Origin of the sequence: Streptomyces sp. NPDC020965 (assembly GCF_044333555.1) — a bacterium.
GTDB lineage: Bacteria > Actinomycetota > Actinomycetes > Streptomycetales > Streptomycetaceae > Streptomyces.
Genome location: NZ_JBIRRE010000001.1, coordinates 572,250 through 686,489, shown reverse-complemented (window position 1 = coordinate 686,489; position 114,240 = coordinate 572,250). Strand labels below are relative to the sequence as shown.

The 114,240-nt window shown below is 70.7% G+C and carries 106 protein-coding genes (1 of these 106 cut by a window edge); 43 read left to right on the top strand and 63 right to left on the bottom strand.

Features of this window, described 5'->3' with window-relative positions:
* Positions 1-193: 193 nt before the first annotated feature.
* The 14 genes from ACH4S7_RS02985 to ACH4S7_RS02920 all read right to left on the bottom strand — a co-directional run bounded on the left by ACH4S7_RS02985 (position 194) and on the right by ACH4S7_RS02920 (position 10,886).
* Entirely contained in the window at positions 194-838 is a 645-nt protein-coding gene (locus ACH4S7_RS02985; protein ID WP_398519281.1) for a JmjC domain-containing protein, read from the bottom strand.
* Between the two features lie 15 nt (positions 839-853).
* Positions 854-1,216 (bottom strand): hypothetical protein, encoded by a 363-nt coding sequence (locus ACH4S7_RS02980; RefSeq protein WP_398519280.1) that lies wholly within the window; start codon positions 1,214-1,216, stop codon positions 854-856.
* A gap of 178 nt (positions 1,217-1,394) precedes the next feature.
* Positions 1,395-2,258 carry a Scr1 family TA system antitoxin-like transcriptional regulator gene (locus tag ACH4S7_RS02975; protein WP_398519279.1) on the bottom strand — a complete coding sequence of 288 codons (864 nt, stop codon included), beginning with the start codon at positions 2,256-2,258 and terminating at the stop codon, positions 1,395-1,397.
* Positions 2,255-2,500, bottom strand: a complete 246-nt coding sequence (locus tag ACH4S7_RS02970) for a hypothetical protein (RefSeq protein WP_398519278.1) — start codon at positions 2,498-2,500, stop codon at positions 2,255-2,257. The genes ACH4S7_RS02975 and ACH4S7_RS02970 overlap by 4 nt, the downstream gene beginning before the upstream one ends.
* Positions 2,501-2,554: 54 nt before the next feature.
* Entirely contained in the window at positions 2,555-2,974 is a 420-nt protein-coding gene (locus ACH4S7_RS02965) for an NUDIX hydrolase (protein ID WP_398519277.1), read from the bottom strand.
* 32 nt (positions 2,975-3,006) lie between these two features.
* Positions 3,007-3,948 (bottom strand): hypothetical protein, encoded by a 942-nt coding sequence (locus ACH4S7_RS02960; protein WP_398519276.1) that lies wholly within the window; start codon positions 3,946-3,948, stop codon positions 3,007-3,009.
* Between the two features lie 40 nt (positions 3,949-3,988).
* Positions 3,989-4,801, bottom strand: a complete 813-nt coding sequence (locus ACH4S7_RS02955) for an SAM-dependent methyltransferase (RefSeq protein WP_398519275.1) — start codon at positions 4,799-4,801, stop codon at positions 3,989-3,991.
* Positions 4,798-5,325 carry a hypothetical protein gene (locus tag ACH4S7_RS02950; protein ID WP_398519274.1) on the bottom strand — a complete coding sequence of 176 codons (528 nt, stop codon included), beginning with the start codon at positions 5,323-5,325 and terminating at the stop codon, positions 4,798-4,800. Before ACH4S7_RS02950 ends, ACH4S7_RS02955 begins: the two co-directional genes overlap by 4 nt.
* Positions 5,326-5,368: 43 nt before the next feature.
* Positions 5,369-5,584: a DUF5999 family protein gene (locus ACH4S7_RS02945; protein WP_398519273.1), complete on the bottom strand. Its 216-nt coding sequence runs from the start codon at positions 5,582-5,584 to the stop codon at positions 5,369-5,371.
* A gap of 88 nt (positions 5,585-5,672) precedes the next feature.
* Positions 5,673-7,061, bottom strand: coding sequence for a UDP-N-acetylmuramoyl-tripeptide--D-alanyl-D-alanine ligase (gene murF, locus ACH4S7_RS02940; RefSeq protein WP_398519272.1), 1,389 nt, complete (start codon positions 7,059-7,061; stop codon positions 5,673-5,675).
* A 15-nt stretch (positions 7,062-7,076) separates the two neighbouring features.
* Positions 7,077-7,745, bottom strand: a complete 669-nt coding sequence (locus tag ACH4S7_RS02935) for a C39 family peptidase (protein ID WP_398519271.1) — start codon at positions 7,743-7,745, stop codon at positions 7,077-7,079.
* A 34-nt stretch (positions 7,746-7,779) separates the two neighbouring features.
* Positions 7,780-8,781, bottom strand: a complete 1,002-nt coding sequence (locus tag ACH4S7_RS02930; RefSeq protein WP_398519270.1) for a threonine/serine dehydratase — start codon at positions 8,779-8,781, stop codon at positions 7,780-7,782.
* A 12-nt stretch (positions 8,782-8,793) separates the two neighbouring features.
* Entirely contained in the window at positions 8,794-10,434 is a 1,641-nt protein-coding gene (locus ACH4S7_RS02925) for a DUF6415 family natural product biosynthesis protein (RefSeq protein ID WP_398519269.1), read from the bottom strand.
* On the bottom strand, positions 10,389-10,886 hold the full coding sequence (locus ACH4S7_RS02920) for an ATP-binding protein (RefSeq protein ID WP_398519268.1): 498 nt from the start codon (positions 10,884-10,886) through the stop codon (positions 10,389-10,391). Before ACH4S7_RS02920 ends, ACH4S7_RS02925 begins: the two co-directional genes overlap by 46 nt.
* A 283-nt stretch (positions 10,887-11,169) precedes the next feature.
* Here ACH4S7_RS02920 and ACH4S7_RS02915 point away from each other — a divergent pair, with 283 nt between their 5' ends.
* On the top strand, positions 11,170-12,033 hold the full coding sequence (locus ACH4S7_RS02915; protein WP_398519267.1) for a helix-turn-helix domain-containing protein: 864 nt from the start codon (positions 11,170-11,172) through the stop codon (positions 12,031-12,033).
* 2 nt (positions 12,034-12,035) lie between these two features.
* Positions 12,036-12,272: a DUF397 domain-containing protein gene (locus ACH4S7_RS02910; protein WP_398520007.1), complete on the top strand. Its 237-nt coding sequence runs from the start codon at positions 12,036-12,038 to the stop codon at positions 12,270-12,272.
* A gap of 295 nt (positions 12,273-12,567) precedes the next feature.
* On the opposite strand, the gene tgmC is transcribed toward ACH4S7_RS02910, so the two are convergent.
* Genes tgmC through ACH4S7_RS02895 form a run of 3 tightly spaced genes read right to left on the bottom strand, consistent with a single transcriptional unit; the run spans position 12,568 to position 15,006 of the window.
* Positions 12,568-13,764 carry an ATP-grasp peptide maturase system methyltransferase gene (gene tgmC, locus ACH4S7_RS02905; RefSeq protein WP_398519266.1) on the bottom strand — a complete coding sequence of 399 codons (1,197 nt, stop codon included), beginning with the start codon at positions 13,762-13,764 and terminating at the stop codon, positions 12,568-12,570.
* On the bottom strand, positions 13,761-14,717 hold the full coding sequence (gene tgmB / locus ACH4S7_RS02900) for an ATP-grasp ribosomal peptide maturase (RefSeq protein WP_398519265.1): 957 nt from the start codon (positions 14,715-14,717) through the stop codon (positions 13,761-13,763). The genes tgmC and tgmB overlap by 4 nt, the downstream gene beginning before the upstream one ends.
* 25 nt (positions 14,718-14,742) lie before the next feature.
* On the bottom strand, positions 14,743-15,006 hold the full coding sequence (locus ACH4S7_RS02895) for a putative ATP-grasp-modified RiPP (RefSeq protein ID WP_398519264.1): 264 nt from the start codon (positions 15,004-15,006) through the stop codon (positions 14,743-14,745).
* A gap of 231 nt (positions 15,007-15,237) precedes the next feature.
* Between ACH4S7_RS02895 and ACH4S7_RS02890 the strand changes: the two genes are divergently transcribed.
* From ACH4S7_RS02890 to ACH4S7_RS02865, 6 genes are all read left to right on the top strand, one after another.
* Positions 15,238-16,116: a hypothetical protein gene (locus ACH4S7_RS02890; RefSeq protein ID WP_398519263.1), complete on the top strand. Its 879-nt coding sequence runs from the start codon at positions 15,238-15,240 to the stop codon at positions 16,114-16,116.
* 31 nt (positions 16,117-16,147) lie between these two features.
* Complete coding sequence (locus ACH4S7_RS02885; protein ID WP_398519262.1) at positions 16,148-16,777, top strand: hypothetical protein; 630 nt, start codon at positions 16,148-16,150, stop codon at positions 16,775-16,777.
* On the top strand, positions 16,777-17,088 hold the full coding sequence (locus ACH4S7_RS02880) for a hypothetical protein (RefSeq protein WP_398519261.1): 312 nt from the start codon (positions 16,777-16,779) through the stop codon (positions 17,086-17,088). Before ACH4S7_RS02885 ends, ACH4S7_RS02880 begins: the two co-directional genes overlap by 1 nt.
* Positions 17,088-17,489 carry a hypothetical protein gene (locus ACH4S7_RS02875; protein WP_398519260.1) on the top strand — a complete coding sequence of 134 codons (402 nt, stop codon included), beginning with the start codon at positions 17,088-17,090 and terminating at the stop codon, positions 17,487-17,489. Before ACH4S7_RS02880 ends, ACH4S7_RS02875 begins: the two co-directional genes overlap by 1 nt.
* 69 nt (positions 17,490-17,558) lie before the next feature.
* Positions 17,559-17,813 carry a hypothetical protein gene (locus tag ACH4S7_RS02870; protein WP_398519259.1) on the top strand — a complete coding sequence of 85 codons (255 nt, stop codon included), beginning with the start codon at positions 17,559-17,561 and terminating at the stop codon, positions 17,811-17,813.
* A complete protein-coding gene (locus ACH4S7_RS02865; RefSeq protein WP_398519258.1) occupies positions 17,801-18,184 on the top strand; it encodes a hypothetical protein in 384 nt (127 codons plus the stop codon). The genes ACH4S7_RS02870 and ACH4S7_RS02865 overlap by 13 nt, the downstream gene beginning before the upstream one ends.
* Before the next feature lie 50 nt (positions 18,185-18,234).
* On the opposite strand, the gene ACH4S7_RS02860 is transcribed toward ACH4S7_RS02865, so the two are convergent.
* Positions 18,235-18,396 carry a hypothetical protein gene (locus ACH4S7_RS02860; RefSeq protein ID WP_398519257.1) on the bottom strand — a complete coding sequence of 54 codons (162 nt, stop codon included), beginning with the start codon at positions 18,394-18,396 and terminating at the stop codon, positions 18,235-18,237.
* A 486-nt stretch (positions 18,397-18,882) separates the two neighbouring features.
* On the opposite strand from ACH4S7_RS02860, the gene ACH4S7_RS02855 reads away from it, so the two are divergent.
* Positions 18,883-19,296: a hypothetical protein gene (locus tag ACH4S7_RS02855; RefSeq protein WP_398519256.1), complete on the top strand. Its 414-nt coding sequence runs from the start codon at positions 18,883-18,885 to the stop codon at positions 19,294-19,296.
* Between the two features lie 129 nt (positions 19,297-19,425).
* Here the strand turns inward: ACH4S7_RS02855 and ACH4S7_RS02850 are convergent, their stop codons facing one another.
* The 9 genes from ACH4S7_RS02850 to ACH4S7_RS02810 form a co-directional block, all read right to left on the bottom strand.
* Positions 19,426-19,707, bottom strand: coding sequence for a hypothetical protein (locus ACH4S7_RS02850; protein WP_398519255.1), 282 nt, complete (start codon positions 19,705-19,707; stop codon positions 19,426-19,428).
* A 270-nt stretch (positions 19,708-19,977) separates the two neighbouring features.
* Positions 19,978-21,774, bottom strand: a complete 1,797-nt coding sequence (locus ACH4S7_RS02845; protein WP_398519254.1) for a hypothetical protein — start codon at positions 21,772-21,774, stop codon at positions 19,978-19,980.
* A 234-nt stretch (positions 21,775-22,008) separates the two neighbouring features.
* On the bottom strand, positions 22,009-22,170 hold the full coding sequence (locus ACH4S7_RS02840; RefSeq protein WP_398519253.1) for a hypothetical protein: 162 nt from the start codon (positions 22,168-22,170) through the stop codon (positions 22,009-22,011).
* Positions 22,170-22,415: a hypothetical protein gene (locus tag ACH4S7_RS02835; RefSeq protein WP_398519252.1), complete on the bottom strand. Its 246-nt coding sequence runs from the start codon at positions 22,413-22,415 to the stop codon at positions 22,170-22,172. The genes ACH4S7_RS02840 and ACH4S7_RS02835 overlap by 1 nt, the downstream gene beginning before the upstream one ends.
* Positions 22,416-22,708: 293 nt before the next feature.
* A complete protein-coding gene (locus tag ACH4S7_RS02830; RefSeq protein ID WP_398519251.1) occupies positions 22,709-23,311 on the bottom strand; it encodes a hypothetical protein in 603 nt (200 codons plus the stop codon).
* Positions 23,312-23,600: 289 nt separating this feature from the next.
* A complete protein-coding gene (locus tag ACH4S7_RS02825) occupies positions 23,601-23,891 on the bottom strand; it encodes a hypothetical protein (RefSeq protein ID WP_398519250.1) in 291 nt (96 codons plus the stop codon).
* The gene (locus ACH4S7_RS02820; protein ID WP_398519249.1) at positions 23,888-24,238 is read right to left on the bottom strand and encodes an HNH endonuclease; all 351 of its coding nucleotides are present in this window, start codon (positions 24,236-24,238) and stop codon (positions 23,888-23,890) included. Before ACH4S7_RS02820 ends, ACH4S7_RS02825 begins: the two co-directional genes overlap by 4 nt.
* Before the next feature lie 98 nt (positions 24,239-24,336).
* Positions 24,337-24,750 carry a hypothetical protein gene (locus ACH4S7_RS02815; RefSeq protein ID WP_398519248.1) on the bottom strand — a complete coding sequence of 138 codons (414 nt, stop codon included), beginning with the start codon at positions 24,748-24,750 and terminating at the stop codon, positions 24,337-24,339.
* A 49-nt stretch (positions 24,751-24,799) separates the two neighbouring features.
* A complete protein-coding gene (locus ACH4S7_RS02810) occupies positions 24,800-25,264 on the bottom strand; it encodes a hypothetical protein (protein WP_398519247.1) in 465 nt (154 codons plus the stop codon).
* A gap of 530 nt (positions 25,265-25,794) precedes the next feature.
* Here ACH4S7_RS02810 and ACH4S7_RS02805 point away from each other — a divergent pair.
* Positions 25,795-26,190: a hypothetical protein gene (locus ACH4S7_RS02805; RefSeq protein ID WP_398519246.1), complete on the top strand. Its 396-nt coding sequence runs from the start codon at positions 25,795-25,797 to the stop codon at positions 26,188-26,190.
* A 58-nt stretch (positions 26,191-26,248) separates the two neighbouring features.
* Here the strand turns inward: ACH4S7_RS02805 and ACH4S7_RS02800 are convergent, their stop codons facing one another.
* The 15 genes from ACH4S7_RS02800 to ACH4S7_RS02730 form a co-directional block, all read right to left on the bottom strand.
* Complete coding sequence (locus ACH4S7_RS02800) at positions 26,249-27,574, bottom strand: DNA cytosine methyltransferase (protein WP_398519245.1); 1,326 nt, start codon at positions 27,572-27,574, stop codon at positions 26,249-26,251.
* 203 nt (positions 27,575-27,777) lie between these two features.
* Positions 27,778-28,521, bottom strand: coding sequence for a hypothetical protein (locus ACH4S7_RS02795; RefSeq protein WP_398519244.1), 744 nt, complete (start codon positions 28,519-28,521; stop codon positions 27,778-27,780).
* A 59-nt stretch (positions 28,522-28,580) separates the two neighbouring features.
* Positions 28,581-29,429, bottom strand: a complete 849-nt coding sequence (locus ACH4S7_RS02790) for a hypothetical protein (RefSeq protein ID WP_398519243.1) — start codon at positions 29,427-29,429, stop codon at positions 28,581-28,583.
* A gap of 96 nt (positions 29,430-29,525) precedes the next feature.
* Positions 29,526-30,281: a hypothetical protein gene (locus ACH4S7_RS02785; RefSeq protein ID WP_398519242.1), complete on the bottom strand. Its 756-nt coding sequence runs from the start codon at positions 30,279-30,281 to the stop codon at positions 29,526-29,528.
* 92 nt (positions 30,282-30,373) lie between these two features.
* Positions 30,374-30,808 (bottom strand): hypothetical protein, encoded by a 435-nt coding sequence (locus ACH4S7_RS02780; RefSeq protein WP_398519241.1) that lies wholly within the window; start codon positions 30,806-30,808, stop codon positions 30,374-30,376.
* 92 nt (positions 30,809-30,900) lie between these two features.
* Entirely contained in the window at positions 30,901-31,296 is a 396-nt protein-coding gene (locus ACH4S7_RS02775; RefSeq protein WP_398519240.1) for a hypothetical protein, read from the bottom strand.
* 65 nt (positions 31,297-31,361) lie between these two features.
* On the bottom strand, positions 31,362-31,742 hold the full coding sequence (locus ACH4S7_RS02770) for a hypothetical protein (protein ID WP_398519239.1): 381 nt from the start codon (positions 31,740-31,742) through the stop codon (positions 31,362-31,364).
* A gap of 98 nt (positions 31,743-31,840) precedes the next feature.
* Complete coding sequence (locus tag ACH4S7_RS02765; protein ID WP_398519238.1) at positions 31,841-32,362, bottom strand: hypothetical protein; 522 nt, start codon at positions 32,360-32,362, stop codon at positions 31,841-31,843.
* A gap of 74 nt (positions 32,363-32,436) precedes the next feature.
* Positions 32,437-33,114 (bottom strand): hypothetical protein, encoded by a 678-nt coding sequence (locus ACH4S7_RS02760; protein WP_398519237.1) that lies wholly within the window; start codon positions 33,112-33,114, stop codon positions 32,437-32,439.
* Between the two features lie 62 nt (positions 33,115-33,176).
* Positions 33,177-33,560, bottom strand: coding sequence for a hypothetical protein (locus ACH4S7_RS02755; RefSeq protein WP_398519236.1), 384 nt, complete (start codon positions 33,558-33,560; stop codon positions 33,177-33,179).
* Between the two features lie 205 nt (positions 33,561-33,765).
* A complete protein-coding gene (locus ACH4S7_RS02750) occupies positions 33,766-33,963 on the bottom strand; it encodes a hypothetical protein (RefSeq protein ID WP_398519235.1) in 198 nt (65 codons plus the stop codon).
* A 20-nt stretch (positions 33,964-33,983) separates the two neighbouring features.
* Complete coding sequence (locus ACH4S7_RS02745; protein ID WP_398519234.1) at positions 33,984-34,421, bottom strand: hypothetical protein; 438 nt, start codon at positions 34,419-34,421, stop codon at positions 33,984-33,986.
* Positions 34,422-34,480: 59 nt separating this feature from the next.
* Positions 34,481-34,918 carry a hypothetical protein gene (locus ACH4S7_RS02740; protein WP_398519233.1) on the bottom strand — a complete coding sequence of 146 codons (438 nt, stop codon included), beginning with the start codon at positions 34,916-34,918 and terminating at the stop codon, positions 34,481-34,483.
* 61 nt (positions 34,919-34,979) lie between these two features.
* Complete coding sequence (locus tag ACH4S7_RS02735) at positions 34,980-35,273, bottom strand: hypothetical protein (RefSeq protein WP_398519232.1); 294 nt, start codon at positions 35,271-35,273, stop codon at positions 34,980-34,982.
* 72 nt (positions 35,274-35,345) lie between these two features.
* Positions 35,346-35,786, bottom strand: coding sequence for a hypothetical protein (locus ACH4S7_RS02730; protein WP_398519231.1), 441 nt, complete (start codon positions 35,784-35,786; stop codon positions 35,346-35,348).
* Between the two features lie 276 nt (positions 35,787-36,062).
* On the opposite strand from ACH4S7_RS02730, the gene ACH4S7_RS02725 reads away from it, so the two are divergent.
* From ACH4S7_RS02725 to ACH4S7_RS02665, 13 genes are all read left to right on the top strand, one after another.
* Positions 36,063-36,482 carry a hypothetical protein gene (locus ACH4S7_RS02725; RefSeq protein ID WP_398519230.1) on the top strand — a complete coding sequence of 140 codons (420 nt, stop codon included), beginning with the start codon at positions 36,063-36,065 and terminating at the stop codon, positions 36,480-36,482.
* Between the two features lie 61 nt (positions 36,483-36,543).
* Positions 36,544-36,789, top strand: a complete 246-nt coding sequence (locus tag ACH4S7_RS02720) for a hypothetical protein (protein WP_398519229.1) — start codon at positions 36,544-36,546, stop codon at positions 36,787-36,789.
* Between the two features lie 148 nt (positions 36,790-36,937).
* On the top strand, positions 36,938-37,171 hold the full coding sequence (locus ACH4S7_RS02715) for a hypothetical protein (protein WP_398519228.1): 234 nt from the start codon (positions 36,938-36,940) through the stop codon (positions 37,169-37,171).
* A 106-nt stretch (positions 37,172-37,277) separates the two neighbouring features.
* Entirely contained in the window at positions 37,278-37,697 is a 420-nt protein-coding gene (locus ACH4S7_RS02710) for a hypothetical protein (RefSeq protein WP_398519227.1), read from the top strand.
* Between the two features lie 122 nt (positions 37,698-37,819).
* Positions 37,820-39,541, top strand: a complete 1,722-nt coding sequence (locus tag ACH4S7_RS02705; RefSeq protein ID WP_398519226.1) for a hypothetical protein — start codon at positions 37,820-37,822, stop codon at positions 39,539-39,541.
* 96 nt (positions 39,542-39,637) lie between these two features.
* Complete coding sequence (locus ACH4S7_RS02700; protein WP_398519225.1) at positions 39,638-40,096, top strand: hypothetical protein; 459 nt, start codon at positions 39,638-39,640, stop codon at positions 40,094-40,096.
* Positions 40,097-40,170: 74 nt separating this feature from the next.
* Positions 40,171-40,653, top strand: a complete 483-nt coding sequence (locus ACH4S7_RS02695) for a hypothetical protein (protein WP_398519224.1) — start codon at positions 40,171-40,173, stop codon at positions 40,651-40,653.
* Positions 40,654-40,925: 272 nt separating this feature from the next.
* Complete coding sequence (locus ACH4S7_RS02690; protein ID WP_398519223.1) at positions 40,926-41,570, top strand: hypothetical protein; 645 nt, start codon at positions 40,926-40,928, stop codon at positions 41,568-41,570.
* Positions 41,571-41,678: 108 nt separating this feature from the next.
* Positions 41,679-42,248 carry a hypothetical protein gene (locus ACH4S7_RS02685; RefSeq protein ID WP_398519222.1) on the top strand — a complete coding sequence of 190 codons (570 nt, stop codon included), beginning with the start codon at positions 41,679-41,681 and terminating at the stop codon, positions 42,246-42,248.
* Between the two features lie 113 nt (positions 42,249-42,361).
* Positions 42,362-43,081, top strand: a complete 720-nt coding sequence (locus ACH4S7_RS02680) for a hypothetical protein (RefSeq protein ID WP_398519221.1) — start codon at positions 42,362-42,364, stop codon at positions 43,079-43,081.
* A 263-nt stretch (positions 43,082-43,344) separates the two neighbouring features.
* Positions 43,345-43,659 (top strand): hypothetical protein, encoded by a 315-nt coding sequence (locus ACH4S7_RS02675; RefSeq protein ID WP_398519220.1) that lies wholly within the window; start codon positions 43,345-43,347, stop codon positions 43,657-43,659.
* A gap of 83 nt (positions 43,660-43,742) precedes the next feature.
* Entirely contained in the window at positions 43,743-44,801 is a 1,059-nt protein-coding gene (locus ACH4S7_RS02670; protein ID WP_398519219.1) for a phosphoadenosine phosphosulfate reductase family protein, read from the top strand.
* 107 nt (positions 44,802-44,908) lie between these two features.
* Positions 44,909-45,727 carry an aminoglycoside phosphotransferase gene (locus ACH4S7_RS02665; protein ID WP_398519218.1) on the top strand — a complete coding sequence of 273 codons (819 nt, stop codon included), beginning with the start codon at positions 44,909-44,911 and terminating at the stop codon, positions 45,725-45,727.
* 90 nt (positions 45,728-45,817) lie between these two features.
* On the opposite strand, the gene ACH4S7_RS02660 is transcribed toward ACH4S7_RS02665, so the two are convergent.
* From ACH4S7_RS02660 to ACH4S7_RS02645, 4 genes are read right to left on the bottom strand one after another with little or no spacing between them, the layout of a single operon-like run.
* Positions 45,818-47,392: an amidase family protein gene (locus tag ACH4S7_RS02660; RefSeq protein ID WP_398519217.1), complete on the bottom strand. Its 1,575-nt coding sequence runs from the start codon at positions 47,390-47,392 to the stop codon at positions 45,818-45,820.
* Positions 47,389-48,588 carry an MAB_1171c family putative transporter gene (locus ACH4S7_RS02655; RefSeq protein WP_398519216.1) on the bottom strand — a complete coding sequence of 400 codons (1,200 nt, stop codon included), beginning with the start codon at positions 48,586-48,588 and terminating at the stop codon, positions 47,389-47,391. The genes ACH4S7_RS02660 and ACH4S7_RS02655 overlap by 4 nt, the downstream gene beginning before the upstream one ends.
* Before the next feature lie 17 nt (positions 48,589-48,605).
* Positions 48,606-49,157: a hypothetical protein gene (locus ACH4S7_RS02650; protein WP_398519215.1), complete on the bottom strand. Its 552-nt coding sequence runs from the start codon at positions 49,155-49,157 to the stop codon at positions 48,606-48,608.
* A 22-nt stretch (positions 49,158-49,179) separates the two neighbouring features.
* Positions 49,180-49,809 carry a hypothetical protein gene (locus ACH4S7_RS02645; protein ID WP_398519214.1) on the bottom strand — a complete coding sequence of 210 codons (630 nt, stop codon included), beginning with the start codon at positions 49,807-49,809 and terminating at the stop codon, positions 49,180-49,182.
* 195 nt (positions 49,810-50,004) lie between these two features.
* On the opposite strand from ACH4S7_RS02645, the gene ACH4S7_RS02640 reads away from it, so the two are divergent.
* Complete coding sequence (locus ACH4S7_RS02640) at positions 50,005-50,460, top strand: hypothetical protein (protein WP_398519213.1); 456 nt, start codon at positions 50,005-50,007, stop codon at positions 50,458-50,460.
* 1,389 nt (positions 50,461-51,849) lie between these two features.
* Here ACH4S7_RS02640 and ACH4S7_RS02635 read toward each other — a convergent pair.
* Positions 51,850-53,241 (bottom strand): sporulation protein, encoded by a 1,392-nt coding sequence (locus tag ACH4S7_RS02635; RefSeq protein ID WP_398519212.1) that lies wholly within the window; start codon positions 53,239-53,241, stop codon positions 51,850-51,852.
* 240 nt (positions 53,242-53,481) lie between these two features.
* On the opposite strand from ACH4S7_RS02635, the gene ACH4S7_RS02630 reads away from it, so the two are divergent.
* The 4 genes from ACH4S7_RS02630 to ACH4S7_RS02615 all read left to right on the top strand — a co-directional run bounded on the left by ACH4S7_RS02630 (position 53,482) and on the right by ACH4S7_RS02615 (position 57,068).
* A complete protein-coding gene (locus ACH4S7_RS02630; RefSeq protein ID WP_398519211.1) occupies positions 53,482-54,504 on the top strand; it encodes a dTDP-glucose 4,6-dehydratase in 1,023 nt (340 codons plus the stop codon).
* A gap of 142 nt (positions 54,505-54,646) precedes the next feature.
* Positions 54,647-55,507 (top strand): ATP-grasp domain-containing protein, encoded by an 861-nt coding sequence (locus ACH4S7_RS02625; protein WP_398519210.1) that lies wholly within the window; start codon positions 54,647-54,649, stop codon positions 55,505-55,507.
* Positions 55,504-56,637: a DegT/DnrJ/EryC1/StrS family aminotransferase gene (locus ACH4S7_RS02620; RefSeq protein WP_398519209.1), complete on the top strand. Its 1,134-nt coding sequence runs from the start codon at positions 55,504-55,506 to the stop codon at positions 56,635-56,637. The genes ACH4S7_RS02625 and ACH4S7_RS02620 overlap by 4 nt, the downstream gene beginning before the upstream one ends.
* Positions 56,637-57,068: a low molecular weight phosphotyrosine protein phosphatase gene (locus ACH4S7_RS02615; RefSeq protein WP_398519208.1), complete on the top strand. Its 432-nt coding sequence runs from the start codon at positions 56,637-56,639 to the stop codon at positions 57,066-57,068. The genes ACH4S7_RS02620 and ACH4S7_RS02615 overlap by 1 nt, the downstream gene beginning before the upstream one ends.
* A 10-nt stretch (positions 57,069-57,078) precedes the next feature.
* Here the strand turns inward: ACH4S7_RS02615 and ACH4S7_RS02610 are convergent, their stop codons facing one another.
* From ACH4S7_RS02610 to ACH4S7_RS02600, 3 genes are all read right to left on the bottom strand, one after another.
* Entirely contained in the window at positions 57,079-58,254 is a 1,176-nt protein-coding gene (locus ACH4S7_RS02610; protein WP_398519207.1) for a UDP-N-acetylglucosamine--N-acetylmuramyl-(pentapeptide) pyrophosphoryl-undecaprenol N-acetylglucosamine transferase, read from the bottom strand.
* A 675-nt stretch (positions 58,255-58,929) separates the two neighbouring features.
* Positions 58,930-59,745 carry an aminoglycoside phosphotransferase gene (locus ACH4S7_RS02605; RefSeq protein WP_398519206.1) on the bottom strand — a complete coding sequence of 272 codons (816 nt, stop codon included), beginning with the start codon at positions 59,743-59,745 and terminating at the stop codon, positions 58,930-58,932.
* An 899-nt stretch (positions 59,746-60,644) separates the two neighbouring features.
* On the bottom strand, positions 60,645-62,093 hold the full coding sequence (locus tag ACH4S7_RS02600) for an MFS transporter (protein WP_398519205.1): 1,449 nt from the start codon (positions 62,091-62,093) through the stop codon (positions 60,645-60,647).
* A 1,124-nt stretch (positions 62,094-63,217) separates the two neighbouring features.
* Between ACH4S7_RS02600 and ACH4S7_RS02595 the strand changes: the two genes are divergently transcribed.
* The 6 genes from ACH4S7_RS02595 to ACH4S7_RS02570 all read left to right on the top strand — a co-directional run bounded on the left by ACH4S7_RS02595 (position 63,218) and on the right by ACH4S7_RS02570 (position 71,281).
* Positions 63,218-63,562, top strand: a complete 345-nt coding sequence (locus ACH4S7_RS02595) for a response regulator transcription factor (RefSeq protein WP_398519204.1) — start codon at positions 63,218-63,220, stop codon at positions 63,560-63,562.
* A gap of 279 nt (positions 63,563-63,841) precedes the next feature.
* Positions 63,842-64,549: a TetR/AcrR family transcriptional regulator gene (locus tag ACH4S7_RS02590; protein ID WP_398519203.1), complete on the top strand. Its 708-nt coding sequence runs from the start codon at positions 63,842-63,844 to the stop codon at positions 64,547-64,549.
* A 641-nt stretch (positions 64,550-65,190) separates the two neighbouring features.
* Positions 65,191-65,967, top strand: coding sequence for a phytanoyl-CoA dioxygenase family protein (locus ACH4S7_RS02585; RefSeq protein ID WP_398519202.1), 777 nt, complete (start codon positions 65,191-65,193; stop codon positions 65,965-65,967).
* A 279-nt stretch (positions 65,968-66,246) separates the two neighbouring features.
* Positions 66,247-67,680 (top strand): MFS transporter, encoded by a 1,434-nt coding sequence (locus ACH4S7_RS02580; RefSeq protein WP_398519201.1) that lies wholly within the window; start codon positions 66,247-66,249, stop codon positions 67,678-67,680.
* Positions 67,681-67,703: 23 nt separating this feature from the next.
* On the top strand, positions 67,704-69,503 hold the full coding sequence (locus tag ACH4S7_RS02575; RefSeq protein ID WP_398519200.1) for an ABC transporter ATP-binding protein: 1,800 nt from the start codon (positions 67,704-67,706) through the stop codon (positions 69,501-69,503).
* Positions 69,504-69,517: 14 nt separating this feature from the next.
* Complete coding sequence (locus tag ACH4S7_RS02570; RefSeq protein ID WP_398519199.1) at positions 69,518-71,281, top strand: ABC transporter ATP-binding protein; 1,764 nt, start codon at positions 69,518-69,520, stop codon at positions 71,279-71,281.
* 142 nt (positions 71,282-71,423) lie between these two features.
* On the opposite strand, the gene ACH4S7_RS02565 is transcribed toward ACH4S7_RS02570, so the two are convergent.
* The 6 genes from ACH4S7_RS02565 to ACH4S7_RS02540 are packed head-to-tail and all read right to left on the bottom strand — an operon-like array spanning position 71,424 to position 78,149.
* Positions 71,424-72,242: an alpha/beta fold hydrolase gene (locus ACH4S7_RS02565; protein ID WP_398519198.1), complete on the bottom strand. Its 819-nt coding sequence runs from the start codon at positions 72,240-72,242 to the stop codon at positions 71,424-71,426.
* Between the two features lie 17 nt (positions 72,243-72,259).
* Complete coding sequence (locus ACH4S7_RS02560) at positions 72,260-73,447, bottom strand: acyl-CoA dehydrogenase family protein (RefSeq protein ID WP_398519197.1); 1,188 nt, start codon at positions 73,445-73,447, stop codon at positions 72,260-72,262.
* 26 nt (positions 73,448-73,473) lie between these two features.
* A complete protein-coding gene (locus ACH4S7_RS02555) occupies positions 73,474-74,658 on the bottom strand; it encodes an acyl-CoA dehydrogenase family protein (RefSeq protein ID WP_398519196.1) in 1,185 nt (394 codons plus the stop codon).
* Positions 74,655-74,933 (bottom strand): acyl carrier protein, encoded by a 279-nt coding sequence (locus ACH4S7_RS02550; protein WP_398519195.1) that lies wholly within the window; start codon positions 74,931-74,933, stop codon positions 74,655-74,657. Before ACH4S7_RS02550 ends, ACH4S7_RS02555 begins: the two co-directional genes overlap by 4 nt.
* Positions 74,917-76,476, bottom strand: a complete 1,560-nt coding sequence (locus tag ACH4S7_RS02545) for an AMP-binding protein (protein WP_398519194.1) — start codon at positions 76,474-76,476, stop codon at positions 74,917-74,919. The genes ACH4S7_RS02550 and ACH4S7_RS02545 overlap by 17 nt, the downstream gene beginning before the upstream one ends.
* Positions 76,473-78,149, bottom strand: coding sequence for a (2,3-dihydroxybenzoyl)adenylate synthase (locus ACH4S7_RS02540; RefSeq protein ID WP_398519193.1), 1,677 nt, complete (start codon positions 78,147-78,149; stop codon positions 76,473-76,475). Before ACH4S7_RS02540 ends, ACH4S7_RS02545 begins: the two co-directional genes overlap by 4 nt.
* Here ACH4S7_RS02540 and ACH4S7_RS02535 point away from each other — a divergent pair.
* The 7 genes from ACH4S7_RS02535 to ACH4S7_RS02505 all read left to right on the top strand — a co-directional run bounded on the left by ACH4S7_RS02535 (position 78,148) and on the right by ACH4S7_RS02505 (position 93,655).
* Positions 78,148-78,348 (top strand): hypothetical protein, encoded by a 201-nt coding sequence (locus ACH4S7_RS02535; protein ID WP_398519192.1) that lies wholly within the window; start codon positions 78,148-78,150, stop codon positions 78,346-78,348. The genes ACH4S7_RS02540 and ACH4S7_RS02535 overlap by 2 nt on opposite strands.
* A 387-nt stretch (positions 78,349-78,735) precedes the next feature.
* Entirely contained in the window at positions 78,736-82,251 is a 3,516-nt protein-coding gene (locus ACH4S7_RS02530; RefSeq protein ID WP_398519191.1) for an amino acid adenylation domain-containing protein, read from the top strand.
* A gap of 178 nt (positions 82,252-82,429) precedes the next feature.
* Positions 82,430-83,857: a hypothetical protein gene (locus tag ACH4S7_RS02525; protein ID WP_398519190.1), complete on the top strand. Its 1,428-nt coding sequence runs from the start codon at positions 82,430-82,432 to the stop codon at positions 83,855-83,857.
* Between the two features lie 103 nt (positions 83,858-83,960).
* Positions 83,961-84,746 (top strand): YqcI/YcgG family protein, encoded by a 786-nt coding sequence (locus tag ACH4S7_RS02520; RefSeq protein ID WP_398519189.1) that lies wholly within the window; start codon positions 83,961-83,963, stop codon positions 84,744-84,746.
* Complete coding sequence (locus ACH4S7_RS02515) at positions 84,739-88,245, top strand: amino acid adenylation domain-containing protein (RefSeq protein WP_398519188.1); 3,507 nt, start codon at positions 84,739-84,741, stop codon at positions 88,243-88,245. The genes ACH4S7_RS02520 and ACH4S7_RS02515 overlap by 8 nt, the downstream gene beginning before the upstream one ends.
* Positions 88,242-92,639 (top strand): beta-ketoacyl synthase N-terminal-like domain-containing protein, encoded by a 4,398-nt coding sequence (locus ACH4S7_RS02510; RefSeq protein ID WP_398519187.1) that lies wholly within the window; start codon positions 88,242-88,244, stop codon positions 92,637-92,639. The genes ACH4S7_RS02515 and ACH4S7_RS02510 overlap by 4 nt, the downstream gene beginning before the upstream one ends.
* Entirely contained in the window at positions 92,636-93,655 is a 1,020-nt protein-coding gene (locus ACH4S7_RS02505; protein WP_398519186.1) for a methyltransferase, read from the top strand. The genes ACH4S7_RS02510 and ACH4S7_RS02505 overlap by 4 nt, the downstream gene beginning before the upstream one ends.
* A 121-nt stretch (positions 93,656-93,776) precedes the next feature.
* Here the strand turns inward: ACH4S7_RS02505 and ACH4S7_RS02500 are convergent, their stop codons facing one another.
* The 6 genes from ACH4S7_RS02500 to ACH4S7_RS02475 form a co-directional block, all read right to left on the bottom strand.
* Positions 93,777-94,946: a cytochrome P450 gene (locus ACH4S7_RS02500; protein WP_398520006.1), complete on the bottom strand. Its 1,170-nt coding sequence runs from the start codon at positions 94,944-94,946 to the stop codon at positions 93,777-93,779.
* Between the two features lie 349 nt (positions 94,947-95,295).
* A complete protein-coding gene (locus ACH4S7_RS02495) occupies positions 95,296-96,360 on the bottom strand; it encodes an MDR family NADP-dependent oxidoreductase (RefSeq protein WP_398519185.1) in 1,065 nt (354 codons plus the stop codon).
* Positions 96,357-98,078, bottom strand: coding sequence for a phytoene desaturase family protein (locus ACH4S7_RS02490; protein WP_398519184.1), 1,722 nt, complete (start codon positions 98,076-98,078; stop codon positions 96,357-96,359). The genes ACH4S7_RS02495 and ACH4S7_RS02490 overlap by 4 nt, the downstream gene beginning before the upstream one ends.
* A gap of 119 nt (positions 98,079-98,197) precedes the next feature.
* Entirely contained in the window at positions 98,198-99,994 is a 1,797-nt protein-coding gene (locus ACH4S7_RS02485) for a phytoene desaturase family protein (protein WP_398519183.1), read from the bottom strand.
* Positions 99,984-109,934 carry a condensation domain-containing protein gene (locus tag ACH4S7_RS02480; protein WP_398519182.1) on the bottom strand — a complete coding sequence of 3,317 codons (9,951 nt, stop codon included), beginning with the start codon at positions 109,932-109,934 and terminating at the stop codon, positions 99,984-99,986. Before ACH4S7_RS02480 ends, ACH4S7_RS02485 begins: the two co-directional genes overlap by 11 nt.
* Positions 109,935-110,084: 150 nt before the next feature.
* Positions 110,085-111,020, bottom strand: coding sequence for a sterol desaturase family protein (locus tag ACH4S7_RS02475; RefSeq protein WP_398519181.1), 936 nt, complete (start codon positions 111,018-111,020; stop codon positions 110,085-110,087).
* 470 nt (positions 111,021-111,490) lie between these two features.
* Between ACH4S7_RS02475 and ACH4S7_RS02470 the strand changes: the two genes are divergently transcribed.
* Positions 111,491-111,922 carry a nuclear transport factor 2 family protein gene (locus ACH4S7_RS02470; RefSeq protein ID WP_398519180.1) on the top strand — a complete coding sequence of 144 codons (432 nt, stop codon included), beginning with the start codon at positions 111,491-111,493 and terminating at the stop codon, positions 111,920-111,922.
* Positions 111,923-112,261: 339 nt separating this feature from the next.
* On the opposite strand, the gene ACH4S7_RS02465 is transcribed toward ACH4S7_RS02470, so the two are convergent.
* Positions 112,262-113,266, bottom strand: a complete 1,005-nt coding sequence (locus ACH4S7_RS02465) for a Gfo/Idh/MocA family protein (RefSeq protein ID WP_398519179.1) — start codon at positions 113,264-113,266, stop codon at positions 112,262-112,264.
* Between the two features lie 71 nt (positions 113,267-113,337).
* On the opposite strand from ACH4S7_RS02465, the gene ACH4S7_RS02460 reads away from it, so the two are divergent.
* Positions 113,338-114,240, top strand: the 5' portion of a protein-coding gene (locus ACH4S7_RS02460) for a Bcr/CflA family multidrug efflux MFS transporter (RefSeq protein ID WP_398519178.1). It continues 435 nt past the right edge of the window; the window shows 903 of its 1,338 coding nt (coding positions 1-903); the start codon lies at positions 113,338-113,340; the stop codon falls past the right edge of the window.

The following is a 114,240-nucleotide window of genomic DNA, read 5'->3' as shown; positions in this document are numbered from 1 at the left end:
AGGTAAAGCCGGGAGACGCGGATAGCGCTCGCGTTGTGGAGTGCTTCCCCCGAAGGCGGCTCCGAGGCTAATCCAGCGTTTCGGCTGCGACTGTTTGGTCATGTGATCCCGTTCCCTTTGCGTGCGGGTGCAGTGAAAAGCGGTGCGAGTGGCCGGCGTATTCGATCTGATTCAGCGGCCGACGGGCAAACCTCTATTGCACGTCGGCAGCTTTCTGCGGGGCCCTCGCGGAAGCGAGGGGGTGGCTGGTGATGGCGAAGACGGCGTGCACTGACTGTCGGGGGGTGCTGACGTCGTGAACCACGCCACAGGGGAGCAGGAGGAGGTCTCCGGGCTCGGTCAGCAGCTCCGTCGGATCGCTGTTTCGGTCCGGCCAGATCGTCCAGAGCTTCGCTCCGCGGAGTTGGAGGATGAGTCCGTCCCATGCGTCGTCGTGCGGGCCGAGAGTGCGGTCCTGGGCGTTCGATTCGTACAGGGAGCAGACGACGCGCCGGCGCAAGGTCCGGGCGAGGTGGAGGGCGGTGAGGCTGTACCACCCGTCGCTCCGGACATCCGCGCTCTCGTAAACGAGGGTGCGGGGCCGCTCCTGGTAGGCGCGTGCGATGCCGGCACTGGTGTCCTCGCGCTGGAACTCCCCTTCGCGGTCCGTGAACGCGACCGTCTGGGCGTTCGTGCGGTGGTCGCCGATGGGCAGGGGAAGGGCGCGGAGCCACGACGGGTCCAGCAACCGGGGAATGTGAGTGGCGGTGGCGGGCGGCGCGCCCCGCCACGGCAGAACCGCCGTGGCGAGACGCGCCGTGAGAGCCACTGCCGCTGTCTGCTGAGTCAGAGCGTCCACGACAGGAGCCCCGGCTCAGATGACGAAGATGTGGCTCTCGGAACCGTCTTCGTGAGTGGAGCGCAGGTACTTTCCTGCCGTCGGGGCCGCCGCGTAGTCGAGGAACGAGTCATCGGCGGGGTCCATCGTCTGAGTGGCGTGCAGGACATCGCCGGGGGCCAGATCGACGACGTTCCGAGGGTGGAGTTCTATGACGCCGCGCTCCGTGTCGACCCGCTGGACCAGGACTTCGCCCGGTGCGAGGGCGATGGTCTCGGGGGTGAACAGCAGGGTGACGGCGGCAGCGAGGGGATGGCGGTCGAGGACGGCGTTCAGGTCGGTCAGCAGGGCGGTCTGCTGCGCCGCCAGGGTGGGCGCGGAGACGGTCATCACGGTCATGTTTGCTCCAGGTGGTGTCGTTGGTGTCGGGGTGGACCGGTCGGCGGGGACGGGCGGTGCCCTGGGGCGGCGACGGTTGCCGAACCGGAGCCGTGTTGCGCGCGATTGTGCGCGCGGGCTCTGAGGAACTGAGGCGCTCCGCCCTGTGACCGCGGTCAACTGGGCTTCTCCACGGTGCTCAACACCTACTCGGCGTAAGGACTTCGCCGGCCGCCGTGGCGTACTCGCCAGAGCGGACGGGTGGGACCTCGGCGCCGTCGCTGTCGTCTATGAGGGTGCGGAGGAAGGCACGGCTGTCCGCGCGGGTCGCGGCGCGGGTGCGGCAGAGGTCGAGTTTGGCGCTGACGGAGGAGTCGGTGTCGTCGGGGTAGCGGACGCCGTAGTTGAGGGTTTCCACGGTGTAGAGGGGGGTGGGCCGTATCCACAGCTGGCCGTAGACCACCCCCGCTCGAAGGGGCAGGTACTCGGACAGTCCGTCTCGGTCGCGGAGGATGACGCGGACGTCGGCGGTGCCGGCCAGTAGGTGGGCGGCTTGTTCACCGACCATGTCCGGGGTCCCGGCGCGGCGTATCGCGTCCTCGTGGAGGTAGGCGACGACGTTCTTGCCGTGGTCGGGCGGCAGGGCTCTGGACCCGGCCGGGGCGTCCCCGACGTCGCGGAGGAACTGTTCGTAGGAAGGGCACCGGAGCACCGCGGGGATCATGTTGATGCTGGCGAGGACGATGGTTCCCGCGAGGTATTCGAGGGCGGTGAGCCGGGCGTTCCACCGGTCGCTGGTGTCGCCCACGCTCTTGGGCAGTGCTGCGAGGGCGATGATCTCGGCGGCCTGCTCTGGGGAGTTCGGGAGGTAGAGGTCGGTGAGTCGTTCGAGGGCGTGGGCGTCGGCGGTGCTGCGTCCGGTCTCCACGCGCTGGAGGGTGGGGTAGGAGCAGTGGGCGCGTGCGGCGGCTTGGTGCGGGGTGAGATCCGCCTTCATACGTAGGGTGCGGAGGTAGGCGCCGGCGACGATGCGGCCGGGGCGAGCCGGGCCGGTGGTGATCATGAGGTGCCTTGGGGTGGTACGGACCGCCGGATGCGGCGGGCAAGTCGGATGAGGGGGCAGTGGCCGCCGGTGGCCGCGGTGACGGCGGCGGTCAGGTCGGTGTGGATGCCGGAGTTCAAAGGGCCGGTGAGGGCCTGGATCTTGGCCACGGCGGGTCCGCTGACGGTTTCGGCGGGCTGGTCCAGAACCACGTGGGCGTGTTCGAGCAGGCGGCGGACGATGCCCAGGTGATCGAACTCCATATGGATGAGGGGGCGCAGATCGAGGACAGCCCCCACGGTGGTTGTTGCGCTCGGTCATGAGGTGCGGGGGCGGGCGCAGGCGGTGTTGATGTACTGCTGGACGCGGGGGTCGAACCCGCCGGGAACGTGTTCGGAGAGTGTGTCGTGGGCGGCCCAGGTGACCTCTTCGATCTCGGCGAGGCGGGGCTTGGGGGCGGTGTCGTCTTGGAGCGTGCAGGCGATGTAGTGGACGCTCCAGCCGGTGAGCGGATGGATACGGTCACCCAAGTGTTCGGTGGCCTTGACCCTTAGCCCGGTCTCCTCCCAGGTCTCCCGTTCGGCCGTCTCCTCCAGGCGTTCGTAGCCCTCCGGTTTCCCGGCGGGCAGGGCCCAGACCAGGCCGGGTTCGGTCCGGACACGCCGAACGAGGAGGAGGCGCCGCCGGTGAACGATCACGGCTGCGGCGACCAACGGAGGATGGTGCTGGTACGTCATGGACTCGATTCCGGAATCAAGGGGAGAAAGGTTCAGGGGGTGAGGACTTCGGCGAGTCGCTGTTGGGAGAGGCTGATCAGCAGGAGTGGGTGGTCGCTGAGGCCGGTGGTCTCGACGACGCGGAAGTCTTCGACGGCGGTGAGCAGTCCGCTGGTGGCGTATGCGCGGTCGATCCGGCACGGTCCGCCTTGGTCGGGGTATCCGTCGGCGGGGGCCAGGACGTCGGTGCGGCCGGTGGTGAGGGCGAGGTGGCGGGCGATGTCCTCCATGCCGGCGGTGCGCAGGATGCGGTCGCTGTAGGTGTCGGGGACCAGCGAGCCGTCATCGCCGAGGACGAACCGGTGCGCGATGTGGGAGCGGTCCGCGATGAGCTTCGGGTTCGGCGGCGGGGTGTCGCCGGGGGTTCCGGGTTCGGGGTAGGAGTTGGCGTCCAGGACGGTCAGGGCCTCGCGGGGGCGGCCGTTGGGGTAGACGGGGGTGCGGTCGGCGGAATCGCGCCGGTCCGCGGCCTTGGTGAGTTCCTGCCCCTCCAGCTTCCGGGCCGGAGGTGAGGCGTAGTGGTGGTGCGCCACGGTGAACACCAGCTCCCGGGTCGCGGCGGGGAAGGCCGCGAGACGAAGGTCGACCGTGGTGGGCGGGCAGCCCCACGGGCTTCCGGGCGGGCGGGGATCGTTGCGGCGGACGAGCCGGAAGGCATCCGGCCGTATGAAGACGGCGGTCCGCAGGTCGGCGACGGCGGGGCCGCCGAGAATCCCCTGCGGGCGAAGGTGCGGCCGGTCCGGCGGGGTGAGGGCGACCTCCATGGCAAGAAGGTGCTCCGCGCTGGCACCGGTCCCTCGCACTTCTGCGCGGCCGATCAGGTGCGGGTCCAGGCTGCGGAGCAGTCGGTAGTAGTCGTGGCGTACGGCGGGGTCGCCTTTCCCTTCCAGCGCGAAGTTCCCGAAGACGGCGCGGAACAGCGTGTCCTGGGGCATGACGGTGGTCCTTCCCTTGGCGGGCGGGTGGTCGGATGGTTCAGTGCGAGGTGGGGACGCCGGCGAGTGCGCTCCAGACGGCTGTGCCGTCGAGCGGTTCTGTGTGAGACCGGGGGGCGATGTTGCCCGGTCCGGGAGGGATGGTCTCCAGGCCCTGGACGCACTGGTGGATGAAGTCGGGGTCCCGCATCCGTCCCCACCGGGCGCCGGTCGCGGCGGTCATGATGTCGGTGACGGCCTCGCGGATCGCAGGGTCGTGGCTGACGAGCTGGGTGAGGACCACGGTGCTGCCGGGCGGCAGCGCGCGGGCGGTTGCCCGGACGACATCGGCCGGGTCCGTCCCGTCGTCGGGCAGGCAGTCCAGCACCATGGAGAACAGGGCGACGATCGGCCGGTTCCAGTCGAGGAACGTACGGGTCGCCTTCTGGATCGTCCGGGTGTCCCGCAGGTCGCCGTCGACGACCTTGATGTTCTCGTTGTCCTCCAGGCCGGTCCGTGCGTGCGCGAGGACGATGGGGTCGTTGTCGACGTAGACCACCTTCGCCTCCGGGCGAACGCCCTGGGCTGCCTCGTGGACCAGGCCCCAGTCCCATGCGGGAAGTCCGCAGCCCAGGTCGAGGAACTGATCGGCCCCGTCGGTCGTGAGGGATCGCACCGCCTTCCAGAGGAAGATCCGGGAGTCCCGTACGAGCCGCCAGACCTGAGGGACAGCCTCTTGAAGCGCTGCCCCCGCTTCCCGGTCTGCCTGGTAGTTGTCGACCCCGCCGAACAGCCAGTCATGGATGTGCGCGGAAGACGCGTCGCGGATGGTGTTCAACAAGGCCGGCTCGCCGGCGGGCTGGACGAGGTTCACCGCTGCCGCCTCGATGCCGCAGCCCGGCCCTTGCCGCGTCCGCGGCCGGCGGGCCGGCTGTCGGGCGGCGGCGCGGGGGCGGGGGCACCGGTGAGAGCGGCGACGATGTCGGCCACGACGTAGGGGCGGTGGGCGGCGGGCGGGGTGAGCCAGTGGATGTCGCGGCAGCGGACCGCGGTGGCGGGCGGGATCTCCACGGTCACCCCGGGGCGCAGGAACCTCGTGCCGGGGACGTTCCACTGCTCAGGTTCGGTGTCGCGGGGTATGAGGAGCGTGATCACGCGGGCGAAGTCGTTGACGACGACGGGCCCCTGCTCCAGCGCCGGGTGAGTGCGCACGGCGTTCATGCCGGTGTCGTAGGGGACGCGTACCGTCTGGAAGTACACCCCGTTGCGCACTTTGCGGACCAGCCTGGGGTTGATCCAGCTCTGGTGGCCGCTGTCGTAGGCGGGGTAGTCGCGGCCGTTGTCGAGGACGTACTCCCCGATGATTCCTGGTCGCTGGGGCGCGGCGGGCGCGGGCATGACGGTGGTTCCCTTCAGGGCGTGGCGGTTGGTGCGGGGTGGGTCAGGCGGCGGCGCGGGGCGCGTGGGGGATGATTCGGCCGCTGGGAAGGAGCTGGCCACCGTCGTCGAAGGTGATGACGCCGTTGCACAGCCGGGTGTAGCCGGTGAGGAAGTCGCGGTTGACGGGTTTCGCGGCGGACCGGTCTTCGGCGGTCGCGGCGGGGCACGGGGGCCGGTGCGGGCATCGTTTGGGCGGTTGTGCGGCGGTTTCGGGCATGGGGAAGGCAACTCTCGGCGACAGTGATGAAGGGGATACGGGGTGTGGCCCCGCCCAGGGCCTCGGTCCTGGGCGGGACTCCTGGGTTCTAGTCGGCGGCCTGACGGAGGGCGTGCGCGAGCTGCTGGAGCTGTACGTCCCGGCTGGCCTTGATCAGCACCACATCGCCGGGCTGGAGGGTCCGGAGCAGGAGTTCCAGGGCGGTGTCCTGGTCGGGCAGGTGGACGGCGGTGATCTCGCCGTCGGTGGCGGCCTGCTGCATCCAGCGGGCTTCGTCGCCGCCGATGGTCAGGAGCTGATCCACCCCTTCAGCGGCGGCGACCTGCCCGACCTGCTCGTGGGCGGTGCGCGAGGAGGTGCCGAGTTCGTTCATTTTGCCGAGGACGGCGATGGTGCGTCGGCCGGTGCTGCGGCCCATGGCGGTGAGGGTCTTGAGCGCGTGGTGCATGGAGTCGGGGTTGGCGTTGTAGGCGTCGTTGATGATGGTGACGCCGTCCTCGCGGTCGGTCGTCTCCATGCGCCATCGCGACTGGGCGGTGGCGTTGCTGAGAAGTTCGGCGGTGGTGCCGGCGTCGAGTCCGGCTTCGTGAGCGACCGCGGCGGCGGCGAGGGAGTTGGCGATCTGGGGTTCGCCGGCTTGGCGCAGGCGGACGGGGGCGCCCCCGTCGGGGGTGATGAGCGTGTACTGCCCGCGGCCCTGGTCGTCGAAGGTGATGCCGCTGGCGCGGATGTCCGCAGATTCGGTGATTCCGAAGCTGAGGGCGCGGGCGCCGGTCCGGTTGCGCATGGCCATGACGCGGTGGTCGTCGGCGTTGAGGACGGCCAGGCCGTACGGGGGGAGTGCTTCGACGATCTCCGCTTTGGCTCGGGCGATGGCGTCCTGGCTGCCGAACTCGCCGAGGTGGGCGGTGCCGACGTTGGTGACGACGCTGATCGAGGGCGGGGCCACGGCGGTGAGGGTCCGGATGTCGCCGAGGTGACGGGCACCCATCTCCAGCACCAGGTACCGGGTGTCGGCGGTGGCGCGGCTGACGGTGAGCGGCAGGCCGATCTCGTTGTTGAAGGACTGTTCGGTGGCCACGGTCGGCCCGGCGGCGGGCAGAAGCTGGGCGATGAGGTCCTTCGTGCTGGTCTTGCCCGCGGAGCCGGTGATCGCGACCACGGTGGCGTCGGTGAAGCAGAAGCGCAGCAGGTGTTCGGCGAGGCGGGCGGCTGCGGCGAGGACATCGTCCACGACGATCGCCGGGGTGCCGACGGGCCGTGTGGTGAGGGAGGCGACCGCGCCGGCCCGGACCGCTTCGGCGGCGAAGGTGTGCCCGTCGGTGTGGTCACCGGTCAGCGCGAGGAAAAGACCTCCCGGGGTCACGGTGCGGGAGTCGAAGGTGAGGGGTTCCGTGATGAGCGCGGCGGGCTCGGGCACGTCGGTGAGGCGGCCGTCGACGACACTGGCGACGGCGGTGAGGGACATGGGGTCCACGGTGGCGCTGTCCGATCAGGTCAGGGGGGATACCGGGGCGGTGTGTTCTTCGGCGGCCGGGGCTACGGGGCCGGTTTCGGTGCGCGGGTGCAGGTCGAGGGCGACGCCCCGGCCGGCGAAGAAGTCGGCGAACCGCGCGGTCGGGAGGATGGCCTCCCGGGATTGGGCGGTGTGCCCGGAGGGGTTGTTGAAGATCAGGTCCCCGTCCGGGGTGTGGCCCCTGACGAGGACGAGGTGGCCGCCCTTGCTCGGGGGTTCCTGGTCGGGGGTGCGGATGGTCTTGTGGACGGACGCCATCACCAGATGTCCGTCGTCAAGAAGGCTGGTTAGCTCGTCCATGGTGAGACGGGGGTGCACGACCGCGCCCAGGCCGTGTGCGGCGCGCGCGTACTCGGTGAACGGCGCGTAGATCAGGCCCTTGATCGTCCCGTCGTCCTGTTCGGTGTAGGCGCCGTAGTGCCGGGCTCCGTCGAGGAGGCCGAAGAGGGAGGGCGCGTAGCCGTCCCGGTGGAGCAGGGCCATCCGCAGGCACGTGATCCCGCACAGATGACGGCACCACCTGCGGTACTCGTCCCGGCTGGCGGCGCCGCTGGTGGACCAGGCGTGGTCGTCTCCGGGGTCGTGGTTGTCGTAGGCGATGGCGAAGACGAGTTCGGGGCTGGCGTATTGGGTGAGGGCCGGCACGGTATGCGGGGGCCTGGGTTTTCCGGGGGCGGGGCTATCGCAGCAGGGCGGCAGCATGATGATCCTCTCGGGTGGCGACGGAGTCGATGAGCGTCTTGTAGCGGGGCCAGTCGACGTTCCCGCCGGACAGGATCACGCCGACGGGGCCGGGCGGCAGCAGGGCGGGGGCCTGGAGGAGCCCGGCGAAGGCGACCGCGCCGGACGGTTCGGCGGCGGCCCGGTAGTGCCGCCACAGGAACGCCATCGCCTCAGCGATCAGGGCCTCGGGCACGGTGACGATGTCGGCCAGCAGCCTCCGGTTGATCTCGAAGGTCAGGCCCCCGGGCCGGGTGTGGCCCAGACCGTCCGCGATGGTGGACGGGGGCGGGATGCGGACCCTGCGGCCGGTGGTCAGAGAGCGGCGGGTGTCGTCAGCCGTCTCCGGCTCCACGCCGAACACGCCCACGGCCGGGTCGTGGTGGGAGGCGGCCAAGCAGGTTCCGGCGGCGAGCCCGCCTCCCCCGACTGCGACGAGGATCACGGCGAGGTCGGGACGTTCGCGCAGCATCTCCCATGCCGCCGTGCCGGCCCCGGCGATCACCGGGTGGGAGTCGGCCGACGGCACGATGGACAGGCCCTCCTCGCGGGCAAGGCGGTGCACGATCTCGTCCCTCCGGCCCGTGGTCCGGTCGTAGGTGACGATCCTCGCGCCCAGCGCCTGGACGCCCTGCACTTTGGTCCTCGGCGCGTCGGCCGGAATCACCACGGTGGCCGGTGCTCCGAAGTGCCGCGCGGCGAGCGCGAGGGCTTGGGCGTGGTTCCCCGATGAGGCGCCCACTACCCCTCTTCCTCGTGCGGCGGGGGAGAGCTGGGCGACGGCGTTGAACGCGCCACGCACCTTGAAGGAGCCGGTGAGCTGCATGTTCTCCGCCTTGACCACGGTCTCCCGGCCGAAGGCATCGTTCACGGCGGGCGAGGAGAGCAGCGGGGTCGGGGCGATCAGGTGATGGATGCGGTCGGCGGCGGTCAGCACGTCGTGCGAGGTCAGCAGAGACATGGCCGTCCCCCTTTACGGCTGGGCGCGGCGGTCGACGCGCGCCGTGCGGACGATGTGGGCGAGAAGCTGCTCGTAGGAGAATCCGGCGGCGTCCGCCATGCGGGCGAAGTTCCCCTGCCTGGACAGGCCCGGGAGCGTGTTGACCTCCAGCCACACCGCGAAGCCCTCGGCGGAGACGACGAAGTCGTGACGGCTGTAGCCGTGGCAGCGCAGTCCGCGGTGCGCCCGCCGTGCGGCGATCTCCAGTTCCCGCCGCTCTGCCTCCGTGACCCGCGCCGGGCAGTGGTAGGTGGTCAGGCCCTGCTCACGCTTGGCCTCGTACGAGTAGATGCCCCCCGCGGTCACCGTTTCCAGCGTCGGCAGCACATGCAGCCCTCCGCGGGGGTCCTCCAGGACACCGACGCTCACCGAGCGGCCCTCGATGTACCGCTCGGCCATCGTCTCCACCCCGGCCGAGGCGTTGATCCCGGCGATCAGTTCCTCCGGGGTCCGGGCCAGCACCAGACCGATCGACCCGCCCTCGGAGACGGGCTTGAGGATCACGGGCAGGCCGCACCGCTCGGCCACGTGCTCCGCCTCGTCCTCGGCGGACATCTTCGACGAGATGCTGGTGTAGGGGGGGACCGCGACATCGCGGGCGGCGGCGAACCTCTTCGCGGTCGTCTTGTGCATCCCGGCGGCCGATGCGAGCACACCACTGCCTGTATAGGGGACACCGATGGACTCCAGCAGCCCCTGCAACCGGCCGTCCTCCGCGCCCCGGCCCGCGATGGCCAGGAGTGCCAGCTCGCATTCGCGCAGCCCGGCGATCAGCGTGTCCGGGTCCCCCGACGAATCCAGCACCCGGTACTCGATTCCCAGACCGCCCAGGGCCTCGGCGACCGTTTTGCCGGACAACAGGGCGCGGTCCCGCTCCTGTGACCAGCCGCCGGTCACGACGGCTAAGGGGCGGGTGAACTCGTCGGGGGTGAGGGTTTCGATCTTCATGGACAGCTCCTTCGGTTGGGCAGGGTCGTGTGCCTGAGGGGTGCGGGTGGAGGCCGGCAGGGCGGGGGCGTGTGTCTGGACCGTGCTCGGCGCGGGGCGGGTGGATTTCCAGCCCTCGTCGCCGGCCACGATGTCGAGGACGTCGAGAGTGGCCATGGCGAGCCTGCGCAGGTATCCGGTGGCGGCGGACACCGGCGTCGTCAGCGCCTCCGCCCGCGCCATCGCCTCGCGCGTCCGGGGGCCGTAGAACAGGGTGCTGAACCTGACCGACGGCCTGTGCGCCGGCCGGGAGACTTCCGCGTGCGCGTGCTCCTCCGGGGGATCGTGCGGGAACGGCTCCCCCAGAACCCGGCGAGCCCGCGCGAGCACGGCCGCGTCAGTCTCGGTCGGACTGCCGTTGAGACGTCCGTCCAGGAGAACGAGGAGTTGTTTCAGCGCGCGTCCGAGCCGCGGTGCGAGAAGCGCGATGTCCCCCGGCTCCGGAGGAAGTCCTACGCCGAGGGCCCGTTCGAGATCTTCATAGACCACTTCGACAGCCGCGAAGGCGCGGTACCGCACGAGTAACTGCTCACGAAAAGCGGCATCGGCGGGGCCCGGCACCGTGGCCGTCGAGCCGCCCGTCACGGCCGCGCCCTTTCCGCGCAGGCCGGCACGGCGAGGGTGCACCACGTCTTCGTGCCGTCGCGGCTAACGCCCCACTCGGTGGCGTACGCGGCGACGATGAACATTCCGCGTCCGCTCTCGTCGTCCGGGCCGGCTACGGAGACGTCCGCGCGGCTGCCGGGCGATCCGTCGTCCACCTCGATCGCGATCATGCCGCCGGTGACCAGGATTCGGCAGGTGACTCGTTGACCGTCGCCATGCTTGAGCGCATTGGTGACGAGTTCGCTGACCAGGAGCTGCGCGCTGTCGACGAGGTCGGCCAGTTCCCAGAAGCGGAGCTTGGCGTAGCAGACGCGGCGGAGGTGGCCGACCCAACGGCCATCGATCGTGGAGAAGGAACGGCCATCGCCCTGCGGTCTGCGGTAGAGGGACATCGTCACCTCGTCGCGTACCTCGTCAAGGTCAGTGGCGAGAAGGTGCCCGGTGATGCTTTCGGCGGTAATGCTCAGGCTCATCGCGGCCTCGGCTCTTTGGAGGGGAGGACGAACAGCCGTGCCCGACGGGGAGATCGGGACGACGGTCCGCGGCCGGAGACGGCGGAACTCACCGGCCGACCGGCAGGCATGAACCACGCAGGGCGCGGCGCGTCACCGTAAGTCAGGACACGGTCACTTCCTGCCGGAGCCCTAGCTTGCTCCTTTTTCGGGTCCGGGCGCAACACTTTCGCTGGAGATGCTAAAAAGGCGCGAACGTCTGTACGCATGGCCAAGCGCGACGTGGGCGTGACAAACTGCGACCATGACGCAGAAGAGGGCGACGCCGTCAATCAAGAGGCGACGGGTGGGTGGCCAACTGCGCCGCTGGCGCGAGGCAGTCGAGATGCCGTCAGCCGACGTCGCGCGGGCGATGGGGTGGAGTCAGGCACGCTTTTCCCGAATCGAGCGTGGCTACTACCGTGTCACGAGCGACGAGGTACACGGCATCTGCGCGAAGATCGGCGTCGACGACCCGGAAGGCGTGAGCGAGGTCGCCCGCGTTGCGGAGGACTCCCCGGGCACTGGGTGGTGGGCGTCGTACTCCGGCCGCATCGGTCAGAACTACTTGGACTTCATCGAGCTTGAGTCCGAAGCGGAGACGATCCGCATCCACCACCCCGTCGTCATCCCCGGCCCGATCCAGACCGCTGGGTACGCGCGCGAAATCCTGACCCACACGGCCACCCGAGAGGAAGGCCAGGGCGAGATGCTGGTGTCCATCCGCATGGCCCGTCAGGAAATCCTCACTCGCAAGAAGCCTGTTCAGTTCCATGCCCTGGTGCCGGAACTGGCTCTCCATGCTCGCTTCGGCGAGGGCGCCGGCATCATGCCGGATCAGCTCCGCAAGCTGCTTGACGTGGCAGACATGCCCAACGTGAAGTTGCAGATCGTCCCTCTCACTGCTCACCCGGCTTACGTGACGAAGGGACCGATGACCCTCCTCACGTTCCGCCACCCTTGGGTGCCCGTCGCCAGCGTGGACAACCAGATGGGCGGAAGCCATACGGAAGGCGCAGAGGAAATCAAGTATCTGGACGCCGAGTTCGATGCCGTCGGCTCCATCGCCCTTCCCGTGGATGAGTCACGGGATCTGCTCGCCGAGTATCTGGAAGGAATGCGCAAGTGACCATGGACAAGGGGACATCCCTGATGGCACCAGAGATCGAAGGGGCCGTCTGGAAGAAGTCGTCCTACAGCGGCAGCGGTGAAGGACAATGTGTCGAGATCGCTGACCTGACGGCCACCCTGCACGACGGTGTCGGAGTCCGCGATTCGAAAGACCCGAGTGGTCCGGCATTGGTGTTCGCGCCATCCGCGTTCGCGGGCTTCATCACGGAGGTCCAGGGCGGCGGGCTCACCGCCTGACGTTCCGGAGAAACGGCGAGGTCTGCCTCCCCCATCCAACCTGGGGGAGACAGACCTCGCCGCACCGTACCCACCGTGAGATCACTTGCCTACAGACCGATGCTGACTGGCGCGTCGCTCGCGATTCGCACGTGCACGCCCCCCACTGCTCTTACGCGCCGGGCTGACCACGGCGCGTCGCGTCACTGGCCTCTGTCCGGTGCTCTCCGAGGGGCAGTGAGCGGCTGCCACGACAACGGAACGATGAAGCCGCGCGCCTCCGCGCCACAGGATCGGAGGCTGTCAGCGGTCTTGTTCACTCCAGCGAGATGGCGGGCATCTCGCGGTGCTGGAGGTGCTGGCCGGCCGCGTCGACGGTGAGCCTGAACGTATCCGGGCCGGGGTGACCCGCCGCAGCGTGCGCGTCGAGAACTTCTTCGACGCGGTCCCAGAGGCGGAGGGGGCCGGCCTGTCGGACGTGCAGTCGATCGCCGTCGGGAGTGAGGGCGGCCACGGAGCCGGTGGTGATGTCGATCAGACAGGTCGTGTCGTCGATGGTGGTGATCTGGCTGTTCGGCAGGGCCGACTGGATCAGGAAGCGGGTGAAGAACGCCTCCTCCGATTCGGCGGTGAGCCAGTCAAGCGTGTGATGGGTGATGGTGGGAACCGCGTCGGCCAGGAGCGTGTTCCAGTGCGCGGGGTTTCCGAAGCCGGGAGCCTGGTGGGGGCGGGCGAGCATGAAGGACACCGCGCCCGGCAGGAGCGGACCGCTGGCGGTCCCGTCCTCGTGGACGGTGAGCAGGGTACGGCCGAAGCCGAACTGCCAGCCTCCGAGGGTCGTGAGGATCTTCCCCCCGGGCCGGGTCTGCGCGATCCACGGCCGGGGAACGGTACGCACGGAACAGGCGGCGACGATCCGGTCGAACGGGGCCGACGGCCAGTACCCGTACAGGCCGTCCGCGACCGCGAGATCGGGGGTATACCCCAGGCCGTACAGAGCGGTGGCCGCCTGTTCGAGCCGATGGTTGTCGACTTCGACGGTGGTGATCGCGTCAGACCCGTAGCGTTCGCACGCCAGCGCGGTGGAGTAGCCGGTGCCCGTCCCGATCTCCAGAATGTCCTGGCCCTCGGCCAGATCCGCGTCCTCCCACATCCGCACGACCAGCGACGGCAGGGTCGACGACGAGGTAGGGGAGCCACCGTCGCGAGGCTCGGGGTTCTCCCAGTCGGGCTCGTCGCCGTCGAACTGGGTGACGAGGCTCTGGTTGGTGTAGACGGCGGTGAGCCACCGCTCGGGATCACGTTCGGTGGTGACCGGCTCCCACCAGGTGAACCCGCGCGGTGAGGGCTTCTCGGCCGGCAGGTAGAACCCGGGGGCGAACCGGTGCCGGGGTACCGTCTCCACGGCCTGGCGCCAGCCATCGGCCCGCTCGTCGCGCACCACGGCAGCGGCCAGTTCGCTCCGGAGCTGCTGCGCGCGCTGCTCGCGCCCGGAGTCGTCTGTGCTGGTCATGGTCGGGGTCCTTCCGTCAGGAGGCGGGCGAACGCTACGGCGATGTCCGTGGAGTCGGGCAGCCACCCCCACTGTCCGTTGGGGTTGCACTCGATGAACGTGAACCGCTCCGGCGCGTCCTCGGGCAGATCCTCCCGCAGCGCGAAGTCGAAGCAGCCGAAGACGAGCCCGAAGGCTTCCAGATACGTGAGCAGCGCCTTGGCCAGCACGGGGGGAACGGCGAGAGGCTGGTGGTCCAGCTCGTCCCAGTCGCCTCGACGCCAGTCCAGGGCACCGTCCGGCGCGCAGATCCGCTGCGCGAAGACCTTCCGCCCCACCACAGTGATCCGGGCGTCCGCTGTCTTGGGCACCTCGGCCTGAAACAGGTGCGCGGTCAGGGCAACGGAGGCGTCCAGCGTTTCCGGGTTGATCCGCTGCGCCCAGATCGCGCCGGCCTGCCCGTCGTCCGAGACGGGCAGGCCCCGGAAGGGCTTGTAGACCACCGGACCGTGCTCGGCGGCGAAGGCGCGCGCCCGCTCGACATCGTTGGTGATCAGCGTCGGGGGCACCACTAGGCCGATTGCCACGGCCGTCTGGAGCTGGGCCGCTTTGAACTCCGCACGGGTGACGGCAGCCGGATGATTCACGTAACGGCATCCCGGGATGTTCGTCAGAATGCCGCCCAGGCCGTGCTTCGCCTCCGCCGCAGCGAACACCCTCGACTGCTGATCGGCTCCTTCGAGGCGTGGCATCAGCCAGGGGCTCGGCCGGCGGTAGTACACGGCCCCGATCTCCTCCAGCGCCACCGCGCGGCTCGGGGTTGTCACCGAACCCGTCCACCCGCAGGGGCCCAGCGCGGCCCCGAACGTCAGATCGGGGCCGATGTCCGCAGGATCGACCCGCACCACCCGCGCACCGAGGCCGTTCAGCTCCTCGATCACGAGATCCGCGGTGACATCCTCCAGGGACGTCACCGCCAACACCGCGTGGCCCACCGGGTCAGTCGGCTTCGTAGTCGGTCGTCACATCATCCTCGACCTGCGGCTTCGGCGCCTGGCCGTCGCTGCCCCCCGAACCCCCGGACTTCGACACCGTTCCCTTCGTCTTGTTCGTTCCGTGCTTACTCATCTCGATGACCTGCCCCGCCGCGTCGGTGTAGCGGGCGAGCTGCGTCAACGGGTCCAGCTCAACGTGCGCGTAGGGCGGTGGCGACACCGGCAGCCGGTCGGTCGCTAAGCCCAGCCCCCAAGGAACATTCGTCATCGACAATCCCTTCCCTTCCCCGGTAAGCAGGGCCATCCCCGTGGCCCGAAGCTCAAGGTGACCCTACCGATCCACCCTGCGGGTCCCGTGGGATTTTGCCATTACCTCTCGCTCGGCTTGGGCGGTGAATTTCCGCGGGGTGTAACAGATTCTCGGCGGCGACGTACATAGGCATGAAGACCCCGCACGGGGTCCGTTTCACACAGTCCCCATATGAGGAGATGCCCCTCCATGTCTGTCGCCCTGGCCGTGAAGTCCCCTGCCTACCCCGCGCCCAAGACCCTCAAGGAACTCGACACCCTGCTGACGGGCGGTCGCGGGCCGAGCGCGCACATCATCGTTCTGCACCCCGTGCTCGCCACGCGGCTCCTGCGCCGGAACACCAGGAATCGCAACCTGCGGCCGGCCGCGGTTGAGAACTACGTGCGCGACATCGAGGCGGGCACCTGGCCGCTCAACGGGGAAGCCCTCAAGTTCGACGTCGACGGCAATATCCTCGACGGGCAGCACAGGCTCCATGCGGTGTCGAAGGCCGGCGCGCCGGTCACCACGCTTATAGTCGGCGGGCTGCCCGCCGAGACGCAGTCCACCATGGACTCCGGTATGCGGCGCACCACGGCCGACGCCCTGGCGCTCGCGGACGAGCCGAACGCTGCCACGGTCGCGTCCATCCTGCGACGGGTCTGGGCCTGGGAGCAGGGCGACCGCAAGTTCGCTCGCCGTGCGAACCCGACCACGACCGAGTCCAGGGCCCTGCTCCTGAAGCACCCGGAGATCCGGCGCTCCGCGGAGATCGCCACCCGCACGCGGGCGGCGTTCCCGCACATTCCCCAGTCGGCCCTGGGCACCGCTCACTTCCTGGTGAACGCGGTCGACCCGGACGACTGCGCCTGGTTCTTCCAGCGCCTCGCCGACGGCGCGGACCTCTCCCCCCGCCACCCGATCCTCGCTCTCCGCTCCCGCGTCACCTCCGAACGCGCGAAGGAGGGCCGGATTCTGTGGGCGCGGCACCTGTCCTACCTGATCTACTCGTGGAACGCCGTGCGCGAGGACCGGCCGCTGGCGCGTCTGCTGGTCCGGCCCGACGCCCCCGTCCCGACTCCCAAGTAACAGGACCCTCTCACCTCGGAGATGCCCCTCCATGAGCACCACCACCGCTGTTTCCCCGGCCGTCGAGAAGGCGGTCGGGGCCATCGCCCGGGGCGGCGAGCAGATCGCCCCGCACCTCTTCGACCTGCACCTGGCCGAGATAGCGGACAAGGCGTCCTGCTCGCTGCTGCGGGACCGGTTCCGCGACGGCTTTCCCCACGCCGCCCACCACGAGCTGCTGTCCACCGTGGCGGCGCTGCGCGCTGTCCTCGGGTTCTCCCCGACGCCCACCGCCGCTGAGGTGATGGACTGGCAGGACCGGCAGCGCACGGCCTACACGGACGCGGCGAGCGGACCGACGGCGCAGTACCCCGTGGTGTTCGTCGACGGCCCGTACCGCGGAGTCGAAATGGCGCTCACCGGCCCGGCCGATTCCTACCCGAAGGCCGACGGCCCGCTCGGGCACCTCGCGGGACTCGGATGGATCGCGGGCCCGCCCGCCTCCATCCCGCTGCCGATCGTCTGGGGCGACACCGCCCGGCCGGGCCACGGCACCGTCCGGTACGCGCGCGGCGAAGCCCTCGCCGACGGCCTGTGGCCGTTCACGGTGCGCCTCGACGACCCCGCCCCGCCGACGGACGCCCGGCCGCACATCACGGTGCCGACCGTCCGGGAGCACTGATGCCCACCTTCGACTTCGACGACTGGGCGAAAGAGTTCTCCCCCCGGTATGTGGAATGGGAGCGGGTCTACCTGCGCCTCCAGCCGCACGCCGCGCGCACGCTGGCGCTCGCCGCCGGGTTCCCGATCTACCCGCCCCCGGTGCCGTACTCCACGGTGAGGGTCCGCACCGAGGCGCTGTGCCCGGCGTGCGGTCAGGGCCGGGTCTCGCGGCACTGGTCGCTGGGGGGCCGGGTGCTGATCGCGGGCTCGGACTGCCGGCACGTCTTCGTGATGGCGCCCCCGCTGCCGTTCGTGTCGGCGGGCGAGTAATGACGGCGCTCACCATCGCAGCGCCCGGCCCGCTCTGGGCCGGGCGCTGCGTCGTCCGCGCGGCGGGCCGCAGGGAGCTGCATGTGGCCGTCGAAGGCGCGGCGTTGCCGGTCGCGGTGATGTTCACCGTTCCGGTGGAGTGCCGGCCGGACGCCGAGTCGGCGCCGGGCGTCCGGCCGTGGACCGGCCCGGTTGACGAGGACCGGCTGTGCGCGGGGTGCCTGCGGGCGCTCGGCGCACCGGCAGCAGACCGCCCGGTGACCACAGCCGCGGGCGAGCCTCCGGCGGACCGGGGGCAGGCCCGGGATCACCGGCGCCAGGCCGTCCCCGGACTGTCGCAGAGTTCCGGGCCGGGCCGGCTGGTCCAGTACGGTGGGCGGCCGGGTCAGTGGCCGCAGTAGGCCCAGGGGCCGCGCTGCCCGGCGGGGGGCCGCCGATGTCCATCCCATGTTCCCGAAGGGAGTCCGTGCGTGAGCACCACGACCGAGCCGTCCGCGACGCTGCTGGAGGAGGTCGCGCTGATCGCGTGCGGTCGCCGTGAGGGCAAGACGCGCCCGTGCCGATCGTGCGCGGGTAAAGCCCCGGACCTGTGGACCATCGCCTCCAGCGGCGCCCGGGACGCAGTAGCGGAGGCCATATGCGGCGGCCACGGCGGCGCGTGTCAGGACTGCCGCGCCAAGGCCGAGATCATCAGCACCGCCGTCGGAGTCCCGTGCACCGCCTGAGCGGGGAGATCCGTTCGCCGGCGTCCAGGCCCCCCTTCACCGGGGAGATGCTGCCGCTGGAGGGCTGGCTCACCGTCGACCTGCACTGCCAGCTCGACGGGATCGGCCCCTCCGACCGGCATCCGGACCTCTCTCGGGTACGGCTGTCGATGCCGCCTGCGGAGACCGGCGGCATCGACGGGCGAGTGGAAGCACTCGCCGACTGCATCATCCGCACCGTCGAGCTGGGTGCCGGCATCGAGGAGACGGAGCAGGTGGACCCGGTCAGGGCCGTCACCCGTCAGAGCCTCGCGCAGGCCCTGGCGCCGTGGCTCACCGCGCTCGGGGTGTCCGTGCGCAGGCCCGGAAGTGCTGGCGCTCCAGAGGCGTGAAGAGGTTAGTTAAGTAGATTCGGACACCTCAGCCGGTGAGCGCCCGCCGTTCAGATGACGCCCGCTTGCTGTGCCGCGAGCAGCACGCCAACCAGGACGATCAGGGTGATCACGACGAAGGCACCCATACCCATCAGGACGGCGAGGCGCAGCGTGCCGTCACCGCTTTGAAGCGCCTCGCGAATTAGCCGAACCCAATTACGCGACATCATTGTCCGCTCTTTTCATCTGTTTTTTCATGGCTGATCACGGCTCAAGAGTTGCTAGCTAAAGATTTAATTAGCAAGACTAATGAAATTTAGATCGCGGCAACCCCAGGATGCATCCCCGGTTCCCCGCTCGTCGCCAACTATCCTCTGCCTTAGGGGAGTTGGCGGCGAGCGGCGTCCGCTGTTACATAAACGTGACCGGTGTGCTCGCTGATGAACAGAGCCCCCCTGGAGCTACCGCACACGATCCGGCCGCAGGGGCGAAGGCCGGGGGCCCCGACTTCCCGGGTCGGCCCGCCCCGGGCGTGCTGAGGCAGAACATCGACCGGGGAAGCCGCAGAGGCTCTGGGGGGCGGGTGCGGGGAGGGTCGATCGCGCCTCCGTCGCGGGGGCCGGCCGGGCAGGACGCGACGCTATGGCCCCGGCTCCTCCACAGTTCGCGGGCCTGCCGGTTCTGGCAGGTTCCCGCGATCCAGGAGGAGCATTCTCATGACCCAGTGGACCCCGAAGCTGACCAACGTGAAGGGCGCGGACGGCACGGTCGGCACCGGCCACTACGTCGAGACGGGCGGCGTCATCACCTTCACCGCGCAGATCGTCGCGAAGAAGGAGACCATCGCGGCCAACACCGCCGGCTTCGGTCTGACCCTGCCGAAGCCGGCGAAGGCGGGCGTGCGCTACGCGTTCAGCCTCAGCCTCGACGGCCGCCAGGCCGACAGCGGAGTGTGGACGGGCGAGGCCATGTGCTTCGTGGGCTCGGCCGGCAAGCAGCTCGACCGGCTGCGCGTGACCGGTACGTCGAACGGCGCGGCCCTCCAGACCATCGGCTACCTCTACGGCGACCTCGAAGGCGCGAAGGAGGCGGAGATCATCACCGTGACCGGCTCGTACCCGGTGGCCTGACCAAGCCGCTGAAGGGCCGCCGGAACACGCGTTCCGGCGGCCCTTCAGCGTTCCCGGCAACATGTCCGCGGGCGGCGCCTGCCCGGAGGCGCGGCCGTCGGCGCATCGCCCACCCGGTCCCTGGCCCCGTCAGGTCGCGTACGGGTCGCTGGGGCAGAGCGGTCGGCACTTCAGGCCCGTCATGTGGAGCACCGCGCAGACGTCGCAGCCCGGCTCGCTGGCGTCGCCCGACTCGAACGGGAAGCCGGTCAGGTCGAGTCCGCACAGCGCCAGGTCCTGGTCGCAGCAGTAGTAGTGGGAGCCGGTGATCGTGCCCGCCGTGGTGGTGGCTGCGGGCGGGAGCTGCCCGCGGACCCGCGCGACGACGGTTCGGGTGGCCTGATCAAGGGCTGCGAGGAACGGATCTTCCATGGACAAGGAGGCTAGCGCGTCGCCCCCGGGGCCGCCCGTGATTCCCCCTCGGTCACCTCGACGCCGTCTCCGCTGCGCGGCAGGCGCGGCAGACCGGTTCGGCCCCGGCCCCGTACCGGATCGTGAGGCCCTGACAGCGTGCGCAGGGCCCGATCTGCCGGGGCTCGCATCCCAGGATGACCGCGGCTGACCCCGGGTCCGTCGTCGGAGGCAGGCGTTTCGGGATGGTATCGCTCATGATTCCGAATTTACTCACTATGGCCGTTTTCGTCAGTTGAGGACGCCCCGGCGGCGCGGCTTGTGCAGCGGCTCCGGCTCGTACACGGCGAGCAGCACCGCCTCGGCCCGGTCGGGCGACTTCATACCGCGCGCCCGCATCGCCCGCTTCGACTCGATCTCCGAGTAGCCGTTCGTCCGGGACAGCAGCTTCGGCGTGGAGAGCTGCGTGGCCGCCTTCTTGTCGACATGGAGACGAAGCCGCCCGCGGCCCGACGACGGGTCGGGCTGGAGCAACGACCTGGTGGCCAACCACATCTCGTCCCGCTTGCGCCACGGCCGCATGACCGCCCCGGGGTCGTCCTGGCCCGGGGACTCCGACACCATCACGCCGACGATCTGCGCACGGTGCAGCCCGGTCTCCGCCCAGCGCTCCAGCATGGAGACGACGCCGTGACCTATGCCGTTGCGGTCCACCTTGACGCGCACCGGATGCGCCGACCCCAGGGCGTCGGCAAGGCGCTGGGCCGCGTGGATCTCCTCCAGGACGACTTCGGCAACCGCCACCTGGCTGTCGTTCGCGGCGCCCGCGGACGCGTGCCGGAACTCGATCGCGTCCCCGACGCACCGGTAGACGGTGAACTCGTCGCCCCCGTCGGCCGCCACGTCAACGCCGAGCCGCACCCACGCCCCCTCGCGGACGGTGTGCCGGCCGGTCTCGCCCTCCAGGCCCAGATCGCACAACCGGTGCCAGCCGTCGCCGGCCGGGTCCGCGTACGACATGGCGGACTCCACCCAGCTCGGCGGGATGGCGATGCCGCCGCCGCCCTTCGGGAACCTCGCGAACACCTTGGCGATCACGTACGGGTGATCCTCACCGTGCGACCTGATCGTGCGGTCCACCCAGTCCTGATCCGGCATGTGCCGGGCCAAGGTGTGGACGTCGTTCGCATTCGGGGGGCAGTCCGTGCAGAACGGCACCCGCTCACCGGTGATGGCGGGAGAGTCGAGCGAGGAGATCGTGATGGTCGCGGTGGTGGGCTCGCTCGGGTCCTCGCCCTCAAGGCACAGCTCCTCGAACCAACTCGACGGGTCGTCCATCGCCGGGTTCCCGATGGCCAGGAGCGACGCGTCCCCGCCCGTCAGCAGGTTGTTCGTGCCGTGGCCGATCACGGGGGCGATGCCGCCCGCCTCATCCACGATCAGCAGAATGTGGCTCTCGTGGATGCCCTGCATCGCCGCCTCGTCGTTGGACGGAGCGGAGAAGCCGTAGGCGGCGACGAAGTCATGCCCCTGGGCGGTCGGCATCTTGTACTGGACGGTGTCGCAGTAGCCCGGCAAACCGGCGCGCGGCACGACCTTGCGGATGTGCGGCCACAACTGCCGCTGAACCTGCCGGAATCTCGTCGCCGTGGTGATGCACAGCGCGGTCCCGACGGGATGAACGTTGGTGAACCAGACCGCCGCGCGCGCAGCCAAATGCGTCTTCCCCACGCCGAACCCCGCCGGCACGGCTGTCCTCTTGTGCGCGACGATCGAGTCCAGGACGGCCCGCTGCTTGCTCCACAGGCTCTCGCCCAAGACGTCCTCGACGAACCCGGACGGAGAATCCCGCCACAGCCCGTACAAGGAGCCCGTGAACCGCTCGACCTCCGTCATGATGACGGCGCGCTCGCGGGGGGTGAAGTGCTGCTTGAAGGCGTTGCGCCGCTCGCCGGGCGGCAGGCGCAGCAGGGTGTCGGCGACGCTCGCGCCCTCCCGGGAGACCAGGCCGGGCCGGGCACGGTGCAGCTTGTCAGCCGAGGGAGCCACGCGGGCGCGTTTCGGCTGCTCAGACTGCGTGCGGGACATGATCGCGACGGTGCCGCTCGGGCCCGGCTTGTGTCGCGGCCTGACCGGGGGCCCATGCCCTGACGCCCCGGCCAGGCCGCGGATTCCGGCGCAGCGCGTGACCGAACTGCTCTGAAGCGCGCGCCGGAAGCCTGGCGCCGAGGCCCGCGCGACCGTAGGGGGAAGGACGCGGGGGCCTCGACACCTGTAGTACGTCAGAACCCGGAATCTGTTACACCCCGCCGCGCGGGGCCGTCACAGGCCGTCGTACACGTTGCCGCACGCCGCGCACTCCCACGCCGGGTCGACGCTGTCCCCGCCGTGGTACTCGCGCACCCGGCGAAACACCGCCTCGCCGCAGCCGCACGCGCCGGGGGGCTTCTTGAGGACGTAGCCGTCGACGTAGAAGTCGTCCATCAGGCCACCGCCGCGTCGCCCGCCGTGGGGAGCGCACGGTCGGCGCCGCCCAGGAGCACCGCCCGCTCCTCGTCCACGCGGCGTATCGCCTCGACGACGATCTTCGCCTCGGCGATGGCGACGGCATGTTCGTCAGAGCTGAGCAGGTACCAGGGCGTGGCCTGCCGGCCGCCGGCGAGCAAGACCTCGCGGCGGGCCTCGTAGTAGTGGCGGGCCAGGGGAAGGAGACCGGGCATAGTCGTCATGCCGGGTAGAACGCCGAACTCCCCGATCTTGTGACAGGCCCTGCCGGCGGCGCGCCCGCCGCTCGTCTCCGGCCCTCTCGTCTGCGAGCGCACACCGACGGTGCCTGAGCGAAGCGAAGGCACCGTAAGTAGTTAATGGGTAGTGCTTGATGTTCCTACTAAAGGGGCCTGATCTGACGGCGACCGGTCCACCGGTAGCCGGTTTCACCGGTGCCGGAAAATCAGGCCCCGGTACCGGCGACTGAAAACCCGGCCCCGGTGGAATCGTGGGGCCGGGCCGGAAGAAACGCAGGTCAGTGGCCGCGGCGGCGCTTCGCCACGTTCTTCACGTCGCGGACGTACTTCGGGGTGACGTCACCCAGCTCGGCGATGCGGTCCGTGGTCCACCCGTACGGCTCCTCGGTCAGGGCGAGCGCCGAGTCCTGAAGGAACGGCATCGCGGTCTTCCGGCGCGCCGCCGCGACCGACACGGTCGCCGAGAGGGACGGCAGCCGCTCGGCAGCGCCCTCGACGCGCGGCACGCCGGCCTTCTCCGCGGCGGCCCGGCGCTCGTCGGCGGTCATGCGGGCGCTCAGATCCCCGCCGGGGTTGATCGTCGCCTTCTTGTCTCCGTGGAGCGCGATCCGCCGCATCTCGTTGTACGCGTTGGGGAGGATGCCGAGAACCTTGTCCAGTCCGCGGACGCCCTCGTAGAACCACAGCGACAGGGCGGCCTGGTTGCGCTCCTCGACGTGGGCGGCGATCTCCAGATCCGCCTGCTGCACGATCTCGCAGGCTCTCTTGAACCGGTCGTCGGGCCGGGTGATGGCGCCCAGCTCGTCCTTCACCAGGCGCTCGGCGCCGGCGCGCAACGTCCTGTGCTCGGGGATCTGAAGATTGTGGTGCGCAGCGGGCATGACTGGCCTCCGTTGTCGGGGCACCGGACGGTGCCGGCGAAGGCTGGGGCAACCCCATGCCGAACGAACGCCCAAATAGTACAGCGGAAGGCGCACCGTTGTCAGGGCGGACCGCTTCCACCCCTCCTGAGCAGGGCAAACCCGAACCGGCCGAGGAAGACCACCGGCCCCTGGACGTCGCCCGACACCCCTGGATCGCGCTCCCGGGGAGATCGGGTGAGGGCGATCCGGCCGACCGCCGTGCCCGGAACAGCTCCACGGCGCAGCACCCCGAGCCCCACCACCCGCCTCACCGCCACCACAGCCTCCGCAGCCCACGGCGCGCCCGCGGGAGGCGCTGGAACTCCTCGCTTCCCTTCGCCCACGGGTCCCTCTTCCGCGCCCGGTACTCGGCACGGGAGCGCAGCGCGGACACGGCCCACGTGCGGCGCCCCAGGGTGATCGCGGGCCCGCCGATGCCGTACGGCCGCTCGGCGCGGCTGTAGGTGTAGCCGACCGCGAACCAGATGCCCGGAGTGTCCGTCGTCCAGGTCCCGGCCGTCCAACGGCCGAAGTCCACGAACCCGCCCCCGCGACTCATCGGGCCCCCTCCACCAGGGTGCGCGCCCCGTCCGCAGCGAGTCGGTACCCGCGCCCGTCCGCGTACCGGACCACGACCTTGTCGGGGGGCTGCGGCCGGCGCACCTTCCAGCCCGCCTCGTACGACGGCAACGGGTGGTCCTCGAACCAGCCGTTGCACGGCTCACAGGCCAGCAGCAGATTGTGGGCCTCGTTCACCCAGGGCTCCCGCGCCCCTCCCATGCCCCTGTTGACGCGGTGGTGGACCGTCAGCCGGTCCCGGGAGCCGCAGCGCACGCACCGCCCGTCATCGCGATGGAAAACGAGGTCCTTGACCACGTCGGTGGGGCCGGTGCGTCGTCGGGCCACGGTCGGGGCCTCCGTCCTGCCCGGCTGCCGGACCGCGGGTGCGGCCCGCTGAGAGGAGCAGCGGGGCGAGCGACGGGAGAGTGGATGGCCGCCCGGTCTTACGTCGCGGCCTCCGGCGCCCGCCAGCAGGCGGCGACGCACGCCGGGCACGGCGCAGCGTGGTGATCGCCGACCGCCCGAGCGTGGCGGCGGGTCTCCCAGCGCAGCAGGAGGGCGCGCCGCTGCACGGACAGCTCGATCCCGCACCGGACCGGAGGCAGGTCCGGGCAGTAGTACGAATCGACCGGCCCCGCGCACCGCGCGACCGCGCGCAGCGCACGCCGCCACAGCTCAGGGGGCCGGCCGTCAGAGGGCGCGCCGTACGCCTGTGTGGTCTGCCGCACGGTGGAGACGGACAGGCTCACGGGCAGTCCGACGGTGCTCCAGGTCCGGATCTTGACGCCGTCGCTGTCGGGCGAGGAGTGAGAGAGCGCGGCGACGCCGGGTGCCCAGCGGAAGCGATGAAGGATCATGGGGCGGACCGTACGAGACGGCCCGCCCAGCGTCGCGGCCCTCCTGGCGCTACTCGGTGAACGCGCGCTCCAGGGCGTCGAGAACCGCGGCGGCGTCCGGGACGGTGGCGGACAGGACACTGACCTTCCCGAGCCCGTGATCGCCGAGGACGAATTCGAACTCGGAGGCCGTGACCTCGCATTCGTAGACGTACGTGCCCGGGGGAGCCTCCGCCAGCGGGCCGTCGGACCCTTCGATGAAGGGGAAGCGGACCTCGTCGACTGCCTTGGTGATCACCGTGTTGGGCATCTCCTCGAACTCGACGTTCGCGCGGCCCTCGTCGTCGATGCACACGCGCCCCTGGCCGAACCCGCCTTCCGCGAACTCCATCCGGAAGGCGTGGCAGCCGCAGCGCCCCTGCTGCTCGACGAGTCGGGGGAACGCGGTCTGCATCACGGTGACGGCCGCTCGCTGCGTCTCGTCCCAGTACGTGTCCCAGGCATCGATGGCGTCAATCAGGTCGTTGGACTGCATGTATGTGTGCTCCGTTCAGATCGCCGGACGGCCGCGCGTGCCGGGGTCGGCCGCGCGCCGGGCGTGGACAGTTCGACGGAGCAGCATCACGGCCGGTCGGCTTTGCGTCGCGGTGACCTGCGTAGCCGATTCGCAGCGTGCTGGCGATCCGGCTCCGAACCGAGCCTGTCGGGGGAGCGGGCCCTTGGCGGGTGGAGCCGATCTGCGAGCCGTCCGTCCGGCCCGTGGGTGGGTAAGGGCAGAGTGGGAGGTCAACGCGACCTGCGTCCGTGACCCCTGGGCGCTGGGCCAACGTCAGCCTGGCCGAATCGGAGCCACTGCCACGGTGATCGCCCGGTTCTTCACGCACCGGGTACCTGGCATATCCCCTCCGCCGCCCTCCGCTGGTGGGCTCGGTGTCGTAGGCCGGGATTGGCTGGACAATCCGTGGACACCTGCATCCCGCCCTGGGAGCTTGGAGTGGACGACCCAGCGAAACCAGTCAGCGTCCTGGGCTCGATCACACGGTTCCCTGCTCTGGGAGGACTTCCATGAACTTACGCAATCGCGTCTGTATCGGTGCGGTCTCGGCCGCCTTCGTCGGCGGGTCCCTGGTGCTGCCCCCGGCGGCCCACGCTGGAGAGTTCGCACCGGCTTCGTGCTACGGCAGCGCGAGCGCCTACTCCAAGCCGGCTGGGACCACCAGCCATCCAGCAGGCCGAACGTTCATAACCAGCAACGCGTGCAGCGACATCAACATCAAGCCCAAATCGGACCGGCACATCATGGTGTGCATCGAAAGGAACGGCGCCCAGGAATGCCCGGCGTCGTACACGGCCGTAAAGAAGGACACGTGGACCGTGCTCAGGTCGAACGTGCCTGACGATACGCAGTTCGCCTTCTACTTCCGCTCGGATGCGCTGTCCAACGGCCACTGGGCGGCCTGACGCTGTAGCCGGGCGTAGGCCGCCCGGCCTCGGTACGTGAGGCCGGGCGCAGGGCGGATCAGGCGGTGAGGTCGTACTCCTCGCCCCACAGGGAGTCGTAGTGGTACAGCCCGGTGAGGTAGTCGAGCACGCGTGGCTCCCAGTCGATTCCGTGGATCGCGGCGAGGACGTACGCGGCGACGGCTGGGCAGACGACGTCTCCGGCCTGCTGGAACTGGCTGGAGCGGGAGCCCTGCCAGGGGTAGGTGGCGCGGAAGGAGACGAGCGTTCCGGCCTCGGCGGGGGTGAGGCGCAGCCCGTCGCGTTCGCGGGCCCAGGTGCGGGTCTTGCCGGTGAGGCACCACGACGGACCATCGGCGGAGTAGCAGTTGCCGCCCTTGGCGCGGCCGGTCGCGGGGTCGACGGGCCGGTTGCCCCGGGTGTTGACCCGCTCGCCCTCGTCCCAGCCGAGTGCTTCGGCCATGGTCGTGACCGGGAGGGTGTCGGCGGGCGGAGCGAGGTCGACCCACTTGTGGCGGGTGGCGATCATGAAAGTCCGCTTGCGGCGGGAGGCGACGCCGAGGTCTGCGGCCTCCAGGACGGCCCAGGATGTTCGGAACCAGTCGGCGCACCCGAACTCGATCGCGAGGTCGTCAAGGACACGCTCGGGCAGGTTGTTGGACTGCTCCATGGCCATCCACGCGACCGGGGCCCCGGCCGCCTGAAGGCCGAGTGGCCAGATGGCGACCTCGGCCATCAGGCCGATCCGCTCGTCGGTGAGTCCGGCGAGCGTCGCGCGGACCTCGTCCCAGCTCGCCCCGGAGCGGGGGGCGTAGCCCTCGTGGGAGCCGAACTCCTCGCACAGGGGGCAGTCGTCGAGGTCGGGGTACAGCTCGTCGCAGCACACCTCGTCGAGGCGAATGAACCCGGCGGCCTCCCCGACGGACGCGATGGTGTCGCACAGGATGTCGAGGTTGGCCTTCAGCAGTCCGGCGTGCTTGCCCGCCGTGGAGAAGGAGGGGCACGGGGGGCTGATGATGACGCCGCGCGTGCAGCGCAGGGCGGGGTGCTCCGGGTCGAGCTTCGTGATGTCGGCGCAGATGCGTATGTGACCGGCAGCGCGGGCGGTCGCGCACGCGTCCTCGTCGAAGTCGACTCCGACGACGTCGAAGCGGGTGACGCCGAGGACCGTCTTCAGACCTTCTCCCCAGCCGCCCGGACCGGCGCACATCTCGACGACTCGCTCCGGCTCGCCTTCCTCCCAGGGGAGGAGCCAGCGGCCGGGCCACGGTGCGGCGATCTCGTCGAGTTCGGCCATGACGTGAGCGGGAATCGGTTCGCCGGAGCGCTTGCAGGAGAGGGCGGTGTCGACAACGCCCTGTTCGGCGCCGGTCAGCTCGGTCATGGGATTCTCTTTCGCTTCGGGTCTGGTCGGCGGTTGCTCTCCACCAACAACCCAAATACTACAGCATGCGTCACGCGGGGTGTGGTTGTGCAGCTCAAACCCTTAGCGGCGACGTCCGCAGTATCATTCAGCGCCCGACTGGGCACGCGAAAGGCCGCGCCCCCGACCCACCCACGGGCCCGGGACGCGGCCAACCCACAGCCCTACAGATCCCCCGCAGAACCCACCTCGACGGTGAGCCACCCACCCTCGGCGGGGCGCAGCATCGCGGCGAGCGCACCGAGCGCCTGCGACAGCACCGCGTCATCCACCAGGTCGACCACCTCGGTCGGATCGCCCACCGCATCGGCGTACAGCTCCACACCCCGGCCGGAGTAGACGGCGTGCCCCGCACCGGACTTCCGGGAAGGGCCAACGGCCTCGAACACAGCGACCGCGTACCGGCGCCCGTCGCCCGGCCGCAGAACACGCACACGACGGGCGACCACCTGCCGCAGCGCGGACTCCTCGGCGCCCGCCGCAGCCTCCCGCACCTCCGTGAGCATCGCCAGACCGACGCCATCGAGGAGCCGACGCAGCGCCGCCGTACGCCCCGGCCGCCGCGCCCCGTCCAACGAAACCCGGGCGCAGCACTCCGCACGCCAGCACACACACCGCCCACAGTCCCGGCAGTCCTGGGCGCGGGCACAGCCGCAGCGGCAGCCCAACGGCCGGCACCCGGCCGCGTGCTCCTGCTCCGGCACGCTCCTCGGGACGGTCGCCAAGGACCGGGACAGCTCGGTGAAGTCGCGGTCCTCCTCCACCAGATCGGCCGCGACGACCTGGCCGTGCGCGCGGAGCATCGCCGCCAGGTCGCCGCAGGCGTGCCGTCGCACGATCAGGGCGTACGCCTCGACCTGGGAGCCGATGAGCAGCGGGACGGCGTCGACGGGGGTGTTCTCGGGCATGGGCATGGTTCTCCGGTCAGGTGAAGGGGCGCGCCCGGGGGCCGGGCGCACCGGACGGTTCAGCGGGTGAGAAGCGGTGCGAGGTGGACCAGGTGGTCGACGCCGACGCCGTGGACCTCGGCGGCCACGGGCGTCGTCTCCCGGACGCGGGCCGACAGGCCGCAGGGCGCGGCGACATAGCCGAACGGGCCGGTCTTGTCGCCGAAGGCCAGCGCGCCGTCGTCGAGCTGGTCGACGTCGGTGAACTGCGCCAGGTGCGCGGCCACGCGGCGGCCCAGAGAGGTGCCGATGTCGTCGAGCGGGAGACGCGGGGTCCGGGCGGCGGGCTCGGGCAGGAACAGCGGCAGCACCCTCTCCACGGCCGCCACGGGCCCGGCCACCGTCACGTCGCACCCCGGATTGGCCCCGGTGAGCGTCACCACGTACCGCACCCCGTCGTGCCCCCACGACAGCGTGTGGCTGTTCGGCTGATCGCCGACCCGGTTGAGGGTCGCCGCGCCGTGGGCCCGCATCTCGCTGCCGATCACGTTCAGGTGCCGCAGCCGGACGCCCTTGGCGGCAGCGGGCCGACCCGCGTACGCCACGGCGGCGGCGTCGTCCAGACGCGGCAGCACCAGCCGCAGCGTCTCGCGGACCACAGGCTCCGGGGCCCTGCGCTCGACGGTGAGATCCGGCTCATAGGGCTCGCGGTCGTCGAGCTGCCACGCAATCTCCGTACGCCACAGATGCGCGGCGAGAATGAGCGCGCCGGGCCGCCCGGCCTGGGTGAGGCGGAAGGCAGGACGGGTCGTCCACCAGGCCGCGTACGGGGCGGCCGTCCACGCGATGCCGGCACGGCACGGCAGCAGCTCGGCGACACGGCGGGCGAGTACGGACGGGGCGGTCAAGGGAGTGGTGGGGGTGGCCATCAGGTGGTTCCTTCGGGTCTTCCGGCGTTGCTCTCGCCGGGCAGTGGACCGGCAGGAGGCCGCTTGCGTCGCCTCCTGCCGATCAGGGCCGGACGGCTACTTCTGACGGGCGCGAACCAGGCAGGCGGCCACGTCGGGCGCAGCACAGCCGGGTACGCACGCCGACGGCGACAGACCTGCCAGGAGCGCGCGGACCCTGTTGGTGCCCTCGACCCGGACGTGGGTGACGCCCTGCTCCGACGGGCACTCCAGGGCGGCGCGCAGCACCTTCCCCGACCGCGCCCCGACGCGGACGTACCCCCTGGCCCCGTGCGGGCCGGGCGACGTCAGGCTCAGCAGGTGGCTGGACCGGTCGGTGTCCCAGCTCAGGCGCAGCCCCTTGGAGACGGCCAGGTCGACGATGCCCCGCGTGTACGTGGTCAGCCCGTGCGGGGCGATCGGCACCGCAGCGGCGAAGGAGCGGATCTCCACCGCGCCCCGGCTCCGGGTGAGCGTCAGCGTGTTGTGCCCGTCGACCTGCGCCCGGATCAGCTCGGCGTACAAGCACTCCCCGGTGGACGTGTCGTTCAGCGGGAGCGACTCGATCACGCGGGAGTCCCCGCCGAGGATGCGGGATGCGTCGTCGCCCCCGGGCCCGTACCCCTCGGCGAACGCGTTACCCGGACCGCCCTTGCTGGTGGAGTTGCCGATCAGGTAGGTGCCGTTCCCGTCCCGGACCCACCACAGGCAGGGGCGCACCGCTTCTTCGTTCTGGCACTCGTCATAGGTAAGGCGCAGCGAGTGGAGCGGGGCAGACATCGTGTGCGTGGCGACGTCGACGACGTCGGGGAGCGCGAACTTCAGCGTGATCACGGGGTGGGCCTTTCGGTTCGGGTCTGTGCCCGGTTGCTCTCCGGGCAGGGGGCGCGGGGCGCGCCTGGTCGGGCGCGCCCCGGCAGGGGTGGCTACAGCCAGGAACGGACCGTCTCCGGGCTTTCGATGTAGCAGTCGAAGACGACGCTGGCGAAGTCGGCTTCGGGGTCGTCGAGAAGGGTGAGCGCCGCGTTCACGACGAGGTTGTCCAGATCCTGGTGGCGGCTGCACCCGCTGGTCCGGGCGGCGGCGTCGACACCTCTGTTCACGGCCCGCGAAACCTGCTCGCGGGTGAACTGGGGCGTCGTGTCGTCGGCTCCCGGCGCGGACAGCGCGCCGAGGCGCGCCATGACGCCGTCGACCGCCTGAAGGAACCGGGCGTCCTCCTCGGAGAGGTTCGCTTCATAGGCGGCCATCGTCGCGCCGTCGCGGATTGCGGTGTGAGCGTCGTTAAGGGAGTGCAGCGGCTCGTCCAGAGCGGTCGCGGTTGTGGTGGTGTCTGCGGGGTGCGTGGCGGGGGTGGGCATGGTGGCTTCCGTTTCGGTTCGGTCCGTGCCGGCCCGGGGCTCCCGGGCCGTGGGCCCCGGCCGGGCGGCCGGGGCACAAGGCTGGGGCGGATTCAGTCGGCGTCGCCGAGGCTGCGCAGGGCGTCGGCGACGCGATGGGCGAGCGCGGGCAGGCCGTCGACGCTGCACGCGTCGGACAGGTACACGCGGCTCTCGTCGCCCCAGTCCGCAGACACCGAGACGTACAAGTCGCCGTCCCGGTCGACATCGAGGCGGTAGGCCACGCTCGGCGCGCCCTGGTGCTCGACGGTCGCGGCGACACCCCACGGGGTGGATTCGGCGTGCCAGTCCGGCCCGAGGATCTGCACGGTGGCCCGGCCGATGTCCGACACGCTGAACGGGTACTCCGTGCCCGGCGCGGGAGCGTAGCGGCCGTGGTCGTCGCAGGGCAGGGAAGTGGCGAAGGCGACGCGGGCGGCGGGCGCGATCGAGGTGACGTCGGTGTTCATCGGGTGGTGCCTTTCGGTTCGGATCTGTTGGCCCGGTTGCTCTCCGGGCCGGGAACGGAGGACGGTCAGTTCAGGAAGGTGCGCAGGACGTCGGCGACGTTGCTGCCGAGCACATCGACCCCGTAGGACGGGCTGACGTCCATCAGGAACATGGTCGACTGGTCGCTCCTGACGGGCTTCACGTACAGGTCGCTGTCCTCGTCGACGGCGAGCAGGTACCGGGAAGGCGTCTCGCCGACCTGCTCAACGAGGGCGCAGGTGCCCCAGGACAGAGACGCGGCGCGCCAGTCGGGGCCGAGGATCTTCACAGCGGCGCGGGCGATGTCGGAGATGCTGAACGGGAACTCCGTGCCCGGTTCGGGGGCGTAGCGGCCGTGCTCGTCGTAGGGCAGGGGGGTGTTGTACTCGGCGAAGAATGCGGGGATGAGCGGGGTGTCGGCGTTCATCGGACGGGGCCTTTCGGTTCGGGTCCAGGGGCCGGTTGCTCTCCGGCCAGTGGGGGGGGGTGGGGCGCACCGGCCGGTGCGCCCCGGGGTTGAGAGGGTCAGGCCGCTGTACCGCGACGGTTCACGGCTGCCTCTCGCACGATCTCGGCGACGCCGAGGGCGAGGGCCCGCAGGTCGTCCCCGCCTTCGAGCGCCTGCCGCAGCCCCGACGGCTCGTGCGTCAACACGAGGCCGCTCTTGACCGGGGTGAGTTCGTAGGCGAACTCGGGGGCGTCATCGCTCCTCAGCGCCCCGGACGCTGCCCAGGGGCCGACGATCGCGGTCCACCCCTCTCCGAGGTATCCGGCCGCCACCCGCATGATGTCTGCGATGTGGAACTCGGCGACCGGGAGGGAGTCGTCGAGTTCCACTCCGTCGAGCTTGTCGAGGCGGGCGGCGTGTGCCCAGAAGTCGGCCGTCTGGAGTTCCAGGTCACCGATGGAGTGGTCAAGGGCGATCGTGTCGTTGAACTCGTCCCACAGCTCCAGGCGGGCGGCGTTCTCCGACACGGCGTCGATGCCCACGATGGTGAAGCCGGGCACGACGAACTCGAAACGGCGGGTGGTGGGGGCGCTGCTCATGAGGTTCTCCTTCAACGGGGTGGTGGTCGGGTCGTGGCGGGGCGCACCGGGTCGGCGCGCCCCGTGGTCCGGCGTCAGTTCGCGGCGTCGTGCCGGACGGCCGGGCAGGCGTAGCCGAAGCATTCGCAGCTCATGGCGTCGGCCCACGCCTGTCCCTTGCCGCAGGCGCAGACCGCCCACTGCCGGGCTCCGAACTGGATGGTGGAGCCGCCGCAGTCGATGCACTTCAGGTGCAGGGCGGCGACGCGCGCCCGGTTGTAGGGGCGGGCGTTGTCGACGGCGACGATCCCGGCGAGGCGCGCCCACTTGGCGAGGGTGGCGAGCACCGCGCTGAACCAGCGCTCCGGGTCGGACTCGGCGGCCCCGGTGTCGGCATGGAGCTGTGCCAGCTCGGCGCGGAGCGCGCTCTCCCGTTCGGCATACCGGGCGTCCACGGGGTAGAGACGGCGCGGCTCCGGGAGGGGCACGGCGGACAGTGGCGCGGTGATGTAGTCGACGACGGAGGCCGTGAAGCGGGTGTCCGTGTGCATGGTGATCAGTTCGACGGCATCGTCAAGGCTCCGCATCATCCTGCTGAACGGAGCGTTGGTGGTGCCGTCGTAGGACTCGCACTCGGCGGCGGCGCTGTCGAGGTGAGCGGCGATGAACCGGAGCACGCGCAGGGTCGTGGGCGCGGCGAACCGGTCACGGGCGACGTTGGCGGCGATCCGGGCGCGGGTGGCGGCCATCCGGGCGGGGGTGGTGCTGGTCATGGTGTTCTCCGGGGTGGGGGGCCGGGGCGCGGAGTGTGCGCCCCGGCCGGGGCTTGCGTCCGTCAGGCGGCGATCAGGGCGGAGCGGATGGCCTTGTACTCCGCCTTGCGCGGCTTGTAGTTCGCGGCGATCTGGGCGACCTGCGCGGCGGTGTAGCGGTAGACGGTGACGGTGCGGCGGGCGCGGCCCTGGAAAGTCCTGCGGATGCGGGCGGCGCGGCCCCGGACGCCTGCGCGGCGAGCCTGCGTCCGCAGCGCGTCGGCGGCCCCGGCAACCACGGTGAGCGGCGCGCCGGTGGCGATGATGTGGGTGGTCAGCGACCGGGGGGCGGTGCGGACGCGGCGGGCGGCGGTGGCACGGGCCCGGGTTTCGGCGCGGTGGGCGCGGTAGGCGCGGGCGCGGTTGCGGATGACAGCGGCGGCGCGGCGGGAGTTGGCGGATGCCATGAGGGGCACCTTTCGGTTCGGGTCTGGTTGGCGGTTGCTCTCCGCCAACAACTCAAATAGTACAGCACGCGTCGCGATGGGTCCAGTTCGAACCTGGAAATCAGCACCCTGAGCCCCAGAAACTCAAGAGCCAGGAGGGGAAACTCCCCCTCAGGGTGAGGTGTGCCCCGACTCCATGACGACGCGAGCTGTGCTTAAAGACGGGCTAGAACAGGCTGTCAGCCTGTGGCGGGTCGCTCCGGACGGGACGGCGGGGCGCGGCCTGCCGCACGACCACCTCCTCACCGAACAGGGCCGCCGTGCCATACGCGTCCGGAACGGCCGGCACGGGAGCCCCGGCGCGCGCGACCCGGTCATCGACCAGGACCAGCGGCGCAGCGGGATCGAACTCCGCGCGCCCCATCTGCCTCCAATCGCGGCCCGTCACCGGTCCCCCTCCACGCGCGTCACGACAGCGGCGGGTATCACGGCGACCGGACGGTAGGCGAGCACGATCGCGCACGGCTCGCCGTCCTCGGCGGGCGACAGGCAGACGAAGCGCCACGCGGTGTCCGCGACACGGCTGGGCTCGGCGAACGTCCAGGAGTCCATGTCGTCGCACTCCGCGCACCCGTTGCACGGGCAGTCCCGCAGGGCGCTCGGCGCGGCACGGTAAGGGCCGGGAATGTGGAGCGACCGGCGCGCACCGCTCATGTCGTCGAACTCGGCGACCACCAGGTCACCGGCCTTCACGTCGCAGGCACGGACAGCAACGGCCTGGGCAAGGGTCAGCCCGTACGGCAGCGGGTCGAACTCGTCGCCGGTCGGCCGGTCGGTGAGGGGTAGCGGTTCAGGCTCGTCGGCAAGGGTCAGGATGAACATGTCGACCTTTCGAATCTCGGGACGGTGGGAGGGCGGCGGGCCCGGCGCGGAGCGACCGGCTACGCCTCGTCGACGACCACGCCGCGCGCCGCCCAAGCGGCGGGGATGACGATCAGGAGTTCGCACCTGTTGTTGACCTGGCACACCGGGTCCAGGCCGATGTCATCGCGCGGCCAGACGGTGAGCGCGATCGGATCGGTGAGATAGGTGAACGGGTCCGCGCGGTGCTGGCGGCACAGCTCGCACGGGCACCCCGGGTCCACGGGGCGCGGCCGGGCGGCGTACGGGATGCAGCCGTACGGCAGGAAGCTGACCCCGGCAGAGTGGCCCGGGTCGTAGTCGTAGACCTCCCCGAGCACCACGTCCCCGTGCTGCACCTGACCGGCGCGAACGATACGCACGGCGGCCGGATCGAAGTCGTACGGGTGGGTGTCGGACGGCCGGGCGCTCAAGCGCACCGGACGCGTGGACGGGTCGAGATCGAAGAACACGGGCATGAGAGTCCTCCCTAGGGGTGCCGGGGCGCAGCGGTGCGGCTGCGCCCCGGTGGCGGGTGTGTCAGCAGCTCGTCGCGGGACCGGGGCGGCCCGTGGCGGGAGTGATCGGGGCGTCAGTCACGCGGGTGGCGCGGAGGTAGGCGAACAGCGGGTCAGCCAAGTCCTCGTGCACCCCGTCGGCATGGGTGTCGCAAAGCCGCATCCTTTGCGTGCGCCGCTCGGCGAACGTGACGACCAGCAGCCTGGCCGCCACCGACATGCACGCGCCGCGCCGGTTGGTGTAGGCGTACGAGTCGCACGTGGCCGGGCGCTTGCCGGGCTCCCCGATGTCAGACGGTGTGACGGAGTTCGACATGGCTCTCCTGTTACTTCAGAGCGTCGGGTTGGAGGGGGCGCAGCCCTCCGGCTGCGCCCCGGTGGCGGGCGGTCAGCGGTGGTCGCGCCACTCGGCGTCGAGAGCGCGCAGCGCGTCGGCGAACTCGGGCGTCCCGGGCTTCTCGCCGAGGTCGCGCACCTGGGCGCGGCCATCGGGGAGGTCGACGCGGGAGCCGTCTTCATTGGTCCAGCCGTACGCGGGCCGGTTGGCTACCGTCACGCACAGGGTGGTGGCGGGGCCCGCATGCCGGCACTCGGCCGGGACGACGCGAACGCCGCAGATGCGGTTGCCCATGGTGCGGCAGTTCCAGCCCTGTTCGTCCTCGCTGATCCGGCCGTCGCGGTCGTCGTCACCCCTCATGTCGGCTCGCCCGGCGGCCGGGGGCGTGGTGTCGCCGCCAAGGGGGGCGAAGGTGGCGAAGGCGACGGTGGCGAGTCCGGCACCGACGATCGCCGCAGGAAGTCGACGGGCGAAAAGGCGCAGATTGCGCATGGGGGAAGTCCCTTTCAGAGCGGGTCTGTTGGCCCGGTTGCTCTCCGGGCCGGTGGTGCGATTCGAACGCTACACACTCTCCAATGAAAAGTACAGCTCGCGTCGAGTGATCCATGTGGGGGCCCGTGCCAACTGGTGTTGCCCACCATTTGAGCGGTTCAGTGGCCCATCTTGGCCGATCGGTGATGTGTGCTGTACTATTTAGGTGTTGGCGGGGCACTCCGCTGACCAGCCCGGAGAGCAGCCGGGCACAGACCCGAACCGAAAGGCACACCCATGCCCGTCAGCCTGACCAAATCCCCCCGCGACTTCAGCGTCCTCATGCAGTACGGCACCGTGCACGGCGTCCTCCTCACCCCGGACACCGAAGAAGAGCGCGACCACCTGCGCCTCGCCATCGGCTACGCCTACTGCGTCGACATCTGCGAGGTGATCGCCGTCGACCGCTACGAAGCAGCCATCCGCGCCATCGCCATCCACGACCGCGAAGCCGCCATCGAGGACTACATGGCCAGCACCCGCACCGGCTACAGGGCAGCCCGAGCCCTCTACCGCGACTGCCGCACCTGGGCCCGCGCCCTGACTCCCGAAGGCCGCGCCTCCTGGCTCGCCGACGGACCCAAGTCCTACGCGCCCCTGAAGCGCTTCGCACTCGTCGAGGCCATGCGCGAGTTCGGCGAGACCACCAGCGCGTGACCGACCACGCCGCCCGCCACCACGGCGGGCGGCACCCCGCCCACCCACATAGAGGAAAGCCATGCCCGTGCAGCCCGTCACCATCAGCCCCCGCTTCGACCAGCACCTCCACCCCGACGGTGAAGGCGACGGCTGGAACGAACACATGCGACTGATCAACGGCCGCCTCTACCACTTTCAGCACGGCTACACCGCCCAGGGCTACGCCACGTTCCGCGCCTACGTCCGGGTGACCGGCAACGCGGTGCCGATCACCCCGGAACCCCTCGTGAACTGGCAGCTCATCCACGAACTGCACACCGAATAGGGCAACTCCGGGACGGGCGGAATAGCCCGCCCGTCCCGCCAACCCCACCCACGGGCACCGCCCCCCGCCCAGCGGGCGGTGCCCCCCCAGCCCAGTAGCACCGGTGCCGGCACTCGCCGCACCCCCGAACCCGCCCGAGAGGACCACCGTGCCCACCGAGCCCTTCACCATCACTCCCCGCTACGCCCAGAACCACCACCCGGACAGCCAGGGCGGCGGACGGGCGGACCACACCCGCCGCATCAACGGCCGCACCTTCTACTTCGAGCGCTTCTGGAGCGCCACCGGCCACACCGCGTACCGCGTCCGCGTCTTCGTTCCGAACCCCGCGCCCGGCATCGCCACAGGGTGGCTGACCATCCACGAACTCGCCCACGGCTAGGCCACACCTGTCTCAACCAAGGGGCGCTCTTACGCGTGCGCGCGCGTAGAGGTCTCTCAAAACTCGCGAAACCCCCCTCTCTCTCCTCTGAAAGGTCCCTGCCTCCATGGACGCTGCAACGCCCCTCGCCGAACTGAGGCTGGCCCAGATCGCCGTCCCCCTCAACTGGTGGGGCCGCCCCACTGTGGTTCTGCCCGACGCTGTCGCCGAACGGCTGGCGATGGCTGGCCCTGCGGACGGGAAGCACTACGGCCACAGCCGCTTGGAGGTGCGCCGCTTCGATGCCGACACCTACGAGACGCGCGCCGTCCACGCGATCCTTCAAGCCGTCATCGGCCTTTACCCCGAGGAGTGGGGCGTCGCCGAGTACGAGCGGTTCGGCACCGGCCACTTCTGCGGCTGGATTGTCGGCGAGTCCGGGTGGTCCATGGTCGCCCGCACCTTGAAGAACTGCGCCGCCACGCAACACCTGAACGTCGATCCAGTTCATCTCCACCCCGACGGCCGCAGCCACTTCGGCTGGTGAACGCCCGGCGCGCCCGTCACGGCGGGCGCGCCTCTCCCCCTCCCCAGGGAATCCCCTTGCCCCCAACCCGTCCATGTCCGCTTCTCGCGGCCCGGCCGGGGCCCTTCCACGTCGAGGCTCCAGTGACCACCCCTTCCAGTGACAGCACGCTCGCCCACCGATCCGTGTTCACCGTCCCCGATGCGTCCGCGATGCTCGACACCGTCCGATCCCTGTCGGGACGATGGCTAAAGAAGAAGGTCCGAGGCGCGGTCCCCCTCGGCACGGGACAGCATTCGCTCGACGAGTCGTCCGTGCTGCTCTCACAGGCCGCGTACGACGATCAGGGAGCCGAGTGCGCCGCCCGTATCCAGCTCCGCGAGGACAAGGCAGAGGCGACCTGGCGCACGACCGTCACGGCCGTCCTGTCGGCCACCGGCTCCGGGTCGGTGAGCATCGACCTGGAGTGTTTCCCGAACACCCCGCAGGCGATCCGCAGCGGCAAGCCGAACCTGATCCGCGATCTGGTGGCGGAGCTACGTCCACGCGATGGCATGTCCCGCCTGACCGCCGACGCGCTGCGCGTCAGCCGCGACCGCGTTCACCCGCTCGTCGCCGTGCTGTGCGACCCCGAGCGCCAGATGCCCGTCGTCGTCGCCGCCCGCCCCGCACAAGCCGACCCGCTGTGGTCGAAGCGGGTGGCCGGCACCATGCGCCATGTCGCCGGGGACGCGTCCGCGTATCTGCTATGGGACCTCCCCGCAGTCGACGCCTTCCGTGAGGCGATCGGCCACGATCACCGTGTCGGCCCCGGCGCGGTGCGCACGTTCCTGCCGCTCGTCGACCCGGCCTGGGCGGCGGACGCGTCCCGGCACCGGGTCATGGGCCCCGTTCGATGGCTGGACCCGGCCGACCAGACGTGGCGCAACGTCGCTCGCCGCGTGCACACCCTTGCCCTGGAACGCCCGCTGCCTCGCGGCCTCTCCTCCGTGACGTTCTCCGACCCCGTCGCCGCGCAGCACCGCCAGGAACGCCGCGAATCCATGGACAAGGCGAGGCTGCTGACCTCCGCACCGGCACAGCGCACGAGCGAGCAGGAGGAGGAGCTGCGCGTCGAGGTGACCTTGCTGACCGGGCTGCTGGACCAGGCCGACAAGGAGCTGTCCGAGATGGGGCGCAGCGTCGACCTCGCGGAGCGCGCCAGCAGCTCCGCGCGCGACCGGCTCCAGGCCGTCATCGCCGAGCGCGACAGTGAGATCGAGGACCATCTGACGACGCTGGACGCGCTGCAACAGGCGCGGTCCGAGTCGGACCGGCTGCGGGTGCTGCTGCTCCGTCAGGGCCGCTCCGAAGTGGTCGCGGAGGCGGCGGTGAACCTGCCGGGCACGCCGGGCAGCTTCGAGGCGCTGTGGGAGCGGCTGGAGGAGCTGGAGCATCTGACGGTGACGGCGGACCGTCGGATCGCCGTCGGGCTCGACGAGTACCCCATGTCGCGCACCTGGGCGGCCAAGGGTTGGACGGCCATGGTGTCACTCGACTCGTACGCCGCAGCGGCGCGCGACGGGTTCAACGGCGGCTTCTACCAGTTCTGCATGAGCCCGCCCCCCGGCGCGAAGCCGTACCCGATCAAGCAGGTCGCGATGGCGGAGAGCGCGTCAACGATGGAGAAGTACGGGCGGCAGCGGGTGTTCCCGGTCCCCGGAGGTCGCGCGGAGATGCAATCGCACCTCAAGCTCGGCGCTCAGTCGCCCGTCGCGCCCCGGCTGTACTTCCTGGACGACGTGAAGGGGGTGGAGGGCGGCACTGCCGGCCGTCTGGTCGTCGGGTACGTCGGCCCCCACTTGACCAACATGATGACGAACTAGATCAGCACACCTACCCCCAGCGTGACGCGTGCTGTAGTATTCATGGTGTTGGCGGAGAGCAGCCGCCAATCAGACCCGAATCGAAAGGGGACCGTTGTGTCCTTGACCCTGACCCTGCCCGCCGTCGGCGAACTCACCGCCCGGTACGGGCCGCTGCGCACCCTCCAGAACCACCGCTTCAACGCCGAAGGCGACATCCGCAGGCGCGGCAGCGTCAGCATCGTCGACGAGCACCGAGGCGCGTACGCCTACGCGCTCAACGGAGGCCGCACCCTGCGCACGTCCATGATCAGCAGCCTCAGCGTTCCCGCGGTTCGCGTGATGAGCATCAGCCTCACCGAGTACACCGACCCCGTCCGCGGTGGTGCCCGGTACGCCGTCGAGCACTGGACGCTGCTCGGCGAGCGCACCGTGGACCACGTCGTTCGGATCGTCGCCGACGCCGAGTACGAGCGTCAGGTGAGGGCGGAGATCACCGCGCCCAGCCTCTACCTGGACGCAACCCGCCTCTCCGGGGGGCTGGACGCCTTCTACGACGTCACCGACGTCCTCTGACCGAACGCCTGCACCGGGGCGCAGGACGAGCGCCGACCTGCGCCCCGCCCCTCCCGCTGAGAAGGACCACCTCAATGGCCACCGCCCGCAAGACCCCGACTCCCGCCCACCGACGCGCGCTGCTGGCCGCTCTCGCCGACTCGAAGGGCCGCGTACCCTCCGGCACCGACATCCGCGTCCTGGACGCCATCCACCTCGCCCGCTGGGTGACCGAGGTGACCAACGCCGGCCGCGCCGCCGCAGGCGCACGCTGGGCTGGATACGACGGCCCGACGTTCCTGTCCATCAACAGCCGGGGCCGCCGAGTGCTGCTCACCGACGCCGGGCACACCGCGCTCCGTACGGCCGGGCCCGAAGGTCGCCTGCCCCGGGACACCCCGTGGCCGACCGCGAAGGCCCTGCACCGCGACGGCCTGATCGAATTCCGCGACACTGGCGGGGCCATCCGCCCCAACGACGGCGACGACGGCGTACGCGGCCCCCTGAACGCCCCGTACGCGACCGAACTGGGCCGTCGCATCGTCTCCGGTTTCCCTCAGGCGCACCGCACCGCCTGACCGTCCCCTCGGGCCGCGCCGATCACGCCCGACGGCGCGGCCCCTCTCTGAATGGAGCCCTGCCGTACGTGCGACGCGGCCGGGGGCGCCCATGGCGGGCGACGGCACATCCACCCCCGCACCCCCGATCGGCCGGCACGGGTCACGCCCCGAGCACCCGGAGTCCCGGGCGACCCGCAAGCGGGCGACTGGACCCAGCGTGACGCGTGCTGTAGTATTTAGAGTGTTGGTGGGAGAGCAACCCACCGCAGACCCGAACCGAAAGGCCCCCCATGTTCACTCTCACCGTCCTCGAAGCGCTTGCCGCCGCCGGGGTCCCTGCCTACCTCGACGAGGAGGGCTTCGTCGTCGCCCATCCTGCCGACGTCCCGCGAGACAGCGCGCTGAAGGGCGAGCACCTCCTCCTGTGCGGGGTCGACGGCAGACCGTTCGGCGACACGGACCTCGGACACCGCGTCACGGCCTGGAGGCCGGACCCTGTCTGGGACTTCGATGAGATCGACACCGTGTGCGAGGCGCTTCGGCGCGACGCGGACCAGTGCGCGCGCACTGCCGTCGAGTGGTTCAGCACCCCCCGACCCTCGGCCGGAGCCGTCCTGCGCACCGCTCTCACCACGCGGGGCATCACCGCTCACAGCGACCACCTCGGCATGAGTTACGCCATACCGCTGAACCCGACTACCGCGACGGCGGACATCTACACCTGTCCGCATCTGAGCATCGGCGACCGCAATCCCTCGGTGGACCACATGCCGTCAGCCCACACCGGCTGGACCGTGTTCGAGCACGACGCCAACGGGGAGCCCATCGGCGCTCCGCTGTTCATCAGTGGCGACGGCGGCCCTGTGGACTGCACGGCCGACTCCACCGCCGCAGCCGAGGCCATCGCCGACTTCCTCACCCGCTCCGCCCGCTGAGCACCCGTCGGAGCGGCAGCGGCTGACACAAGCCACCCCCGCCCCGCACTCTCCCCGCCCCGTACCCTCGCGCGCCGCGCCCCGGCCGCGCTCTGCCCGGAGACGCCCATGCCTGAAACCGTCATGCCCACGCACACCTTCACCTTCCTGCCGACCTACCAGGTGACGGTGTCCATCGAGGCCCCTGACCTCTTCACCGCACAGGAGCTGTACCAGGAGATCGACGGAAGCATCTTCAAGGTCAACTGCGCCACCGCTGCCGGACCCAAGATCACGGCGGTCGCCATCGACAACCCTGCCCGCCCGGCCCTCGCCCAGATCAACGGCGACGACCCCGTGGTCTGCGAGGACTGCGAGGAGGACGAGTACGAATCGCACATCGTGAACGGCCGGTGCACCCGGAACGCGTGCCCCGGCTTGTGCGACAACGCCCACTGCCGGGAGCCGATCGACGGTGGAGGGTGGAACGGCGAGTGCGGTAGCTGCGCCGACGTCCGGGCCAGCCACGACGACGGGGACCACGACGACGAGCCGGACAGCGACTGTGCGGCCTGCGCCTGGGTCCGCATCCGGGCCGAGATGGCCATGGACGCCGTCCGAAAGGATCGCCGCCGCAGGGTCAGGGTGCTCCGCAAGCGCTTGAACCGCAGCCGTTCGCGCCGCAGGACCCGCCCCTAGTTACGGCCGCCCCGGGCTGGGAGCGACCGACGCGAGGCCGCTCCCAGCCCGGTGGCTGACAGCCCCTTCAGCGGGAGAGCAACCCGCCGAGACCCGAACCGAAAGGTCCACCCGTGTCCCCCGAACCCCTGTCGCCCTACAGCATCCAGAAGATGCCCAAAGGGCAGCGCAGAGCGATGCTCGCCGCCATCGACGCCGGTGGGCGCCTGCCGGCCGACACCCCCGCCCGGACCCTCAACGCACTTCCCGAAGCCTGGGCACGCACCGAACCCCGTACCGGCCTGCGGTGGCTCACCGGCGCCGGCCGCACGGCGCTCATACCGCTCGACCGGTTCCTCAGCCTCAAGCGCGCGAACCCGGAGACGGGCATGACGTCGTCGCTGAACCACGCTGCGGGCTGCACTCTGAGCCGGGACGGCCTGATCGTATTCCGGGACCCCACCGGACAGCCCGTGGACGCAGTCGACCGGTGGGCCGCCAACGCCTTCCCTTACATCACCGTGCGCGGCCGGAAACTGGTCGGGATGCCGCTCACGGCCCCCGCGTTCTCCGCCCGGATGCCAATGAACTCCCGGGCCATCTGGCGACGGTCCGGGAAGCCGGACATCCTCGTGTACGTCTACGGATGGCCGATGTCCGACGGCACCGTGCGCGTGTGGCCGTGCACGTGGAGCAGGCATCACGCCGAACGGGAAGTACCCGCGAACGAGCTGCGCCCGCTTCCTCGCCGGGTCCGCCATCTGCACTCGACGAACCCGCCCGCGCCGATCAGGGCCGCCCGCGCCCGCATGGAGCGCATCTCGCCGGCCGCCAGACCCTCCGGGGAGCCGTAACCGTCAGCTCCGATTCCCTCGCCTGGAGCTTCAACGCCCGCCACCACGCCACGCTGCCCGGCTGCACGCACAAGTCGTGCTCGAACTGCATCCGGTACGCCCTCGCGTGGCGCAACCGCCTCCTGACCTCCCTCTCCGACTGGCGGCAGGACAGCGCTACCCCGCGCAGCACCTCGCGGCCTGACATCGCCGCCACCGGGGCGCGACGCAGACCGTCGCGCCCCGGCACCCTCCCCACCCCTCAACCACACCAAGAGGCAGCTATGACCACCACCACCCCGAACGTCACCGTCAAGGACAGCAGTCAGCTCGCCCAGGGCGACATCGTGCGCACCCACGGAATGCGTGTCCGCCTCGACCGCCTCTCCACCCACGAGAACTACGGCCGCACCGTCTACGCCTGGGCCGGCACCGTCCTCAACCTCGACGAGGTCCGCGCCGACGGCCACGTTCCCATGTCCTTCCTGCGCTCCTCCCTCCGCTGGGAGCCCGGAACCGGCTGTATGGCCGCCCGCAATGACGTGTGGACCGTCCAGGGCAACGAGTTCGCCGACTGGCTCGTCGAGAACCCCTCCTAGCGCTCCTGCGCCGGGGGCGCGCCCACCGCGCCCCCGGCGCACCACCCCCTCCCTGCCGTCCCTGCCGCCGAGGACACCGCACCGTGAGCGCTCAACTGACCCTGTTCACCGACATCGCCACCGCGCCCAAGAGGCCGCGCGCCCGTCGCACCCACCCGTCCGTCCCCGACCTGCCGGCCACCACTCTCCCGGCCGCCCTGCTGCGCGCCGCCGACTGGATTCTCCTGAACTCCAGCGGCGGGAAGGACAGCCAGGCCATGGCCTCCCACGTGTGTGCCCTGGCCGCGAAGCTCGGTTTGCTCCACCGGGTCGTGGTCGTCCACGCCGATCTCGGGGATATCGAGTGGGAGGGGACCCGCAAGCTTGCCGCCGACCAGGCCCGTCGTCTCGGCGTCCGGTTCGAAGTCGTCAGGGCCGAGGGCGGTGACCTCCTGGCCCGCACCGTTGCCCGGTTCTTCAAGCTCAAGGCCAGGGCCGAGAAGGAGGCCCGCGACCAGGGCCTTGACCCGGCCGCGGTGAAGATCGCCCCGGCCTGGCCTTCCAGTGCCGCCAGATGGTGCACGTCGGATCTGAAGCGGGGCCCGATCCGGAAGCTGATCACTCGGCTCGTCGCCGAACTCGGCGACCTGGGCCGCCCGGCGCGCATCCTGTCCTGCATGGGCCAGAGAGCCGCCGAGTCCGCGCCGCGTGCGAAGCTCGCCCCCGTCGAGATCGACCGGCCGGCGAGCAGCGGCAAGAGGCACGTCACGGTCTGGCGCCCGATCCACGGCTGGTCGGACGCCGAGGTGTGGAAGGAGATCGCCCGCTCCGGCCTGCCGTACCACGAGGCGTACGACTGGGGCATGAGCCGCCTGTCCTGCTCGTTCTGCGTCCTCGGCTGCGAGGCGGACGTCGTCCTTGCCGCGCGGCTCCGACCGATGAAGGCCGCCGAGTTCGTCGCCGTCGAGCGCAGCGTCGGCACCGACTTCAAGCACGGGCTGTCCATGCGTGAGATCGTCGAACGGGCCAAGGCCCTGGACGCCGAGCACGGGGAACTGCGACGCCCGCCGCGCGGCACGGCCCTCTCTGGCTACATCGGCAAGAACGCCACCCGCAAGTACCTCGCCCGCGTCGAACAGGAACGCCTCGACCTGGTGGCCTGACAGCCCTTCGGCCCCGGCCCACCGGCCGGGGCCATAGACCAGTCGATGCCGGGACCACCCGGGGGCGGCCGGCCCCGCTCGCAGCCCCGGTATGGCAGGCTGACGCGGTGGCTACGGATCGTGTCCCCTTCGAAGACCTCCCAGTCGGCCGCCGTACGGCACTCGCACAGCAGCTCGGGCCGATCGTAGAGATCGAGAACACCCTAGGCGGGTTGAACTCCGATATCGCGGCGCGGATCGTCACGCCCCAGGGCGCGTTCCACGTCAAGGGGCTGCGCACCACCCACCCCCGCGTGTGGACGCAGGCACGCGAGGCCGCAGTGGCCCCCATCCTCGTTGAAGCCGCCCCGCAGCTCCGCCTGCGCACCGTCGCGGACGGCTGGGACTTGAACGTCTTCGAATCGCTCGATGGCGGCCATCACGCCGACTACCGCCCCGGCTCGTCCGACCTCCCCCGGGTAGCGGCGCTCCTCACCCGCCTCACCGGCCTGCGCCCAGAGGGAGTCGAACTGCGTCACGCAGAACAGCGCCTCGGCAGCTACGCAGCGTCCCCTGCCGATCTCGACCACTTCCGGGGCGACCATCTGTGTCACACCGACCTCAACGACGAGAACGTACTCGTCGTGGGAGGGCGCGCTTGGCTCGTGGACTGGGCATGGGCGACGCGCGGCTCGGCCTGGCTGGACGCGGCCTACTGGGTCATCTGGCTCATCGCGTCAGGTCGACACACCGCCCTCAGCGCTGAGCGCCAGGCCGCAGCGATTCCCGCCTTCCGCCAGGCCCCGCCCGCCGCGTTGACCGCCTTCGCCGCGGCCAACGCGAACCTCTGGGAAGAGATCGACAGCGACCCGGCCCCCTGGACGACCCGGGTTCGCGTCGCCGCCCAATCCTGGCTGATGCACCGCAAGGCCCTCACCGCCACGTGACGCCGCCAAGCGCACGGCGGGGCCCCGTACCCGACAGGCCCAAGGCCCCCTCCGCTCGCCGCCGCCAATGGACGGCACCCGGCCGGCAGGTCAGGCCGACAGGGCAGGAGCCTGCGGCGACGCGGGAAGGACCGCGGAGAGCAGCTTTGCAACGGCGACAACGGTCCGGTCGGACAGGTACGGACCGACGATCTGAATGGAGAGCGGCAGACCGTCGCGTGTCCGGCCGACGGGCATCACCACAGAAGGCAGACCGACCGGCGAAGCCAAGTTGACCCAGCTCGTCTGGTCGAAGAAGCTGCGCTTCTGGCCGTCCACGGTGATGTACCGATCCTGCGGGAGAACCGACGTCTGGTCGAGGACGGCCGCGGTCGGGGCGGCCGGGGTGATCAGCACGTCGTGCGAGGTGAAGTAGTCAGCCCACTCCTCACGGAGCCTCTGCCGGTCCTCGTCGGCGCGCGCCCAGTCGCGGTGACGCATGGTGCGGGACTTCAGGTACAGCGCGGACGGTGAGTCGTCGGCCACGGCGTCGGCCGCCTTCACCTCGCCAGCGAATTGTTCCGGACTGGCGGTGACCGCCGAGGTCGCGAACATCAGCCGCTCGAACAGGGTGTTGCTCGCGGCGAAGTCGACCGGGCGCGTCCGGTCGTCGACCGTGGTGCCGGCGACCCGCAGGGCCGCGGCAACCTGCCCCATCAGGCCGCGGATTGCCACGTCCACCCGGCAGAACTCGTCGTCGGCCCACAGCCCCACCCGGTACTGCCCCAGGTGCGTCCTCGTCGGGGCCGGGAGGCTGATCGTCCAGGCTCCAGCGTCGGCGGGCGCCGGAGCAGCGAGGACATTCAAGAGCAGATCGAGGTCATCAGCGTTCCGCGCGATCGGGCCGAGGGTGAGCATGTCGCCAGAGGTCGCCCACCCCGGCGGCCGGGGTATGTGACCACGGGTGGGAACGATCGGCGCGGTGCCGCGAGAGGTGCGCAGCGCGTACACACCGCAGTAGGCGGCGGGCAGCCGCAGTGACCCGCCAAGATCCGAGCCGACCTCAACGGCGCTCATGCCCGTGGCCACGGCGACGGCCGGACCACCGGAAGAACCACCGGCCGTGCGGTCCGGAGAGAAGGGGTTGCTCGTCTTCCCGAAGACCGCATTGGTGGTCTGGAGGTCCTGGCACATGGCCGGCGTGTTCGTCTTGCCCACGATGACGGCCCCGGCTTCGCGGAGCAGCGCCACGACGTCGGCGTCCACGGCGGGAACGTGGCCGCTCAGGTCGGCGCTGCCGCACGTCGTACGCACACCCCGCGTCTCCAACGCGTCCTTCACGGTGATGGGCAGCCCGTGCAGCGGCCCGAGCGTGCGCCCTGTCCGGGCCAGGTGCTCATCGGCCCTGCCCGCAGCGGCGCGGGCACCGTCCGTATCCAGGGTCACCACCGCGTTGAGGCGCGGATTGACTTCGGCTTGGTGGGCCAGGACCCGGTCAAGAAGATCGCGGGCACTGAAGGTGCCTCGCCGAAGGGCGGCGAGCTGGGCTCGGGCGGTCCAGCGATACGGGGCGGTGCTGTTCATGACGTCCTTGGATCTTGCCGTGACGCCGGCCGCGACGCCGGGCTTCGACAGGGAGACAGCGGCCACGGTGGCCGCCGCCGTGATGACGGCTCGGCGGTTCACGTACGGACTCCCGGGACGGCTGCTACCTCGGGTTTCGACGGTGCCGTGAAGTACCGCGCGACGCGGACAAGGTGGCGGAGGTCTTCCTTGGGCGTCGGGGTGTTCAAGGTCGCGTCAGCGTAGGCAGCCGGTTGGCTCACCCGGCCGTGCTGACGCTGAAGGAGCGCGGCATGAATCTGGTCGGCGGTGACAGCGGCGATGTGCTCCTTCCGCGACCGCCACCAGGCCGCCCGCTGCTCCATCGCCAGGGTGCGCACCGCAGGATCGAGGAACGGCCGCAGTTCGATCTGGGCATCTCGGATCTCGACGGTGCGCCGGTACAGGTCGAAGGCCAGGTCGGTGGAGTTGTTCGTGGGCTCGACGAGAACGATGCTCGGCTCGGCATCGGAAACCGCCTGCCACAGCCCCTCCAGCTTCTGGTAGTGCCGGCGTTCTCGACGTCGGCTGCGCGCGCCGAGGAACCTGCTGGCCACGACGGGGATGAAGTATCCGACCTGGGTCATGGTCGCGCCGATGTCACCGCAGATCCAGGCGTACGGCTCCAGCGCGCGCACGCTGAAGCCGAGTTCGGCCCCGAGGATCGCGCTGAGACGGATACCGCTGTATCCCAGGGTGATGACGGCACCAACGGCGATCAGCCGCAGACCGCGGCTGATCCACGGATCGGAGATTTCCCCGGCGTACTTCCAGCACACGCGCGCGAGGTAGATCTGGGCGACCGAGTAGGCGCCCATGTAGAGCAGCAGGTACGCCTGGAAAATCGGGTCGTGAGCGAAGTACAGCGTGAAGTCGGTCGGCCGGGGCGAGACCGGTGTGAGCATGGAGAACAGGGTCGCCATCAGCAGGATGACCGTGATCGCCCCGGTGAGTAGCCACCGTGCGCGCCGCGCGGCGGCGGCTGGAGGCTTCGTCCAGAAGGCCAGGACTGATGCCTGCAATCCGAAGACCAGCATGACGCAGCTCTGTGCCAGCGGAACGGCGATGTTGGGTACACCGAACACGCCGTCGATGCGAACCCATACCGGGGTCAGGGATATCGCGTAGCTCAGGGACGAGAACAGGTACGTGAGCGCGAGCGCGATGAGCGCGGGGTCTCGCTGGTCGGGTTTGCGCCAGCCGGTGCGCAGGTCTTTGAGCAGCAGTAGGAAACCGGTGCCTGCGATGGCCAGGCACAGCGGGTGGAGTATGTCTTTCACGTCTTCTTTATCTGATGTCAGTCATTGCGCCTCATGAGCGTGCGCGTGATGCGATCCGCCGCTTCGCTCTGAGGCTCCGGGGGGCTGGTACTGGTGGTGACGTGTGCCTGGAGGAAGGAGGCGATGGCCTCCGCCTCCCGTTCGATGGTCTCGGCGTAGTTCGTTCGGTTCAGGACGGTCGCCCATAGGTCCGTATTGAGATCGCCGAGGATGACCCCGTCGTCGGAAGCCGGGGAGACCCTGCTGCCACGGTGGCCCTTCAGGAGGTGGCCGAGTTCGTGGGCAATGATGTGGTCTTGGTGAGCGGTGCTGGTCTCGGGGTCGTACCCGATGTAGTTGACCCCGCCGCTCTTGACCACCATGCCGCACGGGGTGTCGGTGCCGGCTGGCTTTCCCGGTCCGATCTGGATTGGTTCGCCGATCAGCTCCTCGACGTAGCTGCGGAGATCGCGCACGCTTTCCACCCGGGGGAGGTCCAGGGAATGCACGAAGCTGCGGCACTCGTCCACAACCGGGTCAGCCGGTATCGGCGGCTCATCTCGGTCGTTACGGCGTGCACGGCGCCTCATCGATCGCTCCTTGCGATGGTGGTCAGGTATCCCCCGGGCTGCGGTCGGGTGAAAGTGGTCTGGCGGGCAGTCCTTCGAGTCGGCGCACCTGGTCGATCATCGCTGCGGCGGCGGTCAGCCCTTCGTCGGAGAGACCGACCGCACGCATGGCGATATCTGTGACCCGCGCGTCTTGCAGACGTTTTAGCGTATCTGCGGTGACTCCAGCCGATTTCAGCCGGGCCAACTCCTCCAACTGCTCGATCAGAGCCTCCGGCGTGACGCCCTCGCTCATCTGCTTTGTGAAGGAAGCGAGTTGTCGGTGCAACTGCTCGGAGGTTGCCCCATCCTTCTTGAACCCGTTGAGGCGGGTGATCATGCTGTTGACGACGGTGGCGGTCGTCCGGTTGGACCAGTAGTCCTTCGGCACGGCGAAGAAATCAGCGAGCCCGTCCATGTGCTTCTTCGTAGGGTTGTCAGCCCGGCCACAGCGCAGTTGCCACATATATGTGTCGGACAGGCTGGGCAACCCCTCGGCCGCCAGCATTTTGGCGACCTGCGGGTTGGAGACCGGGCCCCGCGGGGAGTGCTTGCACAGGTAGTCCAGGCGTTCGGCGAAGCTCCCCTGCGTCAGCTCGTCCTTCTGGATGTCGTCTCCGTGGCCGTGGGTCATGGCAGCGTCCCACTCCCAAGTTCGTCGTTCATGTCAGTTGCCCTATCCGGAATCATGTGGTCCGCTTACCCTACGACAGCAACTCAGATTGCTCGACCCCGCCCACAAGGCGCGACCAGGGAAGACCTTCTGATGAAGCAGAGCGCACTTCGAACTACTATTCGAATCTGCTCTAGTGATGGGATGAATGTGGACGTGACGCTTTCCTCCACTGAACGCGGCCTGCGCGGGGGGCTGCTGACGCCAGTGGCACCATGGAGGCGGCTGGCGCTGGGCCGCGAGATCACCTTCTGCCTGGGGCCAGACGTGACGCCAGTCGACGCGATGGCCCGCGGAGTGGCCTTCGCGCGCCGGACCCTGCCCATGCTCCTGAAGGGCTCACCAGCCGAGCAGGCGATCAGCGAGGACGCGATCTCGGTGGTCCGCGAACTCGTCGACATCACCGCCCGGCGCCGGCACAGCACGGACATCCTCGGACGCATCGTGGCCGACGGAGCACACCTCACGGTCTCCGTCGGTGAAGCGCAGGGGCCGCTCCCGCGACCCGACGTTGAGCCCGGCCTCTACCTCGTACGTCGCCTCGTCGACGACATCGGGCAGTACCGCGGCGACGAAGGCGGATATGTGACATGGGCATCCGTGCCCGTGTGATCGACTCCCCAATGCCGCATGGGGTCTTCCTGCCTTTTCGCGCGCCGCTCGGGGAAGAGTGGACATCTCGCCGGCGAGGCCAGTCGCACCCCTGAGAGTGCGGTGCGAGGTGCCCCGCTGACGGGTGTGTCCCAGGAAGCAGTAGGGCGCCTTGCGCGTCAGGGGCGGATCGAATTCGGTCCGCCCTTCGGCTTGTGCGAGCTGATGCCGCCTGGCCGCTCGGGTCCGATAAATTGCCGCGCCATCGCTGCGTGCCGGCCCTGCCTCCCGAAGCCGTGGCCCGAATTCCCGAAGCCTGTTTAACCATTAACGTGCAAGTGGCGTACATCACACTTTATGTCCAAATGTTGGACAAGTTCGTTCGGCTGATGGTCTCCACATCGGCGGGCGCGACAGGCGGAGCCTCCTCTCCTCGGACGCGATGCCGACAGGTCACGCCCCCGCGGCCATGGGTGCGCTGCCCCTGCGCATACGTCGGGCCGTCGGGCCCCCACACCTGCACCACCGACGCCCCGGCCGGCGATCAGCCCCCCGTCTCACCACCAGCCCGCGCCGCCGAGCCGGGAGCCGCCCAGGGTCGAGTGCATGCCTGTGCATCCGCGCCAGAATCTGCGGGGACCCGCGCACGAGCTTGTGTCCCGTCTGGGCGGGCCGCTGAAGGCGCGGGAGAACCGGGCGGTGCAAAGCGCGCGGTACGGGCGGCCAGCCGGATGGAGATGACCGGCGCGCACTGGCTCCTGCTGCTCACCACCGGCCGGGAGGTATTCGGCAGCTCGCGCAGCCAGCGTGCCCAGCGGCTGTACGAGACGCTGGAGCAGGTGGCTCAGCGCGCGGTGCCTGCCAGGAATCGGGGGCTCGTCGGCGGGTCGCTGGCTGACTCCGACGAGAGTACGAAGGTCCGGTTCGTGGGCCCCGAGGGCTTTCCCATCTCCCTATGCGCCACACTCAGCGGCTGCGGCTGGCGCACTTCCTGGAGGGGCAGCCGGCCCATGGGGTGACCAGCGGTTCGTCGTGCTCCGAGGCGAAGAATGCTTTCTCAGGGTAGCCATGAGGGTAGCCACGAAAGTGCCCTCGCCGGGCGTTTGTGCAGGTGTTAGCGCTGCGGTGACAGTCCCCGGCGTACAGCCCGACTCGTCTGCCCCTTAGGGCTTCTGACCAGCAAATTGCAGGTCAGGGGCCCTTTTTGCAGATCGAAGAGCTTTACCGAACCTTGCTTCATACCGGTTCAAACGGGACTGTTCTGCTGCGTGCGGCGCTGTGAAGGTAGCCATGAAGGTAGCCACGCTCGTGGGCCGGATGCGGGCGTCGGTCGCCCGGGGAGGGGAGTGGGTGGCAGGGTCGCGGACACCCACCGTGCGGTGTGATACACCCAGTGGCCGCCCGCCGGAATCAGGCTGCGGCGGGCAGCTCGGTGCGCGTGCGCTGGATCAGGTCCGCTACCTCGGGCTGCCCCTTCCAGGGTGTGAGGGCGCGAATCACGTCGTGGAGGTAGCTGTGGGCGCGGGCGGAGTGGACGTTGCTGAGGATGCGCAGCGAGGTGTTCGCGGCGGTGAGGCCGCGTTCGAGTTCGCGGTTCTGGAGGTGGCTGGTGGCCAGGACAGCCATGCGGATGCCGGTGGCTCGGGTGAAGCGGTCCGCCGGCATAGGTTCGGCCAGCTCGTTCCAGGTGAAGGCACCCTTGGGGTCGGCGAGGTCGCGGTGCACTTCGGTGGCGTCGGCGGCGAGCCGGGCGTGGGTCATGTAGGCGAGCTGTGCCGGATCGTGGCTGCCCGGCCGGATGGAGTCGAGGAGCTCCTCGGTCCGGCCGAGCGCGGTTTTGGCCGCTTTGGCGTTTCCGGTGCGCCCGTGGGCGCGGGCCTCGGCCAGCTTCGCGAAGGCCAGCACCCGGGGTGCGGCGTGTCCGAGACCGCGTTCGTAGGCGCCTTCGGCCATGTCGGCGGCCTGTTCAGGGTGTCCGTGGAGGAAAGCCTGCAGCGCCATGGTGGCCAGCACGTAGCAGCCGCTCTCCACGTTGCCTGCGGCCCGAGCCAGGCGCAGGGCCTGGACGAAGTGGCGCTGGGCGACGTCGTGGTGGCCGGTGTCGACCGCTGACCAACCCACGACCCGGGACAGCTCAGCGGTCGCGGCGAACAGCTCGCGCCCGATGGTTTCGGTGTAGGTACCGGTCAGCAGCGCTGCGGCACTCAGGCGCAGACATTCGGTGACGGAGCTGGCCTTCCAGTTCCCGCCGCCGAAGCGGGAGTCCCACAGACGGGCTTCATCGGCGGCCTTCCACAGCTCGTCGAGGTCGCTGCGGCCGACCTGACGGCCGCCTTCATGTGCGGTCGGGGCGTCGGTTGGCTTGGCCAGCCAGCGGGTGACGGGGGTGGTGAAGGCGGCGATGGCGAAGCCGTTGCTGATGAGCTGACGGCGGGAGCGTTCCACGGTTCTCCAGTAGGTCGCGGCGACGCGGATCGCATCGACGGGGTCGCGGGCGAAATCCAACCCCATGTCAGAGTTTCCGCCCGACCTGCTGTACATGCCGATCTCGGTCACGCTCACCGCTCTGCCGAGGCGTTCGCCCAGCGCAGCGGCCAGGAACTCGGGCGTGCGGCCGCGCGGGATCATTCCGAGATTCACCCATCTGGCGACACTGGTGTGCTCGTACCTGAGCGGAACACCGGCCGCTGCTCCGATCTTGTTGATCTGCGCGGCCAGGGATTTGCGGCTCGCGCCGGCCTGTTTGATGAGCCGGGCCAGGTCCTCGTTGGGATGGCCCTGGCGGTCCTTCGTGGGTGCCACCGAGCCCCCTCATGCCAGCCGGTGTCCTGCGACGTGGATGCCGCGGGTGTGGATCCGACCGTAGGCCGCGAGGGTGACGCGGGGGAACCGGATGTGCGTTGTTCGCCCCCCTGGTTCGCCTCCCGCGCACACCGGCTCCGGCGGTTCTCTGGATGCAGGCGGCGGCTTGCCGAGAGTCCCGACCTCGGAGTTCCGGGGGGCCGCCGTCCCTTCCCGGTCCACGACCAAGGTGGGTGTCAGATGTACGAAATCCTCGTCACCGGCGGTGCCGGCTTCATCGGTTCGCACTTCGTCCGGCGGATCCTGCGCCGGGACGACGTGTCCCGGGTGACCGTGCTGGACGCGCTCACCTACGCGGGCCACACCGGAAACCTCGGGGAAGCATTGCTCGACCCGAGGCTGGTGTTCGTCCACGGCAACATCCTCGACGCTCCGCTCGTGGACGAGCTCATGGCCAGGCACACGGCTGTCGTCCACTTCGCCGCCGAGTCCCACGTCGACCGCTCCCTCACCATGGCCGACAGCTTCCTCATGACGAACGTCCTGGGGACCCAGACCCTCGCCGCCTCTGCAGGCCGCCACGGGATCGCCGAGTTCGTCCACGTCTCGACCGACGAGGTGTACGGATCGCTGGCCGAAGGCTCGGCGAGCGAGGACACCCCCTTGCGGCCCGGCGTCCCCTACGCCGCGTCGAAGGCCGCCAGCGACCTCGTGGCGCTGAGCCACTTCCAGACCTACGGCCTGCCCGTCTGCGTGACGCGCAGCTCGAACAACTACGGACCCCACCAGTTCCCGGAGAAGGTCATCCCCCTCTTCACCACCCGCCTTCTGCAGGGCGAGAAGGTGACCCCGCACGGCCAAGGGCAGCACGTGCGGAACTGGCTGCATGTTGAGGACAACTGCGCCGGCATCGAGCTGGTCCTGCGCGACGGGAAGCCGGGCGAGATCTACAATCTGGGCGGCGGCACCGACCTCACCGTGCGGGACCTGACCGTCAAGCTCCTGGCCCTGTGCGGCAAGGACTGGGACTCGGTCACCTGCATTCCTGACCGGCAGGCTAACGACCTGCGGTACTCGATGCACTGGGACAAGATCGCCGCGATCGGCTTCAGGCCGGCCCGTGATCTCGACGAGGGCCTGGCCGAGACCGTCGACTGGTATCGGCACAACCCCGACCGCTGGGCGCCGCTGACGCGCACCCCGTACGCGGCCCGCATCACGGACGCGATCGCACCCGCCGGAGAGGAAGCCTGTGCCCACTGACCAGCACACCCCGCGCAGGATCCTGGTAACTGGTGTCGGTGCCAACCCGGGCTTCGGACTGACCCGCAGCCTCATCCGCCTGGGTCACACGGTCATCGCGGTTGACGCGAACCACCTCGCCCCCGGGTTCTTGCTGCCCTCCGTGGTGCCCCAGGTCATCCCCCTCGCCAGCGACCCCGACTACCCGAGCGTCATGGCCTGCCTCTGCCGGGATCAGGCCGTCGAGGGTGTGGTGGCCGGCATCGAGCCGGACCTGGAACCGCTGACGCAGATGGTGACCCGACTCGAAGGCGACGGCGTGCGCCTGTGGCTCCCGGACGCATTGTCGGTGCGCGCCTGCACCGACAAGGCCCTCTTTCACGAGGTGCTGACCGAGCACGGCATCGCAACCCCGCGAACCTGGCAGCCGCAGCACATCGACCAGGTCCCGGACAGCGCCGAGCTGGTCGTCAAGCCCCGCCGCGGCCACGGCGCACAGAACGTGCACTTCGTCCGCAGCCGGGAGCACGCGCGCGTACTGTGTGAGCTCGTCCCGGAGCCCATCGTGCAGGAGCGGATCCACGGCTCCGAATTCACGGCGGACTGCCTGGTGGACCGGACCGGCCGCGCCTCGGTCATCCTGCGCCGCCGCGATCTCGTCAAGGCCGGCCTCGCAACGGTCTCCACCACGTTCGACGACCCCAACGTGCGCGGCCTCGTCGTGCGGACGCTGGATGCCGTGGGTGCCCGCGGCCTCTGCTGCGTCCAGGGATTTGTCTCCGCCGACGGCACGATCACCATCACCGAGCTGAACCTGCGGATCGCCGGCGGCTTCCCCCTGACCGAGGCGGCCGGCGCGGATCTCGTCGGCCAGATGGTCAACGGCCTGTTCGGCCTGCCGGTCGACCACAGCCGCCTCACCTGCCGGATCGGTGTGTTCCTGACCAACTACATCGAGACCCTGGCCGTCGGCGACGTAGCCGAGCTTGAGCGCACGGTCGCAGCGAAGGGAGAGGCACCGTGACCGCATCAGCTAGGCCCGACGCCCGGCGTAACGCCAGCCCGTACCTGTGCGGGCGAGAGATCGCGGCAGTTGCCCGAGTCCTGGAGGGCGGGCAGTACGGACACACCGACGTCACCGAGGAGTTCGAGCGGCGGATCGCCGACTTCCTCGGCGTCCCCGACGTCGTGGCCCTCGCCTCCGGCACCGCGGCCCTGCACACCGCGCTGCTCGCCGCCGGGATAGGGCCCGGCCACGAGGTGATCGTGCCGTCCATGACGTTCTGCGCGACCGTGCAGGCCATCCTGGCCGTCGGCGCTAGCCCGCACTTCGTCGACATCGACCCCGCCACTCTGTGCGTCAGCGACCATCTCGTCATGGACGCCGTTACCGACAGGACCGCCGCCGTCATTCCGGTGCTGTTCGGCGGCCGGCCCGTCGACCTCTCCGCCGTCCAGGAGCAACTCGACGAACGAGGCGTCGTCGTCATCGAGGATGCGGCGCACGCGTTCGGCTCCCGACACGGCATACGCCGTGTCGGGGCGAGCGGGGCACTGACCTGCTTCTCGTTCGGGCCGATCAAGAATCTCACCTGCGGCCAGGGCGGCATGGTCATCCCCCGCACGTCCACGGAAGCCGACATGATCCGCCGGATCCGGCTGCTGGGCGTGGTCCAGTCCCAGGGCGAGCGCACGAAGACCACCAGCTACCGCGTGGAGGGCTTTGGCCTGCGCTACCAGCTCTCAGCCATCAACGCCGCCATCGGTCTGGTCCAGCTCGACGGCTTTCAAGCCGCCGAGGACACCCGCCGCCACCTGTGGCGGACCTACCGCGACGCACTCGCCCCGCTGGACCGCGTGACGCTCGTCGACGTCGACGTGGACCACGCTGTGCCGCACCTGTGCCAGGTCCGCGTCCCTCACCGCGACCAGGTGTTCACGAACCTCCGGGGCCGGGACATCGGGGTCGGTGTCCACTACCCGCCTAACCACACCCAGCCCGCGTTCGCTGCCTGGAAGCGCCGACTGCTGGCCACTGAACAGGCCGGCGAGGAGATTCTCAGCCTGCCGTTCCACCAGCACCTCACCGAGACGGACATCGACCTTGTGGTGACCGCGCTTGAACAGGCCCTCAAGTCTGTCGGAGGATCATGATGCGCAAGCTCCTGACCGTATGCCTGGGGAACTATTGCCGAAGCCCGCTCGCCCAGGTTGCGCTCACCCGCAGAGGCGGGACGGCGGTGACGGTCCGCTCAGCCGGGCTGATTGGCCAATGGCGGGACCAGCCCGCCAACCCGTCCATGATCAACGCGGCCCGGCGCCTCGGGCTCGACCTCACCCACCACCGCGGACAGCAGATCACCCTGCAGGACCTGGACTGGGCGGATGACGTCCTGGCAATGGACGCCGCCGTCCTCGACACGCTCCGCGCGATCGACGGCGGGCACCACACCCACAAGCTCCGCCTCTACCTCCCCGGCCGCGATGTTCCTGACCCGATGAGCCAGGACCAGAACACCTTCAACGACTGTGCCGTGGTGATCGAGGTAGGAACAGCCCTGCACATTGGACGACGCCACCCCTGAAAGCGGCTGATCAGCTGGCTGCGGCGGACAGCACCACGTCCACGAGCCTGTCCGCCGCGTCCGGTCGCCCATGCGCCCGGGCCCGTTCCGCCATTCCCGCCCGCAGAGCAGGGTCGGTCAGGAGCGGGTACACCGCGCTTTGCAGAGCCTGGCCGGTGACTTCGCCGAGCAGGGCGAGCGCGGCCCCGGCGTCGGCCAGGTGCCCGGCGTTGTGGGCCTGTTCGTTCCCGGCTGATGTGGCGAGCGGTACGAACACGGCCGGCTTGCCGAGTGCGGTCAGCTCCGCCAGTGTTCCGGCACCGCTGCGGGACACCACGATGTCGGCCAGTGCCAGCACGTCCGGCAGTTCCGGTCCGACGAACCCGCTCAGGTGGTAGCGGCCGGCGAGGGCCGGGGGGAGCCCGGCGGCGGCCGACCGGAGTCCGTCCACGTTCGCCGGACCGCACTGGTGGATCACGTTCGCGTGACTCAGCAGCCAGGGCAGTACGTCACGAACGACACCGTTGATCTGCTGGGCGCCCTGAGCGCCGCCGGTGACATAGACGGTCGGCAGGCGCCGGTCGAACCCGTACAGGCTCAGCGCCTCGACCGCGTTGTCCGCGTGACCGCCCAGTACTTCCGGCCGCACCGGGTTCCCGGTGACGACCGTGCGCTCGCGGACCTCGGAGGGCAGCAGGGGCAGCGAGGACTCCGAGGACACCGCGATACGCGTTGCCGAACTCGCGAGCTTGCGGTTGGCCAGCCCGAGCCGGACGGTCTGCTCGTGCAGGACCAGTGGAACGCGGCACAGCCGCGCGGCCAGCCCGGCCGGGACCGCGACGTACCCGCCCGTTGCCAGGACCACGTCCGGCTGGAAGCCGGACACGATTGACCGGGCCTGAGCCACGCCGAGCGGCACCCGCGCCATGTCCTTCACATTCGCGGCGGACAGCATCTTGAGCGGATTCGACGAGCGTCGGATCTTCCCTGTGGCCACCGTCTTGAACGCGATCCCCTCCGCCGGAGCGACACGCGCTTCGAGACCGTCCGCCGTCCCGATCCACAGCACATCCAGCGTGCTGCCCGCATCCGCGAGGCGGCCTTGCAGGGCACGGATCGCTGTCAGGGCCGGGTAGGTGTGACCGCCAGTGCCCCCGCCCGTCACGAGCAGCCGGAACGAACGCGGGAGCACGGAGGAAGTCAGCACCCCACGCACCCTACTGGCTACCCAGCCGCTCACGCTGAAGGATGCTGGAGGGCAGACCGTCCGCTTGTGGTGCATCGCGCGCCTCCAGTTCTTCCTATGCGCCGGAGTGACCTCGCCGAGAGCGCCTTCGGCCACTTTCCGTATCGCGGCCAGAGGCGGCGAAGCTCGGCAGGCTTGGAGTTCGGCCTGCCGGGATGTCGCGCTGCGACTGACTCTTCCTCCTCCGCGTCGAAGTCGACGTTCAGGTGAGGGTCGAAGGCGTCGGCCCGGACATGGCCCATGACCAACTCGTCGCCGCGATCCGCGGCATCTACCCGCCCGAGAAGGAAGCGCCCACGGCGTCTTCGCCCCCACCTCGTCCTCATGCCGAACAGGGCCTGACGCGGACCGGTCCCCGAACGGGGCGCATTTTCAAGGTAGCCATGAAGGTAGCCACGGAAGCGCCCTCGCCGGGCGTTTGTGCAGGTCATAGCGATCCGGTGACAGAACCCGGCGTATAGCCCGACTCGTCTGTCTCCAAGGGCTTCTGACCAGCGAAACCGCCGGTCAGGGGCCCTTTTTCGTGGATCAGCCGACCGCTCGTGGCCCCGGCTCCGTACGGCCGGTCAGTGCGCCGATGCGCCTCGCCCCCCGGCGGCGGGCTCGTGGAGCGGGGTCCTCCCCGACTCCCGCCGTTCAGAGGCCCCTGCGGTGGGTCAGCCAGGACTGGGCCGCGACGTACACGCTGGTTGACCACGGGTCCGGAGCGCTGGCGGTGATCTCCTCCCAGAGGTTCGCGCCGGCCTCGGCGAATGCGGTGACCGCGGCGGGTGGGGCCTGGCGGAAGGCGGGGATCTCGGTGGCCTGGCGTTCTGCCGCGGACGGGGTGTGTCGGCCCGCCGAGATGAGCCAGATGATCCAGGACGCCGAGTCGAGCCAGGCTGCTCCGCGGGTCGCGCGGGTCCAGTCCACGAGCCACGCCCGGCCGTCCGCGACGAGGACGTTCTCGTCGGTGAGGTCGGTGTGGCAGAGGTGGTCGCCCCGGAAGCGGTCGAGGTCGGCGGGGGAGGCGGCGTAGCGGGTGAGGCGCTGGTCGGCGAGGTGCGGCTCGACGGTGGCGGGGGCGCGCAGTTCGGAGACGGTGGTGAGGAGATCCGCCACGAGTGGCAGATCGGCCGAGCCGGGGCGGTGGTCGGCGGGGCGGCCGTCGAGCGCGTCGAAGACGTTCAGGTCCCAGCCGTCGCGCACGGCGCGCCAGCGCAGCCGGGGCGCGATCACCCTAGCGACCGCCGGGTTCACCGCGGCCTCGCGCGCCTGGGCCGTCACGCGTGGATGGTCGGTCCGCACCCCCTTCACCTCGTACCTGCCCTGCGGGGTCACGATCCGGGCGGCGACCTCCGAGTCGGGGCAGCCGGGGGAGTTCGCGATGTCCAGGATCGGGCCGAACCGCTTGGCGAGCACCTCGCGGCGGCTGGCGGGCAGCTCTTCGAATGAGACGCGTTCTGTGGACACAGAGGCACCCTGCCACACATGGTGGCCGGACCGGTCGGACCGGCCCGCCCGCGCCGCTCGGGCTGTGGGGGTTGTCTCCAGCCCCGCCCCGGACGAGCCCGCCCGCGGCGCCCGGGTGTGCTCGCGCGGAGTGGCGGATTACCCCGGGGCGGGTCGGCCGTAAGCCAATGCGGGGCGTGATCGGGGATGGCCACCGGTGGGTCGGTCATTTGTCGGCCGGTCGTCGCGGTGGCGAATAGCGGTGTTCTGTGGGTAGTACACGCGCAGGCAGGGGCGATGGACGGGGGGATTCCGGCTCTGCCGTGCCGGGGGCCGGCACGGAACCCGGCACAGCAGAGCCGGAATGGTGAACGGATACCTTCCGGTGCTCAACCGCCTTTCCGGCAACGGCCCCGGAGCGGGCACGGAACAACACCGGGCCATCGGCAGGGGTGTGACTGCCCCCGCCGCTCGGCCGCCCAGGAAACCCCAGTGGGGCATCCGGCGTCAGTTCTCTCCATCGAAAGTCCATCGAAATAGACCGAATGGTTCACGATTTCGACGGGACCCTCACAGGGAGAGGAATCACGGAACCCTGCCGCGGTGAACGGACCGGCCGGTTCCGTCGAAAATTGGGTGGGCTCCCCGGCGAATGCCGCGACGTCCCGGGGCTCTTCCAGGCCGCCGACGGATGGGTGCGCGCGGGCGATCTCGCCCCGCTCGTACGGCGATGTGCCCGTGGGCACGGCGGGACGGGCGCCTTTCCGGGACGAGTGTCGCGAACCCGTACGTCCACCCAGGGGCGAGTTCCGGCCGTTGGGGTGGAGCAGCAGGGAACGGTAACTCGATCTCCGGCATAGTGGATCGGTTTAGCGGACGGGGAAGTCCCGCCCGCTGAACCGACCGTGGCCGGCCCCGGGTTACCGTTCCTTCCTGGCGGCCGTCGGCTGCGCCGATTCGTCCTTGGCGAGCAGTACGGCGACGAGGGCGGCGCCGAGGGCGAGCAGTCCGGCCGCGATGGTGAGTGTGAGCGAGAACCCTTCCGTCGCGGCGCGCAGCGGCCCCTCCGACTCGGTCAACTCCTCGCTGCGCCGGGTGGCGACGGTGACCAGCACCGCCAGTCCCACGGCCCCGCCGATCTGCTGGACCGAGCTGAGGATGGCCGAGCCGAGGCCGGCGTTCTCCTCGTCGGTGCCGGTGACCCCGGCGATGGCCAGGGCGGGGAATCCGAGACCGGAACCGAAGCTGACCACGAGCATCCCCGGCAGGACCCCGATCGCGTAACTGTCGTCCGGTGACACCCCGGACAGCAACAGGAGCCCACCGGCGCTGATCAGGAATGCCAGGACCAGGGTCCAGCGCAGCCCGAGCCTGACGACCACGCGGGAGGAGCACCAGACGCCGGTGAGGATGCCGGCGCCGTAGGGCAGGTAGCCGAGACCGGCCTTGAGCGGGCCGTACTCCAGCACGGTCTGTAGATGCAGCATCAGGAGGAAGGAGAGGGAGAAGAAGGCGGCGGTGAAGAGCAACCCCGCGCCGTTGGACACGGCCCGGATGCGCACGGCGAGGAAGGACGGCGGGATGAGCGGGTCGGCGGTGCGCCTTTCGACCGCGACGAACGCGATGCCCAGGATGACGGCGAGCAACACCGGTCCCAGCACCGCGGAGTCGGTCCAGCCGGCCCGCTCGCTCTGTAGGAGGCCGTAGACCAGAGCGACGATGGCGCCGGTGCCCAGTACCGCGCCCGGCACATCCAGGCGGGTGGGGCGCTCCGTACGGCTCTCGCCGACCAGTCGCGGCAGCAGTACCAGGGCCACGGCTGCCACCGGCAGATTGATCAGGAAGATCCAGCGCCAGGACGCCAGTCCGGTCAGCGCGCCGGAGATCACCACGCCCGTCGTGCCGCCCAGGCCCGCGATGGCGCCCCAGATGCTGAGGGCCTTGGCGCGTTCCTCCCGGCCGGGGAAGAGCAGGGTGATCATGGCCAGGGCGGCGGGGCTCGCCATGGCCGCGCCGGCGCCCTGGGCGAACCGTCCGGTCACGAGCTGCCAGGGTTCCTGGGCGAGTCCGCAGAGCAGGCTCGCGGCCCCGAAGAGGGTCACGCCCCAGAGGAACACCAGTCGGCGGCCCACCAGATCGGCGAGTCGGCCGAACAGCAGCAGCAGTCCGCCGAAGGCGAGGAAGTAGGCGTTGGCGACCCAGGTGAGGTCCGCGGTGGTGAAGCCGAGGTCGCTCCGGATGCTGGGCAGGGCGACGTTGACGACGGTGTCGTCCAGGACGAGCATGAACTGTACGAAGCAGAGGACAACGAGGGCGGCGCGTCGGTTGCCGAGGGCCGTGGAGCCGATCGAGGCGGAAGCCGCTGTCATGCCGAGCACTCCTTGCAACACCTGTGTCTGGTGGGCGCGTTCGTACGGAAGTGACGTCTGTGGCACGTGTGAATGTTCGGCACTCGATGACGCTACGCAGGGTCGCCACTGGCCGCAATACGCCACCCGGCCACACGTTGTTGCCAGACGGACAAGCTCCGCTGTGCGCGCCACGACCACTCCTCCGGTGTGGGATCGCGAGCCGGTTTCCCTCGGCCGGCCGACGCGGGGCGCCGTCATGGTGACGGGCTGCCGCCTGCCGCGGAGCTGAATCGGTTGACCGGTGCTGAGGAGGAGAACGCGCGGGCGCGGGCGCGCGGGTAGTCGCGAGGCGGGACGGACACGAGGTGGTGGCCCCGCTGTTCCGTCCCGTCCTCCGCCGCTGCCGGGCGCCACTTTTCGGCCAACGCGGGCTCTGTGGACGGGTAGGGGAGTGGGTGCCGGGGTGGGGCGCGGTCACGGTGTGGGTGGACAGCTCGGGTGTCGCCGCGCTCCGGATGTTTCTGCGTGGCCGCCAGCCCTCATCCGGAGGCATGTCGAGCCCCCTCCATGACGGCCCGTCGGTCCTGTCCGTCGGGTCGCGCACACCGTCGGATATCCGACGCCGAGTGCGTTCTTCGCGGCCTTGCGGCAGCCCGTCCGTGCCGTGTGGGAATGCCTATTGCGCGGTGCGGGAGTGTTCGCGAGCGATGGCTCGAACGGCTACGGATACTCCGCGGCAGAACGGATCAGAGCCGTCCCAACTTCCCGCGATCGAGCACTCGCGGCTAGCAACGAGATCTTGACCTCGAAGGTAGGGCGGCCTAACGTTCCTCCACATGTTAATGTGGATAACTTCGCTCAAGATGGATTCTGGTCGGCCGGATACGCCACTACCGGACCGCGACTCCGACCGTAGTCGTCCGCCGTATTTCGGCGGGGCCCGAAACTGCTCACGGCATACTGCCCAGGACGAGACCAACCACCTAGCGAAATAAGGACGATGGCTGCCCGGCGTGCGCAAGTCGCCTCCCCCACCACGTAGTCAATCGTGAGCCAGCGGCTGCGATACGTCTTGCCAATAAACACGGCTCAGCCCTATTCACTGAAAAAGCCCTGCGGTGTTTCTCGCGCTAAGGATACCGATGATGCAGCTCAGTACGCGGCAAATCGAAATACTGTCACTGATCGCGGCAGGATATCGCGATAAGCAGATAGCCGAGCGCCTTGGCATGTCGGTTCGAACGGTCGACTCCCATTTGCAGCGTCTATATGATCGATACGGCGTCCGAAGCAGGGCGGCAATTGTGGCCAAATGGCTTCTGGAAGGCGGCACTCGCGGTTCCAAGCAGTTGGGGACATCTCTCTTGCTGGAAGCCTGTGCCTGTGATCAGAGAAAACGGCGTCAATGTGGTGAGCGCCGTCGGGACCGCGAGGACGGTCCGGTGGCCGGTGGCGGCCTGACGGACGGTCAGCGACCCCTTCGCTAGATCGATCGGCCCCTTGGCCAGACCTGGGTGGCCCCTTGGTCAGGCCCCGGGTGGCCACCGGGGCGGCTCGCCCGACGCCGACGGGCGAGCTTCCCCGTAGGGCTCCCGACCGACCGTTCGTAGCGCGCACCGCGCCTGGCCCGGGGCGCCCCACCCCGGCGCCGGGAGGTGCGCGACCCGAGTGGTCGGGGGAGCGCTGTCGGCGCGTCTCCCGCCGGCGCGGAGTCACCTCGTGGTGTTCCTACTATGGGTGCGCAGTCGACAGAGAGGACCTCCCCGATGAGCACGCGGGACACCAAGGCGACCACCAGGGGCTCACGTCCTCGACGCATGGGTCGCCCGCCCATGGCCGACCGGGAGGCGATCATCGGGGCGGCGCTGAGCATCGGATTCGCGCGGCTGACGATGCCGGCCGTCGCCGAGCACCTCGGCATCTCGCACTCGACGCTCTACCGCTACTTCCCCAGCCGGGACGCGCTCGCCGCCGCCGCCGCCGACCACGCGGTCCGCGCGATCGAGTGGCCCGTTCCGGAGGAGGACTGGCGTGCCTTCCTCACGGCGACCGCGTGGGCACACTGGCGGCTGTACGCGGCCCGCCCCGGACTGGCGCAGGAGATCACCGCGTTGCGGCTGACCGGTCCGGCGCTGGTGCAGCGGGACAATCGCACCGGGATCGCGCTGCTCGACGCCGGCTTCTCGCCGGAGGACTCCGTCCTCATCATGGACATGCTCGCCGAGCTGGTCACTCAGGCATTCCTGGCCGTGCTGCCGCTCGGGAGCGACGACTCCACGACCGAGTCCGACGAGGCGACCGCGGCCATCGACTCCGTACGGCGGCGGCGGCGCGAGCTGATCGGGCCATGGATGGACACCTTCGACTCGCGGCTTCGCGGGGTGCTCGCGGACGCGGTCTCGGGCTCACCCGCGGCCTGGTTCGAACGGAAGCTGGAACTCTTCCTGGACGGAGTGGCCGTCCGCCGCGACTGAGTCGGCCGCGGGCCGCTGTCGCTGGACCCGGCGCGGTCTGTCGCCGGGTCCGCAACCATCTGCCGCAGCCGGGGCCGTAGTTCGTGACGCCGACCGGGTCCGCCTCGCGAGGGTGCCGGGCCCGGCACCCAGCCCCGGCCGGGGGGACCGCCGTTCAGGGGCGTCGGCGCAACGGACCGTGAGGCGGCCCGTGGCGCGGGCCGCGGAGCCGCTCGTACCCGCGGAGCCGCTCGTACCCGCGGAGTCGCTCGTACCGCCGTCCGTACGAGCACCTGCGCGACCGCTTGTGCCGCCGCCCGTACGGTCGCCTGTTGAACCGCACTCGCGAGTACCTGCGGAACCGCCCGCACCTGTGGCACCGCCCGTATCGCCGTCCGTACGGGCACTCGCGGAGCCGCCCGTGCCGCTGCCCGTACGGCCCCCCCGTGGAGCCGCCCGTACGCCCCCCGTAGGACCCCACCCGAGCTGGTCGCGCCGGGGCTCAACTCGCCCCGTACACAAGGCTCGGCAACTTTCCGACACTGTGTTATAAAGTAAGCGTGACAGCGTGGTTGACCCGTACCCGAGGGTGCGGTGCCAGCCCCGGCCACTTGCCTCGACAGGCCCAGACAGGCCCCAGTGGCCCGGAGGGGAACGACACCATGACGACACAGCACGCGGCTTCCCCCGGCATACCGGAGCGGACCGTGGACTCCTTCCGGGAGTACGGCTTCGCCCATGTCCCGGGGATCCTCTCCGCGGCCGAGGTGGACCACTGCCGCGCGGCGTCGCTCGCGGCCCTGTCCGAACACAGCAAGTCCGACGACGCGGGCCGGACGCGGATCATCTCCACCGAACACGTCTGGCGCAGCGACGAGACGCTACGGGCGCTGGCCCTGCACCCCCGCATCGGCGCCTGCGCCGTGCGGATGGCGGGGATGCCGCTCCGGGTGTGGCGCGGTGACGTACTCCTCAAGGAGCCGCACCGCAGCGCCCGTACCAACCTCCACGACGACGAGACCTTCCTGCCCTTCGACAGCCGGGTCAGCCTGACGGCCTGGGTGGCGCTGGTGGACGTCTCGGTCGAACGCGGCTGTATGACCTTCCTGCCCGGCTCCCACGAGCGGCCGGGACCCGACCGGGTCGATCTCTCCGTACTCGGCGACGACCCCGACGGATACATGGTCAGGCACTGGCCGGAGCTGACCTGGAGCGCCCGGGTCACCATCCCGCTGCGGGCCGGTGACTGCACCTTCCACCACGGCCGTACGGGCCATCTCGCCGCGGCCAACACCACCGACGAGCAACGCGTCTCGTACGTCGTGGCCCTCATCGACGCCGAGGCGACCTACCGCCCGGTCCCCGGTGTCCCCGTCCCGGGCGAGCTGAAACCGGGCCAGAAGCTCCCCGACGAGCTGTACCCCCTGGTCGGCCGGTAGGGCGCTTCCGAACCGGGTCACCTGAACCGGGTCACCTGCACCGGGCCACCTGAACCGGGCCACCTGAGCCGGATCTCCGGACCGGATCTCCGGGGCAGGTCTCCATGCGGGTCTCCGAACAGGGCCTCCGAACACCGCCTCCGGAGCGGGTTTCCGGGCCGGTCTCCGGATCGGCGGAATCCTCCCGAGCCCCCCGCCCGAGGGGCACTCCGCCAGAACTCTCCGTCCAGCGTGCCGGCACGAGCCGATCAGTCACGCCCCCAACCTGAGCGAGGAACGATGCCACACTCGGAAGTCCGCGACGCCGGAGTCGGCAAGCCCGAGGAGGGGGGTGATCCCCGCCGCTGGCGCGCGCTGTGGATCATCGTCTCCGCCCAACTGCTCGTCGTGCTCGACGCCTCGGTGGTCAACATCGCCCTGCCGTCCGCGCAGTCCGCCCTGGACATGTCGGACTCCAGCCGGCAGTGGGTGGTCACGGCCTACTCCCTGACCTTCGGCGGATTCCTGCTGCTCGGCGGCCGGGTGGCGGACCTCAAGGGCCGTAAGAAGCTCTTCATCGCGGGCCTGCTCGGCTTCGCGGTGTCGTCCCTGGTCGGCGGCTTCGCGGTGAACGAGGCCATGCTGCTCATCTCCCGCGGCGCACAGGGTGTGTCCGCCGCGTTCCTGGCGCCGGCCGCGCTCTCCCTGCTGACCACCATGTTCACCTCGGACAAGGAGCGCGCCAAGGCGTTCGGCATCTTCGGCGCCGCGGTCGGCACCGGCGGCGTCGTGGGCATGATCCTCGGCGGAGTGCTCACCGAGTACCTGTCGTGGCGCTGGTGCCTCTGGTTCAACGTGCCGGTGGTGCTGCTCATCCTCGGCCCCGCCATGCGGGGGCTGTCCGAGAGCAAGGGGGCCAGGTCCTCGTACGACCTGCCCGGCGCCCTCACCGCGACGGTCGGCGTCGGCTCGCTGATCTACGGCATCTCGGAGGCCATCGAGGACGGCTGGCTCGGCACCTCCACCCTGGCGTTCAGCGGGGCCGGTGTGCTCATCCTCGCGCTCTTCGTCTGGATCGAGTCCCGCGCGGCGCAGCCGATGATGCCCCTGCGCATCGTGCTGAACCGGGTCCGGGGCAGCGGCTATCTGATCGTCATCCTCATCGCGAGCGGCCTCTACGCGTACTACCTGTTCCTGACCTACTACCTCCAACTGGTGCAGGAGTACTCGGCACTGATGACCGGTCTGGCCTTCGTGCCGATCGGAGTCGGTGTCCTCCTCGGTTCGCTCGGCACCGGCCAGGCGCTTTCCGGGCTGAGCGCGCGTACCGTCATGATCGGCGGGCTACTCCTCAGCGCGGCGGGGTTCGCCCTGACCGGCACGATCAATCCGGACACCGGCTTCTGGACGGTCCTGTTCCCCTCGCAGATGCTGATCGGTCTCGGTATCGGTGCCGCGCTGACGACCGTCATGAAGATCACGCTGGACGGGGTGGCCCCGGAGGAGAGCGGGGTGGCCAGTGCCCTGACCAACGCGACCCGCGAGATCGGTGGCGCGATCGGCATCTCGGCCCTCAACGTGGTGGCCATTTCCGTCGCGGACGGGGGGCGCGGGGAGGACGCCATCACGGACGGCTACGCGGCGGCGTTCCTGGCCGGGGGCGGGCTGATGCTGCTCGCGACCCTGCTGGTGGCCGTTGCGATCCGGCCGCGGCGGACCACCGAAGTCCAGTAGGCGCGGTATGAGGAGGTGGCCGGGTGACGGCGGAGAGCGGGGAGACCATGGCGAGTGAAGAACGGGATCCGGAAGGCGGTGGGCGGCCGGCCGGCGCGCTGGGCACGCTGCTCCGGCCGGTACGCGGCCGGCTGATCCTCGGTGTGGCGCTCCAGGGCGTCGCCGGGATCAGCTCCCTCGGGGCGTTCATCGCGATCTATCCGCTGGCCACCGCCCTGCTGTCGGGTGACGACGACAGGGCGTGGCGGGTGGTCCTGTTCGCCGCCGTCACGCTGATGGTGCGCTTCGTGGCCCAGTCCCTGAGCTACCTCCTCATGCACGACGCGGACATGGAGTTCCAGCTCCGGCTGCGGCGGCGGATCGCCCAGCGGCTCGGCCGGCTGCCGCTGGGCTGGTTCTCCTCCCGTAACAGCGCGACCGTCAAGAAGACGCTCGTGGACGATGTCGAGTCCCTGCACTACCTGGTCGCGCACTCGATGCCCGATCTCACGATCGCGGCGGTCACCCCGGTCGCCGCCCTGGTCTACCTGTTCGCGCTGGACTGGCGGCTGACGCTGGTCACCCTGGTCACGATGCCGTTGTTCGGGGTGCTCTTCCGGATGACCGGTCGGCGCAGCGGACGGCAGGGGGAGCGGCTCGGCGGTGCGATCGTCGGCGTCAACACGGCGGTCGTCGAGTTCGTCCAGGGCATCACCGTGATCAAGGCGTTCGGCCAGCGGGACCGGGCGAACGCGCGGTACACCCGGGCGGTGGACGAGTACATGGAGACCCTGGCGGCGGTCAAGGGGCCGATCCTGAGGCTGAGTTCGATCGCGTACGCCTCGATCTGTCCGGCCGCGATCCTGCTGGCCTCGCTCAGCGGCGGTACCGCCTTCGTCGCCGCCGGCTGGGTGCGGCCCGTGGAGGTGCTGCCCTTCGTCCTGCTGGGGCTGGCGATCACCGCACCGCTGGTGGTGGTGACCTACGCGCCGCAGGCGCTCGGCCAGGCCAGGCAGGCCGCGGCCCGGGTCACGGAACTCCTGAACACGCCCACCCTGCCCGAGCCGGAGCGGCCCCGGCAGGCATCGGGCCACGGCGTCGAATTCACCGATGTCACCTTCGGCTACACGCCGGGGAACCCCGTACTGAACGGCGTCAGCGTCAGTCTGGCGCCCGGTACGGTCACCGCGCTGGTGGGCCCGTCCGGCGCCGGTAAGTCGACCATGGCCGCCCTGCTGCCGCGCTTCTTCGACCCGGAGGGCGGGGCGGTGTCCATCGGTGGCGTCGATGTGCGCGAGATGGCACCGGAGGATCTCTACCGCTCGGTCAGCTTCGTCTTCCAGGACGTGCAACTGCTGCGGGCCACCGTCGCCGACAACATCAGGATGGCCCGGCCGGACGCCTCGGCGGCCGATGTGGAGGCAGCGGCCCGGGCCGCCCGCTGCCACGACCGGATCATGGAACTGCCCCGGGGGTACGCATCGGTGGTCGGTGAGGACGCCCGGCTCTCCGGCGGGGAGGCGCAGCGGGTCTCCATCGCCCGCGCCCTGCTGGCCGACACCCCGGTCCTGGTGCTGGACGAGGCCACCGCCTTCGTCGACCCGGAGGCCGAGGCGAGCATCTACGACGCGCTGTCGGTGCTGGTCCGGGGCCGTACCGTGCTGTTCGTCGCCCACCGGCTGCACACCATCGTGGACGCCGACCAGATCGTCGTCCTGGAGCGCGGCACCGTCGCACAGCGCGGCACCCACGCCGAACTGGTCGAGCGCGAAGGCGTCTATCGGGAGCTGTGGGCGGCGTACGCGGAGTCGGGCGCCGACGTGGCCGAGTATCTGAACCGCTGACCGGAGGGAGCGTCGTGCACAGTCAACTCGTCCGTGTCCTCGGCTCGGACCAACTGCGTCCGATCAGGACGCATCTGATCGCCGTCACCGTCTACGCGATGTTGCAGGGCGCCGCGTTCGCCCTGCTGGTGCCGGTCCTCAGCGCCCTGCTGGACGGTGACACCGGGGGAGCGGGCCGCTGGCTGGCGGTGCTCGCCGTGGTGACCGCCGCGACCGGTGTCGCCTACTACGTACAGGCCCTGTTCGGTTTCCGGACCGCCGTGTCCAGCACCGGCCTCCTCTACCACCGGCTGGGCGACCGGCTGGGCGGGCTCAGCGTCGGCTGGTTCTCCCGGGCCAAGCTCGGATCGCTGACCCGGCTCGCGACGGCGGGCGTCGGGGAGGTCACCCAGCTCTTCGCCCATCTACTCGCGCCCCTGATCACCTCGATCGTCAGCCCACTGACCGTGCTCGTCGTGATGGTCTTCCTCGACTGGCGGCTGGCCGCCGCGATGGCCGCGACCGCCCCGCTGCTCTATCTGACCTACCGCTGGTCGACCTCGGTGATCGGCCGTACGGACGAGGTGGTCGACGCGGCCATGTCCCGGGCCAACGACCGGATCTTCGAATTCGCCCAGAGCCAGCCCGTCATCCGGGCGTTCGGCCGTGCGCACACCGAGAACGACTGGCTCGACCAGGAGATGGAGCGGCAGCACGACATCGGTCGGCGGCGGCTGCGCCGGACGTCCGTGGCGCGTGGCGCCTTCGGTGCGACCGTGCAGCTGTCGGTGACGGCGCTGATCGCCGTCGCCACCGGTCTGGCCCTCGGCGGTGCGGTCGGCGCGGCCGAGCTGATCGCGCTGGCGGTGCTCCTGGTCCGCTTCAGCGAACCCGTCGCGGCGCTCAGCGACGCCGGGGGAGCCCTGCGGGCGGTACGGAACCGGCTCGACCAACTGGACGAGATCTTCCGTACGCCACCGCTGCCGGAGCCGGCCACACCGCTGCGGCCGGCCGACGCGACGATCGAATTCTCCGGCGTCCGCTTCGGCTACCCCGACGCGCCCGCGCCGGAACCGGTGCTCAACGGCCTCGACCTCACCCTGCCCGCCAACACCATGACGGCGCTGGTCGGCCCGTCCGGCTCGGGCAAGACCACGGTGAGCCGGCTGATCGCCCGCTTCTGGGACGTGGCGGAGGGGTCGGTGCGGATCGGTGGGGTCGACGTACGGGACATCGACGCCGACACCCTGTCCGCCAGCGTCGCGATGGTCTTCCAGGACGTCTACCTCTTCGAGGGGACGATCGAGGACAACGTCCGGATCGGCCGCCCCGAGGCGACCGCGGACGAGGTCGCGGAGGCGGCCCGACTGGCTCGGGTGGACGAGATCGTGGACCGGCTGCCCGACGGCTGGCGCACGGCGGTCGGCGAGGGCGGCACCTCGCTGTCGGGCGGGGAGCGTCAGCGGATCTCGCTGGCCAGGGCCATCCTCAAGCAGGCGCCGGTGCTGATCCTCGACGAGGCGACCTCGGCGCTCGACCCGGTCAACGAGATGGCGATCTCCGACACCCTGCGGGCGCTGGCCGGGCGGCGGACCCTACTGGTCATCGCGCACCGGCTGCCGACGGTGGTGGCCGCCGACCAGATCCTCGTGCTTCACGAGGGGAAGGTCACCGAGTCGGGGACGCACGAGGATCTGCTCGGGGTGGACGGGGTCTACCGGCGCTTCTGGCGGGAGCGGAGCCGGGTCCGGGGGTGGCGCCTGCACTCCTCCGAAGCCGGGGCGGTGGCGGTGGAGTAGTCCGGCACCGAGTCCGGGACCGGTGCCGATGCCGGTACCGCCGCCGAGTCCGGCACCGAGGCCGGGACCGACACCGGGACCGACACCGGGACCGGGACCCGCGATACGACGGGGGCCGGGGCTGGGGCCGGTCCCGGCGAGGTCACGACAGGACCGGGCCCGGGGTCGCCGGGGCCACGAGGGAGGGGTGGCCCGGCCCGGGGTCGGTCCCGGCCGGTGCCAGGAAGCGCACCACCGCCTCCCGGGTCTCCGCGGGCCGCTCCAGATGCGGCGAGTGCCCGCACTCCGCGATCTCGACCCGGCGGACCGGCCCGCCGACACCTTCCTCGATCGCCCGCAACTGACGGACCGTCCCGTACTGGTCGTGCTCCCCCTGGATCACCAGGACCGGGTCGTCGATCGCCGGCAGCCGGTCCTCGATGTTCCACTCCCGGAAGGCGGGCGAGAGCCAGACGTCCGCCCAGGAGTGGAAGGTGGCGTCCGGATCGTCATGGAAGCCGGCCAGCCGTCTGGCCAGCGGGCCGTCGCGGTACGAGGTCCCGGCGGCCGCGACCCCCGCCAAGGTCTCCGGTTCGACGAAGACATGGGGTGCGAGCAGCACCAGACCGGCCACCGGACGCTCGCTCGCGTGCAGCAGCGCGATGGAGGCCCCGTCGCTGTGGCCCACCAGCACGGGGCGGTCCAGGGCCAGCCGGTCCAGCAGTTCGGGCAGGACCCGGGACGCCTCCTCCTCCATATAGGTGACCGGTCGCGGGACGCGGGCGGGACCCGAACCGCCGTACCCGTGCCGGGAGTAGATCAGCGCGGACCGGCCGGTCGCACGGGCGAGCGCGTCGGGGAACCGCGCCCACATGGCGACGCAGCCGAGCCCCTCGTGCAGGAAGACCAGCGGGGCGAGGTCCGGGTCCCCCGCTGTCCGCCGGTACTCGACCGGACCGTGGGTGAGTTCGATGACGGGCACTACCGGATCTCCTTCCGCTACCAGTCGAAGTTCCGGGAGTTGAACATATTGAACCCGAGAGTCGACTTGCCGACATATTCGAGGCACTCATCGGGTTTGGCGGGCATCACCGCACAGAAGGACGCCTCCCGGAGCAGCCGTTCCAGTGGTCCGGTCGTCCGCAGCGAACCGGAGCCGCAGATCCGTACGGCGCCGAGCGCGAGGCGCGGCGCGAGTTCGCCGATGCAGTACTTCGCGGCGTGTACGGCGGTGTTCGCCTCCTGGCTGCCCCGCTCCTCGTCCACCCGCCGCGCGGCGGAGTAGACCAGTGCCCGCGCGGCCCGCAGCTCCACGGCGAGCCGGCCCACCTCCGCCTGGACGACGGGTGAGGTGCGGCGGCCCTCATGGTCCTCCAACAGCCGCACCATGAGACGCAGAATCGATTCGGCGATGCCCAGGTAGGCGCCCATATAGCCGGACACCATCCAGTGCGGCTCCCGCACCAGTTTGAACAGGGACATCCCCTCCACCCCGAGGAACAGCCGGTGGCGCGGGACGTCCACCTCGTTCATCGTCATGGTGGCGGTCTGGGTGCCGCGCAGCGCCGCGCCGTCCCAGACCCCGGAGAAGGCGACACCCGGATCGTCCTTCGAGACCACGAAGTGCGACACCTCGTCCGCCTCGGATGTGCCCTCCTCCCGGGCCGCGACGACATAGTGGTCGGCGATGCCCGCCAGCGAGACGAACGCCTTGGTGCCCTTGAGCACATAGCCGTCGCCGGAGACCCGGTAGGTGGCCTGTAGACGGCGCAGCTTCGCGCCGGAACCGGTCTCGGAGGTCGCCGAGGCGAAGAGCCGTCCGTGCTCCACCACCTCGTTGAACACCCAGGCACGGAACCGGTCGGCGGCCTCGGGAAGCCCGGTGCCGCCCGTCTCGCAGAGGGAGCCGATGGCCACGTTGTGCATATTGAAACCGAGGGCCGTCGCCCCGTCGCCGGTGGCCAGGGTCTCCAGCACCCTGGTGTAGTCGAGGAACGACAGGCCCTCACCACCGGACTCGGCCGGTATCAGCAGGGTCAGCAGGCCCGCGTCCCGGACCAGTTGGTACCCGTGGTGCGGGGTGCGGAGGCCGCGGTCGACATCGGCCGAACCGAGGCGCAGTTCGTCGGCGGTCGCCCGTACCCGGTCGAGGAGGGTCTCCGTGTGCGGGGTGTCAGTGGCGTGCATGTGATCCTTTCCGTCCGGTCCGGAGGTCAGTTCTCGACGGGCAGTCCCAGCTCACGGGCGACCGTGATGCGCAGCAGGTCGTTCGGGCCCGCGTAGGTCGACGCCGCCATGGGGCTGATCAGGTCCGTGGTGAGCCCCGAGTCCTCGACGAAGGAGCGCACCCCGCCGAGCAGAGCGGCCTGCCGGCTGAACATGAGGTAGTCCTCCGCCACCGAGATCTTGGTCAACGCGGCGTCGGCCGCCAACTGCCGGGGGCGCTCCCCGTCGTCCAGCCGGGCCGCCATCCGGTAGACGAGTTCCCGGGAGCGGTGCAGGGCGAGCGCCATGTCCGCCACCCGCGCGGCGACGATATGGCTCGACCCCATCCGGCGCCCGAAGTGCTCCCTGGTCCGGCACCACTCCACGGTCCGGTCGAGCACCCGGCGCATGGGACCGAGCGCGTAGGACAGCAGCAGTGCCCGCTCCCACGCGGTGGTGAGCGTCAGCAGGCCGAGCCCGGCGCCCTCCTCGCCGACCATCCTGTCCGGACCCAGCCGTACCCCGTCGAACTCGATCGACCCCATGGGCACCTCGGTGAGGGCGGTCTTGGGGAAGGGCTCGCCGCGCCGGACGGTGGCGGCGCCCAGATCGACCAGGAAGGCCGAGAGCGCGAAGGGATGGCGTTCGGCCGCCGTCCGGGCGAAGACCAGCGCGACATCCGCGACCGGGGCGGCGGTGACGAACGACTTCATCCCGGTGAGGACGTAGGAGCCGTCCGGCCGGCGTTCGGCCGTCGTCGTCATCGACAGGGGATCACTGCCGCCGCCCTCCTCGGTCAGGGCGTGGCAGAGCAGTACGTCGCCGTTCTCCGTATCGCCGAGGCCGCGCCAGACGTCATCGGACAGCACGGACCGGAGGGGGAACTGGATGCCGAACCGCTGCGACGCCATGGCGTAGCAGAGCCCGGCGCCGGTCCCCGCCCGGCCGATGCCCTCGATCGTGGCCACGGCCCGGGTCACCGCCCCGGGACGGCCGGCCCGGGGGGCCGGGTGGGCCGTGTGGTCGGGGGAGACTGGCTCCGCCAGCGCCTCGTCCCAGACGCCCCCGGCTGCGAACGCCTTCCACTGGGTGCGGATATCGGCCCCGCCCACCTCGGCGACGACGGCTCCGGCCAGCTCCGCCGTACGCGCGACGATGGAATCGACGCCCACCCGGTGGGTCCCGGCCGTCATGACACCGCCCTCTCGTCGGCCGCGGCTTCCCTGGTCCGCTCGAAGGCCGCCCAGAGTGCGGTGGGCGTACGGAAGTTCGCGGCCACCAGGGAGGTCTCCGGGAAGGCGATCCCGGTCCTGGCCTCGACCCGGCCCACGATCCGCATGATGGTCAGCGAGTCCAGCAGCCCGGAGACGAGCAGCGGGGTGGTGGGCTCCACCGTCTCCTCGACGCTGCCCTGGGACTCGGAGATGATCCCTTGGATCAGGGTGCAGAGCTCATCGACGTCTTCCATGATCCCTTTCCTGGGTCGGTGCCGCCGAAGCCAGCGCTTCGCGGTCGATCTTTCCTCGGTCGGTCAGTGCCAGTCGGTCCACGAGTCGGATGGCGTCGGGCATCATGTGCCGCGGCAGCGCCGCCGCCACGGCCTCCCGCAGCCGGTCCTCGGCCGGGTCGTCGGTGACCGCGTAGAGGAGGATGCGTCCCTCGCCGGTGCTCCGCGGTGTCCACACCGCCGCGCAGGCGCGCACCGCGGGGAACTCCTGGACCACGCTCTCGATGTCCAGCAGATCGATGCGGTAGCCACGGCGTTTCACCTGGTGGTCGCGGCGCCCGCGCAGGTAGATCTTCCCGTCGGCGCCGTAGTGGCCGAGGTCGCCGGTGAGGTACGCGGGGGAGCCGTCGCCGTCGCCCCCGGTGATCCGGGTGGTGAGTCCGTGCAGCTCGCCTCCGAGGAGATAGCCCTGGAAGACCGTCGGTCCGACGACCGCGATCTCCCCCTCGTCGCGGGTGACCCGGTGTTGCTGGTCGACGAGTTCGACCCGGACCCCGTCGATCGGCCGGCCGATCGAGAGGCCGTCCTTCGCGGTCCACCCGGTGGGCACCTGCTCGAAGGTGCAGACGTTCGTCTCGGTCGGCCCGTAGAGGTTGTAGAACCCGGCGGCCGGGAACGCGGCGGTGTACTCCTGGAGATCGCCCGCGGGGAAGGGTTCACCGGCGAAGGCGATGATCCGCAGCGCGGGCAGGTCGGCGCCGTCGGCGCCCCCCTTGTACAGGAGTGACTGGTACAGCGTCGGTACGGCGTAGAAGACCGATATCCGCTCGGTGCGGAGCCAGTTGACCACATCGCGCGGGAACGCCTTCAGCTCGTCGGGCAGCAGCACCAGACAGGCGCCCGACAGGGCGCTGCCGAAGACGTCGAAGGTGCTCAGATCGAAGGTCAGCGACGACTGGGAGCCGATCCGGTCGGCGGCGGTGACACCGAACAGCGCCACCGCCCAGCGCACGAAGTGGAGCACGTTCTCGTGCGAGAGGAGGACTCCCTTGGGCCATCCCGTGCTGCCCGATGTGAAGAGCACGTACGCCGCGTCGGGCAGGTGGTCGAGCGGCGCCGCCGGGCAGTCGACGGGCAGCAGCCGCAGCCCGGGTCCGAGGTCCTGGAGGATCGCCGGACCGCCGTCGACGTGCTCCTTCACCCGGGCGGCGGCCCCGGCGGCGCCGGGCGGGGTGATCAGAAAGGTGATGCCGGCGTTCTTCACCATCCGGGCGGTCCGCTCCGGCGGCACCGTCATATCGAGCGGGGCGGCGATGGCGCCGGAGCGCAGGACCGCATAGATGGCGACGACGGCCGCCACGCTCCGGGGCACCCGGACGCCGACCCGGTCACCGGGGCGGACTCCCGCGGCGGTCAGGGCGTCGGCCGCCGCGGCGACCGCCGCCTCCAGCTCCGCGTACCGGACGATCCGTCCGTCCTCGGCGATGGCGGCCCCGTCGGGATGGTCGCGGGCCGCCGTCGCCAGCAGTTCGTCGAGCCGCGGCGACCCGGGGGGACGGCTCATCCGGCCGATCCGTCCCGCACCGAGGCGGACAGGACCTTCTTGTCCATCTTCCCGACCGGTGTCAGCGGCATCACCCGGAGGGTCCGTACCTCGTCGGGGGCCTTGTAGGCGGCCACCCCCCGGTCGGCGAGGAAGACGGCCAACTCGCGGCGGTCCGGGGCCGTATCACCGGTGGGCACGACGAAGGCGACGGACCGCTCCCCGAAGTCGGGGTCGGGCGCGGCCACCAGGGCGACCGACCGGATGGCGGGATGGGCCAGCAGATGCCCCTCGACCTCGGTGGCCGGGATCTTCTCGCCGCCCCGGTTGATCTGGTCCTTCGACCGGCCCACCACGACGAGATGACCGGAGGGCAGCCGGCGCACCAGATCGCCGCTGCGGTAGAACCCGTCCGCGGTGAAGCTCTTGGCGTTGTGCTCGGCCGCTCGGTAGTAGCCGCGCAGGGTGTACGGGCCCCGGGTGAGGAGTTCACCGGGATCGCCATCGGGCACGTCCCGGTCGTCCGGGTCGACCACCCGCACCTCGTCGGCCGGGGAGATGGGCCTGCCCTGGGCGGTTCGGATGATCTCCGGTGGGTCGTTGAGCCGGGTGAGGCAGAGCAGCCCCTCCGCCATCCCGAACACCTGCTGGATGGTGCAGCCGAAGCCGGCCATGACCTGGGCGGCCATCTCGTCGGCCAGCCGCGCGCTACCGATCTGCAGGACCCGCAGGGTGGACAGATCGGCGTCGGTCATCGACACCTCGTCCAGCCAGACGGGCGCCATCTGGGGGTTGATGGCGGCGACGGTGACGCCTTCCCGCTCGATGAGGCCGAAGCAGTAGTCGGGGTCGGGGTTGCTCGCCAGGACGACGGTGCCGCCCACGCCGAGCGTGCCCAGCACACCGGGGCAGTTCCAGGTGTAGTTGAACGCCACGGGCAGCGCGGCGAGATACACCGAGTGCTCGGTGAGCGCACAGACCTCGCCCGCCGCGCGACCGTTGTAGAGGTAGTCGTCGTGGGTGCGGGGGATCAGCTTGGGGAGCCCCGTGGTGCCTCCGGAGAGCAGCAGGACCGCCAGATCCGTACCGCGTGCGGACGACGTTGGTACGGGTGCTGTCGGTGCTGCTGCGTCGGCCGGGTCGGTCGGGTCGGTCGGGTCGGCCGCTTCGGATGCCAGGAGGTCGGTGAAGGAGGTGAATCCGGTGTCGTTCCCGGGGTCGCCGACCACGATCACGTGTGTGAGGGCCGGACTCGCCGTCTGTACGGCCCGGGCCAGCAGCCGGTGGTCGAAGTCCGCATGGCGGTCGGGGATCGCATAGGCGACGGCGCCGGAGAGCCGGGCCAGATGGGTCATCTCGCTGCTGCGGTGGCCCGGTTGGGTGTGGACCGGCACCGCGCCGATCTTCACCAGGGCGAACCAGAGCAGCACGAACTCGGCGCGGTTCGGGAGCTGGACCAGCACCCGGTCCCCGGCGGCGATACCGAGGGACCCCAGCCCCCGCGCCACCCGGTCCGACTGCTCGTCCAACTCGGCGTAGCTGAGCCGGGTCCGGTCGTCGACCAGCGCGAGCCGGTCGCCGTGCGCCCGCGCCCGTGGCGTCAGGAAATCGGCGAAGGACTCATCTCGCCAGTATCCGGCGTTCCGATACCTCTCGGTATCCGCGCTCGGCCAGCCAACTACATCGGCGGTCATGAATGAGGCTCCTTTCGGCAACACCATTCCGGTGCGGCGGGCGCAGGCGTTCGGTGGCAACTTCTCCGAAGAGCGGGGAGGTGCTGCCGCCTACGTGTCGGCGCCGAATGCGCGGAATGCGAATGTGCAGCGCTTGTTCGTTTCACACCTACGGCCGTCCGGCGGCCGGATTTTCGGGCAGGCGACGGCGCACACCTGAGCAAAGTCATTCAAGCTGTTTCGCTGGCCGACCGTAGCGCACGCCTAAGACGAGGTCAACGGCGTGCGTTGGGGGATCGGGTCCGATCGTCCTCGAAGTGCAGGGAAAATACCGCAGAGAAATCCCGGACCGGTAAATACCTAGGGAGAAACGCTTAATGCGTTTCTACAGGATTCAAGGCCGGTCTGTTGACAGCTTTAAAGAAGCTGCCGTACGGTCGTGCACCGGATCGCTGATAAATACCGCAATAATTCGGCTGTCGCGCTTCCGGCTCCGGAAGAATTTTCCCGGCACCCGTGATAGGCCGATACAGGTTTAATTCTCCGGGCCCCGTGCCCGTGCTCCGGCAACACCGTGCCAACCCTGGGAGGATCAGTGGGAGACGTCGTGCTGGGTCAAGAGGAAATCCGTGAACTGGTGGCCGGCCAACTCGATGTGGAACCGGCGACCATCGGATTCGGCGATGATCTGGTCACGCTGGGACTCCACTCAATGCGGATGATCAAAATCGCGGCGACCATGCGGCGACAGGGAATCCGGGTGAACTTCTCGGACCTCGCGCTGCGGCCCACGGTCGAGGCGTGGTCCGAGCTGACGGCGGAGCGGCTGCGCGCGGGCAAGGTCCGGCCGCCCCGGCCGACGGCCGAACGCCCCGCGAGCGACGGAGCGGACGCCGCCGGGGAGCCGTTCGGGCTCGCCACCATGCAGCACGGCTACTGGATCGGCCGGGCGGACGGCCAGGCCCTCGGCGGGGTGGCGGCCCATCTATACGCGGAGTTCGACGGTCAGGGGGTCGATCCGCGCAGGCTGGAGCGGGCGGTGACCGGACTGGTGCGCAGGCACGGCATGTTGCGGAGCCAGTTCCTCGATGACGGGACCCAGCGGGTGCTGGACCGGCCCGGTGTCCCGGTCTGGTCGCTGACCGATCTGCGGCTGGTGGCCGGATCCGAACTGACGGACCGGCTGGAGGAGATCCGCCGGGAGAAGACGCACCAGCGGATGCGGGCCGATCTCGGCCAGGTGCTCGACGTCTCGCTGACCCTGCTGCCCGACGACCGGACCCGGCTGCACGTCGATGTCGACATGCTCGCGGCCGACGCCCTGAGCTACCGGCTGATGCTCGCCGACCTCGCCGACCTCTACACCCGTGACGTGCCCGCACTCGAACCGCTCTCCTACGACTACCGCCGCTATCTGGCCGACTACCAGGCGCTGAACGCCGGGGCCCGGGAGCAGCAGCGGGCCTGGTGGCAGCAGGTCCTGCCGGAGCTGCCGGACGCTCCCGCGCTGCCCCTGGTGCCCGAGTCGGAGCGTGCCGACCCGCTCCGTACGGTCCGCTACGAGCACTGGCTCGACCCCGAGCACAAGCGCCGGCTCAACGACCGCGCCCATGAGCGCGGGGTCACCCCGGCCACGGTGCTGGCCTCGGTCTTCGCCGATGTCGTCGGCGCCTGGTCCACCGAGCAGAAGTTCCTGCTCAATCTGCCGCTGTTCAACCGGGAACCCCTCCACCCCGACGTGGAGAAGCTCGTCGGCGACTTCAGCAGTTCGGTACTGCTCGACGTGGATGTGACGGAGTCCCTGTCGGTGCTGGAGCGGGCCAGGCGGTTCCAGCGGAATCTGCACACCAAGGCGTCCCATGTCGCCTACCCGGGGCTCGATGTGCTGCGGGACCTCGGACGGCAGCGCGGTGAGCCCGTCCTCGCCTCCGTCGTCTACACCAGCGGACTGAACCTCGGGGAACTGTTCCGGGACACCGTCATCGACGCGTTCGGCGAGCCGGTGTGGATCATCTCGCAGGGCCCGCAGGTCGTACTGGACGCCCAGGTCGTGGAGTTGCGCGGCGGTCTGCTGTTCAACTGGGACGTACGGGAGCAGGCGTTCCCCGCCGGGATGATGGACACGATGTTCCGGCGCAACCGGGAACTGCTGGAAGAGCTGCTCGCCGACGACGCCGACTGGGACCGTCCGGCCGGCGGGGGGCTCCCCCCGGAGCAGGCCGAGGTCCGCGCGCGGGCCAACGCCACGGACCGCCCGGTGTCGGGACGGCTGCTGCACGAGGGCTTCTTCGACACGGCCGGGACGGCGCTCGAATCGCCCGCCGTGATCTGGGGCGCCGACGAGCGGCTGAGCTACGGCCAGGTACGGGACCGGGCGCTGCGCGTCGCGGGGGCGCTCGTCGCCCACGGGGTCCGGCCGGGCGACGCCGTCTCCGTCCACCTGCCCAAGGGGCCCGACCAGATCATCGCCGCCCTCGGTGTGCTCGCCGCCGGAGCCGCTTACGTCCCGATCGGCGTGGCACAGCCCGCCGCCCGGCGCGAACGGATCGAGACCACCGGCGATGTGGTGCTGGCGCTCTGCGACGACGACGCCGTACGCGGCCGGAGCGGGGTGCCGGCGGTGGGTGTGACGGCGGCCCAGGCGTATGTCGAACCACTGGCGGGTCCCGTTGCCGTCGATCCGGAGAGCATCGCCTATGTCATCTTCACCTCCGGTTCCACCGGGCTGCCCAAGGGCGTCGAGGTGGCGCACGCCGCGGCGATGAACACGATCGACTGCGTCAACGAGCACTTCGGGGTGACCGCCGGGGACCGGGCGCTCGGTGTGTCCCCGTTCGAGTTCGACCTCTCCGTCTACGACGTCTTCGGCCTGCTCTCCGTCGGCGGCTGTGTGGTGCTGCCGGACGACGAGAGCCGCCGGGACGGCCAGCGCGCCGCCGAACTGATCCGCAGGCACGGTGTGACCGTCCTCAACTGTGTGCCGACCCTGCTCGACGTGATCCTCTCGGGCGGCGAGAGCGCTGCCGCCCAGGGCCAGGGGCAGGGCCAGGGCCTCGGCGACAGTCTGCGCGTGGTCGTCCTCGGCGGCGACTGGGTCGGCGTCGATCTGCCGGAGCGACTGCGACGACTGGTGCCCGACTGCCGGTTCGCCGGACTCGGCGGTACGACGGAGGCCGCGATCCACTCCACGGTGTGCGAGGTGACCGGACCCGTACCCCCGGAGTGGAAGGCGGTCCCCTACGGCACCCCCCTCGGCAACGTCCGCTGCCGGGTGGTGAACGAAGCGGGCGCGGACTGCCCCGACTGGGTCCCCGGTGAACTCTGGATCGGCGGCCGGGGCGTGGCGCGCGGCTACCGCAACGACCCGGAGCGGACCGCGGACCGATTCGTCGCCCACGCCGGCGAACGCTGGTACCGGACCGGTGACCTGGCCCGCTACCGACCGGACGGATCGATCGAATTCCTCGGCCGGCGTGACAACCAGGTCAAGATCCGGGGCTACCGCGTCGAACTCGGCGAGGTGGAGGCGGCGCTGCGCGCCCTCCCGGCCGTGCACCGCGCCGTCGCCGATGTGGTGGGTGAGGGCTCCCGGCAGCTCGCCGCCGCCGTCACCCCGTCCGGTGCGGGAGACGCCTCGGACGCGGCGGCGATCCGTGAGGAACTGGCGGGTCTGCTGCCGCCGCACATGATCCCGGAGCGGATCGAGATCCTCGCCGAGTTCCCCCTGACCTCCAACGGGAAGCCCGACCGCAAGGCGATCCGGGCGGTGCTCAGCGACGGCACGGCCGGCGAACAGCCCCGTACGGCGCCCAGCGGCGATCTGGAGCACGTCCTCGCCGAGCTGCTGGGCGCGGTGCTCGGGACCGGCCCGGTCGGTGTCGAGCACGACTTCTTCGCCCTGGGCGGCGACTCGGTCCTGGCGACGAAGGTGATCGCCCAGATCAGGCAGTGGCTGGACACCTCTGAGCCCACCGTGACCGACCTCTTCGCCGCCCGGACGGTACGCGAGCTGGCCACCCGGCTGGCCAAGCGGCAGAGCGCGCCCGGCCGCATCGAACAGGCCGCCAGCATCTACCGCGAGGTCGCGTCGATGTCCGACGACGAACTCCTCACCGAGTCCTGACCCACCCCTGACCCACCCCTGATCGAGTCCCGACCAGGACTCGGCCGGGATCCGACCGATTCCCGATCGAGTCCTGACCGGGGGCGCGTCGCGCGCGATCCCCCGTACTCCTTTCCGTGGCAGAGCTGTTCGTTCTCCCGCCCGGTCATCTCCCGTACGAATGAAAGGACCTGTGCAGGTGACTGCTCCGAAACCAGCCGCTCCGCACCTCGCCGGCTACGACCCCAAAGCCCTCGAAGACCGCAATGACATTGTGAAGGCGTTCGCCGCCAATCACGCCTTCCGGGCCGCCGAATGGGCCGAGCTGACGACCGAGGACAATCCGTACCGACGGCCGGTCCGGCCCGACGATCTGGCCTGGCTCGACTATGACCGGGCCATGCCGGCCGCCGATGTCCTCAAGCTGAGCGGTCTGCTCGGACACCGGATGCTGCGCAATGTGTACGATCTCGAAGCGCTCTATCTGCCACCCGCCGAAACACCCGCGGTCCGGGCGGACCAGGATGCCTTCTACTCGCCGGGTAACCGGGTCCTGAGCGCTCTCGCGAAGCCGATTCTGGAGCACCATCTCTTCGCGTTCCTCGACGGGGAGCGGACACCCCTGGACCGGCCGACCGTCGCCGCGGTCAAGAATCATGTGACCGAATACGTGGCGCGGCGCGGGGCGAGTCCGAGCAAGGCGGTCGACGCCGTGCTGAACACCCGGGGGAAGCGGGAGGCGGGCACCTTCCTGATGCTGCAACTCAGCGCGTTCCTGCCGGCCATGAACACGGCCGTCGGGCGGGCCGCCGTCGGTGAGTACGATCTCGTGTCCGACACCCTGCGGCCGTTCCTGCTCGATGAGTACCGGTCCTGGGTGACCGCTTCGGCCGCCTATGAAAGGCTTCTCGGCGCCGCCGATCTGAAGACCTCGACGGCGGCGTACTGGCAGCTCTATCTGAATTCGTCGCTGGCCCGTGGGAACCATCTCCACCAGTTGGCCGTGAATCGCGAGGACACCTTCGCCTTCCTCGGCGCGCTCGTCCACAAGAAGATTGACGAGAGCCTGACCCGGGACCGTTTCGACGACGCCTTCGCCACCTTTCTGACCGCCGACACCGGCTATTTCACCGGTATCGCTCGGCTGACGGAGACGGCCCCGGCGGAGCTTGTCGACCGGCTGCTGACCCCGCTGGCCGCCCGCTACGGCGACCGCGTCGTGGCGGAGTTCCACCGCGGGTTCGCGGACGCCGCATGGTTCGCCGACCTCTGGGAGACCGATCTGGCGACCCAGGTGACCTGGGCGGACAACATCGAGGAGTACCAGGACAAGGCCGCCAGGATCGACAAGTACCTCACCGACGAGAACATCGAGGTCGATCTCGACACGTTCGTCGAATCGTGCGACGAGACGTCCACCACACATGTCCACAACGAACACCGGCTGGTCATGATCGAGGCCGGCCAGATGCACTTCTGGAACAACGTGACGCACAAGATCGAGCTGAATCAGGGCGACAAGCTACTGATCCCGATCTCCCGGCTGCATGGTTCCACCGTGCTGTCCGGTGAGTGCACATATCACCAGCCGATCATTCCCGACGACCTGCTCGCCAGGATCCTCTGAGCACGCCGCGCCACATGCCGAATGCCACATGCCGATGTCGCATGCCGCATGTCGAATGCCGGGTTTGTCGAGCTGAGTATCGGGCGAGAGATGGAGCACGCGTATGCTGTCCGCGGATATTTTGCCGGCCGACGGGAGTCTCACCTCCCAGGTGATAGGTGATATCCCCGAGTGGGGCGTCACCAGCGCAACGGAACTGATTGGCAAACTCACTTCCTCCACGACACCCTTCCCCTGCACCTTCGCGGTGTCGGCGGCGAAGAAGTCATCACTGCGGTTCGGATTCATCGAGGATCTGAACGACCAGCAGAGTTGGGAAGCGTTGCCCGGGATCATCGCCTCCTATCTGGAGACCTACCAGACGATCTCCCGGGAGACCTCGCTCATCGTCATCTTCCGTCCCGATCCGGAGACGGGTGACGTCGCGCATTACTACCGTAAGTTCTGGGACGTCCTGCAGTACCTGCACCGTAACGACCCCGAGCCCTGGCCCGCCGATATCCCCGAGAGTCCCGACGACGGCCGGTGGGAGTTCAGTTTCGCCGGTACCCCCATCTTCGTGGTCTGCAACACTCCCGCGCACAAGCGGCGGGCCAGCAGATCCAACGCCAGCTTTATGATCACCTTCCAGCCGCGCTGGGTGTTCGAGGAACTCGATGCGAACACCGCCCGTGGCGCCGCCGCCCGACGGGTGATCCGGAAGCGGCTGCGGGCGTTCGACGAGGAGGAGCCGTCGCCGGAACTCGGCAGTTACGGTGACCCGGGCAATCGTGAATGGCGGCAGTACTACCTTCCCGATGACAATGTGATGACGCCCGGACGGTGCCCCTTCCACCACGAGACACGCGACCGTGTTCCCGCGGCGCGAGGCGAGGGAATCGGTGACTGAGGACCGCCCGCGCCCGGCCCGCCAGGCCCCGGACCACGCGGCCCGCCCGGCCCCGGACCACACGGCTTTCGGGGGCGCGGCCCCGGGGGGAGCGGCGGCGGCCCGGCAGGAGCGCATCCGTCGACTGCTCGCCGACCGCGGCTTCAGCCCCGGGGGCGGTTCGGCGGCGGCGCAGCGGTTCCCCCGGCTCGGCCCCGGCCCCCACCCGCTCTCCCCGTCCCAGCGGCGGATGTGGTTCGCCCAGCAACGGGACCCCGCCTCCGGCGCGTACAACATCTGCGCCGGTTTCCGGATCACCGGCGAGCTGGACCCGGACCGGCTCCGGCACTCCTTCGAGGCGGTCGTGGCCCGCCAGGACATCCTGCGCACGGTCTACCGCACCGACGCGGACGGGATGCCCGTCCAGCTCGTCCGCGGGGAGATCGAGCTGCGCTGGGAGACGGCCGACGCCTCCGGCGGCGTCGCCGAGGCCGATCGGTTGGCGACGGAGTTCGGCAGGGGCACGTTCGACCTGGCCGAAGAGTGCCCCCTGCGGCTGCTGCTCATCGCGCTGGGCCCGGCCGAACACGTCCTGGTGCTCGTCGTCCACCACATCGCCGTGGACGATCTGAGCTGGGCCCCGCTCTTCCACGATGTGGCCGCGCACTACCGCGCGGACGAGCCGGGCCCCCTCCCCCCGGTGCGGTACGCGGAGTTCGCCCGCTGGGACCAGGAGCGGGCTTCCTCCGACCACCACGCCGAATCGCTGGAGCACTGGCGGCGTACCCTCACTCCCTGGCCGGCCCCGGTCGCGCTGCCGGTGGAGGGCGGCGCGGCCCGTGGCCCCGAGGGCGAGGGCGTACGGCGGAAGGTGCTGCTGTCGCCGGGGACCAGTGCGGGCATCATCGGCCTCGCCAAGAGCTCCGGCGCCTCGCTCTTCATGACGACGCTGGCGTGTGTCACGGCGGTGCTCCGACGCTACTCCGCCGGTGCTGGCGGCACTGACAGTTCAGGCGGTACGGGCGACTCCGACAGCAAGGGCAGTACGGACGGTGCGGACATCGCCGTCGGTACGGTCACCGTGAACCGGTCGAGCCCCGAACTGGAGCCGCTGATCGGCAATTTCGGGAACACCGTGATGCTGCGGTTCGCCGTGGACGATCCGCTCTTCCCCGAGCTGCTGGCCGAGGTCCAACGGGTCTGCATGGACGCCTTCGGACAGCAGGAGGTCCCCTTCGACCAGGTCGTCCAGGCCAACCGGCCACCGCGCCGCCGGGACGGATCGGGCCTGTTCAATGTGATGTTCACCCAGCGGGGTCAGACCCTGCCGCCCGAGCTGGACTTCCCCGGACTGCGCTGGCGGGAGCACCCGGTGTTCAACGGGAGCACCCGTTTCGATCTCGCGGTCGAGGTCGTGTCGGGATCCGACGGGCTCACCGTCACGGCCACCGGAGCCCACCGGGTCTTCGACGCCGACGGCCTCGACCGGCTGCTGGGTCATGTGTCCACGCTGATGGACGGGGTGGTGGCCGACCCGGCGCGGCGGATCGGCGAACTGCCGCTGCTGCCCGCCGCCGAGTACGAGCGCGTCGTCCACGAGTGGAACGCCACCGACCGCCGGGAGTACCTCCCCACCACCACCCTGCCCGGACTCTTCGCCGAACAGGTACGGCTGCGGCCGGACGCCGTCGCCGTCGTCGAGGGCGACCGGCGGCTCGACTACCGGGAGCTGGACGGCCGGGCCAACCAGCTCGCCCGGCATCTGATCGCGGCCGGCGTCCGGCCCGGCGACTACGTCGGCGTGCTGCTGGAACGGTCGGTGGAGCTGATCGTCGCCATGCTGGCGGCGCTGAAGGCGGGCGCCGCCTTCGTCCCGCTGGACCCGGCCTGGCCCGCGCTGCGGAAGGCGGAACTGATCTCCGCCGCCGGCCTCGCCGCCTGTGTGACGACCGCCCCGATGCTGACGGCGGACGAGTTGGCCGCCGTCTCCCCGGGGACCGCGTACCTCGACCCGACCGCCGAGGCCACCGCGATCAACCGCCGGGAGCGGGAGCCGGTACGGGTCGAGACGGCGCTGGACGATATCGCGTACGTCGTCTACACCTCCGGCTCCACCGGTGTGCCCAAGGGCGCGATGATCACCCATCGGGGCATCGTCAACCGGCTGCCCTGGCAGGCCGATCTGCTGGGCCTCACCGAGTCCGACGCGGTGCTGCACAAGGCCCCGGTCAGTTTCGACATCTCCATCAATGAAATCTTCCTGCCGCTGGTCAGCGGCGCCGGCCTGGTGCTGGCCAAACCCGGTGGCGAGGGCGATGTCTCGTACCTCCTCGCCACCATCGCCGACCACGGGGTGACCTTCGTCTACCTGGTCTCCTCCATGCTTGACCTGATGGTCGAACGCGACGACGCGGCACGGGCGCTGCGCGGACTGCGGCACGTCTGGTGCGGCGGCGAAGTGCTCACCGCCGATCTGTACGCCCGGTTCCGGCGGCAGTCCGAGGCCCGGATGTACCACGGCTACGGACCGGCCGAGGCGACCATCGGCGTCACCTGCCGGGTCTACGAGAGCGCCGACCAGGTCCGGGACATCACCATCGGCAGGCCGAACCCGAACGCCCGGATCTATCTGCTCGACCGGGCGTCCAACCCGGTGCCGGCCGGGGTCGTCGGGGAGATCCACATCGGCGGTCTGCCCCTGGCCCGCGGCTACCTCAACGATCCGGAGCGGACCGCCGAACGGTTCGTGCGGAATCCGTTCCGGGACGGCGAACGGCTGTACCGGACGGGCGACCTCGCCCGCTACCGGGCCGACGGCCAGATCGAGTTCGTCGGCCGGGCGGACAACCAGGTCAAGATCGCCGGGCGGCGCATCGAACTGGAGGAGATCGAGTCCAAGCTCTCCGACCACCCCCTGGTCCGGCAGGCCGCCGTGCTGACCCGCACCGAGGGCGTCCGCGGCGAACAGCTCATCGCCTTCGTCGCCGCGCCGGAGACCGAGGTCACCCCCGACGGGCTGCGCGCCTGGCTGGGCGACCGCCTCCCCTCGTACATGGTCCCGCCGACCGTCGTCCCGCTGCCGGAACTGCCGCTGCGCAGCTCCGGCAAGCTCGACCGGAAGGCGCTGGAGGCGATGCGGCTCCCCGAGCCGACGCGCCGGACCGCGCTCGCAGCGCCACCCGAGGGGACCCTCCAGCGGGCGGTCGCCGAGATCTGGGCGCGGACCCTCGGCCTGGAACGGGTCGGCGCCGAGGAGAACTTCTTCGACCTGGGCGGACACTCCGTACTCGTCGTGAAGGTGCAGACCGAGATCCGCCGCGAACTCGGCCATGACATCGCCGTCGTCGCCCTCTTCGAGAACCCCACGGTCGCCGCCGTGGCCCGGTTCCTGGAGACCGGCCCGGCCGCCGCGGACGACGAGGAGGCGGCGGAGCTGCGACGGGTCAGGGAACGAGCCGGCCGGCAGCGGCGCGTACGGGCCGGGCGCGGCCGGCCGACCAATGCGAGGGAGACAACATGAGCCCCGACACGGGAGACGTCACCGACGCCGAGCCCGACATCGCGGTGGTCGCCATGGCGGGCAGGTTCCCGGGAGCACCGTCGGTCCAGGACTTCTGGGAACTGCTGCGCACCGGACGGGACGCCATCCGACCGGTCGGCGACGGGGACTTCCTCGCCGCCGGGGGAGCCCCGGCCAGGCTGGCGGACCCCAACCACGTCAGGGTCGAGTGCGTGCTCGACGGCATGGACCTCTTCGACGCCGAGTTCTTCGGCATCCAGCCCGCCGAGGCCGAACTGCTCGACCCCCAGCACCGCGTCTTCATCGAAACCGCCTACCACGTACTGGAACAGGCCGGATATGGCTCCGGCGGCCACGAAGGGACGGTCGGCGTCTACGCGGGCGCCTCACAGAGCCAGTACTACCTGGACCACGTCTATCCGTCGCTCGCCCACCGGCCGGGCACCATCGACGGCTTCATCGGCGCGGTGGCCAACGCGGGCAGCGCCCTCGCCACCCGGGTCTCCTACCTGCTCAATCTGACCGGCCCGAGCGTGGCGGTGCAGACCGCCTGCTCCACCTCGCTCGTCGCGGTGCACCTGGCCTGCCAGGACCTGCTGAACCACCAGTGCGACGCGGCCCTGGCCGGGGGCTCGACGGTCAACCCCGCGGCCCGGCTCGGCTACCAGTACGTACCCGGGGGGCCGTTCTCGCCGGACGGCCACTGCCGTCCGTACTCCGTGGACGCGGCCGGCATGTCACCCGGCGACGGGGTCGGCGTCGTCCTGCTGAAACGCCTCGCCGACGCGCTCGCCGACGGTGACCACATCCGCGCCGTCATCAAGGGGTCGGCGGTGAACAACGACGGCTCCCGCAAGATCGGCTTCACCGCACCCAGCGTCCAGGGCCAGCGGGACGTGATCGTCGCCGCCCAGGCGATGGCCGGGATCACGGCCGACGCCATCGGCTATGTCGAGGGGCACGGCACCGCGACCCCGGTCGGCGATCCGATCGAGGTGAGCGCGCTGACCAAGGCGTTCGCCTCCAGCACCGACCGCAAGGGGTTCTGCGCACTGGGCTCGGTCAAATCCAACCTCGGCCATCTCGACGCCGCGGCCGGGATCGCCGGATTCATCAAGACCGTACTGGCACTGGAGAACGAGGCGATCCCGGCGACGCTGCACTTCGCCGGACCCAATGAACTCATCGACTTCGAGGCGTCCCCGTTCGTGGTCGCCGACTCGTTCCAGGACTGGAAGCGGTCCGCCACGCCCCGTTTCGCCGCGGTGAGTTCGTTCGGCGTGGGCGGCACCAACGCCCATCTGGTGCTCGCCGAGGCCCCGCCGCGCACCCCGGTGAAACCGTCGGGGCGACCCGAGATCGTGCTGCTCTCCGCGGCCGGCCCCGGCGCCCTCACCGACCTCGGGACCCGGCTCGGCGAGCACGCCGCCCAGCACTCCGGGACGGACGTCGCCGACATCGCGCACACCCTCCAGCGCGGCCGGCGGCCGATGCGGTCCCGGCGCGCGCTCGTCGCGGAGAGCGCCACCGAACTCGCCGAAGCCCTCGCCGTCCCCGCGGCCGGCGTCCACGGCGAGGCCGGGGGACGCCCCCGCGACGTCGTCTTCCTGTACCCCGGCGGCGGCTCCCAGTACCAGCGGATGGGACAGCGGCTCTACGAGAACCACGAGGTCTACCGGCGCGAGATGGACCGGTGCGCCCGGATCGTCGCCTCCGTCTCCGAACTGGACCTGCTCGCCGCGCTCTACCCCCCGGGCGACGCCGCGCCGCGCCGGGACAAGATCGACGTCACCGTCGGCCCGTACCCGGCCATCGTCGCCACCGAGTGGGCCCTCACCGCGCTGCTGGCCTCCTGGGGCATCCGTCCCGCGATGATGATCGGGCACAGCCTCGGCGAGTACACGGCGGCCTGTGTCGCCGGGGTGCTGGAGCTGGAGGAGATGCTCCCGCTCGTCATGGAACGCGAGCGACTGCTGCGCAAGGCCGGCGGCCTGACGCTCAGCGTCCTCCTGGACGAGGCGGACATCGGCCCGCACCTGCTGCCGGGCACCTCCCTGGCCGGCGTCAACGCCCCCGGAATGTGCACGGTCTCCGGTGTCCCCGAGGCGATTCTCCAATTGGAGAAGTCGCTGCTGGAACAGGGCATCGACCAGCACCGGCTGCGGCTGCCCGGCGGCGCCCACTCGGTGGCCCTCGACCCGGTGCTGGACGAACTCCGCGAAGTGCTCGGCCGGGTGACCCTGCGGGAGCCCACCATCCCCGTCCTGTCCGGCCTCACCGGGGAGCCGCTCACCGCCGCGCAGGCGCGCGATCCGGAGCACTGGGTCCGGCACACCCGGGAACCCGTACGGTTCCGGGACTGCCTGGAGGCGCTCCCGACCGATCCGGCCCCCGTCCTGCTGGAGGCCGGACCCAGCGCCGGGCTGGTCAAGCTGGCCCAGTACACCCTGGGCGACCGGGCGATCGCCGTCCCCGGGGTGCGGCACGCGTACGCCGAGGAGTCCGACCAGCGGGTGCTGCTCAACGCCGTGGGCCGACTGTGGGCGAACGGCGTGGACGTCGACTGGGCCGCCGCCCGCGAGGGCAGGCCGGGCCGGACCGTCCCGCTGCCCGAGTACCCCTTCCAGCGCCGCCGCTTCTGGGTGGACCGGGTGGACCGCGCGGCGGAGCCGCCCCCGGCGGAGGGCGACGCGGTGGAGTTCACCGCCAGGGTCTGGAGCGGATCGGGCCTGCCCCGACCGGCTTCCGGGCCCCCGGCGCTGCCCGGCGGGTCGGCTGCGCCGGGGTCGGCGTCGTCGGGGGCTTGGGCTGCCGGGTCCGCGTCGTCGGGGGCGTCCGGGGCCTCGACCGACTCCGACTCCGACACCGTCGTCGTGCTTCTGGGGCGGACGGGAGACGGTGAGTCGCCCGCCGATGAACGGTCGGCCGTCCCGCCGTCCGTGGACGGCGCCCGCTGGGTACCGATCCGGTTCGCGGACGGAGCCGTCGCCCCCCGCCGGGACCCCTATCTTCTGGACCCCGCCGATCCGGCCGACCTCCGCGCCCTCTGCGCACACCTGTGGCCCGACGGGGTCGCCGACGCCTGGGTACGGATCCTCGACCTGACCTCCGCCACCGGACGGTCGGACCCGACGCGCGCCGTCACCGACACGGGACTGTTCGTCGACGGACTGCTCACCGCGCTCGGTGAGCGGGACCGGCCGGTGCGGCTCGTGACCGTCGGCCACACCGCGTACGGACTGACCGGCACCCCCGCCACACCGGAACACCGCCTGGCCCACGGGGTGGTGAGCCGCTGGCGGTACGAGGGCTCACCGGTCGACGCCACCGCCGTCGACCTCGGCGAACCGCTGTCCATGAACACCACGGACACCGGGTCCCCCACGGACACAGGGGCCACCACGGACACCGGATGGCGGCTGCTCGCCGACGAACTGCGGGCCACCGGGACCGCCGCCGAGACGGTGGCCCACCGCGGCGGACACCGCTGGCTGGCCGGCACCGTCACCGTGCCCGCGACGGCGCCCGTCCCCGACCCGCCCGCACACGGCTGGATCGTCCCCGACGGCCTGCGGGCCCCGACCCTCCCGTACGCCACCTTCCTCTCCACGGCCTTCGACGGTGCCGTCACCGTCGGCGGTACGGCCACCCCCGCCGACGGCGCCCGGCCCGGACTGCTGCGGGTGCTCCACCACGGCCCGGACTCCGGCACACCGGCCGTCCCCGACTGGCTGACGGAGCTGTGGCGCCACCGCGCCGGTCAACCCTTCGGCGCCATCGTCCTCATCGACCCGGTGCCGGACCGGCCGTCGGTCGGGCGCGCGGCGGTGAGTTCCTTCGCCGAGGCGTGTGTGGAGGCGGCGGCGGCCGAGGGACTGCCCTGGCGGCTGCTGCGCTGGCGCGACGGACCGACCGGCGCGCCCCTGGACGACGAGACCTGGGAGGCCGACGTACGCCGGGGGGCCGACGCCCTCGCCACCGCGCTGGGCACCACCGGCCACCCCGTCCTCACCCTGACCGTCCCCGGTATGACGAAGGGGGCCGGGCGCGCCCCGGCCGACGACGGCACCGGACCCGGGGCGCCGGAGGCGGACGAACCGCCGCGCCCTCAGGACAACGGCCGGGCGCGACCCCCGCTCAGCACCCCGTACGCGAAACCGCGCAACGGGATGGAACAGCGCGTCGTCGACATCTGGCGCGAGGCCCTGGGCCTCGACGACATCGGGGTCGACGACAACTTCTTCGAACTCGGCGGCGAGTCCCTGCTGCTCATGCGGGTCATCGCCAAACTGCGCGAGCGGTTCGCCGTCAACATGTCCATCCGACAGCTCTACATCAATGATCGCCTGACCGTTTCCGGGATGGCCACCGTGCTAGAGGAGAGAACTACGTGACCTCGTCAAATGCCGTCGAGCCCGTACCGGCCGCGCTGCGCGTCCGGGAGCTGATGACCACGGGTCTGCTGTCGCACGCGATAGCCGTCCTCTGCGACCTCGGCGTGCCCGACCTCCTGGAGACCCCCCGCGCGCATGTGGAGATCGCCAAGGAGGTGGACGGCCACCCCGAGGGCCTCCTGTCCTTCCTGCGGGCCGCCTGCGCGGCGGGTGTGCTCGCCGAACCCACGCCGAGGACCTTCGAACTCACCGAACTGGGGCAGGTGCTGCGCGCCGACCACCCGAACAGCATGAAGGCGATGTGCTCGCTGACCTGCCGGGAGGAGTTCAACCGCACCTGGTCGAACTCCATCCACACGGCGCGCACGGGCGAGCCGAGCTTCTCCCTCCCGTACGGCACCTCGTTCTTCGAGTACATGGGGTCCAACCCGGAGTTCGCGACCCTGTTCGACAGGGCGATGTCGTCGTCGGCGGCCGTCGACAACCTGCTCGCGGGGCCCGATCTGTCCGGGGTCGGCCATATCGTGGACATCGGCGGCGGCCGGGGCACCATGTTGGCGGCCCTCCTCCGGCGCCACCCCGACCTGCGGGGCACCCTGGTGGATCTGCCGCATGTGGCGGGCAACGCGCTGCGCACCCTCACCGAAGCGGGTGTGGCCGACCGGGTCACGATCGCGCCGGGGAGCTTCTTCGACCCGGTTCCGGAGGGGGCGGACGTCTATCTGCTCTCCCGGGTGATCGGGAACTGGAACGACGAGGACTCGCTGCGGATCCTGCGGTCGACGCGCGCCGCGATGCGCGCCGACAGCGAACTGGTCGTGGTGGGGCAGATGCCGAGCGAGAACGACCGCACGCACTACCCCCGCCAGCTCGACCTGTACATGTTCGCGCTGCTGGGCGCGCGGCTCCGCTCGTACGAGGAGTACCAGGAGCTGTTCGCACAGGTGAACCTGACGATCACCGACTGGTGGAACTTCCCCGACAGCGAGTCCGTGCTGCGGGCCCGGCTGTCCTGAACCGCCCCGTGGGTCCCCAGCCGGCCCGCTGATCCGGTACGGGAGGGGGGAGGGGGCTTCGCGGCCACCGCCCCCTCCCGTCCGCTCACCCCGCTGGTCCGTCTGGCTGAGCGGGGAGGGGTCACCAGGTCACCAGGAGTCGCTGCGGGCTGCGGGACGTGGAACCCAGCCGCCAGGTCACCGACTCCGTGAACTCCGTCGGGTCGGCCGGCCGGAGGCCGGGGAAGCGGGCGGCGAGCCGGTGCAGGCCCAGCCGGAGTTCCAGCCGGGCCAGCCAGGCGCCCAGGCAGTAGTGGGGTCCGGCGCCGAACGAGAGGGTCGGTGCCGCCAGCGGGGCGAAGAGATCGTCGAAGGGCCGGGCCGGGAAGAGGGCCGGGTCCCGGTTGGCCAGCACACAGTCGGCGATCACCACCGAGCCCGCCGGGATGAGGACACCGCCCACCTCGACGTCCTCGGCCGCGTGACGGGTGCTGCCCCGGTCGTCGCCCAGCGGGATCAGATGCAGCAGCCGGTCGGCCAGCACCTCGGCCGCCCGCTGGTCGGATCCCAGTCGCACCCAGCACTCCGGCCGTTCGCCGAGCAGATAGAACAGGCAGTTGCCGAGCATCGTCATGGTGCTGTCGTGCCCGCCCACCACCAGCCCGCACACGAGCTGGACCAACTGGGCCTCGGGGATGCCGCCCTCGTCGTCGGCGGCCCGCACCAGCCCGCTGACCAGGTCATCCCCGGGCGCGTGCCGTCGCTGGTCGAGCAATTCGGACCCGAAGGCGGCGAACTCCGCCAGCACCGCCGCCACTTCCCGCTCGTCGTGCGAGCCGTCGGAGAACGCGTGCTCGGCCCAGTGGCGCAGCCGGGGTCGTGTCGCGTCGTCGAGACCCATCAGCCGGCTGATCACCATGATCGGCAGGGGCAGGGTGTACTCGGCCACCACATCCACCGGGGGTTCCCGCCGGGTCAGCGAGTCCAGGCACTGCTCCACCATCGAGGCGATCCAGGGCTGCCAGCGGGCCACGGCCCGTGGGGTGAACGCGCGGCGCAGGGTGCGGCGCAGCCGCAGATGCGCGAGACCGTCCTGGTTGAACATCAGATCGGGGTTGTTCACCAGATCGGGCGCCGTCGACGCGGTCGGGGCGTCCGGTGCGTAGAGCCGGGAGCGGCCGAACCGCTCGTCGGAGAGGACCTGCCACACGTCGGCATGGCGGCTCACCAGCCAGGCCGCCGTCCCGTCGGGCAGTTCGGCGGGCCGGGGCGGGCCGGTCTCCTCCAGGGGGACCCGGTGCAGTGGTGGCATCCGCCGGCCGGGGATCGGCGGGGAGATCGGGGACGGGGAAGCGGTGTCGGTGCTCCGGGTGCGTTCGGTGCCCCTGGCGCTCTCGGTGCGTTCTGTACTCGCGGCGCTCGTGGTGTGTTCTGTGCGTACTGCGTGTTCGGTGCTGGACACGGTGCCTCCTGGCCTGACTGACGGCATGGGGGGAGGGTGTGGGGGAGGGGAACAGCGGCGCGGGTGGTCAGGGGCCCCGGAAGGGTCCGGGCGACGGGTGTTTCGAGGCCCCCGTAGACACGTAGGACACGGGACACGTAGGACACGGGACACGCGGGACACGGGACACGTGGGACAGGAAGTCCCGGGACGGCGGGTGTCACAACTCGACCAGCACCTTGCCCAGCCGCTCGCCGCCCTCCCCACCCTCCCGGTAGAGACTCCCGTACGCGTCCGGAATGTTGTCGAAGCCGTGGTGGAGCGTGTGATCGCAGACGATCTCCCCCCGGCGCAGCCTGCCGCCCAACTGCGCGTGCAGCGCCTGCCAGTTCCGCTCGTTGAACCATTCGAGCGAGAAGATCCCGCGAATCGTGGCGCGCGGGAACATGATGTGCGGCAGCAGCCGGGGCCCGGTGTCCTCGCCCCCCACCTGGGTCGCCCACTGCCAGCAGACCGCCACCTGGCTACCGACGTTGAGCAGCGAGAACACCGCGTCGGTGACGGTGCCGCCCAAATTGTCGAAGTACTTGTCGACACCGTCGGGCGCCGCCCTCCGCAGCGCCGCGCGCACCGTGTCGGCGCAGTCCCCGTGCCGGTACACCACCACGTCGTCGAAGCCGAGACCGATGAGCTGCGCCGCCTTCCGGACGCTGGAGGTGGTGCCCACCACCCGCCCGCCGGCGACCTTGGCGAGCTGTCCCACCAGGGAACCGACCGCGCCCGAAGCGCCGCTGACCACCACCGTGTCGCCGGGGGTGACGGTCATGAACGTGGTCAGGGTCCCCCAGGCGGTCATCCCGGGCCCGCCCAGCGCGCCCAGCGCGGTCGCCAGCGGCAGCGTCTCGTCGTACCAGCGCGGGTCCAGTCGCCGGTAGGCGGGAAAGACCATCGGAAAGGTACCGGTCTGCCAGGACGTCGCGGCCCCGGTGCCGATGACATGGGTGCGCCAACCGCCGAACCCCTGCACCAGATCGCCGACCCGATGGGCGGCGCGCGGCCCGGCCGCCACCACCTCCATGATCGAGTCGGCGCCCATATGGTCACCGACGGGAGTGTCGAGCGTGATGCCCTGGAGATAGGGATCGACCGACACATACAGCGTCCGGAACAGCATCTCGTCCGGCGCGAGACACACCTCGATGTCCTCGATGACCTTCTCGTAGACCCGCTTCACATCGGGTGGGCCGGTCATATGCTCCCGGACCACCCAGCGTTCCGTTCTCATTCCGGTTCTCCCTCCGTACCTTCCTCGGTGCTATCCGTCGCGCCTTCCGCCGTGCCGGCGCGAGGGGTCACGGGCCGGTCGCCCAGCCCGACGGGGATGACGAGGTGGATCGGCGGTGCGCCCGTCTCGTCGATGGTGGCGGTGAAGGCCCGGCGGTCGTCACGGCAGATGAACTGGGTGACGTGCCGGCCGGCCGCCGCCGCCCGGATCAGTCCGCCCGTCGTGGCCCACACTCCGGACTGGTAGAAGTTCGCCAGCCCCGGCACTCCGGGGCCGTGCTTCTTGACCAGCTCCTCCAGCGTCTCGCCGCTCTCCACGAACGGCTGCCAACCGAGGACGGTCCCGTCGTAGTTGCCCGTGTAGCGGACCTGGGTCAGCGGGCTCGACACGTCCCGTACCGCCGTCGCGGCCCTGATCCCGGGGTGGCGCTCCTCCAGGAACCGTACGATCGCGTCCCGCGCCCGCCGTTTCGCCGCGTAGTACCCGCGCCCGTGCCGGACCGGCAGGGTGTGCAGCTCCTGGCCGCCGCGGGACCTGCTGGCCTGCTCCGGGCCCTCGTCCAGCTCCCGCCACGGCGCGATGTCACAGAAGTACGTGGCGTAGACGACCGTGGTGTTCCGGGGGGACAGCTCCGGATAGTGCCGGCTGCGGAACTGCACATTGATGCTGGGATGGCGGATGCCGGTGAGTTCGGCCGCCATCGCGTCGTCCAGCAGATGGGTGGTGCACGGTTCGCCTTCGGGGAAGTCCCGGCGCAGACCGAGGAAGAGGGTGAAGTACCCGGGGAACACCATGCCCGGTTCATGGATCGTCCGGGTGTAGAGCCGACGGTAGGCGTCGTTGAGATACCGGCCCCGAAGGAACTTCATCATCGTGGTGTGGCCGTCGCAGGCGGAGACCACGATGTCGGCCCGGTACTCGCGGCCGTCGGTGAGCCGGACGCCGACCGCGCGATCGTCCTCGACCAGTATCTCGTCCACCTTGGCGTTGTACGTCACCTCGCCCCCGAGCCGGCGGTAGCGCTGCTCGATCGAGCGGGCGAGGCCGAGTGAGCCGCCCTCCGGCACCCCCGCGGAGAGGTTCGCGTGCGAGGCGAGCTGGAAGTGGAACGGGAGGACGGGGAACGCCGGATGTCTCTCGTACAGGATGAAGTTGAACGCCTCGCGCAGCAGCGGGTCGGTGAACCGGGCCGAGTAGTCCGCCATGAGCACGCTGATCGTCTTGCGGACGACATTGAAGTACGGCAGGAACGAGGCGAGCATTCGCCAGCGCTCCACCGTCCCCATCAGCCCGACCGGGGTGAGGAAGGGGTAGATCGCGAGGGCCTTGCGGAAGGCGCGCAGTTGGCGGCAGAAACCCCGGATCAGTGGGGCGTCGGCCGGGGAGATCTCGATCAGGTGCGCCTCCAGCCGGTCCGGGTCGGAGTAGAAGCGGACCGTCCGGCCGTCCCGGCCGCGCACGATGTTGAACACGTCGAAATGGCGCACCAGCTTGCCCTGCAACGCGCCCAGCTCCAACCAGATCTGGTGCATCTCATTGCCGGGGCCGCTGCCGAGCAGCCAGCTCACACAGCAGTCCAGGGTGAAGTCGCCGCGGTCCCAGGCCGTGCAGCAGCCGCCGGGCAGTTCGTGCATCTCCAGGATGTGGGTGCGGTAGCCGTTCATCCGGGCGTAGCAGCCGGTGGAGAGGCCGCCGAGCCCGGCCCCGATGATGATCATCGTCTCTCTGCCGGGCGCCGCCCCCCGGTCCTGCCCGCCGCCTCGTCCGTCTCCTCGTCCGCCTTGCCCATCTCCTTGCTCGCCTCCCCGCCCGCCTGCATGTCCGCCCGCTCGCCCGTTCATGAGCCGGACACCTCCCGCCGGGACCGACCGTCGAGCTGGGGCAGCCGGCCGAGTCTGCGGGGGTGCCAGGGTTCGCTCGCCGTGCTCTCCCACGCCCGGAACGGCATGTCCCACTCCGCGCAGAGGTACTGGACGGCGAACCGGCCGGTGGACGCGGCCCGGATCAGCCCGCCCAGGCCCACCCACTGCCCGGCCATCGAGAAGCCGGCCAGGCCCGGCAGCCGCATCCGGTCCTTGCCCACCAGCTCGGCCGCCACGTCGTCGGCGTCGGAGAACGCCTTCCAGGCCAGGATGGAGCCGTCGAAGTTCCCGGTGTACCGCTTGGTCGTGACCGGTGAGGCCACGTCGATCAGTTCGATCCGTTCGCCGACGCCGGGCAGGACCCGTTCCAGGAACCCCCGCACAAACGCGGCCACCTCGCGTTTCCGGGCCCAGTACGCCTTGCGGTCGGTGTCCCGCAGCTCCTTCCAGTGGGCGAAGTCGCTGAAGTAGGTGCAGTGGATCACCGACTTCCCCGGTGGGGCGAAGCCGTCCGAGTAGCGGGAGCGCAACTGCACCACGATGCTCTGTTGCAGCGCGCCCGGGAGGCGGGCGGCGTCCTCGGCGGTGAGCAGATAGGTGGTGCTGTGCGGGGTGCCGGGGCCGAGGTCGCCGTCGATGCCGACGAACGCCGAGACCACGGCGGGGAAGAGGGCGCCGTCCCGGTGGAGCAGCTCGTTGTAGAGCCGGTCGATCCTCGGCCCGGTGTACCGGCCGCCGAGCAGGGTGTGGATGGTGGTGTGGCCGTCGCACGCCGCCACGACGTGGTCGGCGTAGTACCGCTTGCCGTTCGCCAGCTCGATGCCGATCGCCCGGTCCTCCTCGACCAGGATCCGCGCCACCCGGGCGCGGTAGGTGATCGAGCCGCCCAGACCGGTGAACCGCTCCTCGATCGAGCGGGCGAGACCCAGCGAACCGCCCTGTGGGAAGCCCGCGTTGCGGTGGTGGGCGGCGGCCATGTTGAAGAGGTACGGCAGCAGCGGGAACCCCTCCGGGTCCTGGAAGAAGATGTTCCGGAACGCCCGGCGCAGCAGCGGGTCCTGGAACCGGTCGGCGTAGGCGTGCATGGGCGTCGCCGCGGTGCGCCAGAACAGCCGGAAGGCGGGCAGCACGGTCCGCAGGGTCGCGGCCCGCTCGCGCACGGTTCGGAGGGCGGGCGCCGTCAGGAAGGGGTACAGCTCGATCGCGAGGAACCGCCGTAGATCGCGGCAGAAGGCGCGGATCAGTTTCGCGTCGGCGGGCGAGATGTCCAGCAGATGCCGTTCCAGCCGGTCCGGGTCGTTGTGGAAGGTCACCGACCGGCCGGTCGCCTCGTCCACGACCCGGTTGAACATGTCGAAGTTGGTGATGGTCTTGCCGTCGAGCGCGCCCAGTTCGCGCCAGATCTGGTGCGCCTCGTTCCCGTACGCCGTGCCGATCAGCCATTCGATGCAGTAGTCGAAGAGGTAGCCGTCCCGGGCCCAGGCGGTGCAGCAGCCCCCGGGCAGTACATGCTTCTCGAAGATCCGGGCCCGGATGCCGCTCATCCGGGCGTAGCAGCCGGTGGACATCCCGGCGACGCCCGCGCCGACGATGATGACCCGGGGCTCCCCGCCCGCCCCGGTCCGCCGCCCGGCCGGTCGGCTGGTCCAGTCGTTCTCGCCGCTCCGGTGGTCCGGGCCGGTCGCGCGGGACCGGCCGTTCAGACCGTGCCCGTCCGGTTCGTCGTTCCGGCTCGGGTCGCTGCTCCGGCCGTTCTCGTCGTCAGCGCGCATGGGCGGCCACGTCTCCCGTCAGCGTGCGGTGGACCAGCTCGGCGTTGCGCGGGAGGTGGTCGGGGTCGAGCATGTCGGCGTGGGTGCCGGAGCCCCGGATCACGGTGTGCGCGGTGGTGGAGGTGCCGTGCCAGCTCCCGCGCTCGCCCGCCGCGTACAGCCCCGCCTTCTCCTCGTCCGTGACGACGCTGACGGCCGCCGCGACCTCACCGAGGTTGGGGGTGCGCCCGCAGAACGCCAGGTACTCGGCGGCGTGCTCCATCGTCTCCCGGGCGACGATCTCCGATCCGGTGTGTTTGCGGAGGTGTTCCCGCAGTTCCGTCTCGAAGGCCGCGATATGGCCGGGGCCGGGGACGTACGCCTCCAGGATGCGGTACGAGTCGATGATGACCACATGGGCCACCTGGCGGCCGCGCCGCTCCAGCTCCTTGGCCGTCTCGAAGGCCAGATTGCCGCCAAGCGAGTAGCCGAGCAACCGGCAGGCCCCCTCCGGCTGGACGGATTCGACCAGGTCGGCGTAGCGCGCCACCTTGTCGTCCCCGGGCAGGTAGTTGAAGGCGGTGAACCGGTACCGCGGCAGCCGCCCGGCGAACGCCCGGTAGACGAGCCCCTGGCCACCGGCGGGCGGGAAGCAGAAGAGGTGCTCGTGCCCACCGGTGTTGAAGCCGATGTAGGGCCGGTCGTCGGCGGTTCCGTCGGCGACGATCCGGGCCACCGTGGCGGCCATCCCGTGCAGGGTGGTGGTCCGGTAGAGGCCACTGACGGGGATGGTGACGCCGAACTCCCCCTGTAGATGGTGGATCAGTTCGATCAGCTTGATCGAACTCCCGCCGACGTCGAAGAAGTCATGATCCGTGCTGATCTGTTCCCGCCCGAGCAGGTTCCGCCAGTGCCGGGCCATGCTCACCTCGTAGCGGGTCGACGGTGCCTCGTGGGCCGTTCCGCCGCCCGCGTCCGACTCGGGGCGGGGGGCCGGCAGGGTGGCCGTGTCGACCTTGCCGTGCGGGGTGAGCGGCAGCGCCGGCAGCTCCACGAAGTACGACGGGATCATGTACGTCGGCAGCTGCCCGGAGAGCCGGCGGCGGAGCGCGCGCCGGTCGAGGACCGTACCGGCGGCCGGCACCACATGGGCGCAGAGCACGGCCTCGCCCCGGGGGTCGGGCCGCACCGTGACCACGGCACGGGTCAGCTCGGGGCAGGCGGCCAGCCGTTCCTCGATCTCCTCGATCCCGATGCGGTGACCGTGCAGTTTGACCTGGGTATCGGCCCGGCCGAGCAGATGCGCCCGCCCCTGGGCGTCCCAGCGCGCGAGATCGCCGCTCCGGTAGAGGCGTACCGGCGGGGCGCCGGGGTCCCGGCTCAGCGTCCGGGTCACGAAGCGCTCGGCCGTCTGGTCCGGGTCGCCCGCGTAGCCGATGGCGACCCCGGCCCCGCCGATCCACAGTTCGCCGGGCACGCCCGGGGGGACCGGTTCGCCGTGCCGGTCGAGGATGTGCAGGGTGCTGTTGGCGAGCGGTCGGCCGATGGGAACCGTGCGGCCGGCCTCCAGATCGTCGGCCGGGCCCTCGAAGTAGGCGCTGTCGATGGTGGCCTCGGTGACGCCATAGGAGTTGATCACCCGGGTGCGGGGGCCGCCGAGGGCGCGCAGCCGCCGGTACTCCCCGACCTTCCAGGTGTCGGAGCCGACCACCAGCAGCCGCATGAAGTCGAGCCGCAGCCCGTGGCCCTCGCAGTGGTCCAGCAGACCGCGCACGATCGCCGGTACGAACTCGGCGCAGTCGACGCCCTCCTCGTGCATCGTCCGGTAGAGCCGGGGAGTGTCGAAGAGCAGATCGCGGTCGGCCAGCACCAGGGTGCCCCCGGAGCAGAGCGCCCGCACCACGTCGCCGGTGAAGACGTCGAAGGACGGAGCCGCCAGTTGGAGGTGCACCCGCACCTCGTCCGCCAGCCGGTACTCGGTGTGCCAGGCACCGTACGCCGAGGTGAGATTGCGGTGGCTGACCTGGACGGCCTTGGGGCGGCCGGTGGAGCCGGAGGTGTGGATCACATAGGCGGGGGAGTCGGGGTCCACGGCATCGAGGGGATGGGTGAGGGGTTCACCGCCTGAGGTGTACGGGAGTGTGGCGCGGTCGTACGGGGGTGTGGTGGCGGCGCCCGCGGCGCCCGCGGCGCCGGGCGCACCCGCGACACCCGCGACCCCGACGGCAGCCGCGACCCCGACGGCAGCCGCGACCCCGGGGGCGCCGGTCCCGCGCGATCCGTTCTCACGCGATCCGTTGCTGCCCGGCCCGGTCCCGCCCTGTGCACGGCCCCCCGGCCGGCTGCCGCCCGGATCCGTCACGCCCAGCTCGGCGAGGGTCAGCGTCATGACGGCGTCCCCGCCCGGCCCCGTACCTCCGCCCGGCCCCGTACCTCCGCCAAGCCCCGTACCCGTGCCCGGCCCCGTACGCCCGCCGCCGCCCCCGGGTAGATCGTCCACGACCATCAGCACCGCCTCGGCGGTACGCACCATCCGGGCGATCCGACCGGCCGGATGATCGGGCTGGACCGGCAGATACGCGCCGCCAGCCCGGAGTACCGCCAGCAGCGTGATGACCAGCTCCGGCGTTTTGTCCAGACAGAGCGCGACGACGGAACCGGCCCCGACGCCCAGCCCCCGCAGCCGACGGGCCAGCAGCTCCGACCGGCCGTCGAGTTCGGCATAGGTCAGCCGCCGGGCCGCCCCCCGCGCCGACGCCGGTACGGAGACGGCGACCGCCCCCGGACGCGCCGCCGCCATCCGGCCGATGAGCCGGTGTACCGGCAGCCCGTCCGCCGCGCCCTCCGCCGCGGCCGGGGCGAGCCGCCCGGCGCCGCTCCACTCCGCCACCAGCCGCTCCCGCTCCGGCGCTTCGAGCATCCCCAGCCGACTGGTGGGTTCATCGGCCTCCGCCCTGGTCAGCGCGGTGAGCAACTGGACGTAGTGCGAGGCCAGCCGCCGCGTCGTCGCGGGCAGGAAGAGGTCGGTGTTGTACTTGAACACACAGTGGAACCGGTGCTCCGCCTCGTCCTCGTAGGCCGACAGCGTCAGATCGAACTGGCCCTCCTCCTCCGGCAGCTCGATGTACTCCAGCCGGTAGCCGTACTTCTCGGTGGCCACCTTGTGCGTGAGCAGGATGAACATCGCCTGGAAGACGGCGGACCGGCTGGGATTGTGCTGGAGACCGAGCCGCTCGACCAGCAGGACGAACGGATACTCCTGGTGGTCCAGCCCGTTCAGCACCGTCCGGCGCACCTGCTCCAGCAGCTCCGCCACGGACGGTTCGCCGGACAGGTCCGCGTGGAGGGGCAGCGGATTGACGAAGTACCCGTAGACGGAGCCGTACTCCTGCCGGGTGCGGCCGGTCACCGGACTGCCGACGACCAGATCGTCCTGACCCGTGTAGCGGTGCAGCAGAAGGTAGTAGGCGCTCAGCAGCACCACGAACGGCGTCACCTCGTGCGCCCGCGCCACCTCGTGCACCCGGGCGCTCAGATCACTGTCCAGCACGAAGAACTCCGACGCGCCGTTGTGGGTCTGCACGGCCGGCCGGGGCTTGTCGACCGGCAGCTCCAGCAGCGGTACCCGGTCCGGCAGGTGCGAGCGCCAGTAGGCGAACATCCGCTCCGCGTCGGGCCCGGCCAGGAACCGGTTCTGGTCGTTGAGGAAGTCGAGGTAGCGGGCCGACACCGGCGGCAGCTCCGGCTCGGCACCCCGCCGCAGCCCCTCGTACACCGCGAGCAGTTCCTCGATGAAGGTGAAGGTCGAGATCGCGTCCGAGACGATGTGGTGGACCGCCTTCATCATCACCCAGCGGCCGGGCGCGCGTTTGAACAGCCGGAACCGGAAGAGCGGGTCATGGGCCAGGTCGTACGGCCTGCGGTACTCGGCCACGATCGTGCGGTGGATGTCCTCCCACTCCTGACCCTGTACATCGAAGAGCCTGAGGTCGGGCCGGACGTCCGGGGAGACCCGCTGCACGGCCTCGCCTTCCACCAGCACGAAGTTGGTGCGCAGCGCCGGATGGCGGGCGACCAGCCGCCGGACGGCCTCGAACATCAGGTCCGGGTCGAGTTCGACGCGCACCTCGACCGCGCCGCCGATGTTGTAGGCGTAGCCGTCCGGGTTGAGCTGCTTGAGGAACCAGAGCGCCTTCTGGTTCTGTGTCAGCGGATACTCCTGCTCGTCCTCGAACACCGCGGGCGCCGTGGTTTCGGCGTGCCCCTCGTCGGCCGCCACCAGCGCGACCAGCCCGTCGTACAGCCGGGTCGTCAGCTCACCGACCGAGACACCGCTGAGCAGGGCGACCACCGGGAGCGCGATCCCGAAATCGGCCCGCACCCGGGCCCGCAGCTCCATCGCCAACAGGGAGTCGAGACCCAGCACGCCCAGTCCGGTCGCGGCGTCGATCCGCTCCGCACCGGTCCGGAGCACCGAGGCGACCAGGGCGGTGAACCGCTCGGCCACCAGGGAGCGCCGCTCCGCCGGGTCGTCGGCGGCCCGGAAGGCGTCCACGAGACCGTGACCACCGGTGGGCCGCTCCTGGGGACCGGTCGCCGCCAGCTCGGCCACCAGGGGCGGCGGCGCCGCGTACCAGGCGAGGAAGACCGGCCAGTCGACGACGGTGGCGACGAGGAGTTGGGCCCGGTCCTGGCCGATCACGCGCTCCAGTACCGCCATCCCCGCATCGGGCGCGAGCGAACTCATGCCCCGCTGGTGGAGGTAGTGGTCCACCAGCCCCAGTTCCTCGATCATGCCGGTGGCCCAGGGGCCCCAGTCGATGCTCAGCGCGGGCAGGCCCCGCGCCCGGCGGTGGTGGGCGAGCGCGTCCAGGAAGGCGTTGCCCGCGGCGTAGTTGGTTTGGCCCGCCGTCGTCAGCAGGGAGGCGATCGAGGAGAAGAGCACGAAGTGCTCCAGCGGCTCGTCCCGCAGATGCCGGTGGAGCAACTGGGCACCGACGATCTTGGGTCGCTGGACCGCGTCGAACGTCCCCCGGTCCATCTCCGGTACGAGGGCGTCGCGCACCTGTCCCGCCAGATGGAACACCCCTCGGATCGGGCCCGGCCCGCTCCGCCGGTAGGCGTCGAGCCAGCAGGTCAGGGCCGCCTCGTCGGTGATGTCGACCGGTGCGTGCACCGGCCGCGCCCCCAGCTCCTCCAGCTCCCCGAGGAAGGCGACGGCCCGGCCCTCGGGGGTGGCGGGGTCGGTGTCGGACCACCGGTCGCGGTCGGGGAGCGCGGTACGGCCCAGCAGGATCAACCCCCGGGCGCCGCGCCGGACGAGGGTGCGGCAGAGCAGCCGGCCGAGCGCGCCGAAGGCCCCGGTGACCAGGTAGTGGCCGTCGGCGCGCAGCCGCAGTGGCAGTGGCCGGGTGAGTCCGTCGGCGTGGCGGATCCGGCTGGTGCGGCGGTGCCCGCCGCGCAGCCCGATCTCCTCCTCGTCGGCGGTGAGGATCTCCCGGAGCAGTGCTTCGGCCTCCGCGGTCCGGTCCGCCGACTCTCCTTCGGCGGGGTCGAGGTCGATCAGCTTTCCGCCCCGGCCGATCAGTTCCTGATGGCGCAGGACCCGTCCCACGCCCCAGGCGGGCGCGCCCAGGGGTTCGACGGCCTCGCCGGGGGTCACCGGCTGCGCCCCCCGGGTGACGATATGGAGATCGCCTTCGGTCCCGGAGGAGAGCAGCGCGCGGGCGAGGGCGATCAGGGAGTAGGCGCCGGTGCCGGTGTGCTCGTCCAGGTCGGCGGCCGGGACCTGCGAGATGGCGGGCAGATCGAGGTTCCAGAGGTGCACCAGGGCACCGAGGCTGGTGCTGGTGCTGGTGCTGGTGCTGGTGCTGGTGCTGGCGCCTGAGTCTGAGTCGAGGCTGGCGCCGGAGCCGGAGCCTGAGTCGGAGTCGGAGTCGGAGTCGGAGTCGGAGCCGGGGCTGGTGCTGGCGCCGCCGCCCTCGGCTGCGCCCGCGACTCCGTCCTCGCCCGAGTGACCGCCCGCGCCCGCGACCCCGTGCCCTTGACCGTTCAGCTCGGCGAAGAGCCGTTGCCACTGCTCGGCGGAGCCCGGTTCGACGGTGAACTCCCTTGCTCCCGGACCCTCCCCCCGTACCGCGTACCCGTCGCCCGGCCGGACCAGATGGCACCGTCCGCCGCGCGCCGTCACCAGCGCCGCGAGCGCGTCGCCGACCCCCTGGCCATCGGCGAGTACCAGCCAGTCCCGCCGGGTCACACCGTCCGCGGCACTCTCCTCGCGTTCGCCCTCCGTGCCATCGGCGGCGAACGGCCGGTCGATCCAGACCGGCTCGGTGAGCCAGGAGTCGATGGTGCTCCGGGCGACCGCCGTAGCGGCCCGCTCCACATCGGCCGCGCGGAATCCGGCTATCCGGCCGACCGCGGCCCCGTCCTCCGTGTAGACCGCGATGTCTCCGACGAGTTCGTCCCCGCCTGCACCCTCCCCGCCGGGACCGCACACGGTGGCGTGCGCCCACAGCGGCTGGGCGCCCGTCGGATCGAGACGCACCTCCCCGATCGACAGCGGCAGCCGGATCCCGGTGCTCGCCGTGCCCGCCGTGCCCGCCGTGCTCTCCGTGCCGGTCGGTGCGTCCGGCAACTGCGATGTCAGCAGTGACTGGAAACAGGCGTCGAGGAGTACGGGGTGGAGGTGATGGCCCTCGGTGTCGGCGCCGAGCACGGCCGGGGCGCGGAGCCGGGCCAGGGCTTCCCCGGGACCGATCCACACCTCCTCGATGGCCTGGAACGACGGCCCGTACCGGTATCCCAGCTCCGCCAGGGCCCGGTAGCAGTCGGCGCCGTCGAGCCGCCGTGCGCACCGGGCGCGGATCGACGCCGGGTCGAGCGCGGGCCCCGGCGAGCGGCGCTGTCCCGCCCGTACGACCCCCTGGGTGTGCACGGTCCGTTCGCCGCCGGGGTCCGTCGACGCGACGGTGAACGCCGCGCTCTCGGTGGCGAGCGAGAAGGTCACGGTCCTGCTCTCCTCCTCGGGCAGGAAGAGCGCCTTCCGCAGGTCGATGTCGGCGAGTGCCGCGCCGGCGCCCCCGGTGAGGGCCCTTATCGCCTGCGCCGCCATCTCCAGATAGCCGGCGGCCGGGAAGACCACCGCGTCCTGGATCCGGTGGTCGGCGAGGTAGGGCAGCCGCTCGATATCGAGTTCGGCCCGCCAGGTCGGTTCGGGGTGCTCGGTGCGGCGGCCGAGGAGGGGGTGGTCCAGCTTGCCGAGCCGGACCCGCGCGACGGCCTCGGGCTCGGTCCAGTGCCGGTCGCGCTTCCAGGGGTACCGGGGCAGGGTCACCGGTCTGCCGCCAGGGTGCAGCACGTCCCATGCGATGTCGACGCCCAGATTGTGCAGCGCGGCAAGCGAGGCGCCGAATCGGCCGGTCTCACTCTCCCGGCGGCGGATCGACGGCAGCGCACGGCCCGGGAGTTCGCGCTCGTCGAGGCACTCACGGATCGAGTGGGCGAGCACCGGGTGCGGTCCGATCTCCAGGAAGAGCCGGTGGCCGTCGTCGGCCAGCCGGTCGACCGCGGCCCGGAACCCCACCCGGTCGCGGACGTTCCGCCACCAGTACCCCGCGTCCAGCTCCGGGCCGACGGCGACGCCGTCCCGGGCCGTGGTGTAGAGGGGGATCCGCGCGTGCCGTGGCTCCAACCGGTCCAGGCAGGACAGCAGTTCGTCCTTGATCGCCTCCATCCCGGCGCTGTGGTACGGCACCCGGACCGCGAGGAATCTGGTGAAGATCTGCTCGGCGCCCAACTCCTCCGCCAACTGCGCCAGCGCGTCCCGCTCCCCGGCGAGGGTGATCCCGGTGGGGCTGTTCACCGCCGCCACCGAGACCCGGTCGCCGTACGGGAGCACCCGGCGCTCGGCCTCGCGCTCGGAGAGGCTGACGGCGAGCATGGTGCCGGTGCCGGACAGGGTCTGCTGGAGACGGCTCCGGTGCACGGCGATCCGTACCGCGTCCCGCAGGCTGTAGACACCGGCCTCGTAGCAGGCGGCGATCTCTCCGGTGCTGTGTCCGACCACGGCGTCGGGTCGCACCCCGTACCGGCGCCAGAGGGCGGCGAGGCCGATCTGCACGGCGAGGTTGGCGGGCTGGGCGAGCCAGGTCTCCGCCATGCGCGAGGTGTGCTCGTCGGCGGCCATCTCATCGGCCAGCGACCAGTCGGTCAGCTCGCGGATCTCCCGGTCGCAGTGGACGATCGCCTCCCGGAAGACCGGCTCGCGCTCGTACAACTGCCGCCCCATGCCCCACCACTGCGGTCCCATCCCGGTGAACACCCAGACCAGGCGCCGGTCGGCCGGGTCGAGCCGCCGTCCCTCGACCACGCCCGGATGGGGTTCGCCGCGCAGATAGGCGGCGAGCCCCGCTTCGAGTTCGGCGGGGGAGGAGTGGACGACGGAGAGCCGGGACTCCAGGTGCTGGCGGCGGTGGGCCAGGGTGTGGCCGAGATCGACGGGTGAGACCCCCGGGCCGCCGTGGGCCCCCGCCAGTTCGTTCCGGATGCCTTCGGCGACCTCCGGCAGGGCGTCGGCGGTACGGGCGGTCAGCGGCAGGATGGTCCAGGGGCGCTCCGTCGCCGGGGGGCCGGGGTCGGCCGGTGCGGGGGCCTCCTCCAGGACGACATGGGCGTTGGTGCCGCCGAAGCCGAACGCGTTCACCCCGGCGCGGGCGGGGCCCTCGTGGGCGGGCCACTCGGTGACCCGGGTGGGGATTTCGTACCCCAGCGCTGCCAGGTCGATCGCCGGGTTGAGCCGCTCCAGATTGATGTGCGGCGGGATCAGCCGGTGCTCCAGGCAGAGCGCCGCCTTCATCAGCCCGGCGATGCCGGCGGCCGACTCGGTGTGCCCGATGTTGGTCTTCACGGAGCCGACGTAGCACTTCGCGCCGGGTGCCCGTCCGACGGCGAGCGCCCGGCCCAGCGCGTTCGCCTCGATCGGGTCGCCGAGCGGGGTCGAGGTGCCGTGCGCCTCCATGTACTGCACCTGGCCCGGGGTGATGCCCGCTTCGGCGCAGACCCGCTCGATCAGGGCGACCTGGGCGTCCGGGTTGGGCACCGTGATGCCGTTGGTGCGACCGTCCTGGTTGACCCCGCTGCCGGTGATCACGGCATGGATCGGGTCCCCGTCGCGCACGGCGTCCGCGAGCCGCTTGAGCGCGACGACGCCGATGCCCTCGGCCCGTACATAGCCGTTGGCCGAGGCGTCGAACGTCCGCGAGCGGCCGTCGGGCGAGAGGAAACCGCCCTTGGTCTCGGCGATGGTGTACTGCGGCGCCATGTGCAGCAGGGCGCCGCCCGCGAGCGCGAGATCCGTCTCGCCGCCGTTCAGACTCGCGCAGGCCAGATGCACCGCCACCAGGGAAGAACTGCACGCGGTGTCGATGGAGAGGCTGGGGCCGCGGAAGTCGAAGCAGTACGAGATGCGGTTCGACACCATCGTCATCATGGTGCCGGTGGCGGTGTGCGCGGCCAGCGAGTCGAAGCTCAGGTCCGAGAACTGAAGGATCTTGTAGTCCAGGGTGAACGCGCCGACGAACACGCCCACATCGGTACCGGCGAGCGCGGCCGGCCGCTGGCCACCGTCCTCCAACGCCTCCCAGGAGACCTCCAGGAGTTTTCGCTGCTGGGGGTCCATCTGGTCGGCCTCGCGCGGACTGATGCCGAAGAAGGCGGGGTCGAACTCGTCGAAGCCGTCGATGTATCCGCCCCGGCCGCCGGTCAACCGGCCGGGCTTGGCCTTGAACCGGCTGCCGAGCGTGGTGACGTCGTACCGGTCGGCCGGTGTCGGCGTGACGCAGTCCCGGCCGTCCACGAGATTCCGCCAGAAGGCCCGGTGGTCGGAGGCGCCACCGGGAAATCGGCAGCCCATGCCTATGATCGCCACTCCGCCTCGTACGGGGATGTTCGGGTCGGCCATGGTGGAGCTCCTCACGTCGTGGCACTGCGGGCACGGGGGATCACGGTTGGAGTGGTGCGGGGGGTCCCGTCCGGCGGGCGGAGGGGCCGGCCGTGGGGGAGCGCCGGGGAGTCCGAGCGGTGGACTCACCGGAGTGGTTGACCAGTCGCCCTAGGCTTTGGACGCGCTGTTGGAGCGGCGCCGGCGACAGGGGTGGAGCAGCGTGGCGACGATCTCCCCGGTGCCGGGGAACGACGCCGGATCACCGAGCCCGACCGAGACCGGCTCCCGTCCGGGACGCCAGGTGTAACTGCCGAAGAGGTGGTCCCAGACCGAGAGATCGGACCCGTAGTGCCCCGCCTCGGCCAGGACGGTGCTGTGGTGGAGGCGGTGTTGCTCGGGACTGGCGAGCAGATGGTTCAGCCCGCCGATGCGCACATCGATATTGGCGTGGGTGAAATAGCCCTGCACGGCCACGAAGAGTCCGACGACGAAAACGGATTCACGGGAGAATCCGATGAACGCCAGGATCAGTTGAACTGCTCCCTGGGCGAGCAGGATGTCGAGCACATGGTTGACGCCGTTGTTGGCGACATTCACTTTTGTCGGGACGTGGTGGACGCCGTGTAGCCGCCACAGCAGCGGGTTGGCATGACCCCACCGGTGTACGAGATAGCTGGCCAGCGATCCGATCAGCAGGGCGGCGGGAATCTCGGCCCCGAGTGGTAAAGCCGGCACGGACGGCGACACGATTCCGACGGCCGTGGTCACCAGGGCCTGGGCCAGCGCGCTCCCCACCATGGTGAACAGGAAGTACACGCCGTACCAGCGCCATTCACGGCGATCGGGATGCCAGTCGGGTTCATACGGGATGAGTCGTTCGAGAGCGGTCAGATAGAGCAGGACTCCCACGGTGAAGAGCGGGCTCACCTGCGCCGGCGCCCACCCGAGCAGCAGCGTCGCCGCCCCCACCGCAACCATGGCGGCCAGCAGTACGGGATAGGCCGCCTTCCGCAGCCGGTCCTTCGCGGCGGATGATTTCTCCCCGGCCGTCGAAACCGTGACGGGGCCTGCCGCACCACCAGATGAATTTGCGTACTCAGCCATCCACGGCTCCTCTGGGAGAGGCACGGCGCAGCGGAACGAGCGGGAACGCGGCACCGTATGCGGAGACCGAAGGAGGGTGGGGGTAGGCCCTCATTTCGGCGCTCCGTGACGACACAGATCGCGTCCTGTCCAAACGCTCATGACTAGCTCGGGGCGTGGGATGTCGACGCGCAGCCGGGGTCTGAAACCTGGAGATCCGATAGGGGTGACCCGGCACCCTACCGCCTCTGTCCACTGACCATTGGACAGTAATCGCTTGCTGTGCGGAATGCGGTTCGGGTGGTTTTCGTCAATGTGAGTTACATAGTGGTATTAGTCACTTCATGCGAGTACCGCACCGGTGTGCCCCGTCGGCGGGGGTGGCCGGCAAGCTAGTCAAGCTTGACTAATCTCGAGTGGCGCCCTACTCTCTTCCTCATGGCCGTGCTAGTCAAGCTTGACTACATGGATGGTTCGCAGCGAGGAGTCCCATGCCTATTGTTCTGCCCGACACCGGATACGCCCCCACCGCCGAGGACCGCGAGAGCCTGGACGCCTGGTTCGCCGCCTACGACGACGCCAGCGGAGCCCGCCAGATCGAGCGCATGGCCGAGATGGCGGCCTTCCCGCTCAATCTGATCAGCGACGATTCGGCCGGGAACGGCCGGTCGGCGCAGTGGGACCGGAAGCAGTACACCGAGACCATGACCCAGGTCATGGGGGAGGGGGGCGAGGACATCACCTTCGAATCGGTGCGGACTCCCGTCTTCCTCTCCGCCGCCATGGCCGTGGTCTTCAGCGACTCGGTGATGACGGCGGGCGGGGAGACCCGGCAGTTGCGTTACGCCGACATCCTGATCCGGCGGGACGGCGTCTGGGCCTTCCAGACGATGGTCCAGGGTGGCTGGGGCGACAACCTCTAAGTCCTGTCCGGGCGATCTTCGCGGGCCCGACAAGATCGCCCGGACCGGGCCTAGCTGCTCCTCCCTCGGCGGTCGTGCTGCGGGGTGTGGGGGAGGGGGAAGGGGAGGGGACGGCCGACCATGTCCCAGATCGGGTCGAGCGTGGTGTGCTGGTTCATGGCCGCAGCTTCCCACGGGCGGTGGGTGGTTCGTCAGTCCTCACGTTCGGTTGCACTCGAACGCGTACGGTTTTCCCGCGCCGCGCCCGGAGGGTCCGGCGCCACGGTATCCGCGTCGGACCTCGCACGCTCCCTCAGTCCCCCCGCCGGACTCTGCGGGGTGGCGGACCCCGACGCTCCCTCAGTTCCCGCCGCTCTCCGAGGGGTAGCGGACGCCGACGCGGTCCCGGATCGCGTCGAGCGTCCGCATCACCGCCAGCGAACCGTCCAGCGGCACCAGTGGTGATTCCGTCTCGCCCGCCCGCAGGCAGCGCATCACCTCGGCGGCCTCGTGCGCGTACGACAGCGGTTCGCCGTCGGCCGTGAACTCCTCGGGCTCCCGGCCCTCCCGGTGCAGCGTGAACCGTTCCGGGGCGAAGAAGCCGCGCCCGAACTCGACCCGGCCCGCCGAACCGCTGACCGTCGCCGTGATCGGGCTGTTCGCCTCGATGGAGCACGAGAGCAGCGCCGACGCGCCCGACTCCCAGCCGAGCAGTACGGCCGTCGTCGTGTCGACGCCCTCGGGCGAGAGCCGCGCATGCGCTGTCACCCGGTCCGGCTCGCCCAGCAGCAGATGCGCGAACGACACCGGATACACCCCCAGGTCCAGCAGCGCGCCGCCGCCCAGCGCGGGGTCCCGCAGCCGGTGCTCCGGAGGGAAGGGCCCCGCCAGCCCGAAGTCCGCCTGCACGGTCCGTACGTCACCGATCGCGCCGTCCGCGACCAGTGCCAGGAAGCGGCGGACCAGCGGATTGCAGTACGTCCACATCGCCTCCATCAGGAAGACGCCCCGGTCGCGGGCGATGCCGACCAGCTCCTCGGCCTCCGCCGCGTTCAGGGTGAACGCCTTCTCGCAGAGCACCGCCTTGCCCGCCTCCAGGCAGAGCCCGGCGGCCGCCCGGTGCGCGGAGTGCGGGGTTGCCACATACACCACATCCACCTCGGGGTCGGCGGCGAGCGACGCCCAGTCCCCGTACGCCCGGGGGATGCCGAACCGGTCAGCGAAGGCCCGCGCCGACGCCTCCGTACGGGACGCCACCGCCACCACCTCGGCGTCCGGCATCCGCAGCAGGTCCGCCGTGACGGACGCGGCGATACCCCCGGTCGCCAGTACGCCCCATCGAACGCCCCGTGTGCTCTCGCTCATCCGCCCCGCCCATCGATCAGGTGTTCCCCGAGCTGAGAGCATAGGAAAGGATTCAACGATATGGAGATCTGATGTCGAAGCCGGAGAGCGGCCGAGCCAGTACAGAAGTACACATACCCGACCGGACCCCCGCTCCGACTTCCCTCCCGGCCCCCGTGCCGACGGCCGGACCCTCGTCCGGCACCGGGATCGTCGCCGCGCGGCGGGCCGGACTCCTCTTCACTCTCGTCCTGGGCGGGCTCACCGCGCTCCCGCCGCTCTCCATGGACATGTATCTCCCGGCGCTCCCCGCCGTCACCGAATCCCTCGCATCGCCCGCCGCCACCGTCCAGCTCACCCTCACCGCCTGTCTGTTGGGCATGGCGCTCGGACAGCTCGTCGTCGGCCCGATGAGCGACCGGTGGGGCCGCCGCCGCCCGCTGCTCGCCGGCATGGTCGTGTACATCGTCGCCACCGCGATCTGCGCCTTCGCGCCCACCGTCGAACTGCTCATCGGCTTCCGGCTGCTCCAGGGGCTCGCGGGCGCTGCGGGCATCGTCATCGCACGGGCCGTCGTCCGGGACCTGTACGAGGGCGTGGAGATGGCCCGGTTCTTCTCCACCCTGATGCTGATCTCCGGCGCCGCCCCGATCATCGCGCCCGTCATCGGCGCCCAGGTACTGCGGCTGACCGACTGGCGCGGCATCTTCATCGTCCTCGCCGGTGTCGGGGTGCTGCTGACCCTGGTGGTGGTGAAGTGGCTGCCCGAGACCCTCGCCCCGGAGCGGCGGCACGTCGGCGGGGTCGGCGAGGCCCTCCGTACTATGCGGGGACTCCTGGCCGACCGCGTCTTCGCCGGGTACATGCTCACCGGGGGGCTCGCCTTCGCCGCGCTCTTCGCCTACATCGCGGCTTCGCCCTTCGTGGTCCAGGAGATCTACGGTGCGTCCCCACAGGTCTTCAGCCTCCTCTTCGGCATCAACTCCGTGGGGCTC

Bases quoted from the DNA above. Each gene is read 5' to 3' on its own strand.
- ACH4S7_RS02980 (WP_398519280.1), bottom strand. From the start codon at position 1,216: ATGACCGTGATGACCGTCTCCGCGCCCACCCTGGCGGCGCAGCAGACC.
- ACH4S7_RS02975 (WP_398519279.1), bottom strand. From the start codon at position 2,258: ATGATCACCACCGGCCCGGCTCGCCCCGGCCGCATCGTCGCCGGCGCC.
- ACH4S7_RS02970 (WP_398519278.1), bottom strand. From the start codon at position 2,500: ATGGAGTTCGATCACCTGGGCATCGTCCGCCGCCTGCTCGAACACGCC.
- ACH4S7_RS02965 (WP_398519277.1), bottom strand. From the start codon at position 2,974: ATGACGTACCAGCACCATCCTCCGTTGGTCGCCGCAGCCGTGATCGTT.
- ACH4S7_RS02960 (WP_398519276.1), bottom strand. From the start codon at position 3,948: ATGCCCCAGGACACGCTGTTCCGCGCCGTCTTCGGGAACTTCGCGCTG.
- ACH4S7_RS02950 (WP_398519274.1), bottom strand. From the start codon at position 5,325: ATGCCCGCGCCCGCCGCGCCCCAGCGACCAGGAATCATCGGGGAGTAC.
- ACH4S7_RS02945 (WP_398519273.1), bottom strand. From the start codon at position 5,584: ATGCCCGAAACCGCCGCACAACCGCCCAAACGATGCCCGCACCGGCCC.
- ACH4S7_RS02930 (WP_398519270.1), bottom strand. From the start codon at position 8,781: ATGTCTCTGCTGACCTCGCACGACGTGCTGACCGCCGCCGACCGCATC.
- ACH4S7_RS02920 (WP_398519268.1), bottom strand. From the start codon at position 10,886: ATGAGCCTGAGCATTACCGCCGAAAGCATCACCGGGCACCTTCTCGCC.
- ACH4S7_RS02915 (WP_398519267.1), top strand. From the start codon at position 11,170: ATGACGCAGAAGAGGGCGACGCCGTCAATCAAGAGGCGACGGGTGGGT.
- ACH4S7_RS02910 (WP_398520007.1), top strand. From the start codon at position 12,036: ATGGACAAGGGGACATCCCTGATGGCACCAGAGATCGAAGGGGCCGTC.
- tgmC (WP_398519266.1), bottom strand. From the start codon at position 13,764: ATGACCAGCACAGACGACTCCGGGCGCGAGCAGCGCGCGCAGCAGCTC.
- ACH4S7_RS02895 (WP_398519264.1), bottom strand. From the start codon at position 15,006: ATGACGAATGTTCCTTGGGGGCTGGGCTTAGCGACCGACCGGCTGCCG.
- ACH4S7_RS02890 (WP_398519263.1), top strand. From the start codon at position 15,238: ATGTCTGTCGCCCTGGCCGTGAAGTCCCCTGCCTACCCCGCGCCCAAG.
- ACH4S7_RS02885 (WP_398519262.1), top strand. From the start codon at position 16,148: ATGAGCACCACCACCGCTGTTTCCCCGGCCGTCGAGAAGGCGGTCGGG.
- ACH4S7_RS02880 (WP_398519261.1), top strand. From the start codon at position 16,777: ATGCCCACCTTCGACTTCGACGACTGGGCGAAAGAGTTCTCCCCCCGG.
- ACH4S7_RS02875 (WP_398519260.1), top strand. From the start codon at position 17,088: ATGACGGCGCTCACCATCGCAGCGCCCGGCCCGCTCTGGGCCGGGCGC.
- ACH4S7_RS02860 (WP_398519257.1), bottom strand. From the start codon at position 18,396: ATGATGTCGCGTAATTGGGTTCGGCTAATTCGCGAGGCGCTTCAAAGC.
- ACH4S7_RS02855 (WP_398519256.1), top strand. From the start codon at position 18,883: ATGACCCAGTGGACCCCGAAGCTGACCAACGTGAAGGGCGCGGACGGC.
- ACH4S7_RS02850 (WP_398519255.1), bottom strand. From the start codon at position 19,707: ATGGAAGATCCGTTCCTCGCAGCCCTTGATCAGGCCACCCGAACCGTC.
- ACH4S7_RS02845 (WP_398519254.1), bottom strand. From the start codon at position 21,774: ATGTCCCGCACGCAGTCTGAGCAGCCGAAACGCGCCCGCGTGGCTCCC.
- ACH4S7_RS02840 (WP_398519253.1), bottom strand. From the start codon at position 22,170: ATGGACGACTTCTACGTCGACGGCTACGTCCTCAAGAAGCCCCCCGGC.
- ACH4S7_RS02835 (WP_398519252.1), bottom strand. From the start codon at position 22,415: ATGACGACTATGCCCGGTCTCCTTCCCCTGGCCCGCCACTACTACGAG.
- ACH4S7_RS02830 (WP_398519251.1), bottom strand. From the start codon at position 23,311: ATGCCCGCTGCGCACCACAATCTTCAGATCCCCGAGCACAGGACGTTG.
- ACH4S7_RS02825 (WP_398519250.1), bottom strand. From the start codon at position 23,891: ATGAGTCGCGGGGGCGGGTTCGTGGACTTCGGCCGTTGGACGGCCGGG.
- ACH4S7_RS02815 (WP_398519248.1), bottom strand. From the start codon at position 24,750: ATGATCCTTCATCGCTTCCGCTGGGCACCCGGCGTCGCCGCGCTCTCT.
- ACH4S7_RS02810 (WP_398519247.1), bottom strand. From the start codon at position 25,264: ATGCAGTCCAACGACCTGATTGACGCCATCGATGCCTGGGACACGTAC.
- ACH4S7_RS02805 (WP_398519246.1), top strand. From the start codon at position 25,795: ATGAACTTACGCAATCGCGTCTGTATCGGTGCGGTCTCGGCCGCCTTC.
- ACH4S7_RS02800 (WP_398519245.1), bottom strand. From the start codon at position 27,574: ATGACCGAGCTGACCGGCGCCGAACAGGGCGTTGTCGACACCGCCCTC.
- ACH4S7_RS02795 (WP_398519244.1), bottom strand. From the start codon at position 28,521: ATGCCCGAGAACACCCCCGTCGACGCCGTCCCGCTGCTCATCGGCTCC.
- ACH4S7_RS02790 (WP_398519243.1), bottom strand. From the start codon at position 29,429: ATGGCCACCCCCACCACTCCCTTGACCGCCCCGTCCGTACTCGCCCGC.
- ACH4S7_RS02780 (WP_398519241.1), bottom strand. From the start codon at position 30,808: ATGCCCACCCCCGCCACGCACCCCGCAGACACCACCACAACCGCGACC.
- ACH4S7_RS02775 (WP_398519240.1), bottom strand. From the start codon at position 31,296: ATGAACACCGACGTCACCTCGATCGCGCCCGCCGCCCGCGTCGCCTTC.
- ACH4S7_RS02770 (WP_398519239.1), bottom strand. From the start codon at position 31,742: ATGAACGCCGACACCCCGCTCATCCCCGCATTCTTCGCCGAGTACAAC.
- ACH4S7_RS02765 (WP_398519238.1), bottom strand. From the start codon at position 32,362: ATGAGCAGCGCCCCCACCACCCGCCGTTTCGAGTTCGTCGTGCCCGGC.
- ACH4S7_RS02760 (WP_398519237.1), bottom strand. From the start codon at position 33,114: ATGACCAGCACCACCCCCGCCCGGATGGCCGCCACCCGCGCCCGGATC.
- ACH4S7_RS02755 (WP_398519236.1), bottom strand. From the start codon at position 33,560: ATGGCATCCGCCAACTCCCGCCGCGCCGCCGCTGTCATCCGCAACCGC.
- ACH4S7_RS02750 (WP_398519235.1), bottom strand. From the start codon at position 33,963: ATGGGGCGCGCGGAGTTCGATCCCGCTGCGCCGCTGGTCCTGGTCGAT.
- ACH4S7_RS02745 (WP_398519234.1), bottom strand. From the start codon at position 34,421: ATGTTCATCCTGACCCTTGCCGACGAGCCTGAACCGCTACCCCTCACC.
- ACH4S7_RS02740 (WP_398519233.1), bottom strand. From the start codon at position 34,918: ATGCCCGTGTTCTTCGATCTCGACCCGTCCACGCGTCCGGTGCGCTTG.
- ACH4S7_RS02735 (WP_398519232.1), bottom strand. From the start codon at position 35,273: ATGTCGAACTCCGTCACACCGTCTGACATCGGGGAGCCCGGCAAGCGC.
- ACH4S7_RS02730 (WP_398519231.1), bottom strand. From the start codon at position 35,786: ATGCGCAATCTGCGCCTTTTCGCCCGTCGACTTCCTGCGGCGATCGTC.
- ACH4S7_RS02725 (WP_398519230.1), top strand. From the start codon at position 36,063: ATGCCCGTCAGCCTGACCAAATCCCCCCGCGACTTCAGCGTCCTCATG.
- ACH4S7_RS02720 (WP_398519229.1), top strand. From the start codon at position 36,544: ATGCCCGTGCAGCCCGTCACCATCAGCCCCCGCTTCGACCAGCACCTC.
- ACH4S7_RS02710 (WP_398519227.1), top strand. From the start codon at position 37,278: ATGGACGCTGCAACGCCCCTCGCCGAACTGAGGCTGGCCCAGATCGCC.
- ACH4S7_RS02695 (WP_398519224.1), top strand. From the start codon at position 40,171: ATGGCCACCGCCCGCAAGACCCCGACTCCCGCCCACCGACGCGCGCTG.
- ACH4S7_RS02690 (WP_398519223.1), top strand. From the start codon at position 40,926: ATGTTCACTCTCACCGTCCTCGAAGCGCTTGCCGCCGCCGGGGTCCCT.
- ACH4S7_RS02685 (WP_398519222.1), top strand. From the start codon at position 41,679: ATGCCTGAAACCGTCATGCCCACGCACACCTTCACCTTCCTGCCGACC.
- ACH4S7_RS02675 (WP_398519220.1), top strand. From the start codon at position 43,345: ATGACCACCACCACCCCGAACGTCACCGTCAAGGACAGCAGTCAGCTC.
- ACH4S7_RS02650 (WP_398519215.1), bottom strand. From the start codon at position 49,157: ATGAGGCGCCGTGCACGCCGTAACGACCGAGATGAGCCGCCGATACCG.
- ACH4S7_RS02645 (WP_398519214.1), bottom strand. From the start codon at position 49,809: ATGACCCACGGCCACGGAGACGACATCCAGAAGGACGAGCTGACGCAG.
- ACH4S7_RS02630 (WP_398519211.1), top strand. From the start codon at position 53,482: ATGTACGAAATCCTCGTCACCGGCGGTGCCGGCTTCATCGGTTCGCAC.
- ACH4S7_RS02615 (WP_398519208.1), top strand. From the start codon at position 56,637: ATGCGCAAGCTCCTGACCGTATGCCTGGGGAACTATTGCCGAAGCCCG.
- ACH4S7_RS02600 (WP_398519205.1), bottom strand. From the start codon at position 62,093: ATGACAGCGGCTTCCGCCTCGATCGGCTCCACGGCCCTCGGCAACCGA.
- ACH4S7_RS02595 (WP_398519204.1), top strand. From the start codon at position 63,218: ATGATGCAGCTCAGTACGCGGCAAATCGAAATACTGTCACTGATCGCG.
- ACH4S7_RS02590 (WP_398519203.1), top strand. From the start codon at position 63,842: ATGAGCACGCGGGACACCAAGGCGACCACCAGGGGCTCACGTCCTCGA.
- ACH4S7_RS02585 (WP_398519202.1), top strand. From the start codon at position 65,191: ATGACGACACAGCACGCGGCTTCCCCCGGCATACCGGAGCGGACCGTG.
- ACH4S7_RS02580 (WP_398519201.1), top strand. From the start codon at position 66,247: ATGCCACACTCGGAAGTCCGCGACGCCGGAGTCGGCAAGCCCGAGGAG.
- ACH4S7_RS02560 (WP_398519197.1), bottom strand. From the start codon at position 73,447: ATGCACGCCACTGACACCCCGCACACGGAGACCCTCCTCGACCGGGTA.
- ACH4S7_RS02555 (WP_398519196.1), bottom strand. From the start codon at position 74,658: ATGACGGCCGGGACCCACCGGGTGGGCGTCGATTCCATCGTCGCGCGT.
- ACH4S7_RS02550 (WP_398519195.1), bottom strand. From the start codon at position 74,933: ATGGAAGACGTCGATGAGCTCTGCACCCTGATCCAAGGGATCATCTCC.
- ACH4S7_RS02545 (WP_398519194.1), bottom strand. From the start codon at position 76,476: ATGAGCCGTCCCCCCGGGTCGCCGCGGCTCGACGAACTGCTGGCGACG.
- ACH4S7_RS02535 (WP_398519192.1), top strand. From the start codon at position 78,148: ATGAATGAGGCTCCTTTCGGCAACACCATTCCGGTGCGGCGGGCGCAG.
- ACH4S7_RS02540 (WP_398519193.1), bottom strand. From the start codon at position 78,149: ATGACCGCCGATGTAGTTGGCTGGCCGAGCGCGGATACCGAGAGGTAT.
- ACH4S7_RS02520 (WP_398519189.1), top strand. From the start codon at position 83,961: ATGCTGTCCGCGGATATTTTGCCGGCCGACGGGAGTCTCACCTCCCAG.
- ACH4S7_RS02510 (WP_398519187.1), top strand. From the start codon at position 88,242: ATGAGCCCCGACACGGGAGACGTCACCGACGCCGAGCCCGACATCGCG.
- ACH4S7_RS02500 (WP_398520006.1), bottom strand. From the start codon at position 94,946: ATGCCACCACTGCACCGGGTCCCCCTGGAGGAGACCGGCCCGCCCCGG.
- ACH4S7_RS02495 (WP_398519185.1), bottom strand. From the start codon at position 96,360: ATGAGAACGGAACGCTGGGTGGTCCGGGAGCATATGACCGGCCCACCC.
- ACH4S7_RS02490 (WP_398519184.1), bottom strand. From the start codon at position 98,078: ATGATCATCATCGGGGCCGGGCTCGGCGGCCTCTCCACCGGCTGCTAC.
- ACH4S7_RS02485 (WP_398519183.1), bottom strand. From the start codon at position 99,994: ATGCGCGCTGACGACGAGAACGGCCGGAGCAGCGACCCGAGCCGGAAC.
- ACH4S7_RS02480 (WP_398519182.1), bottom strand. From the start codon at position 109,934: ATGGCCGACCCGAACATCCCCGTACGAGGCGGAGTGGCGATCATAGGC.
- ACH4S7_RS02475 (WP_398519181.1), bottom strand. From the start codon at position 111,020: ATGGCTGAGTACGCAAATTCATCTGGTGGTGCGGCAGGCCCCGTCACG.
- ACH4S7_RS02470 (WP_398519180.1), top strand. From the start codon at position 111,491: ATGCCTATTGTTCTGCCCGACACCGGATACGCCCCCACCGCCGAGGAC.
- ACH4S7_RS02465 (WP_398519179.1), bottom strand. From the start codon at position 113,266: ATGAGCGAGAGCACACGGGGCGTTCGATGGGGCGTACTGGCGACCGGG.